At 66.5% G+C, this 91,110-nt stretch carries 82 protein-coding genes, 2 tRNA genes and 4 pseudogenes (1 of these 88 cut by a window edge); 49 read left to right on the forward strand and 39 right to left on the reverse strand.

The features are described from left to right. The 13 genes and pseudogenes from ACGFIB_RS32500 to ACGFIB_RS32560 all read right to left on the reverse strand — a co-directional run. On the reverse strand, nucleotides 1–17 hold the 5' portion of the coding sequence (locus ACGFIB_RS32500) for a phospholipase C (RefSeq protein WP_393376906.1). Its footprint begins 1,627 nt before the window's first position; only the first 17 of its 1,644 coding nucleotides appear in the window; its start codon is at nucleotides 15–17; its stop codon lies off the left edge, out of view. Between the two features lie 48 nt (nucleotides 18–65). After that, a complete protein-coding gene (gene efeB / locus ACGFIB_RS32505) occupies nucleotides 66–1,352 on the reverse strand; it encodes an iron uptake transporter deferrochelatase/peroxidase subunit (RefSeq protein ID WP_357263208.1) in 1,287 nt (428 codons plus the stop codon). Beyond that, a complete protein-coding gene (locus ACGFIB_RS32510) occupies nucleotides 1,349–2,575 on the reverse strand; it encodes an imelysin family protein (protein ID WP_393376908.1) in 1,227 nt (408 codons plus the stop codon). Before ACGFIB_RS32510 ends, efeB begins: the two co-directional genes overlap by 4 nt. A 127-nt stretch (nucleotides 2,576–2,702) precedes the next feature. Beyond that, the gene (locus ACGFIB_RS32515; RefSeq protein WP_393376910.1) at nucleotides 2,703–2,873 is read right to left on the reverse strand and encodes a hypothetical protein; all 171 of its coding nucleotides are present in this window, start codon (nucleotides 2,871–2,873) and stop codon (nucleotides 2,703–2,705) included. A gap of 258 nt (nucleotides 2,874–3,131) precedes the next feature. Further along, on the reverse strand, nucleotides 3,132–3,353 hold the full coding sequence (locus tag ACGFIB_RS32520; protein WP_393376911.1) for a hypothetical protein: 222 nt from the start codon (nucleotides 3,351–3,353) through the stop codon (nucleotides 3,132–3,134). Nucleotides 3,354–3,809: 456 nt separating this feature from the next. Further along, nucleotides 3,810–5,396: an alpha-amylase family glycosyl hydrolase gene (locus ACGFIB_RS32525; RefSeq protein ID WP_357263194.1), complete on the reverse strand. Its 1,587-nt coding sequence runs from the start codon at nucleotides 5,394–5,396 to the stop codon at nucleotides 3,810–3,812. Between the two features lie 310 nt (nucleotides 5,397–5,706). After that, on the reverse strand, nucleotides 5,707–6,546 hold the full coding sequence (locus tag ACGFIB_RS32530; protein WP_357263191.1) for a carbohydrate ABC transporter permease: 840 nt from the start codon (nucleotides 6,544–6,546) through the stop codon (nucleotides 5,707–5,709). Continuing rightward, nucleotides 6,536–7,486 (reverse strand): carbohydrate ABC transporter permease, encoded by a 951-nt coding sequence (locus tag ACGFIB_RS32535; protein ID WP_357240895.1) that lies wholly within the window; start codon nucleotides 7,484–7,486, stop codon nucleotides 6,536–6,538. The genes ACGFIB_RS32530 and ACGFIB_RS32535 overlap by 11 nt, the downstream gene beginning before the upstream one ends. Further along, a complete protein-coding gene (locus tag ACGFIB_RS32540) occupies nucleotides 7,486–8,766 on the reverse strand; it encodes an ABC transporter substrate-binding protein (RefSeq protein WP_393376913.1) in 1,281 nt (426 codons plus the stop codon). Before ACGFIB_RS32540 ends, ACGFIB_RS32535 begins: the two co-directional genes overlap by 1 nt. A 22-nt stretch (nucleotides 8,767–8,788) precedes the next feature. Continuing rightward, nucleotides 8,789–10,384 carry an FAD-dependent oxidoreductase gene (locus ACGFIB_RS32545; RefSeq protein WP_357240889.1) on the reverse strand — a complete coding sequence of 532 codons (1,596 nt, stop codon included), beginning with the start codon at nucleotides 10,382–10,384 and terminating at the stop codon, nucleotides 8,789–8,791. 90 nt (nucleotides 10,385–10,474) lie between these two features. Beyond that, nucleotides 10,475–11,500, reverse strand: coding sequence for a LacI family DNA-binding transcriptional regulator (locus ACGFIB_RS32550; protein ID WP_393376915.1), 1,026 nt, complete (start codon nucleotides 11,498–11,500; stop codon nucleotides 10,475–10,477). A 329-nt stretch (nucleotides 11,501–11,829) separates the two neighbouring features. Then, nucleotides 11,830–12,050: pseudogene (locus ACGFIB_RS36745) on the reverse strand (transposase); the annotation flags it as partial. Nucleotides 12,051–12,486: 436 nt separating this feature from the next. Next, on the reverse strand, nucleotides 12,487–12,768 hold the full coding sequence (locus ACGFIB_RS32560) for an integrase core domain-containing protein (RefSeq protein WP_393376918.1): 282 nt from the start codon (nucleotides 12,766–12,768) through the stop codon (nucleotides 12,487–12,489). A 1,587-nt stretch (nucleotides 12,769–14,355) separates the two neighbouring features. Between ACGFIB_RS32560 and ACGFIB_RS32565 the strand changes: the two genes are divergently transcribed. The 6 genes from ACGFIB_RS32565 (at nucleotide 14,356) to ACGFIB_RS32590 (ending at nucleotide 21,889) form a co-directional block, all read left to right on the forward strand. Further along, entirely contained in the window at nucleotides 14,356–15,024 is a 669-nt protein-coding gene (locus ACGFIB_RS32565) for an Lsr2 family DNA-binding protein (protein WP_393376920.1), read from the forward strand. A 313-nt stretch (nucleotides 15,025–15,337) separates the two neighbouring features. Further along, a complete protein-coding gene (locus ACGFIB_RS32570; protein ID WP_393376922.1) occupies nucleotides 15,338–17,455 on the forward strand; it encodes a DEAD/DEAH box helicase family protein in 2,118 nt (705 codons plus the stop codon). Nucleotides 17,456–17,467: 12 nt separating this feature from the next. Then, nucleotides 17,468–17,656 (forward strand): hypothetical protein, encoded by a 189-nt coding sequence (locus ACGFIB_RS32575; protein ID WP_393376924.1) that lies wholly within the window; start codon nucleotides 17,468–17,470, stop codon nucleotides 17,654–17,656. Continuing rightward, a complete protein-coding gene (locus ACGFIB_RS32580) occupies nucleotides 17,656–19,725 on the forward strand; it encodes an AAA family ATPase (protein WP_393376925.1) in 2,070 nt (689 codons plus the stop codon). The genes ACGFIB_RS32575 and ACGFIB_RS32580 overlap by 1 nt, the downstream gene beginning before the upstream one ends. Further along, nucleotides 19,725–20,225, forward strand: coding sequence for a DNA phosphorothioation-associated protein 4 (locus tag ACGFIB_RS32585; protein WP_393376927.1), 501 nt, complete (start codon nucleotides 19,725–19,727; stop codon nucleotides 20,223–20,225). Before ACGFIB_RS32580 ends, ACGFIB_RS32585 begins: the two co-directional genes overlap by 1 nt. 215 nt (nucleotides 20,226–20,440) lie before the next feature. Beyond that, nucleotides 20,441–21,889 carry a DNA phosphorothioation-associated putative methyltransferase gene (locus ACGFIB_RS32590; protein WP_393376929.1) on the forward strand — a complete coding sequence of 483 codons (1,449 nt, stop codon included), beginning with the start codon at nucleotides 20,441–20,443 and terminating at the stop codon, nucleotides 21,887–21,889. Here ACGFIB_RS32590 and dndA read toward each other — a convergent pair. Next, nucleotides 21,876–23,033, reverse strand: a complete 1,158-nt coding sequence (gene dndA, locus ACGFIB_RS32595) for a cysteine desulfurase DndA (RefSeq protein ID WP_393376930.1) — start codon at nucleotides 23,031–23,033, stop codon at nucleotides 21,876–21,878. The two genes, ACGFIB_RS32590 and dndA, sit on opposite strands and share 14 nt — an antisense overlap. 83 nt (nucleotides 23,034–23,116) lie before the next feature. On the opposite strand from dndA, the gene dndB reads away from it, so the two are divergent. From dndB to ACGFIB_RS36715, 11 genes and pseudogenes are all read left to right on the forward strand, one after another. Continuing rightward, entirely contained in the window at nucleotides 23,117–24,250 is a 1,134-nt protein-coding gene (gene dndB / locus ACGFIB_RS32600; RefSeq protein ID WP_393376932.1) for a DNA sulfur modification protein DndB, read from the forward strand. After that, nucleotides 24,247–25,770, forward strand: coding sequence for a DNA phosphorothioation system sulfurtransferase DndC (gene dndC, locus ACGFIB_RS32605; protein ID WP_393376934.1), 1,524 nt, complete (start codon nucleotides 24,247–24,249; stop codon nucleotides 25,768–25,770). Before dndB ends, dndC begins: the two co-directional genes overlap by 4 nt. Next, nucleotides 25,757–27,745 carry a DNA sulfur modification protein DndD gene (gene dndD, locus ACGFIB_RS32610; RefSeq protein WP_393376936.1) on the forward strand — a complete coding sequence of 663 codons (1,989 nt, stop codon included), beginning with the start codon at nucleotides 25,757–25,759 and terminating at the stop codon, nucleotides 27,743–27,745. The genes dndC and dndD overlap by 14 nt, the downstream gene beginning before the upstream one ends. Further along, complete coding sequence (gene dndE, locus ACGFIB_RS32615) at nucleotides 27,735–28,112, forward strand: DNA sulfur modification protein DndE (RefSeq protein WP_393376938.1); 378 nt, start codon at nucleotides 27,735–27,737, stop codon at nucleotides 28,110–28,112. Before dndD ends, dndE begins: the two co-directional genes overlap by 11 nt. Before the next feature lie 409 nt (nucleotides 28,113–28,521). Next, complete coding sequence (locus ACGFIB_RS32620) at nucleotides 28,522–28,911, forward strand: helix-turn-helix domain-containing protein (RefSeq protein ID WP_393376940.1); 390 nt, start codon at nucleotides 28,522–28,524, stop codon at nucleotides 28,909–28,911. A gap of 244 nt (nucleotides 28,912–29,155) precedes the next feature. Next, nucleotides 29,156–29,440 carry a transposase gene (locus ACGFIB_RS32625; protein ID WP_393376942.1) on the forward strand — a complete coding sequence of 95 codons (285 nt, stop codon included), beginning with the start codon at nucleotides 29,156–29,158 and terminating at the stop codon, nucleotides 29,438–29,440. Between the two features lie 158 nt (nucleotides 29,441–29,598). Then, on the forward strand, nucleotides 29,599–29,907 hold the full coding sequence (locus tag ACGFIB_RS32630; RefSeq protein WP_393377037.1) for a helix-turn-helix domain-containing protein: 309 nt from the start codon (nucleotides 29,599–29,601) through the stop codon (nucleotides 29,905–29,907). 229 nt (nucleotides 29,908–30,136) lie between these two features. Further along, nucleotides 30,137–30,454 carry a hypothetical protein gene (locus tag ACGFIB_RS32635; RefSeq protein WP_393376944.1) on the forward strand — a complete coding sequence of 106 codons (318 nt, stop codon included), beginning with the start codon at nucleotides 30,137–30,139 and terminating at the stop codon, nucleotides 30,452–30,454. A gap of 181 nt (nucleotides 30,455–30,635) precedes the next feature. Then, nucleotides 30,636–32,252 (forward strand): DUF262 domain-containing protein, encoded by a 1,617-nt coding sequence (locus ACGFIB_RS32640; protein WP_393376946.1) that lies wholly within the window; start codon nucleotides 30,636–30,638, stop codon nucleotides 32,250–32,252. A 4-nt stretch (nucleotides 32,253–32,256) separates the two neighbouring features. Beyond that, entirely contained in the window at nucleotides 32,257–33,066 is an 810-nt protein-coding gene (locus ACGFIB_RS32645) for a hypothetical protein (RefSeq protein WP_393376947.1), read from the forward strand. Between the two features lie 707 nt (nucleotides 33,067–33,773). Continuing rightward, nucleotides 33,774–34,916 (forward strand): annotated as a pseudogene (locus ACGFIB_RS36715) (IS481 family transposase); the annotation flags it as partial. A 750-nt stretch (nucleotides 34,917–35,666) separates the two neighbouring features. Here the strand turns inward: ACGFIB_RS36715 and ACGFIB_RS32655 are convergent. Further along, nucleotides 35,667–36,392, reverse strand: a complete 726-nt coding sequence (locus tag ACGFIB_RS32655) for a phospholipase D-like domain-containing protein (RefSeq protein ID WP_393376949.1) — start codon at nucleotides 36,390–36,392, stop codon at nucleotides 35,667–35,669. Between the two features lie 165 nt (nucleotides 36,393–36,557). Between ACGFIB_RS32655 and ACGFIB_RS32660 the strand changes: the two genes are divergently transcribed. The 3 genes from ACGFIB_RS32660 (at nucleotide 36,558) to ACGFIB_RS32670 (ending at nucleotide 38,035) form a co-directional block, all read left to right on the forward strand. Next, nucleotides 36,558–36,911, forward strand: coding sequence for a hypothetical protein (locus tag ACGFIB_RS32660; protein WP_393376951.1), 354 nt, complete (start codon nucleotides 36,558–36,560; stop codon nucleotides 36,909–36,911). Beyond that, nucleotides 36,895–37,374 (forward strand): GntR family transcriptional regulator, encoded by a 480-nt coding sequence (locus tag ACGFIB_RS32665; RefSeq protein ID WP_393376953.1) that lies wholly within the window; start codon nucleotides 36,895–36,897, stop codon nucleotides 37,372–37,374. Before ACGFIB_RS32660 ends, ACGFIB_RS32665 begins: the two co-directional genes overlap by 17 nt. A 67-nt stretch (nucleotides 37,375–37,441) precedes the next feature. Beyond that, nucleotides 37,442–38,035, forward strand: coding sequence for an HD domain-containing protein (locus tag ACGFIB_RS32670; protein WP_393376954.1), 594 nt, complete (start codon nucleotides 37,442–37,444; stop codon nucleotides 38,033–38,035). Here the strand turns inward: ACGFIB_RS32670 and ACGFIB_RS32675 are convergent. Both ACGFIB_RS32675 and ACGFIB_RS32680 read right to left on the reverse strand, forming a co-directional pair. Continuing rightward, on the reverse strand, nucleotides 37,976–38,452 hold the full coding sequence (locus ACGFIB_RS32675; RefSeq protein WP_393376956.1) for an NUDIX hydrolase: 477 nt from the start codon (nucleotides 38,450–38,452) through the stop codon (nucleotides 37,976–37,978). The two genes, ACGFIB_RS32670 and ACGFIB_RS32675, sit on opposite strands and share 60 nt — an antisense overlap. Before the next feature lie 2 nt (nucleotides 38,453–38,454). Continuing rightward, nucleotides 38,455–39,195, reverse strand: a complete 741-nt coding sequence (locus ACGFIB_RS32680; RefSeq protein ID WP_393376958.1) for a helix-turn-helix domain-containing protein — start codon at nucleotides 39,193–39,195, stop codon at nucleotides 38,455–38,457. A 150-nt stretch (nucleotides 39,196–39,345) separates the two neighbouring features. Between ACGFIB_RS32680 and ACGFIB_RS32685 the strand changes: the two genes are divergently transcribed. Next, the gene (locus ACGFIB_RS32685) at nucleotides 39,346–39,564 is read left to right on the forward strand and encodes a hypothetical protein (RefSeq protein WP_393376959.1); all 219 of its coding nucleotides are present in this window, start codon (nucleotides 39,346–39,348) and stop codon (nucleotides 39,562–39,564) included. A 177-nt stretch (nucleotides 39,565–39,741) separates the two neighbouring features. Here the strand turns inward: ACGFIB_RS32685 and ACGFIB_RS32690 are convergent, their stop codons facing one another. Beyond that, nucleotides 39,742–40,098 carry a winged helix-turn-helix domain-containing protein gene (locus tag ACGFIB_RS32690; protein WP_357048287.1) on the reverse strand — a complete coding sequence of 119 codons (357 nt, stop codon included), beginning with the start codon at nucleotides 40,096–40,098 and terminating at the stop codon, nucleotides 39,742–39,744. A 106-nt stretch (nucleotides 40,099–40,204) separates the two neighbouring features. On the opposite strand from ACGFIB_RS32690, the gene ACGFIB_RS32695 reads away from it, so the two are divergent. From ACGFIB_RS32695 to ACGFIB_RS32720, 7 genes are all read left to right on the forward strand, one after another. After that, nucleotides 40,205–40,546: an SCO3933 family regulatory protein gene (locus ACGFIB_RS32695; RefSeq protein ID WP_393376961.1), complete on the forward strand. Its 342-nt coding sequence runs from the start codon at nucleotides 40,205–40,207 to the stop codon at nucleotides 40,544–40,546. After that, the gene (locus ACGFIB_RS32700) at nucleotides 40,539–41,876 is read left to right on the forward strand and encodes an FtsK/SpoIIIE domain-containing protein (protein WP_393376963.1); all 1,338 of its coding nucleotides are present in this window, start codon (nucleotides 40,539–40,541) and stop codon (nucleotides 41,874–41,876) included. The genes ACGFIB_RS32695 and ACGFIB_RS32700 overlap by 8 nt, the downstream gene beginning before the upstream one ends. An 18-nt stretch (nucleotides 41,877–41,894) precedes the next feature. Continuing rightward, nucleotides 41,895–42,026 (forward strand): DUF2637 domain-containing protein, encoded by a 132-nt coding sequence (locus tag ACGFIB_RS36720; protein WP_409348775.1) that lies wholly within the window; start codon nucleotides 41,895–41,897, stop codon nucleotides 42,024–42,026. A gap of 3 nt (nucleotides 42,027–42,029) precedes the next feature. After that, nucleotides 42,030–42,554 (forward strand): hypothetical protein, encoded by a 525-nt coding sequence (locus tag ACGFIB_RS32705; RefSeq protein WP_409348776.1) that lies wholly within the window; start codon nucleotides 42,030–42,032, stop codon nucleotides 42,552–42,554. A gap of 17 nt (nucleotides 42,555–42,571) precedes the next feature. After that, complete coding sequence (locus tag ACGFIB_RS32710) at nucleotides 42,572–42,706, forward strand: hypothetical protein (protein WP_393376965.1); 135 nt, start codon at nucleotides 42,572–42,574, stop codon at nucleotides 42,704–42,706. Between the two features lie 95 nt (nucleotides 42,707–42,801). Further along, complete coding sequence (locus ACGFIB_RS32715) at nucleotides 42,802–44,148, forward strand: replication initiator (protein WP_393376966.1); 1,347 nt, start codon at nucleotides 42,802–42,804, stop codon at nucleotides 44,146–44,148. 281 nt (nucleotides 44,149–44,429) lie between these two features. Then, on the forward strand, nucleotides 44,430–45,737 hold the full coding sequence (locus ACGFIB_RS32720; protein WP_393376968.1) for a tyrosine-type recombinase/integrase: 1,308 nt from the start codon (nucleotides 44,430–44,432) through the stop codon (nucleotides 45,735–45,737). A gap of 106 nt (nucleotides 45,738–45,843) precedes the next feature. Here the strand turns inward: ACGFIB_RS32720 and ACGFIB_RS32725 are convergent, their stop codons facing one another. Next, a complete protein-coding gene (locus ACGFIB_RS32725; RefSeq protein WP_393376970.1) occupies nucleotides 45,844–47,631 on the reverse strand; it encodes a DUF262 domain-containing protein in 1,788 nt (595 codons plus the stop codon). Between the two features lie 628 nt (nucleotides 47,632–48,259). After that, nucleotides 48,260–48,332 (reverse strand) — tRNA-Arg (locus ACGFIB_RS32730). A gap of 159 nt (nucleotides 48,333–48,491) precedes the next feature. Here ACGFIB_RS32730 and ACGFIB_RS32735 point away from each other — a divergent pair. Together ACGFIB_RS32735 and ACGFIB_RS32740 are read left to right on the forward strand one after the other, a co-directional pair. Then, nucleotides 48,492–49,106, forward strand: a complete 615-nt coding sequence (locus ACGFIB_RS32735; protein WP_393376972.1) for a hypothetical protein — start codon at nucleotides 48,492–48,494, stop codon at nucleotides 49,104–49,106. A gap of 129 nt (nucleotides 49,107–49,235) precedes the next feature. Then, the gene (locus ACGFIB_RS32740; protein WP_393376973.1) at nucleotides 49,236–50,366 is read left to right on the forward strand and encodes a D-alanyl-D-alanine carboxypeptidase family protein; all 1,131 of its coding nucleotides are present in this window, start codon (nucleotides 49,236–49,238) and stop codon (nucleotides 50,364–50,366) included. A 62-nt stretch (nucleotides 50,367–50,428) separates the two neighbouring features. On the opposite strand, the gene ACGFIB_RS32745 is transcribed toward ACGFIB_RS32740, so the two are convergent. Then, nucleotides 50,429–50,779, reverse strand: coding sequence for a DUF1801 domain-containing protein (locus ACGFIB_RS32745; protein ID WP_393376975.1), 351 nt, complete (start codon nucleotides 50,777–50,779; stop codon nucleotides 50,429–50,431). A gap of 119 nt (nucleotides 50,780–50,898) precedes the next feature. On the opposite strand from ACGFIB_RS32745, the gene ACGFIB_RS32750 reads away from it, so the two are divergent. Continuing rightward, nucleotides 50,899–51,351, forward strand: a complete 453-nt coding sequence (locus ACGFIB_RS32750; protein ID WP_393376977.1) for a MarR family winged helix-turn-helix transcriptional regulator — start codon at nucleotides 50,899–50,901, stop codon at nucleotides 51,349–51,351. A gap of 29 nt (nucleotides 51,352–51,380) precedes the next feature. Here the strand turns inward: ACGFIB_RS32750 and ACGFIB_RS32755 are convergent, their stop codons facing one another. Then, on the reverse strand, nucleotides 51,381–52,007 hold the full coding sequence (locus tag ACGFIB_RS32755; protein ID WP_393376980.1) for an SAF domain-containing protein: 627 nt from the start codon (nucleotides 52,005–52,007) through the stop codon (nucleotides 51,381–51,383). Nucleotides 52,008–52,013: 6 nt separating this feature from the next. After that, nucleotides 52,014–52,820, reverse strand: a complete 807-nt coding sequence (locus ACGFIB_RS32760; RefSeq protein ID WP_393376983.1) for an S-methyl-5'-thioadenosine phosphorylase — start codon at nucleotides 52,818–52,820, stop codon at nucleotides 52,014–52,016. A gap of 75 nt (nucleotides 52,821–52,895) precedes the next feature. Here ACGFIB_RS32760 and ACGFIB_RS32765 point away from each other — a divergent pair, with 75 nt between their 5' ends. Continuing rightward, the gene (locus tag ACGFIB_RS32765; RefSeq protein ID WP_357241231.1) at nucleotides 52,896–53,063 is read left to right on the forward strand and encodes a hypothetical protein; all 168 of its coding nucleotides are present in this window, start codon (nucleotides 52,896–52,898) and stop codon (nucleotides 53,061–53,063) included. Between the two features lie 62 nt (nucleotides 53,064–53,125). On the opposite strand, the pseudogene ACGFIB_RS32770 reads toward ACGFIB_RS32765, so the two are convergent. The 3 genes and pseudogenes from ACGFIB_RS32770 to ACGFIB_RS32780 all read right to left on the reverse strand — a co-directional run. Beyond that, nucleotides 53,126–53,323 (reverse strand): annotated as a pseudogene (locus ACGFIB_RS32770) (FmdB family zinc ribbon protein); the annotation flags it as partial. A gap of 164 nt (nucleotides 53,324–53,487) precedes the next feature. Next, nucleotides 53,488–54,993, reverse strand: a complete 1,506-nt coding sequence (locus ACGFIB_RS32775) for a potassium/proton antiporter (RefSeq protein WP_142575367.1) — start codon at nucleotides 54,991–54,993, stop codon at nucleotides 53,488–53,490. A 47-nt stretch (nucleotides 54,994–55,040) separates the two neighbouring features. Next, a complete protein-coding gene (locus ACGFIB_RS32780) occupies nucleotides 55,041–55,616 on the reverse strand; it encodes a 5-formyltetrahydrofolate cyclo-ligase (RefSeq protein WP_373292563.1) in 576 nt (191 codons plus the stop codon). A 24-nt stretch (nucleotides 55,617–55,640) separates the two neighbouring features. Here ACGFIB_RS32780 and galU point away from each other — a divergent pair, with 24 nt between their 5' ends. The 7 genes from galU to ACGFIB_RS32815 all read left to right on the forward strand — a co-directional run bounded on the left by galU (nucleotide 55,641) and on the right by ACGFIB_RS32815 (nucleotide 60,622). Then, nucleotides 55,641–56,546 carry a UTP--glucose-1-phosphate uridylyltransferase GalU gene (galU, locus tag ACGFIB_RS32785; RefSeq protein ID WP_357240856.1) on the forward strand — a complete coding sequence of 302 codons (906 nt, stop codon included), beginning with the start codon at nucleotides 55,641–55,643 and terminating at the stop codon, nucleotides 56,544–56,546. Between the two features lie 4 nt (nucleotides 56,547–56,550). After that, nucleotides 56,551–57,735 (forward strand): molybdotransferase-like divisome protein Glp, encoded by a 1,185-nt coding sequence (gene glp / locus ACGFIB_RS32790; protein ID WP_191055246.1) that lies wholly within the window; start codon nucleotides 56,551–56,553, stop codon nucleotides 57,733–57,735. Then, nucleotides 57,732–58,208, forward strand: coding sequence for a cyclic pyranopterin monophosphate synthase MoaC (gene moaC, locus ACGFIB_RS32795; RefSeq protein WP_142566122.1), 477 nt, complete (start codon nucleotides 57,732–57,734; stop codon nucleotides 58,206–58,208). The genes glp and moaC overlap by 4 nt, the downstream gene beginning before the upstream one ends. Before the next feature lie 4 nt (nucleotides 58,209–58,212). Beyond that, nucleotides 58,213–58,689 carry a MogA/MoaB family molybdenum cofactor biosynthesis protein gene (locus ACGFIB_RS32800; protein WP_357240849.1) on the forward strand — a complete coding sequence of 159 codons (477 nt, stop codon included), beginning with the start codon at nucleotides 58,213–58,215 and terminating at the stop codon, nucleotides 58,687–58,689. Nucleotides 58,690–58,781: 92 nt separating this feature from the next. Further along, nucleotides 58,782–59,423 (forward strand): GNAT family N-acetyltransferase, encoded by a 642-nt coding sequence (locus ACGFIB_RS32805; RefSeq protein ID WP_142575363.1) that lies wholly within the window; start codon nucleotides 58,782–58,784, stop codon nucleotides 59,421–59,423. A 367-nt stretch (nucleotides 59,424–59,790) separates the two neighbouring features. Beyond that, a complete protein-coding gene (gene sepX, locus ACGFIB_RS32810) occupies nucleotides 59,791–60,495 on the forward strand; it encodes a divisome protein SepX/GlpR (RefSeq protein ID WP_393376991.1) in 705 nt (234 codons plus the stop codon). Between the two features lie 50 nt (nucleotides 60,496–60,545). Then, nucleotides 60,546–60,622, forward strand: a tRNA-Ala gene (locus ACGFIB_RS32815). Between the two features lie 97 nt (nucleotides 60,623–60,719). Here the strand turns inward: ACGFIB_RS32815 and ACGFIB_RS32820 are convergent. Further along, entirely contained in the window at nucleotides 60,720–60,983 is a 264-nt protein-coding gene (locus ACGFIB_RS32820) for a hypothetical protein (RefSeq protein ID WP_142575361.1), read from the reverse strand. Between the two features lie 145 nt (nucleotides 60,984–61,128). After that, the gene (locus ACGFIB_RS32825) at nucleotides 61,129–61,677 is read right to left on the reverse strand and encodes a GNAT family N-acetyltransferase (protein WP_357266665.1); all 549 of its coding nucleotides are present in this window, start codon (nucleotides 61,675–61,677) and stop codon (nucleotides 61,129–61,131) included. Nucleotides 61,678–62,354: 677 nt separating this feature from the next. On the opposite strand from ACGFIB_RS32825, the gene ACGFIB_RS32830 reads away from it, so the two are divergent. Further along, a complete protein-coding gene (locus ACGFIB_RS32830; protein WP_393376994.1) occupies nucleotides 62,355–63,773 on the forward strand; it encodes a sensor histidine kinase in 1,419 nt (472 codons plus the stop codon). A gap of 48 nt (nucleotides 63,774–63,821) precedes the next feature. On the opposite strand, the gene ACGFIB_RS32835 is transcribed toward ACGFIB_RS32830, so the two are convergent. Together ACGFIB_RS32835 and ACGFIB_RS32840 are read right to left on the reverse strand one after the other, a co-directional pair. Then, nucleotides 63,822–64,754, reverse strand: coding sequence for an amidohydrolase family protein (locus tag ACGFIB_RS32835; RefSeq protein ID WP_393376996.1), 933 nt, complete (start codon nucleotides 64,752–64,754; stop codon nucleotides 63,822–63,824). 11 nt (nucleotides 64,755–64,765) lie between these two features. Next, entirely contained in the window at nucleotides 64,766–65,722 is a 957-nt protein-coding gene (locus tag ACGFIB_RS32840; protein ID WP_357266671.1) for a helix-turn-helix transcriptional regulator, read from the reverse strand. A gap of 80 nt (nucleotides 65,723–65,802) precedes the next feature. On the opposite strand from ACGFIB_RS32840, the gene ACGFIB_RS32845 reads away from it, so the two are divergent. Continuing rightward, the gene (locus ACGFIB_RS32845) at nucleotides 65,803–66,213 is read left to right on the forward strand and encodes a VOC family protein (protein WP_393376998.1); all 411 of its coding nucleotides are present in this window, start codon (nucleotides 65,803–65,805) and stop codon (nucleotides 66,211–66,213) included. Nucleotides 66,214–66,304: 91 nt separating this feature from the next. On the opposite strand, the gene ACGFIB_RS32850 is transcribed toward ACGFIB_RS32845, so the two are convergent. Both ACGFIB_RS32850 and ACGFIB_RS32855 read right to left on the reverse strand, forming a co-directional pair. After that, entirely contained in the window at nucleotides 66,305–67,621 is a 1,317-nt protein-coding gene (locus ACGFIB_RS32850) for a hypothetical protein (RefSeq protein WP_393377000.1), read from the reverse strand. A 116-nt stretch (nucleotides 67,622–67,737) separates the two neighbouring features. Next, the gene (locus ACGFIB_RS32855) at nucleotides 67,738–69,345 is read right to left on the reverse strand and encodes a dolichyl-phosphate-mannose--protein mannosyltransferase (protein WP_393377002.1); all 1,608 of its coding nucleotides are present in this window, start codon (nucleotides 69,343–69,345) and stop codon (nucleotides 67,738–67,740) included. A 106-nt stretch (nucleotides 69,346–69,451) separates the two neighbouring features. Between ACGFIB_RS32855 and rsmI the strand changes: the two genes are divergently transcribed. Then, entirely contained in the window at nucleotides 69,452–70,279 is an 828-nt protein-coding gene (gene rsmI, locus ACGFIB_RS32860) for a 16S rRNA (cytidine(1402)-2'-O)-methyltransferase (protein WP_393377004.1), read from the forward strand. Between the two features lie 237 nt (nucleotides 70,280–70,516). Here rsmI and ACGFIB_RS32865 read toward each other — a convergent pair whose 3' ends face one another. Next, nucleotides 70,517–71,953, reverse strand: a complete 1,437-nt coding sequence (locus ACGFIB_RS32865) for a hypothetical protein (RefSeq protein ID WP_357266680.1) — start codon at nucleotides 71,951–71,953, stop codon at nucleotides 70,517–70,519. Nucleotides 71,954–72,351: 398 nt separating this feature from the next. On the opposite strand from ACGFIB_RS32865, the gene ACGFIB_RS32870 reads away from it, so the two are divergent. The 4 genes from ACGFIB_RS32870 (at nucleotide 72,352) to rsmA (ending at nucleotide 77,022) form a co-directional block, all read left to right on the forward strand. Beyond that, the gene (locus ACGFIB_RS32870) at nucleotides 72,352–73,569 is read left to right on the forward strand and encodes a glycosyltransferase family 2 protein (protein WP_208762484.1); all 1,218 of its coding nucleotides are present in this window, start codon (nucleotides 72,352–72,354) and stop codon (nucleotides 73,567–73,569) included. An 87-nt stretch (nucleotides 73,570–73,656) separates the two neighbouring features. Next, nucleotides 73,657–75,246, forward strand: a complete 1,590-nt coding sequence (metG, locus tag ACGFIB_RS32875; protein ID WP_393377006.1) for a methionine--tRNA ligase — start codon at nucleotides 73,657–73,659, stop codon at nucleotides 75,244–75,246. A gap of 2 nt (nucleotides 75,247–75,248) precedes the next feature. Continuing rightward, complete coding sequence (locus tag ACGFIB_RS32880; RefSeq protein WP_393377008.1) at nucleotides 75,249–76,115, forward strand: TatD family hydrolase; 867 nt, start codon at nucleotides 75,249–75,251, stop codon at nucleotides 76,113–76,115. Between the two features lie 19 nt (nucleotides 76,116–76,134). Further along, entirely contained in the window at nucleotides 76,135–77,022 is an 888-nt protein-coding gene (gene rsmA / locus ACGFIB_RS32885) for a 16S rRNA (adenine(1518)-N(6)/adenine(1519)-N(6))-dimethyltransferase RsmA (protein ID WP_393377011.1), read from the forward strand. Here the strand turns inward: rsmA and ACGFIB_RS32890 are convergent. Beyond that, nucleotides 76,998–77,291 (reverse strand): DinB family protein, encoded by a 294-nt coding sequence (locus tag ACGFIB_RS32890; RefSeq protein ID WP_393377013.1) that lies wholly within the window; start codon nucleotides 77,289–77,291, stop codon nucleotides 76,998–77,000. The genes rsmA and ACGFIB_RS32890 overlap by 25 nt on opposite strands. 489 nt (nucleotides 77,292–77,780) lie before the next feature. Here ACGFIB_RS32890 and ACGFIB_RS32895 point away from each other — a divergent pair, with 489 nt between their 5' ends. From ACGFIB_RS32895 to ACGFIB_RS32905, 3 genes are all read left to right on the forward strand, one after another. Beyond that, nucleotides 77,781–79,238, forward strand: a complete 1,458-nt coding sequence (locus ACGFIB_RS32895; protein ID WP_393377016.1) for a trypsin-like serine peptidase — start codon at nucleotides 77,781–77,783, stop codon at nucleotides 79,236–79,238. A gap of 184 nt (nucleotides 79,239–79,422) precedes the next feature. Then, the gene (locus tag ACGFIB_RS32900; protein ID WP_357240807.1) at nucleotides 79,423–80,361 is read left to right on the forward strand and encodes a 4-(cytidine 5'-diphospho)-2-C-methyl-D-erythritol kinase; all 939 of its coding nucleotides are present in this window, start codon (nucleotides 79,423–79,425) and stop codon (nucleotides 80,359–80,361) included. Between the two features lie 12 nt (nucleotides 80,362–80,373). After that, nucleotides 80,374–82,182 carry an ABC-F family ATP-binding cassette domain-containing protein gene (locus ACGFIB_RS32905; protein ID WP_393377019.1) on the forward strand — a complete coding sequence of 603 codons (1,809 nt, stop codon included), beginning with the start codon at nucleotides 80,374–80,376 and terminating at the stop codon, nucleotides 82,180–82,182. 220 nt (nucleotides 82,183–82,402) lie between these two features. On the opposite strand, the gene ACGFIB_RS32910 is transcribed toward ACGFIB_RS32905, so the two are convergent. From ACGFIB_RS32910 to ACGFIB_RS32930, 5 genes and pseudogenes are all read right to left on the reverse strand, one after another. After that, nucleotides 82,403–83,857, reverse strand: coding sequence for a trypsin-like serine peptidase (locus tag ACGFIB_RS32910; protein WP_393377021.1), 1,455 nt, complete (start codon nucleotides 83,855–83,857; stop codon nucleotides 82,403–82,405). Between the two features lie 483 nt (nucleotides 83,858–84,340). Then, a complete protein-coding gene (locus tag ACGFIB_RS32915) occupies nucleotides 84,341–85,834 on the reverse strand; it encodes a trypsin-like serine peptidase (RefSeq protein WP_393377024.1) in 1,494 nt (497 codons plus the stop codon). A 474-nt stretch (nucleotides 85,835–86,308) separates the two neighbouring features. Further along, a complete protein-coding gene (locus tag ACGFIB_RS32920) occupies nucleotides 86,309–87,607 on the reverse strand; it encodes a trypsin-like serine peptidase (RefSeq protein ID WP_393377025.1) in 1,299 nt (432 codons plus the stop codon). 832 nt (nucleotides 87,608–88,439) lie between these two features. Beyond that, nucleotides 88,440–89,924, reverse strand: a complete 1,485-nt coding sequence (locus ACGFIB_RS32925) for a trypsin-like serine peptidase (protein ID WP_393377028.1) — start codon at nucleotides 89,922–89,924, stop codon at nucleotides 88,440–88,442. 857 nt (nucleotides 89,925–90,781) lie between these two features. Continuing rightward, a pseudogene (locus ACGFIB_RS32930) lies at nucleotides 90,782–91,110 on the reverse strand (trypsin-like serine peptidase); the annotation flags it as partial.

Genomic DNA, 91,110 nt, shown 5'->3' on the forward strand with positions numbered 1-91,110 from the left:
TGACCGATGGAGCGCATTGCATGGTGCCTTTCGGGTTCTTTTTGGTGGGTACTTTGGCGGGCCGGTCAGTTCATCAGGGTCCGGCCGAGCCAGTCATTGGAGTCGCGGGCACCGGGCAGCGCGAAGTAGTAGCCGCCGCCGAACGGGGATATGTAGTCGGTCAGGGCTTCATCGACCAGCCGCTGCTGCACGGCGGCGAACTGCCGCTTGATGTCCTGGTTGAAGGTCGTGAAGATGAGGCCCATGTCGAGCTGGCCGTTGGTGTCGGTGCCGGCGTTGTAGTTGTAGCCGCGACGCAGCAGCCGCGAAGAGTCGGTCGCGGGCGTGCGCGGGTTGGCGAGCCGGATGTGGGCGCCGGTGGGGATCGCGTCACCGTTCGGGTCGTTGAGGTAGTCCGGAGTGTCCGTCTCGTTGACTCCGGTCAGGGGCGCGCCGACGTCGCGGGAGCGGCCGATCATGTTCTCCTGCTCACGCAGCGGAACCCGGTCCCAGAACTCGACCAGCATGCGGATGAGCCGGACGACGTGGTAGCTGCCGCCCGCGGTCCAGGCGGGTTCGCTGCCGTCGGTCGCGGCCCAGACCAGCCGTGCCATCTCGGCCGGGTCGTCGATGTTCGGGTTCGCGGTGCCGTCCTTGAACCCCATCAGGTTGCGGGGTGTTCCGGTCGGGCGAGGCGGGGAGATGAACCCGTCGGTCCGCCACCGGACGGCCATGCCGCCGCGGGTGGCGCGGGTGATGTCGCGCATGGCGTGGATCACGGTGTCGGCATGGTCGGCGCGCAACTGCAGCAGGAGGTCCCCGTCACACATGTCGCGGCGCAGCGCGTCGTTGGGGAAGTCCGGCATCGTCACCAGCCGTGCCGGTTTCCGATCCGCCAACCCGTAACGGTCGTCGAACAGGCTCGCGCCCACCGACAGCGTCACGGTCAGACCATCCGGGCTGATGTCGGGGCCCACGACGCCAGAGTCCGACGGCGGCGCCGTGATGCCGACCGACGGCGGCGCACCACCAGCAGCCAGAAACCGTGCCCGGCTAGTGATCGCCTGGAACAGCTCGGACAGCTCGGCACGATCGGCCGCGGTGACATCGAGCGCCAGGAATGCCGCTGCGGCTTGGGGCGGAGTGAGCACACCCTGCTGGTGCTCGCCGTGGAAGGCGAACCGCCCACCGGTAGGCGCGGCCGACGAGTCCGCAGCCGATGGCGCTGCGTCGGCGTGAACGGCCGCCGCACCTATCCCCGCACCGAGGGCGGCGGTGCCGAGGCTCGCGCCGACCGCGCCCATGAACCCACGCCGGCCCACCATCCGCCTGGGGCCGGCTCCGCCCGTGCCGGCGTTCCGGTTCTCGGTCACTGGTCGGCCACCCTCGGGTCGGTGACCGCGGCGATCGGGGCGAGCAGCTCCACGGTGCGCTCCAAGTCGGCGTCGAGCGCTTCGCGCTGGGCGCGGTCCAGCGAATCCAACGCCCGCCAGGTACCGCCGGTCTTGTAGGAGGCAACCAAGGTCGCGGTGCGGGCCAGCCACGCGTCCGCGTCGCTCAGCCCGGCGTAGCGGGGTGTCACGAGGGGGCGGATCGGGTCGAGCACCGCGCGGGTCGCCTCGATATCGGCCGCAATCACCGCCAACCCGGTGTGCGAACCGGCGTCGTCGGCACCAGTGAGGGTGAACTGGATCGCGTCTTCCAAGATCTCATGCGAACGCAGACCGAGGTCGATCGCGTTCACCGGCGTCTTGGCCAGCGTCGCCGTTAACGATCCGATATCGGCGATGAGCCGCGAGGCAACCGGCGCGGCGTCGGCGATCGGTCGATCGCTCCACAACAGCGCCTCGATCTTGCGCAGCCCATGCAGATCGGAGTCCTCCAGCGCCGAGCTACCCGCGGCTGGATCACCATCAATAGCGTCGGCCAGATCCCCGAACGCCCCGTAGGCCGCACCGAGGCGCGAGTAGTCCTGCTGGGCCGTCAGCCAAGCCGCCTGTGAGACAGCACGGTCGCCACTCACAATCGCTGTGGCGAGTCGTTGTGCGTCGCTCGCCAGTCCCTTGACACGGGAGCCGACCCACTCGTTGTAAGTGTGAGCGGCGGGAAGCAGATCCGCTCGGGTCACCACCTCGATGCCAGGAGTCGGGACAAGCCCCGCCGGGGAATCGCGCACCGTCACCACCGGCCCGGCGATCGGATCGTTGCCAACCGGCATACACACGAACCGGTACCGGCCGTCGGCGAGAGTGACCCGCAGGTGGTAGACCGAGCTCGGGCCCAGACCCTCAGCCTCGGCATACACCTTCCGGTCATCGGCCCCTTCGAGGTAGACCGCTTCACCGGCGATGGTGGAATTCGACACCGCGAAATCGAACGCGCCGCCGGTGGCCGGACCCGACCAGCCGTCACCACATGCATCGAAGCCGTTCACGACCGCTATCGCGCCCGCCGAAGGCGAAGAGGGCTCCCGACTTGAACCGAAGGTCCGCGACACGAACACCGCAGTCACCGCAACGATCACGACCGCGACGATCACGGCCACAACCACCGACAGGCGCCGCCCGCCGGGTACGGCAAAAACGGAAGAACGCACAGCAAGGACTCGCAAAGTAGACAGCGGCTAACAAACCGAACTTAAGGCCACGCGTAGCAGCACAGTCGTCTGACGCAAGAGTCTTCCCACGAGATTCATGCTCAGTTCAGCGACACTGCCCAGAGTGTCAACAGATGTTCATTCGGGTGTTACTCGGCTGCTCAGCCTTGCCGTTGTCGCTGCGCCGGATCATGAGGATGCCGCCGGCATCTTTGGTGACCACGACGTTGACCGAGGGGACGAGACTGTCGGGCTTCGGGGCTCGAGGATCGTCGTAACAGTCGATCTGGCGTGCCATAGATCAGGACCCTGTCGGGCTGGCCTGGTCCCAGACCTTCCGTAGCTGTCGACGTAGATGGTGATCATGTCACCACTGACGATCTGCGCAAGGCCCAGTACGGGGCCAGTCCGCCGGGGTGTCGCACGCGCAAGTGTTGACCAGCAACTGGTCGTTGCCGCGAGACCCCATGGCGACCTCGACCCCATCTCGGGCTGAACGGGCAAGTTGGGGCAAGCTCGGCGACTTACCCTCGTCGGCAGCGCCAATGACTGGCTTCTAGGCTTCGAGCGCCATGCTGCCCTGGATCCTTCTGATCGCCGGCAACCTCGCGATCCTTGCGCCAATGTCGCCCTCGCCGAGCCAGCCGGGTAGGACCAGCGTGATCGGCATGGCCCAGCCGCGGCCCCTGCCACGGCGGCAGGCGCCGCGGTCCAGGCGGCGGCTTCGGCTGCGCATGTCGGTGGTGGCGCCGAGGCTGAACACCCGGATGGCGCTCAAGGGCAGACCGAGCGGCGGTTGGAAAGCCGCAGCGCGCGTTCTACGGCAACCGGTTCGGGTTGGGATTGTCGGATGCGATTCTCCGTCGGCGGTGGGCGCGGTCCAGCGGACTGCCGTCGTCGGCGCGTCTGCTTCTGCGGGAGCAGGTTCTGATTCGACGTTTCCGGGCGTGGACTCAATCATCTAGGTGCCGCTGCGCCCGCAACCGCCATCTCGCGTACCCGCCGCTGGAAGTCCTCGTCCGCGACGACCGGCGAGTTCGATCCAGACGTCCACCTGCTCGGCGGTGGGGTCGTCGGGCATCTGGCGCATTGCCTGTGCGATGTGCGCCCCCGGTGCCTCGGGTCGAGTCCCTCGAAGGTGCGGTCGATGGGCCGTAGCCCTTCAGCGCCGCGCGGCCTCGGTCATTCGGGCGGCCTCGGCCGAGGTGATGGCCAGCGGCTTCCCACAGGTCACTCAGCGACCGGTGAGTGCGAAGACCCCGTAGGAGAATCCGTCGGCGTCAAGGGCCCCTTCGCGCACGGTGACCCCCGAGGTCTCGAGCGGGACGGCACCGTCCAGCCCGTCGAGGGCAAGCGGGAGGCTGGCCGGCTCGCGGCGCGGGTTGATGGCGACGAGGTAATTTCCCCCGCGCAGGTAGGTGAACGGGTAGCCGTCGTGCAGTACCCGCACGTCGCCTGCCGGGCCCAGTTCCGGAGTGGATGTGCGTAGTGCGATCAGCCGCCGCACGCGGTGCAGCAGCGAGGTGGTGTCGGCCCGCTGCGCAGCCACCGTCGGGCGGTCGGCCGCAGGGTCGAGGGGGAGATAGAGAGCGTCGGCGGGCGCGGTGGAGAAGCCCGCGTTCCTGGTGTCGTCCCATTGCATCGGGGTGCGCGATCCGGCCCGGTTGTAGCGGGGCCCGACAACGCTGCCCTCTGTATCGGGCAGGCCGGGGATGAAGCGCATTCCGATCTCGTCGCCGTAGTAGATCGCGGGCAGGGTTGGCCAGGTGAGCTGGAATGCGAAGGCCGCGGGGAGCTGTTCTGCGGTGCGCGGCCCGCAGGCCAGCCGGGCGAAGTCGTGATTGGAGGTGGGCAGGCAGAGGTGTTCGGGGCCGACGGCGGCAGCCGCGGACTTCCATGTCTTATAGAACAGCCGGGGGGAGCCGTTGCCCTCGGCGTCGAAGAAGCAGTCAACGGGGTCCCAGGTGTCGCTATCCAGGCATTCGCGGTTGTGCCACAGCGAGCGCATGGCACGGCCGCCCGTGGGACCGCCGGAGTGCAGGAAGAAGTCGGCGTGGAAGCCTGCGGATACGGACTGCTCGGGGTAGCCCCACTCGGCGAGCAGCACGGCCTCGGGATGCGCGCGGTCGAGCCACCCGCGCAGATCGGTCCATAGCCTGGACGTCTCCGCCTTGCTGGGGTCGTCCTTGACGAGGGTGTGAGCCATGTCGACGCGGAAGCCGGAGACCCCAAAGCCGAGCCAGTGGTCCATGATCTCGCGCAGCGCGGCGCGATTGGCGCGCGGGCCGTCGGCGTCTACGGGCTGCCGCCAGGGTTCGTCCGGATCCATGCGCGCATATCCGAAGTTGAGTGCGGGCTGGCTGTCGAACCAGTTGCGGAGGTACGAGCCGGGGCGGCTGCCTGGGGAGGGCACCCATCCCTCGGGCAGTGTCGTGGCCTCGGCCCAGATGTAGCGCTCATCGGTCGGGTCGTTCGCGGAGGCGAGGAACCACGGATGCTGATCCGAGGTGTGCCCGGCAACCAGATCCAGCAGGATCCTGATGCCTCGGCGGCGCGCGGCGTCGGTCAGCTTGACCAGGTCGTCACTGGTGCCGTAGCGGGGGGCCACGGCGAGGTAGTCAGAAATGTCGTAGCCGGCGTCTCGGAACGGTGAGACAAAGCACGGGTTGAGCCAGACGGTGTTCACACCGAGCCAGGCCAGGTAGTCGAGCTGGTCGGTTACTCCGTTCAAGTCGCCGATGCCGTCGCCGTTGGAGTCGGAGAAGCTTTGCGGGTAGATCTGGTACAGAACGGCGTTGGCGAACCATGCGGGGGAAGTCATTGCCGAGTCATGGCCTTTCCAAGAGTGCGGGTGAGGCAGAGGTTGCTACCTGAGGACGGCCCCGGCCGGCTTGGTTCCAGTCTGGGGCTCGTTCTCGGGTGCGCGAGCAGCGGTGAACGCTCATCCCTCGCCGCTCGGTAGGCGAGTCGGCGGAGCCAAGGGCCGCCAGGCAAGTCCGCTGTCAAAACCACGCAGCCTCGGGACCCTGGGGTGTGGGGTTTCAGAGTGTCGTCGGGCGACGAGGCCGGGCATACCGGAAGCCCTCTCGCCCGGCGGCTCACACGGCGATCCTGCCAGGCGGCTGCGCCCCTCATTTCAGTCCGGTGTGCGCCAACCCTTCGATGAACTGCCGTTGTGCCAGAACGAACACCGCCAGCACGGGGATCGCCGTGAGCGAAGCCGCCGCAAGCTGGACGTTCCAGATGGGGCCGCCATACGTGTCCACATACAGGGTCAGCGCTTGGGGCAGGGTGAATTTCTCCGGCGTGGAGAGGTAGACGATGGGCTCCAAGTAGAGGTTCCAGCTGTTCAGGAAGGTGAAGATCGCGACCGCCGCCAAGGCCGGCCGAGCGAGTGGCAGCGCGATCTTCAGGAAGATGGCAAACCGGCCGAGGCCGTCCATCCGCGCTGCCTCCTCCAGCTCCGCGGGCAGAGCGATGAAGAACTGCCGCATGATGAAGGTCGCAAGCACGCTCGGCGCGCCGAGGACCGGAACCAGGATCAGCGGCAGGTGGGTGTCGATCATCCCCCATTTGTTGAACATCTGGAACAGCGGCACGATCGTGACCTCGCTCGGAATGAGGAGGCCGATGAGTACCACCAGGAACAGCACGTTTTGCCCGCGGAAACGGATACGGGCGAAGGCGTAGCCGGCGAGTGAGGACACCGCCAGCGTGCCGAGGGTCACCACGACTGCGATGTACATGCTGTTGAAGTACTGCCGGGCGAACGGCTGCAGTTCGAAGACCTTCCCGTACGCGCCGAGACCCGGGTGGCCCGGCAGCAGTGACGGCGGGTAGGCGAAGATGTCGCTCACCGGTTTCAGCGACGACGTCACCATCCACCACGTGGGGAAGACGAACGGTACACACAGCACCAGCAGCACGCCGTAGAGCAGGATCTTTGCGCGAGGCGACAGCTTATGACTCATGGAAGACCCACTTCTTGCGCATCTGCCACTGGATAGCGGTGAGGACGAAGACGATGACGAAGAGCAGCACGGAGAGCGTTGCGCCGTAGCCGAAGTGGTTGAACTGGAAGGCCTGTTGGTAGATGTAATAGACGAGGACTGTGGTGGAGCCCTCTGGGCCGCCCTGAGTGAGGACGGCGATCTGGGCGAAGGCCTGCAGCGAGCCAGCGAACGTGATGATCAATGCGAGCAGGATCGTGGGGCTGATCAGCGGTATCGTGATCCGCCGGAACTGCCGCCAGCGCCCAGCCCCGTCGATGGTCGCCGCCTCGTACAGCGCGCGCGGTACCCCTTGCAGGGCGGCGAGGAACAGCACCATGTTCAGGCCGACATTCTTGAAGAGCTGGGCGACGATCAGCGACAGCATGGCTGTGGTGTTGCCACGCAACCAGTTCGGACCCTGGATCCCGATCAGGTGGAGGAAGGCATTGATGCCGCCGTTCTTTTGCAGCAGGAAGCCCCACACGACCGTCCAGGCAACGATCGACACGATGACGGGCGAGAAGAAGAAGGTGCGGAAGACGGTGGTGCCGCGCAGCTTCTGGTTCAGCAGGACGGCGAGCGCCAGGGCAAGGGCGAGGTTGAGCACGACCAGGCTGACCGAGAAGTACGCGGTCGCGCGCAGTACGTTGGGCAGCTTCGGATCGTCGGCGAGTGCCCGGTAGTTGTCCACGCCGACCCCGTGGAACGTGCCGGCCAGAGGGTTCCACTCGTGGAAGCTGTAGTAGACGACGAGGACCAGCGGCGTCAGGACAAAGACGATGATGCCCGCCAGCTGCGGCGTGATGAACAGGTAGCCGGCCAGCTGGTCCCGGCGGTACGAGGTCCAGAAGGGCCGCCGAGACTGCGGCACGACTTGGGAAGGTGCGGCGGTGCGGGGCCCTTTGAGTGGTACGGCCATCACTTTTCCAGTTGCGGCTTGAGGGCCGTGCAGACGCCTTTGAGTACCTGCTGCACGTTGGCGTCCGTCTTCCACAGCGGGTCCAGCGCGGAGCGCACAGCCTCGACGATCTCAGCCGTGTTGGTGTGGCTCGGGCTGATCTGGCCGTTCTCGATGCCATCGATCACAACGTCCAGCTGCTTGGGCGTGAGCTGCGGGTTGCTCGCGGTGAGCGTGCCGACGGTCAGCTGGGAGGTGCGGGCCTGCGGGAAATAGCGGCCGAGCTTGGCGGAGTTCTCCTTGTCAGACAGGAAGGTCAGGAAGTCGGTGGCCTCCTTCACGTGCTTGCCGCGCGCGAGGACGCCGAGCCCGGCCTGGCCGATCACACCGTACGAGCCGTTGACCCCTGCGGGCAGCGGCACGAAGTCCCACGTGAACTTGTCGCTCAGCAGAGAGGACCGGCTGATCTGGGTCACCGTCATCGCCGCGTCGCCAGCGAAGAAGTCCGCGGTGGTGCCCGGCACGGGCAGCGCCTTGTCCTTGAATATCGCATCGTGGAGATACGTCATCGCGCCAGTCATCGCGGGCTGGTCGAAGGTGCAGGTCTTGCCGTCCGCGCTCCACGGCTGGGCGCCCCAGCCGTCCCAGACGGTGACGAGCAGCGGCCATTGCTTGTACTCGAAGTCGCGGATGACCATGCCGGCCTTGCCGGTCTTGGCGTTGACCGCCGAGCCGATCCTCGCGACCTCGTCCCACGTCCACTTACCCTGCTTGATCAGTTCTTCCGGGGTCGGCTGATCGGCCTTCTTCAGCAGGTCGGTATTGACGAAGACGCCGAAGGGAGAGGTGGAAAAGGGGTAGGCGTAAAGTTTGCCGTCCTTCTGCCAGAGCTTCTTGGCAGACGGGAGCACGTCGGAGTCGTCATTGACTGGGGCCAGGGCGCCGGAGGCGACGAAGTCGGACGCCGAGTCCTGCTGGATCCAGGCCAGGTCGGGTGCTTTGCCGCCGGCGATCTGGGTGGTGAGGGTGGTGATGTAGTTATCCGACGGCAGGACGTCGAACTTGATCGACTGTACCTCGGGATGGGTCTTGCGGTAGTCGGCGGCGATACTGTTGAGGAGTTTGAGGTGCTCGGCGTTGCCGCTCCAGATGGTCATCCGAAGGGTGACCGGACCGTCTGCGGAGCCACCGTTGCTGCTGCCCGAGCAGGCGGTGACGAGCATCAGACCGGCCGTGGCGAGGGCAGCGAGACCGGTGCCGCGCAGCTTGCGGAAATGTGCGGGACTGTTCTTGCGGCTCATGTGTCTTCTCCTTGTCGCGGGGTCAGTAGCCCTTGATGTCGGGCCAGTGCAGCTCGACGCCGTGGGCGGTGAGCACGCGCTGGAAGTTCTCGAGCTGGTCGCGGGTGTTGCGTACGGCGCGGGGGGTGAGCCCATGCTCGACGCAATGGGCGGCGAGCAGTCCGGCGACCTCTCCGGTGTTCCACTCGACCGGGTGCAGCCGGTAGCAGCCATTGGTGATGTGGGTGGCGCCGAGGTTCTTGCCGGCAGGCAGGAGGTTTTCCATGCGCTGGGGGATGAGTGCCCCCAGCGGGATCTCGAACGGGCTGGCCGGCACGTCGATGTAGGTGTCGCCGCCGGTGGAGGGGTGCAGGTCGATGCGGTACATCCCGATGCCGACGGAGTCAAGATAGCCGACCGCCCCCTTGTCGCCGCGCACGGCGTGGGAAAGGTCCTGCTCAACGATGGTGTACTCGGCCCGGATCCGGCGTGATTCGCGGATGTACGGCGCCTGGGCCAGGCCGTCCGCGCTCCCCGTCACATCCCCGCGCAGGCGCAGGCCGGGGAAGCCCGTACCGCCGTCGGGCCGGGGGGCCTCGGTCTGCATCCAGTAGAGGAAGCTGCGTGACAGCTCCTTGGCCGCGTCAAGGTGCGCCTGTGCGTCGGGCACGTCGATGACCGGTCCCTCGAAATAGTCGATCATCGGCCAGTTGACGAGGGTGATGTCGCTGGCGTAGGCGCCCGGTGTGAACATGTCGCGGGCAGCGATCCGCCGGAAGGTCCACAGGTTCATGTCGCCGCCGGTGACCCGTTGGTCGGCGATCACGGCGAGCGGATCGTCGCCGGGATTGGGCTCGAAGCCGCGCTCGACGATGTCGAGGGTACGCGGATGCGGGGCCTTCCAGGACAGCAGGGGAGCGCCCCAGAACGGCGGCTGGTACGTGCGCCAGAAATCGTACGAGGCCGGGCGGTCGATGGTGTGGTCGCCGTCGACATGGTCGAGAGCGAAGCAGTAGGAGACGGCCTGCATGTTCAACGGCTGGGCGGTGTCGGGGGCGCTGGGCTCCCCGGTGTCGGCCTGCGACTCGAAGCCAGTGACGTACTCCGTCCCGGTGAGCGGCAGCAACTCGCCTGTCTCAGTGGCGTCCAGCACGTACGGCGCGGTGAGGGTGATTTGCTGGCCGCTGTCGCGGTGAGCGACGGTGACGGCGGTGACGCGGTCCCCTTCGGTGTCTGCAGACACCGGTCGGTAGGGCTGAAGCACGGTGAGGCGGCCGGAGGAACGGTACGGGGCAATCATCTGCTCGATGACCGCGGCCGCCACTCGGGGCTCGTGACAAAGCCGGCTGACCCAGCCGGCGCCCGGATTAAGGTCGCTCCGGGCGCGGGCGGCGGCCGTGAGCGGGTAATGGCGCCGGTAGTAGTCGCGAACACCGTTGCGCAGTGCCCGGTAGGAGGCGGTCGCCCCGAACTGCTCTATCCACGTGTGCTCATCGGGGGGCACTGCCTGGCTGGTGAGCTGTCCGCCCAGCCAGTCGTACTCCTCGGTCAGAATCACGGATCTGCCGGCTCGCAGCGCAGCGAGTGCAGCGGCAACACCGCCAGTCCCGCCACCGACGACGAGGACGTCCGCGTACATGGATCTCCCTTGTGGGTGAATAGAGATGGATAGGCGAAGTGATGATGTGATGAACTGAGATGTAAGAGATCGCAGGTGAGGGTGCGATGCTCACTCGGCAGGAGCGGCGAGGGTTGTGCCCTCACTGAGCCAGCAGTCCAGAAGCCGCTGCGTCGCGTCCGCCTGGCCGTGCAGCACGTTCAGGAGTAACTCGACCGCCTGCCGCCCTATCTCCTGCCGTGGAATACGGAAACTGGTGAAATCCAGCGGAGAGACGACAGGGGTAGTGGGGTCGCCGAGCACGATCAGGGACAAGTCACGCGGCACTTCGAGCCCCCGGTCCACGGCCGCCTGGGCCAGCTCGATGGCATCGCTGAGGAACTCGAAGCACACCACCGTCACCCCGCCCTCGAGCACCCGGGCCAGCCGTTCCTCTGACGTCGACACCGAAACCGGAAGGTGGAGGCCGTCCGGCCCGGCGACACGGCGGAAGCCAAGCAGGCGATCCGCGGAGGACTCCACGCTGCTGCCAGGCCCCACGAACGCGAACCGCCGATGGCCCAGCGCCCCTGCCCGCTCGACGAGTTCCGCGGTGGCAGCAACGTAGTCGGCTCCCACGTACGGCACGGGCAGCCCGTCGGCATCGTCCCGGCGCCCCACGCAGACGAACGGATACTCCTCCGTGACCAGCCGGTGCAGCTCGGCCGAAGGGATCTCGCGGCCCAGGAGCACGCAGCCGTCAGCGACCCGGAGCCGGTTGTTCTCGTGAAAGATCCGGCGCTGACCGTGGCGCACCGGGGCGCTGGTGAACAGCAGCAAGTCACAACCCTGCTGCTCGGCCTCGGCCTCGATGCCGTGCAGAAACGGGTAGTAGAAGTCGGCGCTGGTACTCGGGAAGACTGGTTCATACGTGAAAACGCCGAGGATCTGGTTGAGCTGCTTGAGCATCCGGCGGGCCAGCGGATCAGCCGCATAGCCGGTCTCGCGGATCACCCGCCACACGCGTTCGCGGGTCTCGGGGGCGATGCGCGCGGCGGCATCGAGCCGATTGTTCAGCACGAGGGAGACGGTTGCCTGGCTCACACCTGCAAGGCGAGCGACGTCGCGCTGAGTGAGTCTGCCGGGAGCCTGGGACATGAGACCTTCACGTTGAGTAGCTAATGCGTATTAGCAGGAACATAAGGCGGGCCGAGGCCTCACGTCAAGGTGTTGCCCCAGGAGTAATACGGATTAGCAGCTGACCCTGACTCGTGCGGCCCCTTGGACCGTGAGTACCGTCAAGCCCTGAGCCGTGGGCTGGTCGAGGGCCGTGTAGGCCTGCATCACCTCGTCCGTGGCTGGGCGGTCCCCGACATCGGCACCGACCGGAGTTGACTCTCCTCTGGGCCCTCACTTGGTCAGCGCGATCAGAGTTTGCCTCGCAGTAAGTCTTCCGTCACGCCTGGTCGAGCTTGGGGGTGCGCCGCGCCGAGGTGTTCGCTCACGTAGCCGCTCACGTCGTCGCGTACGGCCTCAGCGTCCCAGCGTGCGCGACGCAGCAGGCGTTGCATGGTCTGCGGGCCGCTCAGCCCGGCTCGGCCAGGTTCCAGCAGTTCTTCCGTTCGACGTCCGACAACAGGCCCCGGACGTACGCGTTCGCGGCGGGACGTGGCTTGATGCGGCCGAACCGGTGCGGAATCCGCGTCACCAGCTCATTGAGGGTGGCGATCCAGTGGTCAGGGTCTACGCTGTCGGCCACGGCCATCACGTGATCTTCAGATGTCTTCACAAACTCCGAATCATCACGTGGTGCCCGTTCTCGTGCCACTTGAGCCACAAAGATCGCGAAGTGTCACTGGAGTACTAGAGATGATCGGCAGAAAGAACCCGCAGGTCAGAGGGTGAATCACAAGGTCAAAAGAGTGCCCCCGGCAGGATTCGAACCTGCGGCACCCGCTTTAGGAGAGTGGTGGCTATACAGCTCGGTCGTGGGCTCTGACCTGCGCAGATGCCTCACGCTCTCTGTACCGTCTGGAAGATCATCCCGCGTATGTCCCCCGCACCTCGACCATAGGCCCGCTCGAACAGAAGCCCCAAGCCGCGAGGCCGGTCGGATGTCAATCCCTGAAAGTGTGGAGACGGTTCTATGCCACAGCGGTCCTCAAGAGGGTCGATGAGGCTTGTCTCTTCTCGATCATGTGACGTTCGAACTTGGTGGGCGGCAGGCCGTCGTTGGCGCTGTGCCGCCGGGTGGTGTTGTAGAAGTCGGCGATCCAGGTAGCGATCTTCAGGCGGGCCTCGGCCCGGGTAAGCGATGGCGGTGCACGTAGTCGACCTTGAGTGTGCCTTTTGAACGCCTCGGCCGCGGCGTTGTCGAGTGCGCAGCCCCCCGCCCGATGGACTGGACCATGCCCAGGCGCCGACATAGCCTCCTGGTACGGGGCGGCCGTGTATTGCCTTCCGAGCCGCGGTTGGAGTGGAAGATCGCCCCGTCCACGTCGCCGCCCCGGGTGGCCGCCGCCATCTGTAGCGGGCCGCAGGTCAGTGCGGCATCGTGGTGCTCGGACATGGCGTACCTGAGCAGCCAGCGGGAGAACAGGTCCTCGACCTTCTCCTTCACGATACGCACCGCGCCCGCCCGGAAGTCCGGATCAAAAGCGCCGCCGCGTGACTGCTGCCACGACCAAACCTCTTCCGGTTCGGTCTCCACGTTACGAGAGGAAGACCCACCGTGGAAAGCCTTTCGTCGATGGATTTGACAAGATCCAGATAGATGTGGTATCGGCCGCGTAGGACCATGCGTGTGTAATGAGTTGGGAGCGTCGCTCCTAGTGCTTGACCAGCCTTGACAGTCAGAACCCAGACGCATACAGCAACCGGCTTCGCCCGAGACGGAGACTTCTTTCCTGATTTGATGTCACGATGAGTAATTGGCCCCATAAATAATGACTACTGTGCGAAGCGAAAGGCGGCTTCGATGGATCGTGGACTGAACCTCGTGGACTGAACCTGATGTCCACGGAAGACGGCGGATCGATGGGGCAGCCGCAGGCTTCGCATCCCGGCGGGAATCACACCACAAGGAGCGAGGTACCAGCGCCTTCGGGTAGAGCACGCCGAACAGCTGCTGACCTTTGGAGACTTCCGTGTGACCGTTACGGTCGCACGGAAGTCTTGCGCTCAGATGTTGTGGGATGATCCCCTTGATAGGGCTTTGACGCTCATGCCCCGGCGGCGTCGGTTTTGGGTGTAGGCATGTTATGTACCAAAGGTATAGGCTTCGCAGCATCGTTCGCAGTCTAAGGGCGTCGGCTCTCGCAGGTTGCGTACGGGGTTGTGCGCGTTTCTGCAAGTCAGCGATTAACGCTTGCGGCTCAGGAGGAGTATTTGGGGCCATCTAGCGTGCCAAAGTATGCCAAAAAAGACAGAGAGCGGCGCCTCCTAGTTGTCAGCCCGGAAGGCGCCGCCCTCTTTGTCAACTCGCTGACCCTCCAGGTCGGCTCGTCGAGCTACGTCATAGTAGGACACAAGTTGTCAACCAGTGAATCCTCTCGGCTCTCAACGGGGTCGCTGAGACCTTCACGTGCCGCTGTCCCCTCTACGGCGAAGGTTCTCGAACTACTGGCTCCCACCAGTATCACCGCGTGGCGCAACGGCGACGCGCGTGCTGGTGGCGTCGGCAAGTCGAGCACACCACAAGTGGCGCCAAGCCTGTCCGCACCGTGGCCAAACAGCCTCCCAGAACTAGATCCTCGCGTCGGTGGCGGCAGGAGACGCCTGCAGAGGCTACTTCTCGCGTCATCGTCCGCTACGACAAGCGCGACTTCAAGAAGCAGATCGTCGTCCTCGCCAACCGCGTTTGCCCCCGGGGAGGGTCTATGCCCATGACCGACGAAGCGGAGCCGCCGGCGTGGGAGAGGCTTCGGTGGCTTTCCCAAATGTCTCGGCTTGAACGGCGCGCTCAAGCCACACGGTGGGCTGATGAGCTGGTGAGGCGTCAAGGAGCTGACACGATGCCCAGCTACGTCCGTGCCGCCCACCGGGACACGATCGCAGCGGTCCTCTTCTCTTTGGTGGACGAGGATCAGACCCCGACGGCGGGTTACTCGGAAACGGGACCTCCCAATCGGCCATGCGGCACTGCGGAGGGGATCAGTGCGCCGAACACCAGTCACTCGGACGAGGCGACGGCGGCCGTGATCCGCGCCTGGGCACAGCAGAAAGGCATACAGGTCAGCGACCGTGGTCGAATCCCTATGTGGGTGATCCGTCGGTACCATGCCGAGCATGCCGATCAGAGCTCCGGGATGCCTCTGACTCACAAGATCTACACGGCGCTGAGACAACACGGTGAGCTAACAAAGTCTCAGTTGTGGGAGATCATCGGACACAGTCATCCGGCTTCGGAGATCGCAAAGGCACTCGAGCGCCTGCCGAACGTGCAGTTGATTGATGGTGAGAGCAATGGTGGGCGTCCGCCGATGATCTTCCGGCTGGTCGAGGCGGAACCCGGCGAGTCTGGCGAACTTGCGTCAGGAGCCGCAAGCGGCCAACTCACTCTCGGGGATATGGGTGTGGAGGACGTCTCACCCCTCCCTGGGGATCCCTCTCGTGCCAACATGTCGGACTCCAAGGTCCACGATTTCCTCCAGATTCTGCGTGGCGAGATGCCCAGCGATTGAACCGGTTGTGGATGGGCGGACGCGTCACTCTCCATTCCGCTCGTCCCTCGCAGAGTCCGGCAAAACCTGATCCGACTCCGTCAACATGGAGGCCGAAAGTCGTGTCCGATCACCGCGCCACACAGAGCGACAACGAAGCCATCAACGCCGGAATGGCCGGATTTCCTGTTGTTGCGAGAGACGTCTGGTCGGCCTCGGGCACGCTCGTCAACTTCCGTGCTGATGCTGCTTGGACGAGCTGCCTACTGCCGCCAACGGCGACGCTCACGCCCGGCAGTGTGGAGTTCCTTCAGTCGACCCATGGAGGCCGTGCATGAGCCTTTCGAGTGTTTCGATCCAGGACTCCTATAGGAGCGGCACTAGTGACGTCGCCTCCGACTTCTATATCCCGGTGCTGGCGGAAGCCGTGCAGTATGACCGAGCCGTCGGCTATTTCACCAGTTCCTCCCTGGAATTGGTTGCGCGCGGGATTGAAGGCTTGCGCGCGAACAACGGCAAGATCCGCCTGGTCGCCGGACCGATGCTCTCACCTGACGATATCGAGGACATTCGCCGAGGCTACGAATACCGCGAAATCGTCACGCGGGCCATCGCCCGGGAGGTTGATCCCGAAACGCTCGATGTACACGTGGCCGAAAAGCTTAGTTTCCTGGGCAAACTAATTGCTGATGGTGCCCTCGAGATCAAGATCGCGGTTATGGCGGATACTAACGGGCTCGGCATTTATCACGAGAAGATCGGCGTCATCGCCGATGATGAGGGCAACACGCTCGCCTTCACTGGCTCACTGAACGAGACCCGTGCTGCGATGGCAGACAACTTCGAGTCCATCGAGGTGTTCTCCTCGTGGACCTCCGACGACGTGCGCCGGGTACGCCGGATCCAACAGAACTTCGTCGCGCTCTGGCAAGGCAAGACTGAGCGTCTGGAAGTACTGGAGTTCCCTAAAGAAGCGGAGGAGCACCTGCGAAAGCTCGCCACGCGTATGGCCACCAATGCCAGTTCGGACACCACGACACGTCAACGCCGTCTCGAGGAGGTCAGCAAGCGCGGCTGGGCAAGCACTCCTGATGGAATCCAGCTGCGGGACTATCAGAAGGATGCCATCACGAAGTGGCTTCAAGCAAAAGCCCGAGGCATCTTTGAGATGGCAACCGGCACAGGCAAGACCATCACCGCACTTGCAGCGCTCGACCAGATTGGCCGGCAGCTGCGGGCTGGCAATAATTCTCTCGTTACCGTGATCGTTGTTCCATTGCTCGACCTCGTTGAGCAATGGTCGCAAGAGCTCAACCGATTTGGGATCATTCCAGTCAAATGTCGGGACTCGGTGGCCACATGGTGGACCCATGCAAATAATGCCATTGCAGGCCTACGGCCTGGACGGGCGGTCACCCTGGTCGTCACGAACAAGACCTTCGGTTCGTCCGCCTTTAAAAACGTGCTGTCGTCGGCGGGGAGCAACTTGCTGATCATCGCGGACGAAGCTCACCACCTAGGAGCTGAGCATAACCGCGCCGGATTGCCCGAACAGGCCCCATGGCGGCTGGCCCTTTCTGCCACGCCGGAGCGCTGGTTCGACGACGAAGGCACCGAGGCGCTCCGCGACTACTTCGGAGAGATTTTGATCAGCCTTGGGCTTAAGGAGGCGATCGAGCACGGCGCTCTCACCCGGTACTGGTATCGGCCAGTGCTGGTTCCCCTCACGGACGAAGAGGCGGCGCTGTACACCGTTCTCACAGGAAAGATCGGTGCGCTTTACGGTCAGGTTAAAGGAGGCAAAATTAAGGTCTCGGACGATGCTCAGGCGAGGCTTGGGCAATTGCTCAACAAGCGCGCCAAGGTGCTCGGCCATGCTGAAAATAAGATCGCGGCGCTACGTGAAGAGGTCGGCAAGCGGCGCGAGCGGCCGTTCCAGCTGGTCTACTGTGCTGAGGGAGGCCGCCCACAGGAGGATGATCTGGTGGGTGGCGAGCGCCAAATAGATCGGGCACTCGACCTGCTCGGCAACCGGCTCGGTATGCGCGTGCATTCCTATACCTCACAGGAGTCCAAGCAGGAGCGCAGTGAGATCCTCGAAGCATTCGGATCTGGCGACCTTGAAGCACTAGTTTCCATGCGTTGCCTGGACGAGGGCGTCGACCTTCCCGACGCTCGGATCGCCTACATGCTGGCTAGTAGCAGCAACCCCCGGCAATTCATTCAGCGCCGCGGCAGGATCCTGCGTCGGGCTCCGGGAAAAACGGAGGCCGAAGTCGTCGACTTTATCGCCGTACCCCCACGGGACCGGGAACTTTTCGAGGTTGAGCGAAACCTGTTTCGGCGGGAGATGCAGCGTTTCGTGGAGTTCGCTAAATACTCAGAGAACTACGGCGAGGCCCTTACCGAGCTCCGCGAGCTGCGAGAGTACTACGAGCTTATGGATGTTTAGGGAGAGATTTCAGTGACCGACAAGATGGACCAGCAAGAGATCGAGCAGATCCAGCAGATCCTCAGTGGCATCAGTCCCAACGCATACGAGGTCGTCAAGATGGTTCTCGCTCTCGAGTGGGAGAACCTTCACAAGTCCGAAGCGTTGGCCCGGAACACAGTCAGGGACGAAATGGTGAAGAAAGTCGAGGGAATCTCATAATGAAGTTCATCTCGGTCGAACTGGAAAACTTCCGCCCTTATCAGGGTATCCAAAAGATCAGCTTTGCTCAGGGGTCGGAGACCAACGTCACTGTCCTGTGGGGCACCAACGGTGGCGGAAAGACGACACTCTTGAACGCCTTCACCTGGGCTCTATACGGCGTGCTCAGCGTGGACGTCGAGAGCCAGGACCAGCTCATCAATACCACTGTCTGGAACAGCGCGGCCGAGGGGACTCTCTTGACCGCATCGGTGGCCATTGAATTCGAGCACGCCGGCCACGTCTACATTGTTAAGCGGTCTGTCTACGCATCGAAGCGCGGCCCGCTTCAGCCGAGGCCGAAGCCTGAGCTGCAATTGTGGCAACGCGAGAGGGATGGCAATCTGAAACCTGTCCTCAATCCGAGTGGCCGTCTCGATCAAATGCTGCCCGAGCGGTTGAGTCGATTCTTCTTTGTGAACGGTGAGCGGATCGAAGCCCTGGTGAAGCACGAGGGTGGCGAAGACGTGCGCGAAGCCGTCAAGACGCTTCTCGGGCTGGAGGCCATGGAGCGTGCGATCGAACACCTTCCTCGGGTCGCGCAGAAACTGCGAAGGGGCATGAAGGCTGAGGGTGCATCCCAGCAGAAATTGGACGACCTCCTCGTCAAACTGGAGGACGCCGAGCGCATGACGCAGGAGCAGCAGCGCCGCCGCATCGCCGCTGAGAAGGAGCTGAAGCACTTCGACCTGGAGATCAAGTCGCTCAACCACAAGATGACGCAACTCGCGGAGGCGAAGGATCTTCAGCAGGACCGATACCGGTTAGAGGATCAACTAAGGCGCATCCGGGTAGTCCGGCAGGAACAGGAGGAACAGCGGGCCAGCCTAGTAGGAACCAGTGGCTTCCTCGCTTTCCTCCCAGCCCTGCCTGGCAAGATTCTGGCAGCGTGTGACGCGCTGTATGAACGAGGGCAACTCCCGGCACCGCTCAAGCAGAACTTCGTCGATTACCTCATCGAGCGTGGCGAGTGCATCTGCGGAACACCCTTGACCGAAGGAAGCACGCATCACGCTGCTCTGGAACTCTGGCGTGCCCGTGCCGGTCTCGCCGAAGTCGAGGCAGCTTGGAACCAGCTTCGGGGCATCGTGGCGGGCTTTGATGGGCAGCGTGTGCAGATGCACGACGCGCTGCGAGGCTTCGACGAACGGATTGCTGAGGCGCAAGAGGATGAGCGCCGTCTGGAACACGACATCGACGAGATCGGGAACAAGCTCAAGCGCTTGCCCTCTGAGGAGGTTGTTGAAACCGAGGAAAAGCTGGAGGCGGCCAAGCTCGCCCGGGATGAGAAGGTGGCGGCCATCGGCGCGGCCATCGCCGAGATCGAGCGGCTGACAAGTGTCAAGGAGGACTTGAGGAAACAAGCCGACAATCTCGGAGTCAAGGATGCCCGCAGCCGCCGCATCCAGAACCGGGTCGTGGCCATCGAAGAAGCGAGCAATGCTCTTGTCCAGATCCTAGAGATCCTCTCTCAGGGCGTCCGGCGCCGGCTTGACGCTCGTATCCAGGAGCTTTACCGCCTGGTGTCGCTCAAGAGCTACGAGCCGGAGCTCACTCCCGACTTCGATCTGGAACTGTGGGATCTGAGCGGCAGCCAGCGAGTCCCGGCGCCCAAGTCCACTGGTGAAAACATGCTGCTGTCGCTCGCCTTCGTCGGTTCACTCATCGGTGACGCGCGGGATGCGCAGAAGCACGGCCGCACCTTTATCCAAGGTATCGGTGGTGACTTCCCAGTGGTGATGGACGCGGTTTTCGGCAACTTGGACGACGACTACCGTAAGGCTGTCGCTGACTTCCTGCCCAGGCTGGCCTCCCAGGTAGTGATCCTCACAAGTAAGGCCCAGGCCGGAGAGATCGTCGAGCATGAGCTGCGGCCCCGTCTCGGTAAGCAGTATGTGATCACCGCGCATACCACCAAGCTCGCTGTGAGTAGCGCGACCGAGACGTTGACCTTGAACGGCAACGCCTACCCCTACCAGGTCGTCGGTTCCAATCGGACCGGCGCTGAGCTCACGGAGGTTCACGACTGATGGTTCTCAACGCCGATCTCCGCGTACGCAGACCCCAAGAGCACGAGGAGCTGATCGGCCGACTGACCACCAAGGAAGGCGGTCCATTCCCCAACTACTGGCAGGTTCTCGTCTTCGCTGCGGCGCTGGGCTGGGCACGAGGCCGCCGGGAGCCTTTTGACAAGCACGAGTCCCCAATCCGTTATGGATTGTTCAACAATTCCGCAATTGTCTCGGCCACCATCGATTCGATGGCCGTCCTGAACTACTCGGACGACACAGGGATCGACGCAGGGATCATGGCTGAGGAACGGCTCCCTGAGCGAATCAGGATATTCGAGGAATACGCCAACGGTGGGCTCCTCATCATTCAGGGCGAGCTCAACAGCGGCGTTGCAGTGCGTCCGACAGACGTCATCCTGAATCTTTGCCGACGAGGAATGACGCAAGCAGAAAGCAGAGTGCAGGACATCTTGGGTCCGCGGCTCTCCGATTTCGGAACGCCTGACTTCGAATCCTAACGAGGTGAGTTGCAATACGCCTCGTTTGATAATCGTCTAGCGAAGCCCCAGGGAAAGGCGGTATGAGCCACCCGCGCTCAAGCCCGCCGTCCTCGCCGTGCTCACCCAGTCCCTAGCTGGGGCCTGGCCAGCTCATACCGACCACCCACCAAGATCTTCAGGGCACCTAGGCTGATTCTTCATCCCCCTAGAGTTCTGAACTCCATGATGGGCATGTGACTCTCATAGAACAGACGGGCGGCGCTTCGGAAACCGAGCGTCGCCTGACCGCGATCGGTAGGACGGGACTTTCCGTACCCGCACGTCAGGCCGTGGTGGATCAGCAGATTACGTCTGACTCGTCGGTCCTGGACTATGGGTGCGGACGAGGGCATGATGTCCGGGCTCTACAGGGGATCGCCATGAGGGCGGTCGGCTGGGATCCCCACTATCACCCCGAAGGCAGCCTCGACCCATCGGATGTCGTGCTGCTGACTTATGTCCTCAACATCATCGAGGACCCGGAGGAACGGCGTCGTACGCTCGCCAAGGCATGGGAACTTGCCAAGGAGACCTTGGTGGTCTCCACCCGACTCGCCTGGGAAAAGTCCAAGGTCAAGGGCACGGGTTTCGGCGACGGAGTGCTTACCGGGCGGCGGACGTTTCAGCACCTGTTCAGCGCTGGCGAGCTCCGAAGTTACGTTGAGGACGTCACAGGCGTCCGGTGTGTCTCTGCGACTCCCGGAATCATCTACGCGTTCAAGCGGGATGAGGCACGCCTGGGTTATCTGGCTCGTCGGATCGCGCCCGCAGCCATCTGGCTATCCTCTGACGACGCGGCATCGGCGATCGCCTCCGTAGTCGACTACACAGAGCAACGCGGGAGAGTGCCACGAGTAGAGGAGATGCCGGCGCAGATGGTGGAGCTCCTGGCGCATCTCAACACCGTTGAACTGCAGCGGATTGTCCGGATGTCGGCCGATCCCGAAAAGGTGGCGGAAGGTGCGAAGAGATCCACCTTGACCACGCTGCTGTTCCTCGGGGTGGAGCTATTCAATGGGCGTGGCCCCTTCGGATGCCTCCCGCTTGCCGTGCAGCTCGACGTGAGAGCGTTCTTCAGCTCTTACAAGGAAGCATGCATGCGGTCTGATCGTCTGCTGCTCAAGCTGCGCGATGATGCCTATGTCCGTGGCGCGATGAACGGGTCAAAGGTAGGCAAGCTCACGCCAACAGCTCTGTACGTGCATCGCCGAGCGATTGATCACATGCCGGTTGTCCTGCGCCTGTATGAGCACTGCGCTTCGCTCGCGGCAGGACGACCACAGGAGTGGACCTTGGCCAAGCTGCGCCATCAGGGTAGGGGGGTGAGTTGGCTGGACTATCCGGAGTTCGACACGGATCCGCACCCGCGGCTGCGATCGTCCTACATGGTCGATCTCACCACATTCAAGACCTCGCACATGTCCTACGAGCAGTCGGAGAACAGGCCTCTACTCCATCGCAAGCATGAGTTTCTTCACCCAGATGATCCCGATGTCCCGAAGTATCGGCGACTTACCGACGGCGAGCTGCGAGCAGGTCTGTACGCCAATCCCCATCTCATTGGGACAGAGCAGGGCTGGGAGGCGGAGCTGGTCCGCTGTGGCCGCCAGCTCCGCGGCCACCGCCTGATCAAGAGGAACTGACTGGTGCGATGCCGGCTTGGTACTCGGCGATGATGCTTGCGAACTCGTCGACGTCCAGTGCCTGCACTTGGTCGGGGAACCAAGAGAGGCGCAGTCCATTGCTGGCCTGTTCTTCGGGCAGTCCCATCGCCGCGAGAACATGGCTTGGGGTGTATGACGCACTCGTACAGGCGGATCCGGTGGCCACCGCGGCGTAGTTTTTCAGCTGCAAGATCAAGGCCTCAGTGTCCACACCCTCGAACGACAGGTTGAGGATGTGCGGGACCACGTGCTCTTGGTCGCCGTGGAGGTTGAACCGGGTCTTGCCGAGTCCCTCCAGCAGACGGACGCGGAACTCGCTGGCCGCTTGCAGCCACTGCGTACGTTCGCTTTCGAACACCTCAAGAGCTTTGGACAGGCCCATGATGAGAGGAACCGGAAGTGTGCCTGGGCGGAGCTTGCGTTCCTGACCGCCTCCGTACATCAGGGGGGTCAGCGGCACGGAGTCCCGCCCGCGACGTCTGACGAGTAGGCCGCCCACCCCTTTGGCGGCTCCAATCTTGTGCCCGCTGAAACTGACGAGATCGATTGGTGCACGAAGGTCGTCTGGCAGCTTGCCGAAGCCCTGAGCCGCGTCAACATGAAGATAGGTGGCAGTGGAGCGGAGGTGCTCCGCCAGATCGGCAACCGGCTGGATGACGCCAGTCTCGTTGTTGACCTGCATGACAGATACAAGCAGCGTGTCAGGACGTAGCCGTTCCAGCACGGCTTCCGCGCTCACGCGACCGGAGGGGCCCGGCTCGATCAGCTCGACCTCGAAACCCTGTGACTCTAGGTGCTCCAGTGGCTCCAGGACGGCCTTGTGTTCAATTGCGGTGCTGATGATGTGACGGCGTTCACTCTTGGCGCCGAAGGGAGCTAGCCCCAGGATGGCGATGTTGTTGCTCTCGGTTGCACCACTGGTGAAGATCAACTCATCCGGGCGGGCGGAGAGGTGGGCTGCGATGCTTTCACGAGCGCGGGCTACCGCCTTCTTGGCGCGAGTTCCATACTCATGGGTACGCGAGCCCGCATTCCCGAAGTCTTGGGACATCCAGCGCAGGACGACTTCGGCGACCTCTGGGAACACCCTCGTCGTTGCAGCGGCATCCAGGTAGGCGACCACGTGCGCACCCGCTCTCGTAACTGTTGACCCCAGATCACGTGTGTACGTTAAAAGGTACACGTACTTACGGTACCGTGGACCGCGTGGGAGCACACGCGCTAGCGCAGCAAGGCGGAGACGCCACAACTACAGGCTTCGAGTACACCTTCCCAGCTATCCGCGGTGTGCAGGCAGGGCGTGAGTACTACGTATCGATGTGCCCGTTGCGCCTCATTCCCAAGATCTTCTTGTTCGATGAGGACGAGCTGGCACCGGAGGTTCGGGCGCAGCGAATCCTGAACAAGGGGCGAGTTCCAGCGCTCGCGCGGTACATCCTGGATAACCCTGACGATTACGTCTTTTCTGCGCTAACCGCCTCCGTCGATGGCGCCATGCGCTTCGTGGGGGTGGCGGACCAAGGGCCAGGGTTGCGTGTCGGTCAGCTGCACATCCCGATGGCATCGCGCTTCTTGATCAATGATGGCCAGCACCGGCGTGCAGCGATCGAGGCGGCACTCAAAGAGAACCCATCGCTCGGCGATGAGACCATCGCCGTCGTCTTCTTCCATGACGCAGGCCTTGAGCGCAGCCAGCAGATGTTCGCCGACCTGAACCGCCATGCCGTGCGGCCGGCTCGTTCCATAGGCGTGCTCTACGACCACCGGGATGGGCTCTCGCAGCTGACACGGCTCCTTGCGCTGAAGTGCCCGGTGTTCCGCAACTTCGTAGAGATGGAGAGCAGCAACCTCTCAGCTCGGTCGCGCAAGCTCTTCACGCTCAGCGCCTTGTACTCGGCGATGAGCGCCCTTCTTCAGGGGCTGGAGCTGACCAGCGGCAAGGACGGGGAACGCCTGTCGTGGGGCTACTGGGAAGCTATAGATGATCTCATCCCGGACTGGGGAGAGGTGCGGAGACGATCCCTGTCCGCCTCCGAGATACGCAAGCAGTACCTACATACGCATGGGATCGCACTCCATGCGCTAGGGCTGCTCGGGAACACACTGCTTCGCGATTCCCTTGATCCAGAGGAGTGGAAGCCGCGGCTGGCGCCGCTTCGGGACGTCGACTGGTCACGGACCAATCCTGACTGGGAGGGACGTGCGATCATCGGTGGCCGTGTCTCGAAGAATCACCAAAACGTCGTACTTACCGTGAATTATCTACGCAAGCAGCTCGGTCTCGAACTGACTGCCGATGAGCAGCAGGCAGAAGACGCCTACCAGCGAGGAGAGCGATGAGCACCCCGACGCGCAGTGCCGTCATGTTGAACACGCCCACGCGGCGCGCCGTCCCCTTTGAGAGTCAAGGCGGCCTCGCCGCGGTGGTGAACGAGCTGACCGCAGAGATTCGGGAGCTGTACCTAGCGGATCAAGTTCCCTGGGTCGTGGGCTATAGCGGCGGCAAAGATTCCACTGCGGTGCTTCAACTCGTGTGGCTGGCGCTACAAGGTATAGAGACCGACCAGCGCACCAAACCGGTCTATGTCATCAGTACGGACACCCTGGTTGAGAACCCGGTCGTTGCTGCTTGGGTGACCCAATCGCTGGAGACCATGCGTAGGGCGGCAGAGAAGCAGCAGCTTCCGATTCAACCGAATCGGCTGGTGCCTGATGTGAAGGACACCTTCTGGGTCGGCTTGATCGGCAAGGGATATCCCGCTCCTAAGCCAAAGTTTCGCTGGTGTACCGAACGCTTGAAGATCAAGCCTTCCAATTCGTTTATTCGCCGAGTCGTGCATGACCATGGTGAAGCGATCCTGGTCCTGGGTATCCGCAAGGCCGAGAGCCAGGCTCGCGCCCGCGTGATGGAGCGCCACGAGAAGCGCCGTATCCGCGACCGTCTCTCGCCCAACGGCAACCTTCCCAACTCCCTCGTCTATAGCCCCGTAGAGGCATGGAGCAACGACGAGGTCTGGACGTTCTTGATGCAGCAGCCCAACCCCTGGGGGCATCCGAACAAGGACCTCCTCACCATGTATCAAGGGGCCTCGAGCGACGGAGAATGCCCACTCGTGGTAGATAACACCACCCCTTCCTGTGGTGACAGCCGCTTCGGTTGCTGGACGTGCACCCTTGTCGACAAGGACAAGTCCATGTCGGCGATGATCCAGAACGATGAAGAGAAGGAGTGGATGCTTCCCCTCCTGGAGCTACGCGACGAGCTCGACGCTCCCGACGACAGCCACTTGCGTGACTTCCGGAAGATGAACGGCACGATCCAGCTCTTCCACGATCGCAACGTTCCTGGACCGTACACACAGAAGGCCCGTGAGGAGTGGTTGCGCAAGCTCCTTAATGCTCAAACCTGGATTCGGCAGAACGCTCCAGAGCACGTGCGGGACATCGAGCTCATCACGATGGATGAGCTGCACGAAATCCGACGCATCTGGGTCTTTGAGAAGCATGAGGTCGAGGATTCGCTACCCAAGATTTACCAGCGAGAGACGGGAGAGCAGTTCCCTGGAGGCCCGCTCGACCAGCACCTCGCAGTGGCCGCTGATGAGGTGGAACTGCTTCGTGAGGTCTGCGAAGGAGACGATCTGCACTTCGAGACAATGCGCGAGCTGCTCGCAGTTGAGCGCAAATTCCGCACGATGACTCGTCGCTCCGGCCTGTTCGAAGCACTTGAGAAGGCAATCAAGAAGGGTTACTACACGGATGCGGAGGACGCGGTCGAGCTAGCCAAACGCAATCAGCAAAACAAGACCGCCCCCTCCTTGATCGGATTGGACGAAGAGAGCACCAATGCTCCTGCATGAGATTACTCTCGAGAACTTCGGTGCGTACCTCGGCAAGCAGGTCCTCTCTCTAAATCCAAAGCCCGGCAAGCCGATCATCCTAATCGGCGGCCTCAACGGTTGCGGGAAGACGACGCTGCTAGATGCTATCCAACTCGCGCTGTACGGCTCCCGGGCACGGTGCAGTGGTAGGGGAAGCCGCTCCTACGACGCGTTCCTCCGTGACAGCGTGAACCGTCAGGCCGTGCCTAAGCAGGCAGGCGTGAAACTCTGGTTCTCGACCACGGTCGAAGGGGAGCAACGTCATTACCGTATCGAGCGAAACTGGTCCATCACGGGAAAGACTCTCCGCGAGTCGCTAGCGGTCTTCGTCAACGGCGAACACGATAAGGCGATCAGTGACACATGGGCGGACTATGTAGAGGATCTTCTGCCGCTGGAAGTCGCATCCCTCTTCTTCTTTGATGGCGAGAAGATCGAGTCGCTTGCTGATCCTGAGCGGGCTGCTCCAGTCATCGAGTCGGCAGTCCAATCGCTCCTAGGGGTCAGCACGGTCGAACAACTGCGAACCGATCTACTCGCTCTTCAACGGCGCCAGAAGGTGAGTCGCGAGGACAAGGACGCACTCGAGCTGATCGCCACCCTTGAAGCTCAGCTTGACGAAAACGAGGTGGCCAGAGCGGATGCGCTTCAGCGAGTCGCTTCCGCAAAGGCTGGTCTACTACACGAGAAGAAAGAGCTAAAGGCTGTCGAGGCGGCATTCGCTAAGGAAGGGGGAGACCTCTTTCGCCGTCGGGCCGAGCTAGAAGCACAGAGCGCGCACGCAAGAAGCCGGCTCGAAGCTATAAGCGCCACTCTTGCTAACACTACCGCCGCAGGACCGCTTCCACTTCTCCTCCTCAAGGATCAGCTGGAGACTCTGCGCGCACAGGTGGCTCGAGAGGAAGATGCCATCCGCGCGGAGCAGCTACTCCACGCCCTGCACAAGCGGGACAAGGAGATTCTCTCGCTACTCGGCAACGGCATGCCGGATGCTCAGTTTGAGCAGATCACACAGTTCATGGAAGAGGACCGTGCCCAGCGCGCAGCTGACACGGCCGTTCCTAGAGCGATCCAGATGTCGGCGACAGGCATTCAGCAACTCAACTCGCTTGACCAAATTCTTGAGAGCGAATCACAGCGTGCGGAAGAGCTGCTCACTGAGTCTGGACAGCTCAGAGCGCAGCTCGAGGCGCTAGATCGACAGTTGGCCGGTGTTCCAGCAGAAGATGCGATCGCCGACTTGATCGCTCGACAGGACAAGCTCCGTCAGCGCGTGGAAGACCTCGAGAGGGACCTGCGCGCAACGGAAGAAGCTCACGCCGCGCGTGTCCGAGAACACGCCCAGCTCCGGGCAGCCCGCGAGAGGGCGTATGCCAAACGCGCCAAGGGACTAGCCGAGATCGAGCACCGTGCGCGTGTGGTTTCATACTCCGACCGCGCTCGTAACACTTTGGACAAATTCGGAGAGCTCCTGCTGCAACGTCATATCAGCCGGTTGGAGGTCGCTGTACTAGATAGCTTCAACCGTCTAATGCGCAAGGACGGCCTGGTCAAAGACCTAAATATCGACACTGGCAAGTTCACTTTGACCTTGATTGGCGCGGACGGCGAGGATCTCAATCCGGCACGTCTGAGCGCTGGCGAGCGTCAGCTCCTGGCTGTATCCCTCCTCTGGGGTCTAGCTCGCGTAGCAGGCAACAGGCTCCCGAGTGTCATCGATACTCCGCTCGGACGACTGGATAGTCGGCACAGACAGAATCTTGTTGAGCGTTACTTTCCACAAGCCAGCCACCAAGTGCTTCTGCTGTCGACAGACGAAGAGATCGACGATGAGCTGCTGCAGCGCCTCATTCCATCGATCGCTCAGACATACACATTGGTTCACAACGACACGACGCTCACAACCACGATTGAACGCGGATACGGATGGGGGAAGACTCGGTATGTCGCTTGATACAATCCGATTGTCCCAACCGGCAAAGGACCAGTTGATAAAACTTAAACGAGTCACCGGCATAAAGAACTGGAATGTTCTGTGCCGCTGGGCTCTTGCTGTGTCTTTGCAGGATGGAACGCCCCCGCTAGTGCGTGATATTATTGCCGATTCCAACGTCGAGATGTCTTGGCGTACCTTTGCTGGAGCTTATGGGGATATCTACATGGCGTTGATTCGATCCCGATGTCTGCTCGACGGTAGCGAACCGACGGAAGAAGCTTGCGGGAGGACGCTCGTCACGCATCTGCATCGCGGGATCGGGTATCTTGCAGGGCGACGTGACCTAACTTCCGTAGATAATCTTATCAAGGCCGCTGTCGAGTAGATCTTGGAGATTACTAACCTGCGTCTCCTGTCCTAGGTTCGACTGCAAGGCAGGCGACGCGCACAGCGAACGGGAGAGACGCCATAAGGTTTCATCCAAGCATCTGACCCCAGACTGCTGCTGGCCTTCATGCCGCCGGTGCGACAACGCTTTATGTCCAATTTCGGTCAAGCACGGCCCCGCTCTCTATAAATGTCCGCTACACAGGTTGAATGCGCTAGTGTCTTCAAGTCGTGACGAATAGCGCCCGGTGCGAATACGACCGTGGTATGCGGTACGGGCAAAGGGGCGGGTACACGCCCGCAGAGCAGGAACGGCGCGAGCGTTTACGGTTGCAAGCGGCCGAGTGGTTCCAGGCCGGAGAATCGACCAAACGGTTGCCGCACGGTTACGGGTGCACGAGCGGTCGGTGACTCGCTGGCGCGAGGGCGGGACACAAGCGCTGCGCTCGAAGGGGCCGGTGTCGAAGGAGAAGCTGTCGGTCCAGCAGTGGGAGCGACTCGAGACCGAGCTTCGGCGCGGTCCGCTGGCCTGGGGATACGACGAGAATCAGTGCTGGACGCTGGGCCGCATCAAGACGCTGATCGGCCGGCTGTTCCACATCGGCTACACCATCGAGGGCGTGGGCGAGCTGCTGCATCGTCACGGCTGGTCGGTCCAGGTCCCGGCGCGGCGGGCCCTGGAGCGGGACGAGGAGGCCATCGCTGCCTGGAAGGAGCAGGTGTGGCCGGTGGTAAAAGCACCGCGGCGGACCTGGGCGCCTACGTGTGTTTCGAGGACGAGGCCGGGCAAGGGCTGAGGCCGCCGAAGGGACGCACCTGGGCGCCGGTCGGCGCTCGGCCGCTGGTGACGGTACGCGGCAAGGGCTCGGGTCAGGTCAACATGGCCGGCGTGATCTGCTTCCGGGACGGTGAGCGGCCGCACCTGTTCTACCGGCTGTACGTCTACCGCGGTCGCAAGGGCGAGCCCAAGTCGTTCTCTTGGGTGGACTACCGGGACCTGATCGTGGCCGTCCACCAGCACCTGGGTGCACCACTGGTCTGGTGCTGGGACACGTGCACCTGGCTGGCCAGCTCGCCGAGTTCGCCGCCGAGCACGCCGATTGGCTGCGCATCGTCCAGTTACCCGCCTACGCTCCCGAGCTGAACCCGGTCGAGGGCGTCTGGTCCCTGCTGCGCCGGGCCCTGGCCAACTTCGCCGTCGCCGACCTGCCCGGGCTCGTCCGGATCGTGAAACGCAAGTTGGAGAAGATCCAGTACCGGCTCCACCTGCTCACCGGCTGCCTGACCCAGACCGGGCTCACCCTCGACACCCCGGCAAACCCATGACCGACTCTACGAATTCAATCTGTGCAAGTAGTGTCCGTGGCGAAGCAGCTGAGAGTCTCGCACAAGTCCGCCTATGCCTGGCAGGCCGGGCCGGATTGGAGGTCTTGCAGTCCAAGGAGCCGAGCGGGTCTTCGTGCCGGCTGGATGAGCAGCAGGTGATGCTGCTGCTGGAGCACGCGTTGGATGCCGGGCCGACCGCGCACGGCTGGATCGAGAACCAGCGATGGACCCTGGCGCGGGTGACAGTGCTGATCGAGCAGTTGCATCGGGTGTCCCACACCCTGCGCGGCACCTCCCACCTGGTGCACCGGCTCGGCCAGAGCTTAAGGTGCCGCAGCGGCGGGCCAGCGAAGCGAGACGAGGAAGCCACCGTCACCTGGGTGAAGGAGATCTGGCCGCGTGTGGAAAGACCGCCCGGGACCAGGACGCCTGGGTGTGCTTTGAGGACTAGGCAGGCCAGTCGCTGAGGCCGTCTAGGGCCCGTATCGGGCCTCGCCGAGGTCACACCCCGGTCGTCACTGTCACGGGCAAGGGATCTGGACACGTCTCCGTGGCCAGTTTGATCTGCCTCGAACCCAGGCACCGCACCCGCCTGATCTACCGCATGCTCCTCTACGGGGGCCGCCGCGGCGAGCCGGAAGGCTTTCGCGATGCCGCCTACTGGACGCCGGCCACCTACAACTCGACGGACCGATCGTGCCCATCTGGGACCACCTCACCACACACCACGACACGCTAATGCGCCGTCTGATCGTCTTCCACCTGCCCTCCTACGCCCTCGAGCTCAACTCGGCCGACAAGGGCAAAGGACAAGCCCGAGTCACAAAGTCGGCCAACCGCTCCCACGCCAAGATCGGCGGTTCTGGCGTACGCGTGCGCGAACACCTAACTGGTGAGCTGGAAGATCCTGCACAAGCGACGCTGCAGCTCGTCCAAGGCTGCGGTCATTCTGCAAGGCCATCGCCGTCCTTCAAACCACCGCGTGCAGGCCGCATAGAGAAGGGTGTTCAGTGAGGGCACCAGTGAGGGGCCGGATCCTTACCACTACAGGTTCCTCCAGCAGCCGCGGCCCAAAACCCCCTCAAATGGTCAATAGATCACATATCAGACTTGGGGGTTGCGAGCATGTCTGATCGGCGGCACCATGGCGATAGCCTAGGTGACTACCCCTGGTAAGTGTGAAGAGCGGAGCGATGTGAACGCACCACTGAATGCGTCAGCAACAACCATCGGCGCTTTGATATCAAGTGCGATTTTCGAAATTCCGATTTATCAGCGCGACTATGCATGGGAAAAGTCGCAAGTCGAGGAGTTTTGGAACGATCTGTCTAACGCGCTTGGTCAGGGTCCATATTTTTTGGGGCTGATAGTTCTCACCGGAGAGGGCAAGCGTAAGCATGTGGTCGACGGACAGCAGCGCTTGGTAACGCTAACGCTACTTGCAGCAGCTCTGCGAGAGGAAGCTGTAGCGATAGGCCGGAGAGCGCTTGCGGACAAGATTGAATCGACATTGCTTAGGTCGATGGATTACGCAACGGATGATATTGTTCCGCGCATTGTGCTAACCGACTCTAGGACCAACGACACTCTTCAGTCCTTGATAGATAGCGGCAGCATCCCTTCCAGTGACCTCGCAAAAGGGTCTTCGTCGGAGCGTCTAAATAGTTCTTTTGTCTATCTCCGAGAGAGGCTTTCGGAGGATCACAATTCAGACGGATTTCGCAAGCTGGGCACCTGGGCCGAGTTCATCAATGAGCAACTCTATGTTGCTGTATTCGAGCACCCGGACGAGGCTGCCGCGTATAGCGTATTTGAGGTGGTAAATACGCGGGGGCGGCAGCTAACCACCGCAGATCTGCTGAAAAATTACATTCTTCGCCACACGCCTTCCGGGCAGCGTGATGCTCAGTACGATGCATGGCATAGCACGGCTGAAAAATTCGAGGAGCTGGGAGGGCAGAACTATGTACAGTACATTCGTCACATCGTCAATCTGCGTGCAGGCTATGTCCTACCAAAGGATCTCTATAACTATATAGCACGTCGTGGAGACTTCTCCTCGGTAGGGGAGATACCCGCCGCAGAGCTGATGGAGGACTTGCAGCACTGGCTTCCAGTCTACCTCCAGATGATCGATCCAACGCTTGGAGGCCCGGCGAATGCCGACGCCTTGGGCATTTTCGAGTCATTGAATGAGCTGAGAGTCAGCGCGGTTCGACCCCTGCTCCTCGCCATCAGTGCAAAAGAAAGCGGCGCGCAGTCAATGGAGCGCGTTCTTCGCATGATAGTGAAACGCATGGTAGTCGGCAATCTCGGGGCAAGTAGCGTAGAGCGGAAATTCGCTGAAGCTGCTCGAGAGATCATGCGAAGCGGCTCTGTGGAGTCAGGGCTCACACTGCTTCAGGATCTAGATCATTCCCGAGATGAATTTGTAGAAGCGCTAGGACGCAGAAGCTACAACCGTGATGTACTGGCTTTTATTAGGAGATCCACGATACTCAAGACTGTCACACCTGATCCAGTCGGTACCCTCCACTATATTCGACCACGTCAATCTGCCAGCACGTGGCCAGACTTCGGTGACGATTATCTCGGAATGTGGGGCTCAACGTTGGGTAACACCATTCTGGCGAAGATAGCTAAGCGCCCACGTGGAGTAAACAACTGGAATGGGGTGCAGCAGAACCTCATTAGCAAGGCGATCCCAGAGGAGCGGTCGGCGATCCTCATGGCCTACGAAACCTGGACTCCAGAATCCGTGCAACGCGAAGGACTTGCTCTAGCAGAGGCAGCGGCCGATGTCTGGTGCTGAAGTCGTGAGCTTTGAGCAGGAGCTTACGCTTCTTGAAAGCGTCCTTGATCGTACCACCGCCTTGGATCCGCTCGGGGCCCTGAGGGGAGCAATGGTTGTTCAGGCAAGAGCCCCTATTGATTTAACTAAGGTCGCATTCGGAATAGACTCGAACATCTTTCTGAGGCTCGCAAATGCTCCACGCAGTGAAGATCTTTTGGACTTCCTTGCCAGTCATTCAGCACCTCTGATTCTGCCTAGTCAGGCGGTGCAGGAGTTTTGGAACAATCGAAAGACGATCACTACCATAAGTGATGATCTGAAGAGTAGATTCTCGGCTCTCTCAAAGACGGTCGATAGCATTGATGCAAACTTTGGAGAATTCGAGCGTCGCTTCGGCGAACTCTTGAGTGAGTTCGAAGCGGAGTTTGGCTATCTGTATCATGGGCAGATACTTGACCGAGTGGTGAAGATGCTTGAGCTTCTGAAAGAGAAGGCTCATTGCTACTCTGTTCCGAGATCCAGATTCGCTACGTATGCTAAGCAGAGAAAGCTGGCAAGGACGCCACCCGGGTTTGAGGATAAAGGGGACGGCGACTTCTATGTCTGGGCGGATTTCCTGTACGGCCTCTTAATCTGTCGTCGCAATAGCAACGTCCCGCAGTTCGAGCACATTGTACTGTTAACTGATGATAATAAGAAGGATTGGAGCTCGTACGGCATACCTCATCCGGTTCTGACAGCCGAGGTGCAATCACTTTTCGGTGTCCCCTTTAGCATCTGGGGCTTGAAAGTGTTCGCTGAGCGAGTCGAGAAGTTCTACGCGGGGCAGTAGTGTGCTTCCCCAACCCGGCAGCTCTGGTCGCTGTGAGTTCCCGCGCCGGATACCAAGTGATCGGCATTCGCGAACGCATGGGGCGCCGTCATTGGGGCCTGGTGCGACGTCATCGCGATAGAAGGTGTCAACGACGCATTTCGATCGTCTCCTGAGCCCTCGCCCCGCCCGCCGCTCACAAGGCGTCACCCCGCCGTCCGGCGGGCCAGGGCTGAGGAACGAAGCCCCGGACCTTCGATCGCCCTCTACTCGTATGGTGACCGACCACTGCGCGATCGCAACCTGCATCGGTATGGCGACCAACCATAGGCCAGCCCTCAGCGACGGGGACGACTTCCGACGTGATAAACGACCGGCAGCTGGCGGCGGGGCGTACCAACCAGTGCGGAGAACGGCGATGCGATGAATCGTCACCGTATAGCGGCGGGCACTGCTGCTGATTCTTGGGCGCGCGGGCGGTGCGTGCCCGGACCGGCCGAAGAGCCGCAGCCGGGCACGCAGACCGGTCGGCGGGCCCGGCGGCCCGCGCAGCGGGCCGCCCTTGATAGCGAGAAGAAAAGTTGCTTCCGGCAGCGAGACGGATGGTGTCCTACCTCGGCTGATGGTTGACACGGCGACTTCGGTTGATGCTTCACACCACGTCGGCTGACCTGGCTTTTATGTGATCGACGGCGATCACGTAGGGGGCCGGGTTGGCGCTGGTGGAGCTGAGCGTCTTGGAGCAGCGGTATCGCGCTGTGCTGGAAGTAGAGGCAGGATCTCCGGTGACCGAGGTCGCCGAGCGGTATGGGGTGTCGCGGCAGTCGGTGCACGCGTGGGTGCGGCGGTATCGCGACGGCGGGTTAGGCGCGTTGGCTGATCGCACGCACCGTCCGGACACCTGCCCGCATCAGACGCCGGATGTGGTGGAGGCGCTGGTATGCGAGTTGCGCCGCCAGCATCCGCGCTGGGGGCCGCAACGTCTGGCCTATGAGCTGGATCAACGAGGTGCCGGCCCGGTGCCGTCGCTGGCCACGTTGTATCGGATCCTGGTCCGCAACCAGCTCATCACGCCCGGGCAGCGGCGCCGTCCCCGCTCGTCGTATGTGCGCTGGGAGCGGGACGCCCCGATGGAGTTGTGGCAGTTGGACGTCATGGGCGGGGTGTTCTTGTCCGACGGGCGGGAGCTGAAGCTCATCAGCGGGATCGATGATCATTCCCGGTTCATCGTCATCGCGCGCCTGGTGGTCCGCGCGTCCGGGCGGGCGGTCTGCCGGGCCTTCGCCGAGGCGATGCGCAGCTTCGGTGTGCCGGAGGAGGTCTTGACGGACAATGGCAAGCAGTTCACCGGCCGGTTCACCAAGCCGCGCCCGACGGAGGTGCTGTTCGAGCGGATCTGCCGGGAGAACGGCATCACCGTCCGCAACACCAAGCCCCGTTCCCCGACGACGACCGGGAAGATCGAGCGCTGGCACAAGACCGTGCGGACGGAGTTCCTGTCCGCCCACGGCGCCTTCGCCAGCCTCCAAGACGCGCAGGACGCGCTGGATGCCTGGGTGAGCAGCTACAACACCGTCCGCCCGCACCAGGCTCTGGACATGGCCACCCCGGCCAGCCGCTTCGCAGGCCGATCGGCGTCGATTGCCACCGAGGCGGATGTGCCGCTGCGGTTGCCCGCCGACCTCGCCGCGGTGCCTGCCTCGTCTGCGCCGATCGGCCACCCGCTCGAGGCCCGGCAGGTGGACGACTGTGGGCCGATGCCTCCTGCCGGTGGTTTCCCCGCCACCGTGGCCCGTGGGGGTGGTGCCCCGGCCGCGGTGGAGTTCGACCGCCTCGCGCCGGCCAGCGGGAACATGACCGCCTGCGGGCGGCAGATCTGGCTGGGCCGCCAGCGGGCGGGGCAACAGGTGACAGTCTGGGTCTCGGCCACCACCATGCACGTCTTCTCCGGACAGGAGCTGCTCAAGACCCATCCGGTGCTCCTATCCGAGGGCGATCTGGCCCGGCTGATCGGCCAGGGCGGGCGCCTCGGCCGGCCATCACCGGCCACCGCCCTGCCGCCGGGACCGTTGCCCGCCGATGCCGTCGTGGAGATCGATCGGCAGGTCACAGGTTCTGGATGCGTCAACGTCGCGGGCAAGCTGACCGGCGTCGGCCTGCCACTGGCCGGCAAACGCGCCACCCTGCGCATCGATGCGTCGCTGATGCAGGTCATCATCGACGGCACGCTGGTCAAAACGCTGCCCAGCCCGATCAGTGGGGTCCAGCGCCGACGTCTGCGAGGTGCTCGTCTGGCCGGGCTGACTCCCGCCGCACCGGCTGGCGCGGTGCAGGTCGAGCGGGTGGTCTCCCACACCGGTTCGGTGAAAGTCGCCGGCTGCAAGCTGCAGATCGGCAGTATCCACCGCGGCAAGGTCGTCACCATCGTCCTTGAAGAGACCCGGTTCCGGATCCTCTACCAGGGCGAGGAACTGTCGGCCCATCCCCGGGTCGTCGTCAAGGAGGTGAAACGGCTACGAGCAAGCGGCAACATCGACTACGGCATCTAGGCCCGGTGTAAAGCATCACCCGAGACGAATCCGTCAAGTATCACCTGAAGTTCGACACAGCGAGACGGATGGTCAGTGGAGTGGTTCTGCGATGGCCCAGATACGTTCGAGGCTGGTGAGGTAGATGGCTGTGCTGTCTTCGTTCTTGGTGGCCGTGAGGTACAGCACGGGGGCTTGAGCTGCCGGTGTGCCGTAGACGTGGATGTTCACGAGAAGCTCGCTGTCGGCCCGGTAGATGGAGTTGTAGAGCGTTGTGCGGTGGAGGCGGATCTCCACCTCGTCGACCCTCCGGAGCGGCCGGTACAGCATGAGGGCGTTGCGTACCCGGGCGGCCATGACGTCGGCTCCGATGCCTTCTTCGGCCCCTCGGGCGGCTACCTCGGGACTGTCGGGTTCGCCGAGAAGGATGCGGATCTTCACGCCTGCGCGGGCTTGGCTGGCGAGGAGGCGGATCATGCCGGTGTCCTCGGCAAGGAACAGGCTGCTGTAGGTCAGGATGTCGATCTCGCGACTCGCGCCCTGGAAGAGCCGACGCCAGATGTTCTGCGGTACGGCCCAGCGGTGGGGATAGACGGCTTTCACTTCGTGGGAAATGGTTCGCCGCGGTTGGGCGACGTCGGGCCACAGGTCACTTTCGTCGAGTTGCAGCATGTCGGCCAGTGCCCAGCGGTGGCGGGGGTAGGGGACGCGGCCCTTGAGCCAGCGGTCGACCGTCTTGGGGTCCACTTCGAGGGCGGCGGCGACGTCGATGGTTCCGAGTCTGGCCCGGGCAAGGGCATGGCGCAGGGTGTCGCTCACGGGGGTGTACCTCCTGGGGCGGCGGCTCTGCCTGCGACGTTAACACGAGACGTCCCTAGACGTCCCTTAGTCGCGGTGTAGAGGTTCCCCCGCCTCGGCGGAAGCTCGTTCGGCGTGGTGCGCGATGAACGCGCCCACCCCAAGCCGAAAGGAGCGTGTCAGAGCATGGAGCAACTGCGGCCAGTCCAGAAGCGGCAGCGCGAGTATCAGGAACAGCTCTTGACGGAGCTGCGGGATGAGCTGGAACAGCGCGGGATCACGGCGGTCCTGATTGTGGATGAAAAGAACCGGCCAGCCCTGGACGTGACCGACAGTCGGCTACGGCCCCGCCGAGTCTACGTCCACCTGGCGTTCTTGTGGTTCTACTGGGGCGACCAGCACGACGAGCGGGTCTCGTGCCTGCGCCTGCTGCCGGCGGCCGACCGAATCGAGAAGGCGGCGCGCGGGGGCTGGCGCGAGGGCGAACAGGGAGAGCTCGGGATCGACCTGACGAAGATTCTCGATGCGCACCGCTCCTGAACGGCGCAGGGCGTGGCTGACGGGGCAGCGAGTCTCCGGCAAGCTGGCTGAGCGGCTGCGCGAGCGGATCACGACGGGTGTCTATCCGGCGGGGCGGGCGCTGCCCTCGGAGACCACTCTGACGGCGGAATTCCGCGTTGCCCGCAACACGGTGCGTCGTGCGTTGCGGACCTTGGAGGCAGAGGGGTTGATCGTGACGGTCCCCTCGAAGGGGCGGCTCGTGCAAGGCGCTGACGCGCCGGTCGATGCCTCATACCGTTACCAGGTCATCGCCCGGGAGCTGCGGCGGCGGATCGAGCTGGGCGACCTCGGCCCCGGGGACCTGCTGCCCAGCGAAGCCGAAATCCGGTGGCTGTACGAGGCGTCGCGCAACACCGTACGGCAGGCATTCGCGGAGCTGGAGCGCGAAGGGCTGATCGTGTCCCGGCAGGGCAAGGGCCGGTTCGTCCGCTCCGACGAGTAGGACGTCCTAGGACGTCTGGGTTGGCGCCCTAGGTCGCGTAGAGGCGGGTGCGCCTATCGTCTATCTCGTGGAGCAAGCTGCCTGGGCGCGTGATCTGGCCGAACGACTCCTAGCCAAGCCGCTGCCTCGGCGCTGGGCGCACACCCAGGGGGTGGCGGCGCGGGCCGTGTCGCTAGCCCCGATCCTCGGGGAGGAAACCGACACGCTGACTGCTGCCGCCTACCTTCATGACATCGGCTACTCCCCGGAGCTTGTCGACACCGGATTTCACCCCCTCGACGGGGCTCGCTACCTACGGGATGTGGCGGGCGCCGACGAGCGCCTGTGTCGCCTGGTCGCCCATCACTCCTGCGCCGTCAACGAGGCCACTGAACGCGACCTGTACGACGCCTTGACCAAGGAGTTCGCCCCGGAGCGGCGAGAGCTGGCCGACGCGCTGACCTACTGCGACATGACCACCGGTCCCGACGGCCGGCACCTTGACGTACACGAGCGGCTAGCCGAGATCCATTCCCGCTACGGTCCCGATCACCTTGTCAGCCGATCGATCACCACTTCGACGCCCTGCATCCTTGCCGCGGTTCGGGCGGTGGAGGCGGCGCTAACCGATGTGAGGCAGGGCGGTTCCGGTGAGGTAGTGACCGATCCGCAGGGCCATTGAGCGGTCCATCGGCAGCGTCGCCACCTCGCCGCGTGGCACCCATCGGACCTCGGTCGACTCACTGCTCGGAGTCGGCTCGCCCCTGACGGCGCGGGCGGTGAGGACGATGGAGAACTCCTGCCGGGCCTCACCGTTGGAGGTGTAGAAGATCACGTGGCGAGGGTCGGTGTAGGTGCCGACGAGGCCGGTGATTTCGCACAACACGCCGGTCTCTTCGAGGGTCTCGCGTACGGCGGCCTGGGGGAGGGATTCACCGAGGTCGATGGCACCGCCTGGGACGGCCCAGTTGCCGTTGTCGCTGCGGCGGATCATGAGAATGTCCCCGGCGTCGTTGGTGACGACGACGTTGACGGACGGGACCAGGCTGTTCGGCTTGGGTGCGTCAGGGTCATCGTAGTAGTCGATGCGGCGGGTCACGATCACGACCCTACCGACTTGGCCTGCTCCCACACCCGCTCGAAACTCTCCACGTAGGTGGTGACCATGTCCCCGCCTAACACCTTGCGCAGGTGCAGGACAGGGGCGTTGCCGGCGGGCACCCCGTACACGTGAGTGTTGACGAGCAGCTGGTCGTCGCCGCGGTAGATGGAGTTGTACAGCACCGTCCGATGAAGCCGGATCTCCACCCCTCCCAGGCCGCGGATGGGCCGGTAGAGGACGAGGACATTGCGGATCTTGGCAGCCATGCCGTCGTCGATGCCCTCGTCCGCGCCGCGTTGGGCGACCTCAGGACTGTCAGGGTCGCCGAGCAGAATCCGAACCCGTAACCCGGCTGCGGCCTTCTCGCCGAGCATCCGCACGATCCCCGCGTCATCGGCGAGGAACAGGCCGCTGTAGACCAGGATGCCGATCTCGTTCTGGGCCTGGGCGAACAGACGTCCCCAAGCGTCCCGGGGGACGGCCCAGCGGTGCGGGTAGACGGTGACGATCTCACTCTCGGACGCCGACGCCACCTGCTCACGTGTCAACGCCTCGGGCCACAGGTAACTCTCGTCCATTCCCAGGTGGGTGGCGACGGCGTACCTGTGCTTTCGGTACGGCGCGCGGCCTTTGGTTACCCAGCGTTCGACGGTCTTGGGGTCCACCTGGATTGCGGTCGCCAGTTCGGCGATGCTCACCCCGCGTTCCAGAAGGGCCGCGCGTAGTCGCTCGTTGGCCATCTCACCTGCCGCGTCAGGACGTCCAGGGACGTGGCAATCGTAGACGGGACGTCTTGAACATGTCCCGTCGTGTAGTGATCTCGTCCTGCCCTTCCGCCGCACTCTCGGTGTCACAACGCACCACTACCTGCGACGGAAGGAGAACAGACCATGACAGAGACCACGATTGCCCCAGCGGAGGAGAGCCCCGACTGCGCCTGCGGCGCACTCCTGGAGCCCGGACAGATTCACTGCAGCAAGTGCCTCGCCCGCCAGCGCTGGGAGCGGCGCGAGAAGGCCCGGCGCAGGACCGCCCGGCGTCGCGCCATCACCCGCCGTCCCCCGCGCGGCCCGCGCAGCGCCGCCGCCATGGGGGTGATCTGGTCGTGAGCTCGCTGCCTCTGATCATCGCCCTAGCGCTCAGCGCGGTCGTGGCCGTCGGCTTCGTGGCGGTCCTGGTCGGCATCCGGCGAGAGGACAAGGCCATGTTCCGTGGCAGCGCCTCCGGGGATGCGTCGGCACGGCTGGCCCGTCACGTGACGGGCTTGAAGGTCCGGAACGGCGGCCCTACGTCTCGGATCGCTGAGACAAGGTCGCTTCGACCCGCGCCAGGCGTTCCGACAGGTCCTGTACGGCGGTGCGTAGCGCAATGACCTCGCTCGCCAAGTCGCCCGCCGGCCTCGGCTCGATGTCGGGGACGTCTTCCCGGACGAACACGCCCTTGCCCTGCTGGCCGATGACCAGGCCCTCGGTCCGCAAGATCCCGACTGCCAGCTTCACCACGCTGAGCGAGGCGTCGTACCGGGCGGCGAGCTGGGTGGTCGACGGCAACGGGGAGCCGGGCGGCAGAGATCCGCCGCGGATCTGCTCGCGCAGATCGTCGGCGATCTGGAGGTAGCCGGGCCGTCCCGTCTTCTTGACCATCGCCCCTTATCTCAGCACAGCAACACGACCAAGCCAACCGAGAGAACACTGACAACCAGGGCAGCCTAGTTAACTATGTTGGCCACGAGACTAAGGAGGTCCACACATGCGCACCATTCCGATCCCCGTCGACGTGACCAAGCTGCAGTTCGTCTGCGTCCGCGCGCCCCGCCCCCGCGTCCTCAACCAGGACACCGGCGAGATCAAGACCGACAAGAACGGCAACACCGTCTACGAGATCGTCCTGTCGGTCGAGGACGAGTTCGGCCGGATCGAACTCATCAAGGTCGGCACCTCCGGCGAGCCCCAGGTGGCCGCCGGACAGGACGTCACCCCGGTCGGCCTGGTCGGCTACGTCTGGGAGATGTCCCGGGGCGGCGAGGCCCGCTGGGGCATCAGCTACCGCGCCAGCTCCATCGTCCCGGCAGGGGTGACCGCCCATGCGTGACGCCCTGCTAATCCTGCTCGCGGGCCTGGCCGCTGCGGCGGCCGGCCTGTGGGCCTGGCGCCACCTGCACTACCGGTCGTACTGGCTGGCAGTCGGTTTCCCGCTGATGGCCGTCACGATCTGGGCGACCTGGCGCAAGGTCGCCCTCGGCTGCGGCCTGACCAAGAAGCGCCAGCGCTGGTGGTTCACCACCGTCCCCAGCGCGATCGCCTCGACCGGGCTCGTGAAGGTACGGCGGCGCTTCCAGCGGGTCGCGGTCGACACCAAACCGTTCATGCGGCTGCCGTTGCCGACCCGGCACGGCTGGCGCGTCACCGTCCACACCCTCGAAGGGCAGATCCCCGCCGACTACGCCCAGGCCGCCGAACGGCTCGCCCACTCCTGGGGCGTCCACGCCGTACGGGTCTCCTCCCCTCGGTCCGGCCGTGTGGTCCTGGCCGCCACGGTGCGGGACCCGCTCGTCCGGCTCGACCACCTCCCGGCCTCGGGCGAGCTCCTCACCGTCCATGTCGGGCGGTTGGAAACCGGCGCGCTGTGGACGATCGACTTCCGCACAGTGCCGCACTGGATCAACGCGGGCGCCACCCAATCGGGCAAGTCCAACCTCGCCAACGCCCTGCTGGTCGGGCTGGCCCCGCAACCGGTCGCCCTGGTCGGCATCGATCTCAAAGGCGGCGTCGAGTTCACCCCGTACGCACCCCGGCTGTCGGCCCTGGCCACCACCCGGGCCGAAAGCGTGACCCTGCTGGATGACCTGGTGGCGCTCATGGTCGACCGGATGGGGCTGTGCCGTACAGCCGGCGCCCGCAACATCTGGCAGCTCCCGCCCGGCGTGCGCCCGCTCCCGGTCGTGGTCCTAGTCGACGAGCTGGCCGAGCTGTACCTGATGGCCGACAAGTCCGAGAAAGACGAGATCGCCCACACCTCGACCGCGCTGCTGCGGGTGGCCCAGCTCGGGCGGGCGTTCGGCATCTACCTGTTCTGCTCCGGCCAGCGGATCGGCTCCGACCTCGGCCCCGGCGTCACCGCCCTGCGCGCCCAGTGTTCGGGGCGAATCTGCCACCGAGTCAACGACCCCGAGACCGCGACCATGACCCTCGGCGACCTCGACCCCGCCGCCCAGGTCTCCGCCCGCGCAATTCCCGCCGAAACCCCTGGCGTCGCGATCGTCGCCTCCCAGGACGGCCAGTGGTACCGCGCCCGCTCCTACGTCGCCGAACATGCCGCCGAACACGCCGCCCGCACCTACGCCCACCTCACCCCCGACTGGGCCGACATCGTCCGGCCCGACCGGGACGAGGTCGCCCTGTCCGAGCTGCTGTCCGCCTGACCGAGAAAGGGGGTAACGATGCGACGCCTCGCCTCATGGCTAATCGACACCGGGCCGGTCATCGTCCTGGCCGTCATCGCGGGTGCCGGATCGTTCACCCACATCCGCGACACCGCCACCGACCACGGACAGACCGGCTGGATGTCCTGAGCCGTGGCCGTCTGCGTCGACCTCACCTGCGTCATGGCCGCCCGCGAACGCCAGCGGGACAAGAAGACCGACCGCCAGCGCGACGGGTGGGTGTCCTGGCCGACGCTCGTCCTGGCCGGCGGAATCGTCCTGTCCCTGGCCGCCAACCTGCACCAGGCCGAACCGACCGTGTGGGGCTGGCTGACGGCCGCCACCCCCGCCGGGGCGTTCCTCATCGCCGTCTCGATGCTCGAACGCCGCGCCGCCGCCCCTCATCCTGACCCGTCGCCGGCCGTCCTGACCATCGACGCCGTCCCGTCCTCACCGTCCCCGGCCCCGGCGCTTGTCCCCGCCGTACAGGACGGGCAGGACGGCGAGCCGGGACCGTCCCCGGCGCTGGTCGACTACGCCCGCCGCGTGGCCGACGAGCACCAGGCCAAGCACGGCAAGCCGATCACGCGCGACCTGCTCCGCGCCCGCCTGGGCGTGTCCAACCAGCTCGCCTCCGACCTGCTCCGCACCCTACGCAGCCTGTCCGAACCCGCCTGATGAAAGGAGATCACTACATGAACAACGACACCGAGTCGGTCCCGACCGCCGAGATCACGCCCAAGCGCTGGCAGTGCTGCCACTGCGGCGGGGGCGGCCTGGACTCCTACGGCGACACCTGCCGCCACTGTGACGGGCTCGGCTTCTGCTGAGCCTCAGCGCCCCGGCCTGGCCGTACATCCGCCAAGACGCCTGCCAGGTCGGGGGCCATCCCTCCACCCCATCGAGTGAAAAGGAGGTCTCCATCTTGCCCGCATCCACCATCAACGCGCACGCCATCCGCGGCGCCATCACCCGACTGAACGACCCGAACTGCTCCCGCTGGGCATCCCAGATCCGCCGAACCAACGGCTGCCGCCAACCGATCCACCTCCGCGGCAAGGTCGAACACTGGGACACCGCCACCGGCACCCTGCTGCACCGCTACAGCACCCGCCTCGAACCCGACGGCGTCCTCCGGGTCCCGTGCAAGAGCCGCCGCGCCTCCCGCTGCCCCTCCTGCGCCGAGACCTACCGCGCCGACACCTACCACCTCATCCGCGCCGGCCTCGTCGGCGGCAAAGGCGTCCCCGCATCGGTGACCGCGCACCCGTGCCTGTTCGTCACCCTCACCGCGCCGTCGTTCGGCCCAGTCCACACCCGCAGGCAGCACAACGGGAGCGTCCTGCCCTGCCACCCCCGCCGCGACGCCCAGCCGTGCCCGCACGGCCAAGTCATGTCCTGCACCGCCCGACACGGCGCCGACGAGGACTGCCTCGGCGAGCCGCTGTGCCCCGACTGCTACGACTACACCGGCTCAGTGCTGTTCAACGCGGTCGCACCGCTGCTGTGGAAGCGCTTCACCGACGCCCTGCGCCGGCACCTGGCCAAGCTCGGCGGACTAACCCTGCGCGACATGCGAAACCAGCTCGTCGTGTCCTTCGCCAAAGTCGCCGAATACCAGCGGCGCGGCGTCGTCCACCTCCACGCCGTCATCCGCCTCGACGGCCCGGCCGGACCGATCTCACCACCCCCGTCCTGGGCAACGCTCGACCTCCTCGGGCAGGCCGTACAGCATGCCGCCGCCGTCGTCACCGCCACACCCCCCGCCCTCGACGGCGAACCCACCCGGGTCCTGCGCTGGGGCCAGCAGGTCGACGCCCGCCCGATCACTATGGACGGTGAGCTGACCGACCAGGCCGTAGCCGGGTACGTGGCCAAGTACGCAACCAAGGCGGCCGAATGCGTCGGCACCATCGACCGGCGCATCGTCCCCGGCGAGCACCTCGCCGCCCTGCCCGTCCGCGACCACGCCCGGCGGCTCATCGCCGAATGCCTCCGCCTCGGCGCCTTCGAGGAGCTGGCCGACCTCCGGCTGATCCAGTGGGCGCACATGCTCGGCTTCCGTGGCCACTTCTCCACCCGATCCCGCCACTACTCCACCACCCTCGGCGATATCCGCGCCGACCGGCAGAACCATGCCAAAGGCGAGGACATCACCACCGGCCGCCTGCCCATCCTCGACGAGGACACCGTCCTCGTGATCGCCGAGTGGGAGTACGCCGGAAAGGGCTACTCCCCCGGTGACGCATTGGTCGCCGCCCTCGAGTGCTGAATCTCGCCGAATTTCACGTCATAGCTGGTGTTCACGCAGCCTCCCGGAGAGAGTCGAGCCACGCGAGGAGGTCACTCCGCCAGACGCGAAGTTCGTCGTTGGGGAGTTGCAGGCACGCCCTGCCAAGTTCGCGCCAGCGGTAGAAGGTCCGGCGAGAGACTCCGCCCAGTTCGGCGAGTACTTCGGGCAGAGTGAGGAGCTGGTCGTTGCGCGGCATCAGGCGCTACCTCCGCTGACCGACAAAGCCGACATTGGCCTGCCAACGGTCGGACCGGAAGACGATGGCCTTCATCGTGCGCTGGAGGGTGGCCCGTAAGCCCAGGTCCAAGAGCTTCCGGACCAAGGGGTTGGCCTCCAGCTTCCTGTCTGACCTGAGGCAGGCGGCTAAGGCGGGGGAGAGCTTCGATGTCGTGACCGGGTTGCCGCTGTCGATGCTCGCCCCTGAGGCGTCCGCTGGCCCGACGTTCCTAGAGTTTGCGCAGACCTACGTACTCAGCCGGTGGCGCACCTCGGCAGCCCGGACCCGGGAGACCGACGTGTATGCCCTGTTGTCGCTGGTGCCCGCCCTAATGGCAGACCTGCCAAATCGGCCGCAGGAAAGCGACACGCGTGAGGTGCTGCGTAGCCACGCACTGTTGCCCAAGGACCGGCGCGGAGAGCTGCCTCGTGCCCTAGTGCCGGTGCTGGCCTGGCTGGAGAGGGCATCGTTGCCACTGGCCGATCTGCAAGACCCGCGCGTGGCGCGGACTGCCCTTGATGCGATATCGGTGACCTTCGCCGGCAAGGATGCCGCTGCCAATACGGTGCGCCGCAAGCGGGAGGTCCTTAATCACCTGGTCGAATTCGCCGTGGAGCAGAAGGAACTGCCCGCCAACCCCCTACAAGCGATTAAGTGGACCCCTCCCAAGGCCACAGGCGCCATCGATCCCCGTACGGTCGTCAACCCTGAGCAGGCCCGTGCGCTGCTGGCAGCCGTTCCCGCGGTCGGTCGGACCCGTGGCGGGAGGCTTCACGGGATGTTCGCGTGCATGTACTACGCCGCCCTCCGTCCGGAGGAGGCGGCAGCGCTGCGCCGCCAGAACTGCGACCTTCCCGACACGGGCTGGGGCCTGCTCACGGTTGAGAAGGCGTGTCCCCAGGCGAACAAGCGGTGGACCAACTCGGGGGAGACTCACGACTCCCGGGGGCTGAAGCACCGCGCCAAGGACGACACCCGGGAGATTCCGATCCCGCCGGTCCTGGTGGCCATCCTGCGGGCGCACATCGACCGGTACGGCGTGGCTGGCGACGGGTGCCTGTTCCGTACTTCCAAGGGGCACCCGTTCTCCTCGTCGGCTTACTCGGCGGTCTGGCAGGAGGCCCGGTCGCGGGCCTTCACCGCCGAACAGATCGCCTCCCCACTGGCTGCTCGGCCCTACGACCTGCGGCACGCGGCCGTATCTTTGTGGCTGAACGCCGGGGTTCCGGCGACCGAGGTGGCCAAGCGGGCAGGGCACAGTGTTGACGTGCTCCTGAGGGTGTACGCCAAGTGCATTGAAGGGCAGAGAGGACACGCGAACAGCAAGATTTCTGAAGCACTGGAGCGGTGATCTACCGATCGTGCTCGATCAGGCCCTGGGATATCCCGGGGCCTTCTGTTCTTCGAGGCTGTGACGGGCTTGTTACGCTCCAGCTGTGTCGGAGTCCGGCTACAGGCTATAGAGCAGCGCTCACCAGATTCTGCTGACCGCCATCGAGCAGAGCGGAAAGGCGTCGCGCCAGTCGCTGCTTCCGCTCGTCATAGAAGCGAATGAAGCCGAACAAATCCTCGGGAAGTAGATCCAGATCGTTCTGCGTGCGGTACTGCTCTCTGGCTGCCGCCGAGACGAAGTGGTTGCCGTTCATCCACTCCCACGGCCACTGCGCCCCCTTCTCGGCATTCGGAATTCCAGCCAGAAGCTGAAGGTTCGGCAGCCCGTTGACCCGGTTGAGGTACTCCTCAAGCTGGTCCCGAGAGACCCCGCTCTTGGTCAGTGCGCTGCGGGACAGTCGCGACTTGGGGAAGATGTGGTCTTCGTGGAACTGCTGGCTGAGATCGAGGCCGGGATAGAGTATGGCAAGCGCGGCGAAGGTCCGCGGCTTGCCATATTGAAGTTCAAGCAGGTCATCGATCTCCTCGGCGCTGAAAGTGATCGCCTTACCACGCGCGGCCATGACGGATTCAATCGCGGCGATCGGGAAGCTCCCGACGGTGGCGTCACGGATGACCGTCTGAATGTGGCGAAGCAGAGTGTCGAGACCCGACCCCCAGATTCCCCGCTTCAGGAGGCTACGTAACACCCAGGTACGGACAGCAGCGCGATCAGCCGCGTGAGCGCTGGCGGTCAGATACTTCTCCCCATGTCCATGCGCGTGGAGGTAGTAGGCCACGGGGATGACCACGCTGTCGGCGGTAAGAGTGCGGCCCGACAGGCCGAAGGATGCCAGCAGCCGAGCGGCGCGTAGCAGACTGGCACGGATCTCCTCCCAGCCCTTCTCCAGTCGGCTCATGTTCTCCTGGGTGAAGTTGGAAATCTTGAATTGGAAGTCCGCCGCCTCGGTCAGCATCAAACCTGTCTTGAGTACCAAGTCCTTACTGAACTTGAACTGGCCGGGGCCGTTGGCCAACTCGGCGACCAGCGACCTGACCTCTTCGCGCGCGTCGAGCTCCTGCCACTGGTTTGTGGCCATGGACAGCAGCAGGTCCGAGTTCGACAGTTTCGTGCCGCCGCTGTTGACCCGAACGAAGATGTCCAGCACCCGGTCAGGGTCCTGGGACTCCTCCTGATAGGCATTGATGACTTGCTGATTCCGGATGCCGTCGTACAGCTGATTGATGGCAGCAAAGGCTGCTTCCTGGTATGCAGGATCGGTCACTCCACGCGTAAGCAGCTGACTCATGATGGCGGGTCCGCTGTTACCCAAATCGAGAATGTCTGCGACCTTGAACCAGGGACGTACGCCGTCGACATCTGCTGCGGCCTCACTGTCGGTGAGGAACTGGAGGTCGTAGCTCATCCCAAGGTCCTCATCACCGTGCTCGCTGATGATGTTGAGGTATAAGCGCTTCCTCGGATACGCATCAGGGTTGGTCATCCACTTGCCCGGCAACTTCTCCGCATAGCTGCCGTAGAGGCCGACGTTGAGCGCGGTGAGTCGCTGCTGGCCGTCCAGGACTGCGATAACGTCCGCGCCCTTGGGAACATTGGCTTTCGGCGCGTACGGAGCTTTGAGCTCGTGATAGTCGGTCAGGAAGTCGTAGAAGGTAAACTTGCCGACCTGCTCCTTCTCCAGCCCCCACAGCAGGAAGGACCCCACGGGATAGCCGCGCATGAGGCTGTCGAACAGCGTCCGGATCTGGTCAGGGTTCCAGACGAACTCACGCTGAATGGCAGGCAGCACCCAAGCCTTCTTGTGGATCTTCGACAGCGCGTCCGCAACCGTCAGTGGGGGCATGAAACCCATGCCGAGCTTCCCTTCAGGTAGTAGGTCGGCGCATCCGACCGCAGGGCACCTCGCGCAAGGAGAATCCTTTGCGGTCAGCGCCTCCAACGTACGGGAGGAAAGCTAGCGGCAGAGGGTGACAAAACGCGATCGATCAGTATCAGTCACCGATCGATCTGCACAGGTGTCCTCTCGTGTGCCGGCGAGAGGTTGCAGAAAGCACTCAGCCCACGTGCTCAAACGGGCCGCAGTCCCACCGGATGACGCTGAGGTGTTCGGTGCCTACGCACACCTGAACCCGGATGGTCGTCGGGGACGATGGCGGTCCAGGCCTGCGGGGCGTTCACCAGGACCTTGCTGACTTCCCGGTCGCGCTGCGCAGGTGGGCAAAACACCCTTCCGGGCCTGGCCGATCAGCTGGTTCTGGCGCTGTACTGACGCTTGCAGATCAGTGCTCCCCTTGATGCCTGAGGGACCAAGCGCCTTTGCTACTTCTGCGCGCGACCTGCGAAAACGCGATCAAGATCGTCCCCCACATGTCCCGCGATCATTGACCTACGGCTGCATATGGCGGCACTTCGTTGCATGTGATCGCCAAGAGGAGCCGCGCTGAGCCCCAGGTCAGAGGCTAGGCGGCTGGTCAGGAGAGTGCCCCCGGCAGGATTCGAACCTGCGGCACCCGCTTTAGGAGAGCGGTGCTCTATCCCCTGAGCTACGGAGGCGCACGACGTGCATCAGTAAGCCTAGCGAAAGGTTGGGCCCGCTCGCGCCTCCCCCGGGGGTGTCGTTTCGAGGCAGTCGGTTATCAGCAGGCTGACCTGCGGTAAAGGCATGGCAAGTGGTCGAACGCCGGCCTGGGTTGCTGGTTACCGTCGCTCGACGTGACGGTAACGCGACGTGGATCCGCGCGCGGGCTGCGATCGGGGGTGCTCGTCGCGGCGCTGCTCGTGCCGGCGATCCTTGCCTCGGGCATGCTCATGGCGCACTTCGCCGGCTACGGGGAACGTGCGCGGAGCGACTTCTCACGCGATGCGGCCGTACGCGCGGCTGCGGCGGGGACGGCGGACGAGCAAGGCGCCGGAGAGCGCGGGACCACGGGAGAAGGCGCCGGAGCGCCCGGGACCATTGGAGACCGGGCTCCCGCTGAAACTCCCGGTGCGCGGCCGACTGTGCTGCCGAATCTCGCGGATGGCCGGGAGGTCCGGAGGGCCGACGTGGTTCCGATGGTGGGGACGGTGCGCAAGCCCTTCCTGAACCCGACCCCCGTGCCCGAGCCGTCCGGCCCCGCGCGTCTCTACGAGGGCCTCGTACGGATCCTGCCGATCGCCCCACCCGTCCGTGAGATCGTCCACTGGGACGCGCCGAAGGTGAACAGGCCGGTGGAGAAGCCGGAGCCTCGCGAGGTGACGACCTTCAGGTGCGAGCCGGAGTGGAAGGACACGTGGCTGTGGGAGCTCTGCCGCGAACGTGAGGGCCACCCCGAAGGCGGGCGATGACCCCGGAAGCGCGCAAATGCGACGTGACCGGTCGATAGCACTTGGTGAACCGGGGCTCGGGGACAGAGGGCGCTGTAGTAACGTGCGTCCCTGACCCAGGTCACGAGTTCGCAAATGGGGGAGTCAAACGTGCCATCTCCTCGATCAGCCAGGCTGATCGCGGTCGTCACGGTGATGACTTCGCTGGCCGTCTCCGCGCCGTACGAACCGGTCGCGGCGGCCTTGGCCGACACCACGACCACGAATGCCGGCACGGAGGCCGCCGGGGGAAGCGCCCGGACGGGCGTGCTCGGCAAGGAGCCCACCACGCTGACCGAGCTGCGGCGAGAGGCCCAGAAGGCGTACAAGTCCATCGAGGACGCGAACAGGGCACTGGTGGCGCGCCAGAAGAAGTTCGGCACCGTCGAGAAGGAGCTGGCGACCAAGCTGCAGAGTCTCCAGCAGGCCACGGCGGAGCTCAACAAACTACGCAAGCCGCTGTCCGACCTCGCCTCCTCCATGTACCAGGATCCCTCACTCGACGGACTCAGCCCGTTCTTCAGGGCGGGAAACGGCACGGAGACGCTCCGGAGGATCGCCGACCTCGATCACCTTGTCGCCGGGCGGAACAACGTGCTCGGCGACGCGGTGAAGTTGCTGGAGCGGCAGCAGAAGCTCGCGCAGGAGGCGCAGGAACTCCGGGCGGCCAGCCTCCTGCAGGAGGCGCAGCTGAGCGCCCAGGTCACCGCGTTGCGCAAACGCTCCTCCACCCTGGTCCGGTCGCTGACCAAGGCGCTGATCAAGCTCGGCGTGAAGATCGGCAACGGAACGAAGGGGGCGGGCGGCTGTGACCCCACCAGGATCGGTCAGGCGGCGCAATACCCGAACGGCCTGCTGCCCAAGACCATCCTGTGCCCCCTGCCGCAGGCCGGAGAGGAACTGCGGGCGGACGCGGCGATCGCCTTCGCCGATCTCAACATCTCCTACAAGAAGCGCTTCGGCGCCTCGATGTGCATCTCCGACAGCTATCGCAACCTGGGTGAGCAGCAGTCGATCTACTATCAGCGGCCCGGTTTCGCGGCCACTCCGGGCAAGAGCAACCACGGTCTGGGGCTCGCCGTCGACCTGTGCGGCGGAGTGCAGAGCTTCCGCTCTGTTCAGTTCAACTGGCTGGAGGCCAACAGCAAGCGGTATGGCTGGATCCACCCCGACTGGTCGTATCACAGCCCCTTCGAGCCCTGGCACTGGGAGTACGACCCCCAGCTCGGCTCGCTCCTGTGACAGGTACACGCCGGCCGGGCCAAGGGGGTCGTCGCGCGCTTTGGTGAGGAGAACGGGCCCCGTCAGCTGGCGTCGAGGTGGACGGCCTGACCGATGTAGTCGCGCAGCGCGGCCTCGTTCATCCCGTCCCGCGTCTTGATCTTGACGTGGCGGGTCTTCTTGCCCACTCCCTCCAGGAGGCCGTGAGCGTCGGACATCTCCGCGCCCCGTTCGAAGGCGAAGGTGAGATGGGTCTTGCTCTGACTGATGACGGCGAGGATCTTCTTGCCCCGCCAGGCAGGCGAGCCGTACGTGAGGCATTCGACGGCCTCGGGCGCCTCTTCGGCCACAAGGGTGCGCAGGGCCGCAACGATCTCGCGGTATTTCGGATCGAGCTTCGTCTCGACGTAGGTGTCGATCTCGCTGCCGGTCATGGCCGTGGTCTCCTCGCTGTCCGTTCTCCTGGGCGGGGGTGCGCGTGCTGGCGCCACACTATGATCAAGATTTTTGATAGTCAATGATCGTGATTAATTTGGCGAGAAGACGGTGGAGCGTGGAGGTTCCTGACATCGGCGTGCTGGCCGGCCAGTTGATGCGTGCTGTCCAGGAGGAGCTGTTCGAGACCCTCGCCGAGCAGGGGCACCCAGATGTGCATCCCCGGCACGGGACGGTGCTGGCGTTCCTCGGTCCGGAAGGCGTGCGCGCGACGGAGCTGGCGGCTCGGTCGGGCCAGCACAAGCAGATCATCGGCACGATCCTCGACGAGCTTGTCAGGCTCGGCTACGTCACCCGCGAGCCCGATCCCGCCGATCGCCGCGCCAAGCTCATCGTCCCCACCGAGCGCGGCATCGACGAGATCGCCAAAGCGCGCGCCATCCTCACCGCCGCCGAGGAGCGGCACGAACGAAGCCTCGGCGCCGAGCGCTACGCCGGGTTCAAGGAGATGCTCCAGCAGGTCACGCGTGACCAGCGGGCCTGGCGGCAGGCCGGGCCGAGCACCGCCTGATCAGCGTCCTCGTCCGTGGGCAAGGCCGATCAGTGCGGGTGAATGGTCACGGAGAGCCTGCCCTGTGCCTGGGCCTGCGCGAGCTGGGCCGCCTGCCCGGGGGTCGTGGCCAGCACGAGCAGCGCGCCCCCGTCCGTACGGCCCGGTGGCCGGGCGATCACCCGCACCTCCTGCGCGACCAGCCGCGCCTGGAAAGGGCCGTCCTCGAAGGCCGCCAGGATGTCGATCACGTCTCCCGGCGACAGGAGGCGGGCGGCGTCGGGATCGGTGATCCTGACCGGCGTAGCGACCATCCCCGGCTCAGCGGCCGAAACCCCCGCCTGCCCGGTCAAGGTCTGGCGGAACAGGCCCGGGCCGAGCAGCCGTGCGTCGGTGAGAGGTTCGCCTCGGCGCAACGGACCGGCGAGCAGACGGCCCGAGACGGGAGCGCCGGGCACGTACGCCCCGGCGGGCACCGTGTCGGGCGGAAGCCGCACGACCACCACGTCGGAGGCGGTCAGCCGGCCTCCGGCGAGGTCGCGGGCGGCGGCGAGGACCTCCACCCCGTCAGGGGTACGGACGGCCAGCAGCACGCAGGCCACCGCCAGACCGGCGAGGACGGTGGCGATCGGGCGGCGACGGCGCGCCGCCAGCCGCCTCAGATCACGCGTGATCATCTCGCGTCAGGGGAGCTCGATCGGCAGCTTGATCCCGTCGAGGGCGTTGCCGCAGGAGCAGGGGCGCTCCTCCGGAAGGGCCTCGACGACCTGTGCGACCAGAGTGCGCATCCGCTCCACGTTGGCGGCGAAGAAGGCCAGGACCTCGTCGTGGGTGACCCCCTCACCGGCCTCCACGCCGGCGTCGTGGTCGGTCACGAGGGCGAGCGTCGTGTAGCAGAGGGCGAGCTCGCGGGCGAGCACGGCCTCGGGGTGCCCGGTCATGCCGATGATCGACCAGCCCGCGCCCGCGAACCACTTCGACTCGGCCCGGGTGGAGAAGCGGGGCCCCTCGACCACGACCAGAGTGCCGCCGTCGACCGTGTCCCAGCCCGTCTCGCGCGCCGTGGCCACGGCGGCCGCCCGGCCGGAGGGGCAGTAGGGGTCGGAGAACGACACGTGCACGGCCCCGCCCGCGTCGTAGTAGGTCTGCTCGCGGCGCTGCGTGCGGTCCACGAGCTGGTCGGGGATCACGAGGGCGCCGGGGCCGATCTCCGTGCGCAGGGACCCGACCGCACTGGGCGCGAGCACCTGGCGGACGCCGAGAGAACGCAGGGCCCACATGTTCGCCCGATAGGGGATGCGGTGCGGAGGAAAGGTGTGGCCGCGGCCGTGCCGTGGGACGAACGCGACGGTCCGCTCGCCGATGCGGCCCACGGTGATCGAGTCACTCGGCGGGCCGTACGGCGTCGTCACGTCGATCTCTTCGGCGTCCTCCAGCAGGGAGTAGAACCCCGAACCGCCGATGACCCCGATGTCTGCGTGATTGACCATGGGCCGACACTAGCGAACGGCGCCGCACACCCGCCGCGTGCCGCCGGCCCCTGTGGATAACCTCAGGCGGCGGCGGTGGAGCCGGACGACGACGTGCTCGGCGACGTGCTCGGCGAGGAGGTGCTCGACGAGCTCGTGGAGGTCGCGGGCTCCTTCTTCCCCGAGTCGCCGGACGACTTCGGGGACGTCGTCGTGGTGGACGTGGTCGTCGACGAGCTCGACGAACGGCTGTCGGTCCGGTAGAAGCCAGAGCCCTTGAACACGATGCCAACGGCGGAGAAGACCTTGCGCAGCTTGCCCTGGCAGGCCGGGCACTCCGTGAGCGGGTCGTCAGAGAACTTCTGGACGGCCTCCAGCTGCTCACCGCAAGCGGTACAGGCGTACTGGTAGGTAGGCACTCGCTCCTCCTGAGACTGGCACTCGACCGGGTCGATTGCTAATGGTAAGCAGTCAACAAGCCCAAACGCCACTCCAGCCCGGTTTATTGCCCCGTGCCGTCCCATTCGCTCACCCCGCGATCCGCCCGGCCGGCCTCAGGACAACCGCCCGGCGGCCTGCCTCAGGACAACGACGCGCGCGACCAGTGGACAACGACGGCGCGCGGCCACTGGGCCACGACGTGCGCGACCTCAAAACGACGATGGCGCGCGACCACGGGGGACGGCGGTCAGCCGCCGCGTTCGCCGTACCAGCCGGCCAGCTTGCCGCGGCGGCTGATGGCGCGCAGGCGGCGTTCGACCGTCTCGCGCTGGGCGGCCGTGGTGACCACGAGGAGCTGGTCGCCCGCCAGCAGCCGGGTCGTCTGCGTGGGTACGAACGACTGCTCGTTGCGCACGACGAGCGTGACCATGGCGTTCGCGGGCAACCGGAGTTCGAAGATCTCCACGCCGTGCATGAGCGAGCCGGTCGGAATGCGGACCTGGAGCAGGTCGGCGTTCAGCTCCTCCAGCGGCGCGGCCTCCACGTCGAGGTCGCGGGCCTCGCCCTCCGCCGCCAGGCCGAGCAGCCTGGCGAGGTACGGCAGCGTGGGCCCCTGGAGGATCGTGAACACGATGACGATGATGAAGACGTCGTTGAACAGGCCCTTCGCCCCCGGCAGGCCGGCGGCCCAGGGGATCGCGGCCAGCACGATGGGCACCGCGCCGCGCAGCCCGGCCCACGACAGGAACGCCTGCTCGCGCCACGACAGCGAGCCGAGCCGCAGGAGCCGCACCACCGCGCCGGACACCAGCACGGACGCCGGGCGGGCGAGCAGGACCAGCAGCAGGCCCGACACCAGGGCCGGGACGAGCACACCGGGCAGTTCGCTCGGATCCGCGAGCATGCCGAGCATGACGAACAGTCCGATCTGGGCGAGCCAGGCGGCGCCCTCCGCGAAGCCGCGCGTGGCGGCGCGGTGGGGGAGCTTGGCGTTGCCCAGGATCAGCGTGGTCAGGTAGACCGCGAGGAAGCCGCTGCCGTGCAGCAGCGTGGCCCCGCTGTAGGTGACGAACGCCAGCGCCAGCACCGCGATCGGGTAGAGGCCGGAGGCGGGCAGCGCGACCCGGCGCAGCGCGTACACCCCCGCGGGGCCCACGGCGAGGCCGACGGCCGTGCCGATGGCCAGCTCGACGGCGGTCTCCAGCAGGATGTGCGGCAGCGAGAGGGTCAGCGACGAGCCGGCGCTCAGCATGATCACGAGGATGACGGTCGGGGCGTCGTTGAAGCCCGACTCGGCCTCCAGGATCCCGGCGAGCCGGGGCGGCAGCGGCAGCCGTCTCAGCACGGAGAACACGGCCGCCGCGTCGGTCGACGCCAGGAACGCGCCGAGCAGCAGCGCCATCCTCCACTCCATGCCGAGCAGGACGGCGACGGTCGCCGCGAGCACGACGACGCTGACCGCGATCCCGACCGTGGCGAGCACGAGCGCGGTCGGCACGCCGTCGCGTACGTGCTTCCAGTTGGTGGTGAGACCGCCCTCGGCGAGGATCACGGCGAGAGCGATCATGCCGAGCTGCTGGGCCGTCTGGGCGTTGTCGAAGTTGATGCCGACGATGCCGCCCTCGCCGAGCAGCAGGCCGAGGCCGAGATAGAGGAGCAGCGAGGGAAGGCCGGTGCGGTGCGCGATCCGTACGGATGCGATGGCCGCGATGACGACGGCGGCGGACAGGAGCAGCCAGATGTTCAGACCCATCCGCTCCCTTCGTCGTCGTTATCCTGCGATCGACGCAAACAATCTTGTCATATCTGCACTAATCGGGCGATTCCGCTCGGGAGGGCGGCGAAGCGTACGCGCTGGTCGTGGGGCTCCGCGGGAACCCCTTCCATCAGCTCGCCCTCGTGCAGGAGTGCCACCGTCGGCACGTTCGGCCCGACGCGGGCGAGCGCCCGGTCGTAGAAGCCGCCGCCGCGGCCGAGCCGCACGCCGGTGACCCGGTCCACGGCCAGGGCCGGCGCGATGACCAGCGCGGCGGTGCGGATCGCGTCGACGCCGCGCCGGACGTCCACCGGTTCCATGATCCCGTTGGGGCCGGGCGCCAGCGAGTCCGGGCCGTCGTACACCGCCCAGTCGAGGTCGCCGTCGGGGCGCTGCACCGGCAGCATCACCGTGGTGCCGTGCTTCCACAGGGCGAGGATCAGCCCCTGCGTGGCCGGCTCGGCGCCGGTGGACCAGTAGCAGGCCACCAGCCCCGCCATCTGCACCCACGGCTGGTCGAGAAGTAACTCCCTGATGGCCGCCGACGACTCGCGCAGCGTCCCCGGATCGAGTTCCGACCGGTCGCGCAGGATACGCCGACGCAGGTTCATCTTGTCCAAAGACTGCTCCGTTAGTGTCTACTCATGGCTGACTTCGATCCCGTGACCAAAGCCGTCGTGCCCGCCGCGGGTCTCGGCACCCGCTTCCTTCCCGCGACGAAGGCGACCCCCAAGGAGATGCTGCCCATCGTCGACAAGCCGGCCATCCAGTACGTGGTGGAGGAGGCCGTCTCCGCCGGGCTGCTCGACGTCCTCATGGTGACCGGCCGCAATAAGCGCTCGATCGAGGACCACTTCGACGTAGCGTACGAGTTGGAGGACGCTCTGCGCGCCAAGGGCGACGAGGAGCGGCTCAGCCAGGTGAAGGAGCCCGTCGACCTCGCCACCATGCACTACGTGCGGCAGGGTGAGCCCAAGGGTCTCGGCCATGCCGTCCTGTGCGCCAAGCAGCACGTCGGCCACGAGCCGTTCGCCTGCCTGCTCGGCGACGACATCATCGATCCCCGCGACCCGCTGCTCAAGCGCATGATCGAGGTACGCGCGACCTACGGCGGCAGCGTCGTCGCACTCTTGGAGGTGCCGCGCGAGCACATCTCCCTGTACGGCGCCGCCGCCATCGAGCCGACCGACGAGGACGACGTCGTCCGGGTCACCGACCTCGTGGAGAAGCCCCCGGCCGACGAGGCGCCCTCGAACTGGGCCATCATCGGCCGCTACGTGATCGACCCCGCCGTGTTCGGCGTGCTGGAGCGCACCCCGCCCGGGCGTGGCGGCGAGATCCAGCTCACCGACGCGCTGCGCACCCTGGCCTCGACGGGCCCGGAGGAGGGCGGTCCGGTGCACGGCGTGCTGTTCCGCGGCCGTCGCTACGACACCGGCAACAAGCTGGAGTATTTGCAGACCATGGTGCAGTTCGCCGCGAACCGGGACGACCTCGCCCCCGAGTTCCTGCCCTGGCTGCGGGAGTTCCTCGACAAGACCGGACAGTGAGCCGATGAAGTCCGTCGACCGCCATCTCGCCGGCATCCTCGCCGCGGTGCGCCCGCTCGCGCCGCTGGAGGTCGAGATCGAGGCCGCCCTCGGCGCCGTGCTGGCCGAGGACGTCGCCTCGCCCGTCCCGCTCCCGCCGTTCGACAACTCGGCGATGGACGGCTACGCCGTACGGGCCGAGGACGTGGCCGCCGCCCCCGTCACACTGCCCGTGATCGGGGACGTGGCGGCGGGGGACGGCGGGCTGAACGCCATCGGTCCCGGCCTGGTCACCCGGATCATGACCGGGGCGCCGATGCCCGCCGGCGCCGACGCCGTGGTCCCGGTGGAGTGGACCGACGGCGGCACCGCCCGCGTACGGATCGACAGGCCGGCGTCGCCGGGCAACGCGATCCGGCGGGCGGGCGAGGACGTGCGGGCGGGCGACGTGGTGCTCCGCGAGGGGGCCAGGATCGGGCCCGCCCAGATCGGGATCCTCGCCGGGGTCGGCCGGCGCCGGGTGCTGGTGCGCCCCAGGCCGAGGGTGGTCGTGCTGTCCACGGGTGCCGAGCTCACCGAGCCCGGCACCCCGCTGGGCGCGGGCCGCATCTGGGAGTCCAACAGCTTCATGCTCGCCGCGGCCGTACGCGAGGCCGGGGCGGAGGGGTTCCGGGCTGGTTCGGTGACCGACGACCCCAAGGAGTTCATGGACACGCTGGACGCCCAGCTCGTGCGGGCCGACGCCGTGATCACCAGTGGCGGCGTCTCGATGGGGGCGTACGAGCCGGTCAAGGAGGCCCTGTCCCCACTGGGCACGGTGACCTTCGAGAAGGTCGCCATGCAGCCGGGCATGCCGCAGGGCTTCGGAGTCGTGGGGCCCGACCGCGTGCCGATCTTCACGCTGCCGGGCAATCCGGTCTCGTCGTTCGTCTCGTTCGTGCTCTTCGTCAAGCCCGCACTGCGGGCGATGCAGGGTCTCCCGGCCGGGCCGCCCCCGACCGTACGGGCCGTGGTGACCGCGCCGCTGCGCTCTCCCGAGGGGAAGCGGTCATATCTGCGGTCCATGCTGAACGGACAGACCGTCGCGCCGGTGACCCGGCAGGGCTCGCACCAGCTCGCGGCGCTGGCCGGGGCGAACGCGTTGATCGTGGTGCCGGAGGACGTGACCTCGCTGCCCGAGGGCGCCGAGGTGGAGGTGATACCGCTATGAAGCTGACTCATGTGGACGAGTCGGGCGCCGCGCGGATGGTGGACGTCTCCGAAAAGGACGTCAGCGCGCGTACGTCCGTCGCGACGGGCCGGGTGCTGCTGTCGCCGGAGGCGGTGGCCGTGCTCCGCGCGGGCGACGTGCCCAAGGGCGACGCGCTCGGCGTGGCGCGGATCGCCGGGATCATGGGCGCCAAGCGCACTCCCGACCTCGTGCCGCTGTGCCACCCGATCGCCCTGACCGGCGTGAAGGTGGACCTGGCCGTCGTGGACGAGGGGGTGGAGATCACCGCCCGGGTCCGTACGGCCGACAGGACCGGCGTCGAGATGGAGGCGCTCACGGCCGTTACCGTCGCGGCGCTCGCGCTGGTGGACATGGTCAAGGCGGTGGACCCGGCGGCGGTGATCACCGATGTCCGGGTCGAGGAGAAGACGGGTGGCAAGACGGGCCACTGGACCCGGTCCGGACAGGAGTGAGGGCGTGCGCGCGTTGGTGGTGACGGTGTCCAACAGGGCGTCCGCGGGCGTTTACGAGGACCGCTCCGGGCCGCTGCTGGCCTCCCTCCTGAAGGAGGCGGGCTGCGACCGGGTGGACGGGCCCCTCGTCGTCCCCGACGGGGACGCCGTCGAGGCCGCGCTGCGCGAGGGCGTCGCCGACGGCTACGACGTGATCGTCACCACGGGCGGCACCGGGGTGACGCCTCTCGACCTCACCCCGGAGATGACCCGCCGGGTGCTGGACCGGGAGATCCCCGGCATCGCCGAGGCCGTACGCCAGGTCAACCGGGAGAAGGTGCCGACGTCGATCCTGTCCCGGGGCCTCGCGGGGCAGGCCGGCACGACGCTGGTGGTCAACCTGCCCGGGTCCTCCGGCGGCGTACGGGACGGCATGGCCGTGCTGACCCCGATCCTGGGCCACGTCGTCGACCAGATCCACGGCGGCGACCATGCCCGCTGAGGAGTCCCCCGAGGAGCCCCCCGAGGAGCCCCCCGAGACCGCGGGCGCGTCCTGCGTGGCGCGTTGACCGTCTTCCGGTGGATGATTGACGAATGGATCGACTTCGCGGCTGGCCGGCATCCATGGCCGAGGGGCCCGTCGGGCTGCGGCCGCTGCGCCTGCGTGACGTGCGAGACTGGCGCGACACCCGGCTGCGCAACGCCGAATGGCTCCGTCCCTGGGAACCGAGCAACCCGGAGACCCCGCTGTTTCGCACCGGTCTCGGGCCGTACGTCTCGATGGTCGGCACGCTGCGCCGCGAGGCCCGTCAGGGGCTCGCCATGCCCTGGGTCCTCACGTACGAGGGACGATTCGCCGGGCAGCTCACGGTGGGGGCGATCGTCTGGGGGTCGGCCCGCTCCGCGCAGGTGGGCTACTGGGTGGACGGCGCGCTCGCCGGGCGGGGCATCGTCCCGACCGCGCTCGCCATGGCGGTGGACCACTGCTTCTTCACGACCGGTTTACACCGGATCGAGGCCAACATCCGGCCGGAGAACCACGCCAGCCGCAGGGTCGTGGAGAAGCTCGGTTTCCGCGAGGAGGGCATCCGCCGGCGTCAACTGCACATCGACGGCGCCTGGCGCGACCACATCTGCTATGCGCTGACCGTCGAGGACGTTCCGCGCGGACTGCTCGTCCAGTGGCGCCGCACCATGAACTCGGCGGCCCGCCGCAGCGAGTCCAGCCCCGGTTAGAAGACGGCACGCGGCCGGCTGCGACGGCCCACCCCGACCACCGCACGCCGCCGCCACCGCACCCCGCCGCCACCGCACCCCGGCAACCGCACCCCGCCGCCACCGCACGCCGCCACCACACCCCGGCCGCCGGCCCATCGAGGTCCTCGGGCGAGCGACGGGCGTGGCCTGTGGGAACCAGCGCTCGCACGGGATCGAATTACATGAAGAGCTTTGACGATCTCGCGACACACCGGACTGAATGCTCGTCATTCAGTGACACACAGTCCTACGGTGCGTGACGTGAACACCTCTCCGCCGACACAGGGCCACGGATGTGTTCACCATGCCCTGGGGCACTTCCGTACGGCGGTACGGAGGTGGCCGCATGGGTAGCGCCCTGCTCTACCTCGCCATCGTCGTCATGTGGCTCAGCGTTCTGCTGCCCATGTGGCTGCGCCGGGACCGGCACGTGGACGACGAGCTGTTCGAGGAGCAGGCGGAGGCGTTCACGCTGTCCGAGCCGCCCGCCGACGCCGCCTCCTACGCCGCCTCCGGCGACTCCGACGGCATCGGTGACGCGGACGGCGGCGACGCCGACACGGTCGTCACCCCGCCGGTCGTGCCCGCGGACTCCGCCGATCTCGCCGCCTCTCCCACTGCGGCGCCGGCCGCCGAGGCCGTCACCGCGGACGAGATCGCGGCGGAGCGGCACGCGCGGGCCCGCCGTGTCGCCGCCCACCGCCGCGCCCGGATCCTCGCCCGGCGCCGGCGGCGGCTGCTGTGGAGCATCCTGCTCGTGCTGGCCTCCGTGGTCACCGCCGCCGTCCGCGTGATGCCCTGGTGGGCCGTCGCGCCCTCGGGCGTGCTCCTTGTGGGCTACCTCGCCGTGCTGCGCGTGGCCGTACGCGCGGACAGGGAGCAGCGGGAGAAGGCCGCCCGGGCACGGGCCGAGCACCTGCGCCGTCAGCGCGAGCGCCGCCGCGCCCTGGCCGAGGCGGCCCGCGAGGCGGAGATCATCAAGTTCGAGGCGCGCAGGCGCGTCCAGGTCTTCGACCAGTACTCCGACGGGCGCCGCGCGTCCGGAGACTGAGTCGGTGGCGCGAACACCCCGGAGAGTTTGCTAATCTAGTCGAGGTCGTTGGGGCTATAGCGCAGTCCGGTAGCGCACTTCGTTCGCATCGAAGGGGTCTGGGGTTCAAATCCCCATAGCTCCACCACGACAGAGGCCGGTTCCGCTCAGCGGGACCGGCCTCTTTGATCTTCCGAGTGACTAACTGAGTGACTACGGGACGACCACACTGGGGGCGAGTGGTCTCATTCCTCGTCGCGGCTGTGCAGGTAGTCCTCGAAGGTGGGGCGTCGATCCCTGCGGTACCACCACACGATCACGCCCACCAGCGCGGCAGGGGCCACTACGAGCCTGGTCGTCCAGCGGCCCAGTCGACGGACCACCGTGAGCAGTCCCTTGAGCGACTGCCGCGGGTGTCTCAGGGCCATGACGGTCACCATGAAGGCCGCACCGCCGAGGCTGGTCCCCGAGAAGTCGTCGGGGTCGTCTCGCGCCTTCTCCTTGGTCATGATGCTCCTCGGTCATGGTGTTCCACGGTAAAGGTGTTCCGCGGTCATGGTGTTCCGCCGTCAGGTGCGGCGCTGAAGGTGAAGGGCAGGAGCGTGCTGCCGCGGACCGTCGGCCGCCGGCTTTTGACCCTACGTCGCCGACGCGTCAGGCGTCGGGGTCGCGGAACCCGACGGTGTCGTGACGCCAGAACGGCTCGGAGTAGACCAGCGTCCCCGTCATCCACGGCTCGTACGCCGGAAGCCTGATCACCTGGAACGCGGCGTCGGAGATGCGCAGGGACGGCTTGCGGAAGCCCAGCTCGGCCCCCGGGGTGAAGCCGAAGCGGGAGTAGTAGCCGGGGTCGCCTTCCAGGAAGACGAGGGGGCTCGTCCCTTCGTGCGCAGTCGCGAGCCCAGCCCGGACCAGGGCCGAGCCGATGCCCTGTCGTTGACGCTCGGGCAGCACGCCCAGCGGGCTGAGCACCTGCACGTCGACCAGCCGCCGCGGGGCGTCCAGCAGGCTGCGGGTGAACATCACGTGCCCGACGATTTGCCCGGCGTCCTCGGCCACGAGGGCGAACCCCCCGCCGGACCGCATTCCGTCGCGCAGGCTGTCGACCAGGTCGGCCACCGCTTCGCCGTGGTCACCGAACGCTCGGCGATGGACGTGTCGCACGGCGCCGGCGTCGCCCGGCCGCTCTTCTCGAAGCTCCATCCAGGGAGGGTAGAGGCTCTGTCTCGTCGCCGACATCCGGTTTTCAGCCGCGTGCCACGCCCTCCTGTCGAATCACCCGCGAATTGGCTTCGCACCAAGGTTATGGGGGTCGAATTCTCATGGCTTCACCATGACGAAGGCCCGTCGGGTGATCCACGGGCCTTTTCACTGCTCAGAGTTGTAATGCTCGGTAAAGGTGCAGAAGTGTCAGTCGTGATGGATACCTCCGCCCACTATGAGTGCCCCGTACGCATGGTTTGATCTCTTTCCGGCAGCGGCCCCCCTGGCCGAAGGTCCCGACCACCCGCAGGATGCTCCGGGCGGCTGTCTGCAGTCGGACATTGGAACGATGGAGTGACTCTCCTCAATCCCCACGTCAAGAGCCCTGAAGGTGAGTGGGAAGCCTGGTTTCTCGCGCCTTGGCTGCCCGGCGCGAGCCGTTACAGGTCCTTCTGGGACCTGATGGAGGCCGAGGGGTGACGTCCTGCCGGCCGTCGAGGAGGGCGGATCCCGTGGCCGGCGGCTGTCCCCACGTGCTGTCAGGTGGAGGAGACGCGGAAGAATACCGGCGTTCTGCAGGAGATGCGGCCAGGGCCTTTACACTCCATGGAAATTGACGGGGTGCCTCTTTTCCGGCCCTTTTCGCCCCATGTGGTGCACTGTCCGAAGGGGACAGGATGAACCTGCAGGGCCGTTTCTCCATCACCAGCCGCATCACCCTGTTCACCGGGGTGGTGGCCACACTGCTGTGTGCGCTGCTGGCTCTGCTCCTCATGATGGCCGTGCACCAATACGCCAGCGAAAGCGTCACCAAGGAGACCGCGGCGGCGGGCGGTCGGGTGGCCGTCCAGATGGAGCGGGGACAGCTGGTTTATCCCCTTGCTGAGCGCAAGTTCCGCCACCTTCAGGTGGTCGACCCATCCGGGCGTGTGGTCGCTTCGACCTCCGATATCCGGGGCTTGCCGAGGATGGCGCCCTTCACCCCGCACGACAGCGCGAACAGTGCGACCTGCGTCGTGTGCGGTGGCATCTTCCCGGCTGCCGACTGCTACATCGTCGTGGGACAGTGGGCGCACCGATCGGGCGAGAGGTGGATGGTCTACAGCGCTTCCCCGGTGGTGCCCCTGTCGGTCGCCCCCCGCCTGGCCACGCTGGTGGGGCTGGGCGCGGTGGCGCTGGCCGCGGCCATCACCTATCTCGGCTACCGGAACGTACGGGCGTCGCTCAAGCCGGTGAACGCCATCCGGGCGGAGCTCGACGAGATCAACGAGGAGTGCCCGAGTCGCCGTGTCCCGGTGCCGGCCACGGACGACGAGATCCACAGGATGGCCGAAAGCGTGAACCACACGCTCAGCCGGTTGGACGACGCGCTGCGAAAACAGCGCGAGTTCGTCTCCAACGCCTCCCACGACCTGCGCACTCCGATAGCCGCCATGCGTGCGGAGGTGGAGGACGGGCTTCTCGCGCCGGAGGAGACCAGTGTGTGTGAGCTGGGTTCGGTCCTTCTGCCCAGCATCGAGCGGCTGCAGGCGATCGTGCACGACCTGCTCATCCTCGAACGACTCGACCATGGCATGCGCGGCGAGCAGGACCGGTTCGATCTGGCCGAGGTCGCGGCCGCCGAGGTGCGCACCCGCCGTCATCCGGTCAAGCGAATCGAATGCGCCCTCCAGCCGGGGGCGCTCGTGCTCGGCGACAGGGTGAATCTGTCCCGCCTGCTGACCAATCTCCTCGACAACGCCGAACGGCACGCCTGCTCGACGATCACCGTGTCCGTACGGCACGAGCCGGGTGGCGACTGCGGCGATCGGCGCTTTCCGCAGGGCAGGGTGGTGCTTGAAGTCGTCGACGACGGGCCCGGCATCGCACGGGACAAGCGCGAGATGGTGTTCGACCGGTTCACCCGGTTGGACTCGGCTCGCAGCAGGGACGCCGGAGGCGCGGGGCTGGGGCTGGCGATCGCCAGGCAGATCGCGGAGAGTCACGGAGGCAGCCTGACGATCGAGGACAACCCCATCGGCGCCTGCTTCGTCCTGTGCCTCCCGTCCGCTCGTGCCGACGTGACGGCACCCGCCGACGACAGCGTGTCTTCCTGAACCCCGCTCCGCAGGGAAACCTCCCATGCGGATCACGGCGGTCGCCTCTCACCTCCGGCGGTCCGTCTCGTACAGACCGAAGATCCTGGCGGCGTTGTCGTGACAGACGGCGCGCAGCCACTCGTCTTTCCCTCCGGCGGAAGGAAGGTCCAGGCGGGCCAGGGCCGACAGCGCCTCCGCGTACGGGTAGGGGATGTTGGGGAAGTCGGTGCCGAGCAGGACGCGGTCCTGAAGCTCCAGCAGCAGCGGGACGGCCTCCCGGGGGAAGGGCGCGGTCTTCTCGGTGAAGCCGGTGAAGGCCATCGTCGTGTCCAGGCAGACCTTCGGGTAGCGCAGGGCCAGGGCGAGGAACTCGGCGTACTCGGGACTGCCCATGTGGGCGATCACGAGCGGCAGCCGGGGGTGCCGGGCGAGCAGGGCCGCGATCGGCTCCGGCCCGGTGTGCGGGCCGGGGGCCGGGCCTGATCCGCAGTGCGTCACCACCGGGATGCCGTGGTCCTCCAGCAGCCCCCAGACCTCGTCGAGCAACGGGTCGTTCGGGTCGTACCCGCCGACCTGGAGGTGCGCCTTGAACACGCGGGCGCCCGCCTCGATCGCCCGCGCGACATACCGCGCGGCGCCGGGTTCGGGGAAGAACGTCGCCGTGTGCAGGCAGTCGGGCACCCGGGCGGCGAAAGCGGCGGCCCAGTCGTTCAGCCACTCGGCCATGCCGGGCTTGTGGGGGTAGAGCATGGAGGTGAACGCCCGCACGCCGAAGGCTCTGAGCCGTTCGACGCGGTCGTCCTCGGGCAGCCGGTAGGTGATCGGCCAGGTCCGGCCGACGAGCGGCCCGGCGGAGTCGAAGTAGGCCCACACCTTCGTCAGGACGCGTTCCGGCATGAAATGGGTGTGGATGTCGATCAGACCGGGCAGGCCCAGCCGCCGCCAGAACGCGTTCACGTGTCGGATGTCGTCGTCCGCGGCAAGTGTCTCCTCCGGCATGACCTCAGACGCTACCCGCCTCCCGCGGCGAGGTAGCGCGCGGCCAGCGCACGCAGGTGGGCGCGCAGCTCGGGCGGGTCGAGCACGGTGAAGGGCACGTCGAGCGCCGTGAGGAAGGCCGTCAGGTTGTGGAGCGAGTCGCCGCCGGTCTCCAGCACACAGGCGTCCGCGCCCTCGGCGCGCAGCAGCCCGGCCGCGGGGGTGAGCCGCGCGCCCACGACCTCGACGGGCGCGTGCAGCCGTACGACCGCCCGGTGTCTCCAGGCGGCCGAGCCCGCCCCGCGTACGACGTGGGCGGCGGCGTCGCCTTCGGGCGGTTCACGCGGGGTGAAGCGGGGGCCGTTCGGGACGCGGAGCCGCACGCGGTCGGCGCGGAAGGTCCGCCAGTCACCGCGGTCGACGTCCCAGGCCAGCAGATACCAGCGCCGGCCGGTGAAGACGAGCCGGTGCGGCTCGGCGGTGCGGCGTCCCTCGTGCCCCCGGTGGTCGAGGTAGTCGAACCGCAGCGTCTCGTGGTCGCGGACGGCCGCGGCGATCGCGGTCAGCGTCTCGGGGTCCACCGTGGGACCGTGCCCCGGCACCGCGACCGTCGCGGCGCGCACGGCCTCGATCCGGTGGCGCAGCCGGGACGGCAGCATCCGCTGGAGCTTGGTGAGCGCGCGCAGCGAGGTCTCCTCGATGCCGGTCACGGTGCTGCCCGCGGCGGCCTGCAAACTGACGACCACCGCGACGACCTCCTCGTCGTCCAGCAGCAGCGGGGGCAGCGAGGACCCCGCGCCCAGCCGGTATCCGCCGGCCGTGCCGGTGGCCGAGCGGATCTCGTATCCAAGGTGGCGCAGCCGTTCGACGTCGTTGCGCACGGTCCTGGTGGTCACGCCGAGCCGGTCCGCGAGGTCGGCGCCGGACCATCCGGGCCGGGTCTGGAGCAGCGCCAGCAACCGCAGCAGCCGTACGGAGGTTTCCAGCATGGTCACAGTCTCCCGCGCACTGCGGAACCGTACGTTCCTCAAGCCCTCCTAGCGTTTGTCTCCGAGGAAGGGAGCACGAGATGTTGCGTGGACTGACGACCGTGAACTTCTGGGCCGACGACGTCGAGGAGGCGACGCGGTGGTACGCCGAGGTGCTCGGCGTGGAGGCGTACTTCGAGCGCAGGGGGCCGGACGGGCGGCTCGCCTACGCCGAGTTCCGCCTCGGCGACCATCGGCACGAACTCGGTTTCATCGACCGGCGCTATGCGCCGCACCCGACGGCCGAACCGGCCGGGGCCGTCGTCTACTGGCACGTGGACGATCTCACGACGGTGCTGGACAGACTGCTGTCGATGGGCGCGAAACAGCACGAGGCGCCGACGGAGCGCGGCCCCGGGTTCGTCACCGCCTCGGTCGCCGACCCGTTCGGCAACATCCTCGGGATCATGTACAACGCCCACTACCTGGACGTCCTCGAAGGCCGCGGCTGAAGGTCGCGGGCGCCCCGCGCGGCAGGGGGAAGCCCGGCGTGTTCAGCCGGGTCGGCGTACTGCGTTCTAGCCGGGGTCGGCGTACTGCGTTCTAGCCGAGGCCGGCGTACTGACGCGGCCGCAGGGCCTGGGCGCGCAGCGCGGCCAGCGCGGCGCGCCGCCCGGCGTTGGTGAGCCGCCACGGCGCGGCGTCCGCCGCCTCCGGCCCGTGGGCCGCGGCCCCCAGCCCGAGGGCGTCGAGGCGGTGCCGGAGCCGGGAGAGCGGGCCGATGAGGTCGGCGCCGCCGACCCGGCCGCCGTCTGTGGCGCGCCAGCCCTCGCCGTTGACCACCTCGGCGACCCGATCGCGCAGGTCGTCATCCAGCACCACGTCGCGGTCCACCAGGATCATCAGCGCCGACTCGCGGATCGAGACCTCGAAGTCGTGCTCCCCGGGGGCGGCGACGAGCAGCGTGGGCGCGGCCGCCTCCCACATCGCGGCACGGTCGTCCAGCAGGTTCCTGCCCGTGGTGGTGAGCACCAGCCTCCGGCCGCTGCGCCGAAGCGCCCCGAGTTCGTGTACGGCGATCTGCCGCAGCTCGGTGAGAGCGGGCACGTCGGCCTCACCGCGCACCACCCCGGACCTGGTCCGACTGCCCCAGCCGAAGCGGTCGGCCGCCTCGGTGGCCACGGCGCGCCCGACGTTGAGCCGCTCGGTCAGACGGACCCCGGTGCGGGCCAGGCCGAGCAGCCAGCGCAGCGGCTCCAGATGCGGCTCGTCCGGAGCCGCGATGGGGGCGTGCAGCCGCACCTCGAAGGGCTGGGCGAGCTCGCGGCGGGCGCTGCCACGCCCGAGCACCCAGCGGTTCAGCCGCTCGCCGTGCACCCGGTGCAGCCAGCAGTCGCCGCCCAGCTCCGCGCGGGGCGCGGTGAGCCAGCGGCGGGTCAGCTCCTCACGGTCCACCGGGTCGCCGGTGACGATGGCCAGCTCCAGGGCGGCGGCGCACGCGACGTGCGCCCCGAGCTCCTCCGGCCCCATGATCGAGCTCCACGAGAGCTCGGCGATGTCCGGAGGCAGCACCCCGGTGGCCTCGAGCTCACGGTGGTAGGCCGCGGCCCCGGCCTCCTCGCCCTCCCTGGCGTACGTCAGCAGGATCCGGGTGGTGGCCGGGGAGTCGCACAGGGCGGCGTAACGCTCCATGCCCGCGAGCCTGAGCAGCCGGCCGAGCGCCCTGGCGATCGTCGCCTGGTCGCCCGGCACCTTGATCGGCAGCGTGTACCAGAGGAACTCGCACACGTCGAACTGGCTGATGGTCTCCAGCGCCTCGCCGCCGGCGAGCCACTCGACCGCGACGCGGGCGAGCTCGGCGACGTCCGGCTCGGAGCGCTCCAGCTGGGCGAGGAGCGCGGCGACGTCAGGTGCGGGCATGACCCGCAGTCTGCCGTATCGACCCCATCGTTGACGACGACCCTGCATCACTCGCGACCACCCCCCCTCTGGGTGCACCCTAGGGCGCGACGTACGCGCCCAACGATACGGGGGTGTCAGATCCACGAGTCGAACAGCATCCTCGCGTGCCAGGAGTCGTACGGGATGGGTTCGGCGGCGATCACGGGATAAAGCCACCAGAAGTTGACCAGAGCCAGGAGCACGAACGCGCCGACCACAGCGGTGCCGGTCACGCGCCGGTTGGGCCGGGCCGGGCTCTCCTTCCCGATGATCAGCCCGCAGGCCAGCACGATTGCCAGGATCATGAACGGCACCATCGGCATCGCGTAGAACATGAACATCGTCCGGTTGTCCGCGATGGCGAAGTAGAACCACGGCAGCCACCCGGCGGCGTAGCCGAGCAGCACCCCGCCCGCCCGCCAGTCGCGGGTCGCGACGTACCAGGCGATCATGCCGATCAGCGCGAGCAGACCGGCGAACCAGATGATCGGGGTCCCGGTGCCGAGGACCGCCCAGGAGCAGGAGTCGGCGCCGCAGTTCTTCGGCGACTCGTAGAAGAACGCGACGGGACGCAGCAGCATCGGCCACTGCCACGGCTCGGACTGGTAGGGGTGGCTCGACTCCAGGCCGGTGTGGAAGGTGAGCACCTGCTTCTGGTAGTCGATCCACGAGCGGAGCGAGTCGATGACGAAGTAGACCGGGCCGCTCGACGTGGCCTGGTCCCAGTTGCGGCCATATCCCTTGTCGGTGACGAACCACCCCGTGAACGACACCGCGTAGGTGACGATCGGGACGACCGCCATCCACGCCGCGGCGAGCGGCAGGTCGCGGCGGACGACCGTGCCGTACGGCCGGGGCGTCCCGACGGCCCGCCTGGCGCCCGCGTCCCACAGCAGCGTCATGATCGCGAAGGCGGCGATGTAGAAGCCGCCGGTCCACTTGGTGGCCACGGCCAGGCCGAGGAGCACCCCGGCGGCCAGGCGCCAGGGCCGCAAGCTCAGCCGCGGACCCTCCGCGGGCGACCCCGCCTCGTGCCACTCGGCGAGCCGCCGGCGGGACCAGTCCCGGTCGACCACGAGGCAGGCGAAGCCGGCGAGCACCCAGAACATCAGGAAGATGTCCAGCAGCGCCGTACGGGACAGCACGAAGTGGAGGGCGTCGAGGCACAGCAGCAGGCCGGCCACGCAGCCGAGCAGCGTCGAGCGGGTCATCCTGCGGGCCGTGCGGGCGAGGATCAGGATGGACAGCGTGCCGAGCAGCGCGGCGACGAAGCGCCAGCCGAACGGGTTCGCTCCGAAGATCAGCTCGCCGAGGCCGATCAGCCACTTGCCGACCGGCGGGTGCACCACGTAGGAGGCGCACTCGCTCACCGAGTCGCACTGCTTGAAGATGTTGTCGTTGCCGGCGAGCAGGAGCTTGTCCGCGCCGTCCACGAACTGCCGCTCGACGCCGTACCTGATGGTGGCGAAGGCGTCCTTGGCGTAGTACGTCTCGTCGAAGACGACGGAGTGCGGGGTGCCCAGCCGGTAGAACCGGAGGAACCCGCCGAAGAGGGCGACCAGGATGGGGCCGAGCCAGCCCCACATGGCGCTGCCGGGCATGGGCGGCACGAGCCGGTCGCGCAGGGAAACCGCGGGAGCACTGTCCTGTGGTCCCTCTTCCGGCTGCTCGAACGCCTTGTGAGAATAGTCGGTCACGGCCACGCGGACAGATTACTGGTGAGTCCCCTCCAAGGACATGGGTCGCGCGTGTATTGGGCCATCCGGCCGTTCGTCGATGAATGTTTCACGCCCGCCATAGGGTGGACGGGTGCTCGTTCTCGCCGCAGCCCCGATCGGCCAGCCCAAAGACGCGTCCCCACGGCTGCGGGAGGTGCTCGCCGCGGCCGACGTGATCGCCGCGGAGGACACCCGCCGGCTGCGGCGGCTCGCGTCCGACCTGGAGATCGCCATCGGCGGCCGCGTGGTGTCCTACTACGACGCCAACGAGAGTGCCAGGGCCGCCGAGTTGCTGGAGGCGCTGCGCGAGGGCCGGACCGTCGTCGTGATCACCGACGCGGGGATGCCGGGTGTCTCCGACCCCGGCTATCGGCTCACCCGCCTCGCGGTCGAGGCCGGCCTGCCCGTGACGGCGCTGCCCGGCCCGTCGGCGGTGACGACCGCCCTCGTCGTCTCCGGCCTGCCGAGCGACCGGTTCTGCTTCGAGGGGTTCCCGCCGCGAAAGCCGGGGGAGCGGGCCAGGCGGCTGGCGACGCTGGCGGACGAGGAGCGCACGATGGTGTTCTTCGAGGCGCCGCACCGCCTGCAGGCGACCCTGGAGGCCATGGCGGAGGCCTTCGGCGCGGAGCGGCCGGCCGCCGTCTGCCGGGAGCTCACCAAGACCTACGAGGAGGTGCGGCGCGGCGGCCTCGGCGAGCTGGCCGAATGGGCCGCGGGCGAGGTCAGGGGCGAGATCACGCTGGTGGTGGCGGGACGGACCGCGCAGGACGCGCCGGGCATCGAGGAACTGGTGGAGGAGGTGGCCAGGCGCGAGGGCGCCGGGGTGCCGCGCAAGCAGGCCATCATCGAGGTGGCCAAGTCGGCCGGCGTCCCCAAGCGCGACCTCTACAACGCCGTCCACACCACCCCACCGTCGTGATCTTGTAGTTTGTGGCACCGATGTGGGCTGACCTGGATCGGCATCCTTTGTGATCATGCAGTGAGACGGGGCGGGGCCCCGTCGGCCTGGCCATACGCGTTCTGTGATCACGCAGAAGTCGTGGGCTGTCCGGTCGTACCTCTCGCATCGAAGACTGCAAGATCACGAAGTGGAAAGCCACAGGTCGCGCCGTGCGTTGGGGTGAGACTGCATGATCACGGAGTCTGGCCGCCCAGGTCAGCGGCCATGTCTGCGACTAACTACAAGATCACGCGCGGTGAGGGCGGCGGCGAGGCAGGCGAGGGGGGCGGCGGGCAGCAGGTAGCGGTAGTCGAACTCGGCGGTCGCCGCCGGGGCCAGGATCAGTCCCACCGCCCCCAGCCAGGGCAGCAGCTCGGGCCCGCCGAGGTCACGCCAGCGCCGTGCCACGCCGTACAGGCCGAACAGCAGCAGCAGGCCCAGCACGACGCCCGGCAGCCGTACGACCTTCTGGTAGCCGATCATGATGTCCGACCACGGCGAGACCACGTGCGTGGCGGCCGGGCCGTTCTCGTACGCCTCGGCGTCCTTGTCGGTGGTGCTGTGGTAGGAGCTCCACTTGGGCAGCTTGCGGGTGTACTCGTTGTCGAACTCGTACTGCAGGAAGGTCTTGGCGTCGGGGAACCGCGGCCGGCCCCACTGGAAGGCGCGGAAGAAGTCCTTGGCCACCGCGGCCACGTAGTCGCCCGGCTGGGACAGGATCGCCTTCTTCGCGAACGTGCTCGCGTTCGCGTTGATCTCCGGGGTGAACTTCATGCCCGAGCCGAACACGTGGAGCTGGTTCTGGTCGTCCCACCACAGGTACGCCTGCGCGGACAGGCCGCGGTCCTTGGGCGCGACGTTGATGCACAGCAGCGCCAGCTCAAGCTCGCGGCGCTCGTCGACGTTCATCTTGTGGCAGTCGGCGAACAGCGACGTCCTCATATAGAGGATCACCCCGTCGCTGTTGGTCATCGCGAACTGGCCGTTCACCGCCTTGAACCAGCCCATGTAGGCGAGCACGGGCAGCGCGCACGCGGTGATCATGGCGGCGATCGGCTTCCAGCCCGCCCGCTTGATCACCAGATAGACCACGACCAGGGCGAGGATGGGCAGGCCGATGCTCCGGGTCAGCGCCGTCAGCGCGAGCAGCAGGCCGACCACGGTCCCGCCCCGCCAGGTCATCGACTCCCGCCACAGCACGAGCGTCACCACGCCCACGACGAGCAGGATGAACATGGTGTCCGACATGATCAGCTGTTCGAGCTGGATCTGGTAGGCGTCGAACATCACGGGGGCGGCGGCCAGCGTCGCCCCCCAGCCTGGCATCCCAAATCTTCTGGTCAGCAGCGCATAGATAAGGAACGCCGCCGCCAGGCCCATGAGGTGCTGGGTCAAAACCACGAGCGAGAAACTGTGGAACGGCTTGAGCAGCAGCAGCCAGAAGCTGTACCCGTCCGGGCGGATCGGGTGCGGACGCGGGCGCAGCGCCACGGACACGTAGTCGTAGGAGTCGTTGAACCACATGGCCGGGCCGAAGCCCAGCATTGTGACGATCCGCAGCACGAAGGCGACGCCGAGCGTGACCGCGAAGACCCGGTGGCGGCGCAGCAGGGCGAGTGGACGGCCCCGGCCGCCGGCCGGGGAGGCGTCCACTGACGGAGGATCCGCGATCGCGACCATCAAAGTCGCGCGGATTCGACCGCCTGCTTCGGCAGGCGGGTGAGTCCGCGCTTCCTCCCCTCGAATCTCGCCGGTGCCTTCCAGTGCACATCCGCGGGCGTCTGGCGAAGGAGAGCTCCGCCACCTGGGCGGAGTTCCGCCGCCTCACCTGCGGACATACCGTGCGCGCCGGCGTGGCCGGCGTGCTGGGAACTGTCCGGGCCGGGCTCGTCCTCTGCGTCGCCGCTCGGCCGGCGACGCGGGAAGCCCGCCGCTCCAGCGGTGGGTGGAGTCACGGTTACAGAATGCCAGCCGTTTCGCGGACTTGACTCGGACGCTACTGGGAAGCGGGCATCATTGGTGTCCTGCCGTCATATGCGAGGAGTTGCGACGTGGAACTTACCGTTGTCATGCCATGCCTCAATGAGGCCGAGACCGTTGAGATCTGTGTTCGCAAGGCTCTCACCTGCATGCGCGAGAACGGGATCGACGGTGAGGTGGTCATCGCCGACAACGGCAGCACCGACGGTTCGCAACAGCTGGCCCGTGACGCGGGCGCCCGGGTTGTCCATATTGACGAGAAGGGTTACGGCAATGCCCTGATCGGCGGCGTCCGCGCCGCCCGCGGCAAGTACGTCATCATGGGCGACGCCGACGACTCCTACGACTTCACCAGCCTGGTGCCCTTCATCGAGCAGCTACGGGACGGCGCCGAGCTGGTCATGGGGAACCGGTTCCGCGGCGGCATCGCCCCGGGCGCCATGCCCCCGCTCCACCGTTACCTGGGCAACCCGGTCCTGTCGTTCGTCGGCCGGCTGTTCTTCCCCAGCGAGATCGGTGACTTCCACTGCGGCCTGCGCGGCTTCCGCCGCGACTCGATCCTGCGGCTGGGGCTCCAGACCGGTGGCATGGAGTTCGCCTCCGAGATGGTCGTGAAGGCGACCCTGCAGGGGCTCGACGTCCGCGAGGTGCCCACCACCCTGTCGCCCGACGGCCGCTCCCGCCCGCCGCACCTGCGCTCCTGGCGAGACGGCTGGCGCCACCTGCGCTTCCTGCTGCTGTACAGCCCGCGCTGGCTGTTCTTCATCCCGGGCCTGGTGCTGATGAGCCTCGGCCTCGTCGCCGGGGCCACGCTGTCGTTCGGCCCGGTCTACATCGGCAAGCTCGCCTTCGACGTCGACACGCTGGTGGGCGCGTCCGCGATGGTGATCATCGGCTTCCAGGCCGTGCTGTTCGCGTTGTTCACCAAGGTGTACGCGGCGGAGGAGGGCTTCCTCCCCGAGGACCGGCGCATCCGCAGGCTGGTGGACGTCGTCACGCTGGAGAAGGGCCTGCTCGCCGGCGGCGCTCTGGCGGTGGCCGGTCTCGCCGGCCTGGTGGCCTCGCTCGCCCACTGGGGCGGCCGCGGCTTCGGCGAGCTGATCCCGGCCGAGTCGCTGCGCCTGGTCGTGCCGTCGGCGACCGCGTTCGTCATGAGCTTCCAGACGATCTTCGCGTCGCTGTTCATCAGCATCCTCGGCATCCGCCGTACGCGGGAGAACCCGGTCGACATCGCGGCGTCCGCCGCCGAGGAGGCCGCCGAGGCCGTCACCCGCGAGTCCGTGGCCTAGAACCGTGTCTGCTGGGCCGCGTCCCTGACGACGCCACCGGCGTTTTATCCCGGGGAGTCATCTCCCCGGGGCCGATAGGATTCGCACATGGCGGCTACAGGAACGACTGCATCATCCGGGGAGTCGGCGTTCTACGTGACGACGCCGATCTACTACGTCAACGACGCCCCGCACCTGGGCCACGCCTACACGACCGTCGCGGGCGACGTGCTCACCCGCTGGCACCGTCAGCGCGGCGAGAAGGTGTGGTACCTCACGGGCACGGACGAGCATGGTCAGAAGATCATGCGTACGGCCGAGGCGAACGGCATGACGCCCCAGGAGTGGTGCGACAAGCTCGTCGAGGACGCCTGGAAGCCGCTCTGGGAGCACCTTCAGATCGCCAACGACGACTTCATCCGCACGACCGAGCCGCGCCACACCGACCGCGTGCAGGAGTTCGTGCAGGACCTGTACGACAAGGGCGAGATCTACCGGGGCGAGTACGAGGGCCCCTACTGCGTCGGCTGCGAGGAGTACAAGTCGCCCGGCGATCTGCTGGAGGGCGACCTGTGCCCGATCCACAAGCGCCCGGTCGAGTGGCTGAAGGAGGAGAACTACTTCTTCAGGCTCTCCGCGTACGGCCCGCGCCTGCTGGAGCACTACGAGCAGAACCCGGACTTCATCCAGCCCGCCTCCGCCCGCAACGAGATCGTGCAGCTCGTGAAGCAGGGCCTGCAGGACCTGTCGATCTCGCGCTCGACGTTCGACTGGGGCGTCCCGATCCCGTGGGATTCCAAGCACGTCATCTACGTCTGGATCGACGCGCTGCTCAACTACGCGACCGCGGTCGGGTACGGCTCGGACCAGGCGAAGTTCGACGCCACCTGGCCGGCGAACGTCCACCTGGTCGGCAAGGACATCCTCCGGTTCCACGCGGCGATCTGGCCGGCCATGCTCATGGCGAACGACCTGCCGCTGCCGCGCAAGGTGTTCGCCAACGGCTGGCTTCTGGCCGGCGGCGAGAAGATGAGCAAGTCCAACCTCACCGGCATCTCGCCCCGCGAACTGACGAGCCACTTCGGCGTGGACGCCTACCGCTACTACTTCCTGCGGGCGATTCCGTTCGGCCAGGACGGCTCGTTCTCCTGGGAGGACTTCTCCGCCCGCTACACCTCCGAGCTCGCCAACGACTTCGGCAACCTGGCGTCCCGGGTCGCGGCCATGGTCGGCAAGTACTTCGACGGAACCCTTCCCGAGGCGACGGACGCGGGTCCCGCGGAGCGGGCGATCGCGGACGGCCTGGCCACGGCGGTGGCCCGGGCGGACACCTTGATCGGTGACAACCTGGACTTCGCGGGCGGCATCGGCGCCGTCTTCGACTTCGTCAAGCAGGTCAACGGTTACCTGAGCGAGCAGGCGCCGTGGAAGGTGGCCAAGGACGACTCGCCCGAGGGGCAGGCGCGGCTCGCCACGATTCTCTACACGGCGGCCGAGTCGCTGCGCGCGATCGCGGTCCTGCTCCACCCGATCATGCCCACCACGAGCGCCAAGCTGTGGGCGTCCATCGGGGCGGAGCCGCATCTGGGCGCGCTCGCCGACCAGCGGATCGCCGACGTCGCCACCTGGGGCAGGCTGCCCGCCGGGGCCCAGGTCGTCAAGGGCGAGATCCTCTTCCCGCGGCTGGAGAACGCCTGATCATGTCGCGTGAGCGTCCCGCGCCGCCCGCGCCGCCCGAGGCGCTGCCGGCGGAGGTGTTCGACAGCCACTGCCACCTGGACATCATGGTCGGCAACCGGCAGGCGTCGTCGGGTGATCCCGTCGCGCTGGCGGCCCAGGCGGCCGGGGCGAGCGTCGCGTCGATCCTCGCCGAGGCGAAGTCGGTCGGCGTGACGCGCCTGGTGACGGTGGGATACGACCTGCCCTCCTCGCGGTGGAACGCCGAGGTGGCCGGCGAGCACCGGGACGTCTACGCGGCCGTGGCCATCCACCCCAACGAGGCGCACGCCTCCACGCCCGAGGTCCTCGCCGAGATCGAGGACCTCGCGCGGCGGCCACACGTGCGGGCGGTGGGGGAGACCGGTCTCGACTACTACCGCGACTGGGCGTCGAAGGACGACCAGCACGCCAGCTTCCGCGCACACATCGAGATCGCCAAGCGGACCGGCAAGGCCCTGGTGATCCACGACCGCGACGCGCACGACGACGTGCTCGCCGTGCTCGCCGACCAGGGCGCCCCCGGCGTGGTGGTCTTCCACAGCTTCTCCGGCGACGCCGAGATGGCCAAGCGGTGCGTGGACGCCGGTTACTTCATGTCGTTCTCCGGCCCGGTGACGTACAAGAACGCCGGATATCTGCGTGAGGCTGCGGCGGTGGCCCCACCCGAGCTGATGCTGGTCGAGACCGACGCGCCCTACCTGCCGCCGACGCCGCACCGGGGCAGGCCCAACGCGCCCTACCTGATCCCGCTCACGCTGCGCTGCCTCGCGGAGGTCAAGGGCATGGACGTCGCCGACCTCGCCACGCGGATCGCGGCCAACGGCCAGACCGTCTTCGGCGCCTGGTAGCGCGGGGGACACTGGAGGCATGAGTCTGCTCGGGCCGGTCGAAGTGCGTTCGCTCGCGGAGAGGCTGAACATCCGGCCGACGAAGAAGCTGGGGCAGAACTTCGTGATCGACGGCGGCACCGTCCGCCGTATCGTCCGGCTCTCCGGGGTCGCACCGCACGACGTGGCGATCGAGGTCGGGCCGGGGCTCGGCTCGCTCACCCTCGCCCTGCTCCCCGAGGTCGCCGAGGTCGTCGCCGTGGAGATCGACCCGGTGCTGGCGGAGCAGTTGCCGCTGACGGTCGCCGAGCGGGCCCCCGAGGTGGCCGGCCGGCTGACCGTGGTGCACGCCGACGCGCTCAAGGTCGGGCCCGCCGAGCTCGGGACCGAGCCGACCGCGCTGGTCGCCAACCTGCCGTACAACGTGTCCGTGCCGGTCGTGCTGCACCTGCTGGAGGTGCTGCCGTCGCTGCGGCGCGGGCTGGTGATGGTGCAGTCGGAGGTCGCCGACCGGCTCGCCGCGGCGCCGGGGTCGCGCATCTATGGCGTTCCCTCGGTCAAGGCCGCCTGGTATGCCGACGTGCGCCGGGCCGGTCCGGTCGGGCGCAACGTCTTCTGGCCCGCGCCGAACGTCGACTCCGGCCTGGTCTCGCTCGTACGGCGGGAGCCGCCGGTGACGACGGCGACCCGCGAGGAGGTGTTCGCCGCCATCGACGCGGCGTTCGCCCAGCGCCGCAAGACGCTGCGCGCCGCGCTCGCCTCCTGGGCCGGAACGGCGGCCGCCGCGGAGAAGGCGCTGCTCGGGGCCGGCATCGACCCCTCGGCGCGTGGGGAGCAGCTGAGGGTCGAGGACTTCGCCCGAATCGCCGAACAGCGGGCCCCGGCGGCGGCGCACCAGCCGGGTCAGACCGGCCGGCGGCCGAGGTAGGCCGGCAGCACGGTCACTTCGTCGGCGTCGTCGCCGGTCTCCAGCGCGGGAGCGTACGCGCCGTAGGCCCGCAGCGGTTCGACGATCTGGGTGGCGACCTCCATCAGCGGCAGGGCCATCTGCGGGGTGAGCGGCGAGGGCTGCCCCGTGGCCACGGCGATGTCCCAGGCGTGCACCGCCGCGTCGAGCGCGCACGCGCCGGCCGCGAGCGATGCGGGCATGGGGCCCTGGGGAAGCGGCACCGGCACCTGCTCGGCGTCGTCGTCCACCTTCGCCCAGGCGCGGGCCGAAGCGTCCAGCCCCGTGGCCAGGTGCGCGGGGTGTCGCGGGAGCCGGTGTGACCGGCGACGATGCGAACGCTCTCCCCGGTCCGCCTCCCGGAGCCCGGGGAGCTGAACTGGCGGTGGCGGCGGTCGGGTTAGCCGGATGGGCTCCGCGAGTGCGCCCGCGGGCAGACTTTGACGTGATCGACTGGTGATCCGTTCCATCGACAAAGTGTGATTTGCATCACATGCAGCCCTTGTGTCGATCGGTGACGCTGGGTGACGGGGCGGCGATGGCGACACTTGTGATCAGCGAAAACGTGACGGCCGCGGAGAAGGCGCGGGCGGCGGCGGTAGGCGCGATCTTGACGTGGCGATCAGACTGATAACCACTAAGGCGGTCACTTCTCCCAAATCCTCGGATAGCTTTTAGCCGTCCTTTACTGACGGTTGGGGCGCAAGCGGCGCCCGACGATCAGACCAGGGAGTAGTAACTTGAAGCGCACCCTCACCCTCGGCGGCATCGCGGTCGGCCTGCTGGCCTCTGCGGCCGTCGCCGCCCCCGCACACGCGGACTCCGTTCCGCACGACACCCTGGCCAGCACCAACTTCGCCGCCAAGCAGGTCGCCGCGTTCTGGTACGGCCAGAACAAGGCCAACCTGGTCAACGCCACCCCGTACGCGGTGGAGACCACGCTGCCCACCAAGCACGTCTCCTCGGGCGGCGCCTCCGCGGACAGCAAGGCCGGCGTTGTCGGCTCCAGCGGTGACAAGTCGGCTTCCTCCGGCACGTCGAAGAACGTGAACCTGCCCAAGACCACCGGCAAGGTGTTCTTCATCGGCGCGGACAAGAAGCCGCACTGGTGCTCGGCGACCGCCGTGCAGAGCCAGTACAAGAACCTGGTGGCGACCGCCGGCCATTGCGTGTACGACACCAAGAGCAACAAGGCGACCCTCGACAAGTGGGTCTTCGTTCCCGGTTACTACCAGGGCAAGACCCCGTGGGGCATCTACGTCGGCAAGACCGCGTACACCCACTACGACTTCGACGTCTACGAGGACGGCGACCGCGACTACGCGTTCGTCACCGTCTACAACGGCGTCCTGCCCACCAGCGCCTCCGGCAAGAGCTACGCCCACACCTACGAGACCTCTTTCCAGGCGAAGTGGGCCAAGGCCAAGCTCGACAAGGACAAGGCCTACTCGCACGTGACCATCCAGCCCGTGGTCGACACGCGCCACGTGGTCAAGGAGGGCACCCGCGACTCGCAGAAGGTCTACGTCAAGCGGGACGACTGGAAGAAGCTCAACCCCGAGGGCACTCCGGCCGACGGGCCCTTCAAGGCGGGCACCGGCGTCACGGACAAGGAATACCGCTTCAAGCCGCGCGGCTGGGACGAGGGCAAGGCGTCCCGCGACGGCAAGGCGTTCTACCTCAAGAAGGGCGACAAGTACGTCGTCCGCACCTACTGGATCAACTACGACGTCGACTACCGCCTGACCGGCCGCGCTCTGTCGATCGGTCTCAAGGACGTCGGCACGCTGGGCTCCAACGTGGGCGGTCAGGGTCTGGCCTACAACCAGAAGATCGGCACGGGCATGTTCGTGTTCGGTTACCCGAGCGGCTCGCACCCGGACGGCAACTACGCCTTCTCCGGCAAGACCCTCAAGTGGTCGTACGGCAAGACCTTCAAGGCGGCCGCGCCGTCGATGAAGGCCGAGGAGCTCGTCGGCATCAAGTCCTCCTTCACCGGTGAGGGCGCCATCGGCTCGTCCTGGCTCTACCGCTACAGCAGCGCCAAGCGGCTCGGTTACCTGAACGGTGTGACCATCGCGGTCTCCGACACCGACGGTAACAAGCGCATCGACACCAGCGTCTCCCCGTACTTCGACGGTGAGACCCTGGCCGTCTACAAGACCGCTCAGGCCAACTGGTCCGGCAAGATCGTCTGATCCGTCACCGCGCACGCGAAGGGGCTCGGCACCGCGCCGGGCCCCTTTCCGCTGCCCTGACAGGGACCGGCCTGCGGAATCTCCCGGGACGCGTGGTGACGCTAAGCTCGGGTCCCATGCCAGGAACAGGAGCATGCGAAGAGCGGCCCCGGGCACGGCGACGACATGAGGCGGTGAACGGGCGATGAGTGCGATCACGGTGCGCGTGCCGGCGAAGGTCAACCTCCAGCTCGCGGTCGGCCCGCTGCGCGAGGACGGCTACCACGACCTGGTGAACGTCTTCCACGCGGTCTCGCTGTTCGACGAGGTCACGGCCGCCGAGCCGTTCGACCCTGCCCCTGGGCGGGACCCCTCCGCCGCCCCGCTGGTGGTCAGAGTCGAGGGAGACCTCGCCGGAGAGGTTCCGGTGAGCGACGACAACCTCGCGGTCCGGGCCGCCAGGGCGCTGGCCGATCGGACGGGCCGCTCGTACCGGGCCGATCTGCTGATCCGCAAGTCGATCCCCGTGGCGGGCGGCATGGCCGGAGGAAGCGCCGACGCCGCCGCGGCGCTGGTGGCCTGCAACGAGCTGTGGGGCCTCGGCCTGCCCCGTGAGGACCTGATGGAGATCGCCGCCGACATCGGCAGCGACGTGCCGTTCGCGCTGCTCGGCGGCACCGCGGTGGGGACCGGACGCGGCGAGCGGCTCGCCCCGCTGGAGACCGCCGGGGTCTTCCACTGGGTCTTCGCGCTCGCCGACGGCGGCCTGTCGACCCCCAGGGTGTACGGCGAGTGCGACCGGCTGCGCGAGGAGGCGGGGGTGGCCGCGCCCACGCCGGCGGTGAGCGAGGCTCTGCTCGCCGCCCTGCGCGAGGGCGACGTCAGGGCGCTCGGGCAGGCGCTGTCCAATGACCTCCAGCCCGCCGCGCTGGCCCTGCGTCCCTCGCTCGCGAACACGCTGGCCGCCGGCCGTGAGCACGGGGCGCTCGGCGCGCTCGTCTCCGGGTCCGGTCCCACCTGCGCGTTCCTCGCCGAGTCGGCGGAGCGGGCGCACGAGCTGGCCGCTCTGATCAAGGACGTGGGCGGCTGCAGGTCCGTCGTCACCGCCTCCGGGCCCGTCCCCGGGGCCACCGTGGCCGGATAAGCTTTACGGGCGATGAATCTGGTCAATCTGGAGTCCGTCTCCCACGCCTTCGGGCCCAAGCCCCTGCTCGCCGACGTCTCTCTCGGACTGGAGGAGGGTGACCGGATCGGCGTCGTCGGCCGCAACGGCGGAGGCAAGACAACGCTCATTTCGATCATCGCCGGAGCGCTGAAACCCGACAGCGGCCGAGTCACCCACACCCGCGGACTGCGGGTCGGCGCGCTCTCCCAGCGTGACCAGTTCGACCCGGACGTCGCGGTGAAGGACATCGTCCTGGCCGGCCGGGCCGAGCACGAGTGGGCCGGCGACGCCGCGATCAGGGAGATCCTCGCCAACCTGCTCGCCGACATCGACCTCGCGGCCCCCGCGGGCGCGCTGTCGGGCGGGGAGCGTCGCCGTACGGCCCTGGCGCGGCTGCTGATCGAGGAGCACGACCTGCTGATCCTCGACGAGCCCACGAACCACCTCGACATCGAGGCCATCGCCTGGCTCGCCGGGCATCTCGTCCAGCGCAAGTCCGCGCTGCTGGTCGTCACCCACGACCGCTGGTTCCTCGACGCGGTCTCCACCCGCACGTGGGAGGTCGTGGACGGCTCCATCGAGCGATACGAGGGCGGCTACGCGGCGTACGTGCTGGCCAAGGCCGAGCGGGCGCGGATCGCGCAGGCGGCGGAGGAGCGCCGGCAGAACCTCATGCGCAAGGAGATCGCCTGGCTGCGGCGCGGACCGCCGGCCCGGACTTCCAAGCCCAAGTTCCGGATCAACGCGGCCGAGGCGCTGATCGCGAACGAGCCGCCGCCGCGGGAGGCCGTCGAGCTGCTCAGCTTCGCCTCGGCGCGGCTCGGCAAGACCGTCGCGGACCTGGAGGACGTGACGCTCCACGCGGGAGGCCCGGCATCGGGTCCGCTGGTGCTCGATCAGTGCACGTACCAGTTCGGCCCGGGGGACCGGATCGGCCTGATCGGGGTGAACGGCTCGGGCAAGTCGTCGGTGCTGCGCCTGCTGTCCGGCACGGTCGAGCCCGACTCCGGCCGCCTCGTGCGCGGCAAGACGGTGCGGCTCGCGCACCTGTCGCAGGAGCTGGCCGAGCTGGACCCCACGCGGCGGGTGCTGGAGACGGTCGAGGAGATCCGCAAGTACGTCCAGGTGGGCAAGAAGGAGTGGTCGGCCTCCCAGCTGCTCGAACGCCTCGGCTTCCGGGGCGAGGCCCAGTGGAAGGTCGTCGGCGACCTGTCGGGCGGCGAGCGGCGGCGCTTGCAGTTCCTCCGGCTGATCATGAACGAGCCGAACGTGCTGCTGCTCGACGAGCCGACCAACGACCTCGACATCGAGACGCTCACCGAGCTGGAGGACCTCCTCGACGGCTGGCCGGGCACGCTGGTGGTGGTGAGCCACGACCGGTACTTCCTGGAGAGGGTGGCGGACCGCTGCGTCGCACTCCTCGGAGACGGCAGGTTGTCGATGCTGCCCGGCGGCGTGGACGAATACCTCGAACGTCGTGCGGCGGGCGCGGCCCTGTCGGCGCGGGCGGCCTCTGCCGCGAGCGCTCCCGAGCGGGGCGGCCAGGACGATCAGCCGGCGCCGGTGGGCGGGCCGACCGCCAAGGAACTGCGGGAGCTGCAGAAGGAGCTCAACCGGCTGGAACGGCAGATCGACAAGCTCGGCGAGCGTGAGGCGAAGCTGCACGCTGAGATGGCCGATGCGGCGAGCGACTTCGAGCGCCTGGCCAAGCTCGACGCCGAGCTGCGGGAGATCGCCGCGCAGAAGGAGTCGGCCGAGTTCGAGTGGATGACGGCGGCCGAGCGCCTCGAAGGGCAGTAGGGCCGGATCGGCCGGCCACTGTCGGCCACGGCCGGCCACTGTCGGCCACGGGCGGCCACGGGCGCGACGCCGGCCGGCGCGGTGGAGCCGCCGCCGCTGGGATGAGGATGCCGCCCGCGCGGTGGAGATGTTGCTTGTGCGGTGACGATGTCGCCCGTGCGGTGAGGAACGGGAAGGGGCCCGGCGCGGTGCCGGGCCCCTTCGCGTGCGCGGTGACGGATCAGACGATCTTGCCGGACCAGTTGTTCGCGGCGGTCTTGTACACGCCGTAGGTCTCACCGTCGAAGTACGGGGAGACGCTGGTGTCGTAGCGCTTGTTGCCGTCGCGGTCGGCGACGCCGATGGTCACGCCGTTCAGGTAGCCGAGCCGCTTGGTGCTGCTGTAGCGGTACAGCCACGCCGAGCCGAGCGCGCCCTCACCCGTGAACGACGACTTGATGCCAACGAGCTCCTGCGCCTTGATGGTGGGGGAGCTGGCCTTGAAGGTCTTGCCGTACGACCACTTGAGGGTGTTGCCGGAGAAGGCGTGGTTGCCGTCCGGGTGCGAGCCGCTCGGGTAACCGAACACGAAGATGCCCGTGCCGATCTTCTGGTTGTAGGCCAGACCCTGGCCGCCCACGTTGGAGCCGAGGGTGCCGACGTCCTTGAGGCCGATCGACAGAGCGCGGCCGGTCAGGCGGTAGTCGACGTCGTAGTTGATCCAGTAGGTGCGGACGACGTACTTGTCGCCCTTCTTGAGGTAGAACGCCTTGCCGTCGCGGGACGCCTTGCCCTCGTCGAAGCCGCGCGGCTTGAAGCGGTATTCCTTGTCCGTGACGCCGGTGCCCGCCTTGAAGGGCCCGTCGGCCGGAGTGCCCTCGGGGTTGAGCTTCTTCCAGTCGTCCCGCTTGACGTAGACCTTCTGCGAGTCGCGGGTGCCCTCCTTGACCACGTGGCGGGTGTCGACCACGGGACGGATACGGAGGTGGGAGTAGGCGTTGTCCTTGTCGAGCTTGGCCTTGGCCCACTTCGCCTGCAGAGAGGTCTCGTAGGTGTGGGCGTAGCTCTTGCTGGAGCCGCTGGTGGGCAGGACGCCGTTGTAGACGGTGACGAACGCGTAGTCGCGGTCGCCGTCCTCGTAGACGTCGAAGTCGTAGTGGGTGTACGCGGTCTTGCCGACGTAGATGCCCCACGGAGTCTTGCCCTGGTAGTAACCGGGAACGAAGACCCACTTGTCGAGGGTCGCCTTGTTGCTCTTGGTGTCGTACACGCAATGGCCGGCGGTCGCCACCAGGTTCTTGTAACGCGACTGGACCGCGGTCGCGGTGCACCAGTGCGGCTTGCGGTCGGCGCCGATGAAGAACACCTTGCCCGTGGTCTTGGGCAGGTTGACGTTCTTCGTGCTGGTGGTCGCCTTCTTGTCGCCGCTGGAGCCGACGACGCCGGCCTTGCTGTCCGCGGAGGCCCCGCCGGTCGACACGTGCTTGGCCGAGACCTGCGTCTCCACGTTGTACGGCTTGGCGTTGCGGAGGTTGGCCATACGCTCGCCGAACCAGAAGGCGGCGACCTGCTTGGCGGCGAAGTTGGAGCTGGCCAGGGTGTCGTGCGGTACGGAATCCGCGTGTGCGGGGGCGGCGACGGCCGCGGAGGCCAGCAGGCCGACCGCGATGCCGCTGAGGGTGAGGGTGCGCTTCAAGGGTTGTTCTCCTTGGTCTGTCGGGGGCACAAAGTACGCCCACTCGTCAGTAAAGGGACGGTAAGCAAGCTATCGGAGGAGGCAGGCGCAAAGTAGCGCCGCAAACCGTCCCGTCCGCGCCCCCGCGTTTGATCAGAGCCGGCTCCGAACCTGAAAGGTTGCTGTGTTTCCGCTGATGAGATGCTGATTTTGAGAGCTCGTGAGCACGCTACGTGACTGATCGTTCAGGTGATTAATGTGAGCTAAATCACATTGGAGGGATGGAACCGCGCGACCGTGTGATCACGTCTGATTTCGCCCGTGCGTGCATCGCGCCGGCGGCCATGAGAGTTGGCCCAGGAGCGGCACGGGAGACGGCCCTGAGGGGATGTGGGGCGTGGGAGAGCGCGCGTGGGATCCCGGACGGACATACAGGAGCCGGAAAACAGAGAAGGGCCCGGCCGCACGCGGCCGGGCCCTTGCTCAGCTGGGCCTCACGAGGCGTCAGACGATGTTGGCCGAGGGGGTGGCGGCCGCGGCCTTGTAGACGGCCAGGGTCTCACCGTCGAAGTACGGCGAGACGCTGGTGTCGTACCGGTTGTTGCCGTCGGTGTCGGAGACGCCGATGGTGACGCCGTTCAGGTAGCCGAACCGCGTCGAGTTGTTGTACTTGTACAGCCAGGCGGAGCCGGAAGCGCCCTCGCCGGTGAACGACGACTTGATGCCCTGGAGGGCCTCGCCCTTCAGAGCCGAAGCGGTGGCGGGGAAGGTCTTGCCGTAGCTGTACTTGAGGGTCTTGCCGGAGAAGGCGTAGTTGCCGTCCGGGTGCGACCCGCTCGGGTAGCCGAACACGAAGGTCGGCTGGCCCACCTTCTGGTTGTAGGCCAGGCCCTGGCCGCCGACGTTGTCCCCGAGCTTGCCGACGTCCTTCAGGCCGACCGTCAGCTTCGCGCCGACGACCTTGTAGCCCTTGAAAGCCCTCGCCTTGAACGTCCGGCTGTAGTACTTGTACTCGTGGCTGCCGCTCTGCTGCTTCACCCGCCAGAACAGGGTCTTCCCGTCCCTGCTGACGTAGGAGTCCTTGTCCGACTTGTAGTCGTACGACCGGACCCTGTCGTTGATCGCGCCGGCGGACGTCAGAGGAGCCCACGGGCCGTTTCCGGTCAGGTTCTTGCCCTTGTTCCAGGCCTGGAACTCGGCGACGGTGACCGGAACCTCGGGGGCGCGACTCGAGAGAGTGCTGATCTCCACGACGCCGAGCTTGGAGAGAGCGGTGGTCTTGTCGGCGGCGAGCTTGGCCTTGGCCCGCTCGGCTTCCCACTTGCTCTTGTAGACCTGCGACTCGTACTTGCCGCTGGCGCCGGCGTCGGTCGGGGTGACGCCGTTGTAGACGGCGACGAACGCGTAGTCGAAGTCGCCGTCACCGTACGTGGTGTAGTCGAAGTGGGTGAACGCCATCTTGCCGACATAGATGCCGTACGGCGTCTTGCCGTTGTAGTAACCCGGGACGAAGACCCACTTGTCCATCAGGTCCTTGTCCTTCACCGTGTCGTAGACACAGTGACCGGCAGTGGCCACCAGGTTCTTGTGCAGCGACTGCAGGGCGGTCGCGGTGCACCAGTGCGGCTTGTTGTCGGTGCCGATGAAGAACACCTTGCCCGTGGTGCGGGGCAGGTTGACGTTCTTCGACGTGCTGGTGGCCTTCTTGTCGCCGCTCGACGAGACGACGCCGGGCTTGGTGTCGGCGATGTCCTTGGGCATCGTCGAGACGTGCTTGGCGGTGACCTTGGTCTCGGTGCCGTACGGCGTGGCGTTGACCAGGTTCGCCATCTTCTCGCCGAACCAGAAGGCGGCGACCTGCTTGGCGGCGAAGTTGGTCTCGGCCAGCGGCTTGGCCTTGGGCTTGCCGTGGCCGCGGTCGGCGTGCGCCGGGGAGGCGACGAGGGCGGTGGCCAGCAGGCCGACCGCGACGCCGCCGAACGCGAGGGTGCGCTTCAAAGTGCTCTCCATGGTCTGTCGTGAGGCGCGGCTTTCGCCTCATGCGTCAGTAAAGGATGCGCAAAAACTACCGGATTGATAGCTGATGGCGTAAGAGAGGAGAACCGATGGGTATCACCTCGTGATCTTCAATCCCGATATGCCATTGCACCCCGGCGCTGCCGGGCGCTTCACTCCGGAATTCAGCCGGTGGCGCCGCGCTTCCACGGAGGACGTGTGGCCGGACGGGCCGCACCAGGCCCTGAAGGGATGAGAGGTCCTCGCTGGCCGTGTGGACGGAGAGTCCGCCGGGACGCCTGGGGCGGGGGCGCCTGCGCGCGGTCGGCCGAGCGGTCCGGGAAGGAAAGAAGGGCAGGATGAATTGACGGCGCCGTTCCTTTTCTCGTCGTCCGTCTCGTCGCCCGCGAAATGCGAAAGAAAAGGGCCCGGCTGGAGGCCGGGCCCTTTCCTTCATCTCACCGACTGGAGAAAAGATCAGACGATCTTGCCGGACCAGTTGGCCTGAGCGGTCTTGTAGACGGCCAGGGTCTCACCGTCGAAGTACGGGGAGACGCTGGTGTCGATGCGGCCGTTCCCATCGGTGTCGGAGACCGCGATGGTCACACCGTTGAGGTAGCCGAGCCGCTTGGCGCTGCTGTAGCGGTACAGCCAGGACGAGCCGAGGGCGCCCTCACCGGTGAAGGAGGACTTGATGCCGACGAGCTCCTCGGCCTTCATCGACGGGGCAGAGGCCTTGAAGGTCTTGCCGTAGGCCCACTTCTGGGTCTTGCCGGTGAAGGCGTAGTTGCCGTCCGGGTGCGAGCCGCTCGGGTAGCCGAACTCGAAGACGGCGGTGCCGACCTTCTGGTTGTAGGCCAGGCCCTGACCGCCGACGTTGGCGCCGAGGGTGCCGACGTCCTTGAGGCCGATCGAGACCTTCGCGCCGGTGACCTTGTAGCCGATGATCGTCCGGCCGTAGTCGCGGCCACGGTCGTTGCTGTGGCTGTGGCTGTGGTCGTTGCCGTGGTCGTTGCCGCGGGACTGCCCGAAGACGGGCACAACCGCGAGCTTCGACCAGCCGGTGGTCTTGTCGGCCGCGAGCTTGGCCTTGTAGTCGTAGGCCGCCTTCTTGTCCTTGAAGAACTTCGAGACGAGGCCGCCGTGGGTGTCACCCTCGGTGGGGATGACGCCGTTGTAGACCGCGACGAACGCGTAGTCGCGGTCGCCGTCCTCGTACACGCTGTAGTCGTAGTGCGTGTAAGCGGTCTTGCCGACGTAGATGCCCCAGGGGGTCTTGCCCTCGTAGTAACCGGGGACGAAGACCCAGTTGTCCAGGGTGGCCGCGTTCGACTTGGTGTCGTAGACGCAGTGACCCGCGGTCGCCACGATGTTCTTGTACTGCGACTGCAGAGCGGTCGCCGAGCACCAGTGCGGCTTGTTGTCGGCGCCGGTGAAGAACACCTTGCCGGTGGTCTTCGGCAGGTTCACGTTCTTCGACGTGCCGGTGGAAGCCTTCTGGTCACCGCTGGAGCCGACGACGCCGGCCTTGTCGTCGGCGGAGACACCGCCGGTCGACACGTGCTTGGCGGAAACCGTGGTCTCCGCGGTGTACGGCGTGGCGTTGACCAGGTTGGCCTTGGCCTGGCCGAGCCAGTACTGGGCGACCTGCTGAGCGGCGAGGTTGGTGTTGGCCAGGTTCACGCTCGGAACCGAGTCGGCGTGAGCCGGGGCGGCGATCGCAGCGGAGGCCAGCAGGCCGGCCGCAACGCCACCGAGTGCGAGGGTGCGCTTCAACTTTCTCTCCCTGGTCTGTCGTGAGGCGACTCCTGCGCCCCATGCGTCAGTAAAGGAACGGTCAGAAAGTTATAGGAGAAGTTGGTGTGGTGTAAGTGGAACCGCGACGTCTGCCGGTCACCTCCGGGCTCACGTGCTTCGCTCCGGTTGGTGGGTCTATGCGGCATCTGTGCTGATCACGAGCGGTGTCGGATGTCCGTTGTCACGCGGCGCGGCCACTCCGAGGCGGGACTGCGTGTGAGGTAAATCACACCAAATGGATGAAACCGGGAGAGGGGGGTGCAACGTCCAACGGGCCTTCAGCGGAAAGGCGCCCACGCTCTCAGTGGCTCGTTCCGGACGCCCAGAAGGGCTCGACCGGCGGTCTGCGGCGGTCTGCGGGGGCCCGATGGGGGACGGGAGGGCTCGGGCCGTTCCCGCCCGTCTGGGGGCGACATAAGGCCTGTGCGGTCTGCCGGCCCGTCATGCGGCATCCGACGGCGACGGCGACGGCGTACGGCTCAAGCGTGCGCATATGGGGTGCGGCCTACGGGGTGCGGGGTGACTCCTGCTCCACGCGCTCGCGAAGCGCCCGATCGGGCCTCTGACGCCCGCTACGGCGAGACCGCGGCCGTGGAGCGGGGAGAGGGGCGGGCCGGGCGGACGCCCCTGTGATCGGCTCTGTGATCGGCTCTGTGATCGGCCGTGAGACCGGCCCTGAGACCGGCCGTGAGATCGGCTCGATGGCGTGACCGCCGCGCGATGAAGCGCGCGTGTGGGTGTTTCGGGCAACAGAAAAGGGCCCGGCTGGAGGCCGGGCCCTTTCCTTGACTCTGCTTTACCGGGGGGAAGATCAGACGATCTTGCCGGACCAGTTGGCGGCAGCGGTCTTGTAGACGGCCAGCGTCTCACCGTCGAAGTACGGGGAGACGTTGGTGTCGATGCGGTTGTTACCGTCGGTGTCGGAGACCGCGATGGTCACACCGTTGAGGTAGCCGAGCCGCTTGGCGTTGCTGTAGCGGTAGAGCCACGCGGAACCGATGGAGCCCTCGCCGGTGAAGGAGGACTTGATGCCCACCAGCTCCTCGGCCTTCATCGACGGCGCGGCCGCCTTGAAGGTCTTGCCGTAGGCCCACTTCTGGGTCTTGCCGGAGAAGGCGTAGTTGCCGTCCGGGTGCGACCCGCTCGGGTAACCGAACTCGAAGATGCCCGTGCCGATCTTCTGGTTGTAGGCCAGGCCCTGACCGCCGACGTTGGCGCCGAGGGTGCCGACGTCCTTGAGGCCGATCGCGAACTTGAAGCCCACGACCTTGTAGCCCGTGAGGATCTTCGCCGAGAAGGTCCGCTTGAAGTAGAAGTACTCGTTGCGGTGACCCGGCTTGGGGGTCCGGAAGTACAGGGTCTTCCCGTCCGGGCTGACGTACGAGTCCTTGTGGACCTGGTACCCGTAGGTCTTCTGGTCGATCGGAGTCGTGGTCGCGGACGTGTTGTCAGCCCAGCCGCCCATGCCCGTCGGGTTCTTGCCCTTGTTGTAGGACAGGAACTCGGCGACGCTGACCTGCGTCTCCTTGCCGAACCGCGAGAGCTGCTTGACCTCTTCGACCGACAGCTTCGACGCAGCCGTGGTCTTGTCGGCCGCGAGCTTGTCCTTCGCCTTGTCGGCCTGCCACTTGGTGCGGTAGACCTGCGACTCGTACTTGCCGGCGCTGGTGCCGCCCTCGGTGGGCAGAACGCCGTTGTAGACCGTGACGAACGCGTAGTCGCGGTCGCCGTCCTCGTACACGCTGTAGTCGTAGTGCGTGTAAGCGGTCTTGCCGACGTAGATGCCCCAGGGGGTCTTGCCCTCGTAGTAACCGGGGATGAAGACCCACTTGTCCAGGGTGGCCTTGTTGGACTTGGTGTCGTACACGCAGTGACCCGCGGTCGCCACCAGGTTCTTGTACTGGCCCTGGACCGAGGTGGCCGAGCACCAGTGCGACTTGCCGTCGGCGCCGACGAAGAACACCTTGCCGGTGGTCTTCGGCAGGTTGACGTTCTTCAGGGTGCCGGTGGCGGCCTTCTGGTCACCGCTGGAACCCACCACGCCGGCCTTGTCATCGGCGGACGCGCCACCGGTCGACACGTGCTTGGCGGCGACCGTGGTCTCCACCGTGTACGGCGTGGCGTTGATCAGGTTGGCCTTGGCCTGACCGAACCAGAACGCCGCGACCTGCTTGGCCGCGGTGTTGGTGTTGGCCAGGTTCACGGCCGGAACCGAGTCGGCGTGAGCCGGGGCAGCGATCGCAGCGGAGGCCAGCAGGCCGGCGGCGACCCCGCCCAGAGCGAGAATGCGCTTCATGACTTTCTCCTGGTCTGTCGTGAGGCGTCACTTGCGCCCCATCCGTCAGTGAGGAATGAGGAGAAAGCTATAGGAGGAAATGAGGTGGCGTAAGAGGGTTTGCGATGGCCCATTCGGGGGACAGGCGCACTCGGGCGGCGTGGGCCTGAGTCGGGCCGCGCGTTTTGGCTGATCATGAAGGTGTCCCCTGGTTTCCGTTACGCTCCGCGCTGGACCGATACAAGGCTCACTGTGATGTAAATCACAGATTTGGAGGAAACCGAAGAGGTGCCTGATTACGTCACGTGGTCACGGCCGGGGAAGTGCGTCTAGCGGTCGACGGGCTTCGGCACGCCAAATGAGATGAACTGCGATATTTGTGGCCATTGGCCAGGGGTCGAGTAAGAAGAGGCAATTGCCCGGTTTGTAGGGGACAAGTCGGGGTTCGCCCCTAGAGGGCGGCATGGCGGGATTGTTGGGTGTCGGCGTTCGTATTCGGCGGGGCCGAGCATGCGCAGGGTCGAGTGCGCCGGCGGGAGTGCGGGCCCGTCGATGAAGCCGGTGCATGCGGCTTGCGCCCAGTGCCGGGAGTCGAAGTGACGCCGGTCGAGTAACGCGGGTTCCAGGGTGGGGAAGAGCTCCCGGCGACGACCTTCCCGAAACAGTTCGTGACCCGTGGACGTCTGGAGGGCCGGCTGGCTCGCACCGTCGCGGGCGTGTGTCGATGTCGCGGGGGTCGTAGTGGCCGGGGGGTGGCCGGGCGCGGCTTCGACGACTTCGCCGCTGTCGCCGCCACGCTCACCAGTCGGCCGGGCAACGGAAAAGGGCCCGGCGGGAGGCCGGGCCCTTTCCTTGACTCTGCTCTACTGGGGGGAAGATCAGACGATCTTGCCGGACCAGTTGGCGGCAGCGGTCTTGTAGACGGCCAGCGTCTCACCGTCGAAGTACGGCGAAACGTTGGTGTCGATGCGGTTGTTACCGTCGGTGTCGGAGACCGCGATGGTCACACCGTTGAGGTAGCCGAGCCGCTTGGCGTTGCTGTAGCGGTACAGCCACGCGGAACCGATGGAGCCCTCGCCGGTGAAGGAGGACTTGATGCCCACCAGCTCCTCGGCCTTGATCGACGAAGCGGCAGCCTTGAAGGTCTTGCCGTAGGCCCACTTCTGGGTCTTGCCGGAGAAGGCGTAGTTGCCGTCCGGGTGCGACC

The organism is Microbispora bryophytorum (genome assembly GCF_043197435.1).
GTDB lineage: Bacteria > Actinomycetota > Actinomycetes > Streptosporangiales > Streptosporangiaceae > Microbispora > Microbispora bryophytorum.

Coding starts and splice junctions, on each gene's coding strand:
- ACGFIB_RS32535 (WP_357240895.1), bottom strand. CDS start 7,486: ATGGCCGTACCACTCAAAGGGCCCCGCACCGCCGCACCTTCCCAAGTC.
- ACGFIB_RS32700 (WP_393376963.1), top strand. CDS start 40,539: ATGCGTGACGCCCTGCTAATCCTGCTCGCGGGCCTGGCCGCTGCGGCG.
- ACGFIB_RS32840 (WP_357266671.1), bottom strand. CDS start 65,722: ATGCTGGAAACCTCCGTACGGCTGCTGCGGTTGCTGGCGCTGCTCCAG.
- dndC (WP_393376934.1), top strand. CDS start 24,247: ATGAGCACCCCGACGCGCAGTGCCGTCATGTTGAACACGCCCACGCGG.
- ACGFIB_RS32550 (WP_393376915.1), bottom strand. CDS start 11,500: ATGTCCCAGGCTCCCGGCAGACTCACTCAGCGCGACGTCGCTCGCCTT.
- ACGFIB_RS32725 (WP_393376970.1), bottom strand. CDS start 47,631: ATGGGTTTCATGCCCCCACTGACGGTTGCGGACGCGCTGTCGAAGATC.
- ACGFIB_RS32580 (WP_393376925.1), top strand. CDS start 17,656: ATGAAGTTCATCTCGGTCGAACTGGAAAACTTCCGCCCTTATCAGGGT.
- ACGFIB_RS32685 (WP_393376959.1), top strand. CDS start 39,346: ATGACAGAGACCACGATTGCCCCAGCGGAGGAGAGCCCCGACTGCGCC.
- ACGFIB_RS32665 (WP_393376953.1), top strand. CDS start 36,895: ATGCGCACCGCTCCTGAACGGCGCAGGGCGTGGCTGACGGGGCAGCGA.
- ACGFIB_RS32805 (WP_142575363.1), top strand. CDS start 58,782: ATGGATCGACTTCGCGGCTGGCCGGCATCCATGGCCGAGGGGCCCGTC.
- ACGFIB_RS32630 (WP_393377037.1), top strand. CDS start 29,599: ATGCTGCTGCTGGAGCACGCGTTGGATGCCGGGCCGACCGCGCACGGC.
- ACGFIB_RS32900 (WP_357240807.1), top strand. CDS start 79,423: ATGAGTGCGATCACGGTGCGCGTGCCGGCGAAGGTCAACCTCCAGCTC.
- ACGFIB_RS32830 (WP_393376994.1), top strand. CDS start 62,355: ATGAACCTGCAGGGCCGTTTCTCCATCACCAGCCGCATCACCCTGTTC.
- rsmA (WP_393377011.1), top strand. CDS start 76,135: ATGAGTCTGCTCGGGCCGGTCGAAGTGCGTTCGCTCGCGGAGAGGCTG.
- ACGFIB_RS32515 (WP_393376910.1), bottom strand. CDS start 2,873: ATGGCACGCCAGATCGACTGTTACGACGATCCTCGAGCCCCGAAGCCC.
- ACGFIB_RS32540 (WP_393376913.1), bottom strand. CDS start 8,766: ATGAGCCGCAAGAACAGTCCCGCACATTTCCGCAAGCTGCGCGGCACC.
- ACGFIB_RS32585 (WP_393376927.1), top strand. CDS start 19,725: ATGGTTCTCAACGCCGATCTCCGCGTACGCAGACCCCAAGAGCACGAG.
- ACGFIB_RS32850 (WP_393377000.1), bottom strand. CDS start 67,621: ATGCCCGCACCTGACGTCGCCGCGCTCCTCGCCCAGCTGGAGCGCTCC.
- ACGFIB_RS32690 (WP_357048287.1), bottom strand. CDS start 40,098: ATGGTCAAGAAGACGGGACGGCCCGGCTACCTCCAGATCGCCGACGAT.
- ACGFIB_RS32925 (WP_393377028.1), bottom strand. CDS start 89,924: ATGAAGCGCATTCTCGCTCTGGGCGGGGTCGCCGCCGGCCTGCTGGCC.
- ACGFIB_RS32570 (WP_393376922.1), top strand. CDS start 15,338: ATGAGCCTTTCGAGTGTTTCGATCCAGGACTCCTATAGGAGCGGCACT.
- ACGFIB_RS32835 (WP_393376996.1), bottom strand. CDS start 64,754: ATGCCGGAGGAGACACTTGCCGCGGACGACGACATCCGACACGTGAAC.
- ACGFIB_RS32695 (WP_393376961.1), top strand. CDS start 40,205: ATGCGCACCATTCCGATCCCCGTCGACGTGACCAAGCTGCAGTTCGTC.
- ACGFIB_RS32660 (WP_393376951.1), top strand. CDS start 36,558: ATGGAGCAACTGCGGCCAGTCCAGAAGCGGCAGCGCGAGTATCAGGAA.
- ACGFIB_RS32760 (WP_393376983.1), bottom strand. CDS start 52,820: ATGGTCAATCACGCAGACATCGGGGTCATCGGCGGTTCGGGGTTCTAC.
- ACGFIB_RS32845 (WP_393376998.1), top strand. CDS start 65,803: ATGTTGCGTGGACTGACGACCGTGAACTTCTGGGCCGACGACGTCGAG.
- ACGFIB_RS32560 (WP_393376918.1), bottom strand. CDS start 12,768: ATGTCGGCGCCTGGGCATGGTCCAGTCCATCGGGCGGGGGGCTGCGCA.
- ACGFIB_RS32530 (WP_357263191.1), bottom strand. CDS start 6,546: ATGAGTCATAAGCTGTCGCCTCGCGCAAAGATCCTGCTCTACGGCGTG.
- ACGFIB_RS32710 (WP_393376965.1), top strand. CDS start 42,572: ATGAACAACGACACCGAGTCGGTCCCGACCGCCGAGATCACGCCCAAG.
- sepX (WP_393376991.1), top strand. CDS start 59,791: ATGGGTAGCGCCCTGCTCTACCTCGCCATCGTCGTCATGTGGCTCAGC.
- ACGFIB_RS32720 (WP_393376968.1), top strand. CDS start 44,430: ATGGCCTTCATCGTGCGCTGGAGGGTGGCCCGTAAGCCCAGGTCCAAG.
- ACGFIB_RS32755 (WP_393376980.1), bottom strand. CDS start 52,007: ATGATCACGCGTGATCTGAGGCGGCTGGCGGCGCGCCGTCGCCGCCCG.
- dndE (WP_393376938.1), top strand. CDS start 27,735: ATGTCGCTTGATACAATCCGATTGTCCCAACCGGCAAAGGACCAGTTG.
- ACGFIB_RS32680 (WP_393376958.1), bottom strand. CDS start 39,195: ATGGCCAACGAGCGACTACGCGCGGCCCTTCTGGAACGCGGGGTGAGC.
- ACGFIB_RS32825 (WP_357266665.1), bottom strand. CDS start 61,677: ATGGAGCTTCGAGAAGAGCGGCCGGGCGACGCCGGCGCCGTGCGACAC.
- glp (WP_191055246.1), top strand. CDS start 56,551: ATGAAGTCCGTCGACCGCCATCTCGCCGGCATCCTCGCCGCGGTGCGC.
- moaC (WP_142566122.1), top strand. CDS start 57,732: ATGAAGCTGACTCATGTGGACGAGTCGGGCGCCGCGCGGATGGTGGAC.
- ACGFIB_RS32880 (WP_393377008.1), top strand. CDS start 75,249: ATGTCGCGTGAGCGTCCCGCGCCGCCCGCGCCGCCCGAGGCGCTGCCG.
- ACGFIB_RS32745 (WP_393376975.1), bottom strand. CDS start 50,779: ATGACCGGCAGCGAGATCGACACCTACGTCGAGACGAAGCTCGATCCG.
- ACGFIB_RS32905 (WP_393377019.1), top strand. CDS start 80,374: ATGAATCTGGTCAATCTGGAGTCCGTCTCCCACGCCTTCGGGCCCAAG.
- metG (WP_393377006.1), top strand. CDS start 73,657: ATGGCGGCTACAGGAACGACTGCATCATCCGGGGAGTCGGCGTTCTAC.
- ACGFIB_RS32820 (WP_142575361.1), bottom strand. CDS start 60,983: ATGACCAAGGAGAAGGCGCGAGACGACCCCGACGACTTCTCGGGGACC.
- galU (WP_357240856.1), top strand. CDS start 55,641: ATGGCTGACTTCGATCCCGTGACCAAAGCCGTCGTGCCCGCCGCGGGT.
- ACGFIB_RS32565 (WP_393376920.1), top strand. CDS start 14,356: ATGCCCAGCTACGTCCGTGCCGCCCACCGGGACACGATCGCAGCGGTC.
- ACGFIB_RS36720 (WP_409348775.1), top strand. CDS start 41,895: ATGCGACGCCTCGCCTCATGGCTAATCGACACCGGGCCGGTCATCGTC.
- dndD (WP_393376936.1), top strand. CDS start 25,757: ATGCTCCTGCATGAGATTACTCTCGAGAACTTCGGTGCGTACCTCGGC.
- ACGFIB_RS32545 (WP_357240889.1), bottom strand. CDS start 10,384: ATGTACGCGGACGTCCTCGTCGTCGGTGGCGGGACTGGCGGTGTTGCC.
- ACGFIB_RS32775 (WP_142575367.1), bottom strand. CDS start 54,993: ATGGGTCTGAACATCTGGCTGCTCCTGTCCGCCGCCGTCGTCATCGCG.
- ACGFIB_RS32525 (WP_357263194.1), bottom strand. CDS start 5,396: ATGACTTCCCCCGCATGGTTCGCCAACGCCGTTCTGTACCAGATCTAC.